Source organism: Paenibacillus sp. JCM 9796 (genome assembly GCF_055379675.1).
Map to the genome: position 1 here is coordinate 5,464,154 of NZ_AP043723.1, position 115,343 is coordinate 5,579,496.

The window sequence follows — 115,343 nt, forward strand, 5'->3', positions numbered from 1 at the left end:
CTAACGGCCGGGCTATTTTATCGTGAATCGCCTTCCGCGCTTTCTCCAGGTTCAGCGTCAATTCGCCGCCGTGGTAATAATCCGGATCAATATATCCCAAGATGAGATCGGCATCCGTGACGGTAGGCTCGGTTCCCCCTTGATCGAAGGCTGCAGGTCCCGGGAAAGAGCCCGCACTCTGCGGCCCGACTTCCAGTCGGTTGCCGAGCAGCGTATTGATCCAAGCAATCGATCCTCCGCCGGCTCCTATGGATTTGGTTTCAATAATCGGCAAATCCACCCGCCATCGGTCAATCACAGGGTGAAATTGATAAAATCGGGTGCTGCCGTCCACGACAAGGCCAAGATCGAAGCTGGTTCCGCCCATATCGGAAAACACGACGTTGTCGTAGCCGTAAAGCTTGCCGATGTAGCTGCTGCCGATAACGCCGGATACGGGACCGCCATTGTAGGTGTTGACAGCGGCTGTCCGGTACACCTCTCCCATTCCGCCCGTGTTATACACCATGAGCAAGGAGCGGTCATATCCCAGGTCACGAAGCTCATCCCCGATGCCGGCCAATTCCTCCGCGATCGTTTGATGCAAATAGGCATTGAGAATCGTTACATTGGCCCTGCTGTATTCAAACCGTTTGGGCAGCACAGCATGGGAAAGGAAAACCGGCATATTCCCCAAGAAAAATTCAGGATAATCCTCTTTAATGATTTGTTTGATCCGCTGTTCATGCACCGGATTTTTAAACGACCAAAGCAAGCAAACGACAAATCCCATGACGCCTTGGTCGACAAGATACTGGAGCTTATTGCGAAAATCTTCCTCATTCAGCGGACGCACCACGTTCCCGTTCGAATCAATTCTCTCTTTGACGCCTACGACAAGCTCGCGCGGAATCAAAGGCTGTGGTTTGTCCACCTTGGCTACATTGCGGGCTTCTTGGGAGCTGATGCCATCCTGCCATTGGCTGCCTTTTCCGATAAAGGTGACGTCTTCGAACCCTTCGGAGGTTATCAATGCCAGCTTGGGTCCTTTGCGCTGAATCAGCTTGTTCATGGCCACCGTTGTCGAATAGCGAATCACTTCCGTATCCGTTAGTAATTCCTCCGTGGTCAGGCCGAGCTCCGCCGCCCCTTTTTCAATCGATTTCATAAAACAAACGGATAGATCGTAGCCTGTGGTCGGGCTTTTCGCAATAACGGACTTATCCTTGTATCGGATAAAGCAATCCGTAAAGGTACCGCCGATATCGATATCGATCGTTGCTTGTTTCTTTTGCTGAATCGACATGTTTTTATCCCTCCTTGGCCTGTACATACTTTTCCTTCAGGCGGTCGATATCCAGCTCAATGTCATGCGTGATCGGATGACCGGGAGGAAGCGCTTCCACTTCAATCATCGTTCCGCACCCGGGGCAATAAAACTCAACATAACGCATCCAATTCGGGTCCGCGGAAAACGTATACGTTTCGTCAATGACAGGCGGGTGAATATCATGAGGGTCGCGATCGTAAAGGAGGCACCCTTTTTTGTAGTTTTCTCTGGCGGAAATCAGTTCATGGCCGCAGCAGCGGCATACCCACATTTCCTTCTGCAGCTCAATGTCAAGATACTCTGTAATTTGGCGTCTCAAAACGGTTACACCTCCAAGATTCCATTCAAATGTTGATCCATCCGGTAGCCGGCGTTCGGCGGAATGAAAATCGTCGTATCGTTACTCTCGATAATGGCCGGTCCGGCAATCTCATTGCCAGGCTTCAAAAGCGATAAATCATAAATGCGCGCCTCGAATTGATCCGTTCCCATTCCGATCGATCTGAACCCTTTTTGCGCCGGCAGAGGATTGCTGTCGGACATCGCTGCCTCCGGCAAACGATAATGGGAGACGGGAGCCTGAGCACGGAGACGAATAAATTCAACGATCAATTCGGAAGCCTTCCATGTCCGGCACAACCCTTGCAAATATTCGTTTATTTCTTTGGCGTTTGCTTGCGTTTCAACAGTAGAGAACGGCAGCGGATATATACCCCGCTTCTTCCCGTCTGCTGTCGTTACCTCCACTTCGATATCGAAGCAAACCTCTTCCTGGCTAAAGCCTTCGCCGCGCATATCGCGGTATGCCCAATTTTTCATGATGCCCAGCTTTTCCGACAACTCGGAATGCAACGCGGGATCCGCCGAATCCTCATTCGCCCGGATTTGAAAACGGCTTCTAGTTTCGTAGACATGGTTAATGTCGGCTGTGGATAGACCGAAAGCGCTGAACACAGAACTGAAAGGGAACGTATAGATACGTTTGATTCCGCATTTTTGGGCCATGTCCGCACAAAACAAGCCGCCGCCGCCTCCGAAGGAGAAGAGTACGAAGTTTTCCGGTGTGTATCCCCTTTCTGCAGCAAGGCTCTTTAAAGCTTCCGAACCGATCGTCGTTAATTCATCGATGATGAGGCCGGCTGCTTCCCGAACGGAAATATGGAGAGGAGCGGCGATCGCCCTCTGGATCGCGTCATGTGCTTTTTGGGCGTGAAGCTTCTTCTTCCCTCCAAGGAAGAACTCCGGATCGATGAGTCCTAGAATGACGGCCGCATCCGTCACGGTCGGCTTGGAGCCTCCCAGATTGAAGCAAGCCGGCCCGGGTACTGCCCCTGCGCTTTCAGGACCGACCTGAACCTTGCCCTCCTTCGTTACCTTGGCGATCGATCCTCCGCCCCCGCCTACGGAAAGAACATGTATTAAAGGTGTATGAACGGGCACCTTGGCAATCGAGGAAGCGGTATCGAATGTCATCTTCCCGTTGTAGATCAAGCCGACATCTGTACTGGTACCGCCGACATCCAGGGTCAGGATGTTATCGATTCCATATTGTTGTCCGACATATTGCGTTCCCATCAATCCTGCAGCCGGGCCCGAGTTATACGTATCGATCGCTTTGGTTTTAGCCACCCTGGCCACCCCGCCGTTCGAGTGCGCAATGAGCAGCGGGTTGGTCAACCCTTGCTGCCGTATGCCTTCATCCGCTTTATACAGGTATTTGACCATGTCGCGATGAAGGTAAGCGTTTACAATCGCGGCGTTGGTTCGAATTCCGTCATCGGCCCGAAGACTGATTTCTCCTGCCAAGAGGACGGACTTCGCCCCCAAATAGTGGGTAGGAAAATCCGTTTGAATGATATCTCGCACTTTGCGCTCGTTATCTGTATTGAGGTGGGCGTTTTTCAGGCTGACTACGAAGGCGCGCGCGCCCGCATCCAGCAATTTTTTCGTGGCGCTGCGAACTTCATCCTCGTCGACCTCTACGCTAATACTCCCGTCCTCCGCCACTTTCCCGCGAATCCCAACCACTAATTCCGGTTCGACAAGGAAGTTAAGAACGGGGTTCTTCTCTTGATAAAGCGAGCGATCAAAACCTTCGGTCACAATCAAACCAAGCTTGGGCCCTGTACGCTGGATCAGCGAGTTCGTTCCGACGGTCGTGGATAAACGGATCGTCTTGGTTTGCAACAGAAAATCTCCCACATTCTCAAACCCGAACCGGCGCGCTCCTTCGGCAATGCATTGATTAAAACAAACGGTTAAATCATGCGGAGTCGTGTCTACCTTGACGGTTTCGTATTTCCCGCCTTGGGTGAAGAAACCGTCGGTAAACGTTCCCCCTGTGTCGATATCAACAGTAAATTGCGACACGTTCAACCCTCCATTCGCTATTTGAACATTTCTTTAACAAGTTTGGCCTTCATTTCAAACCGCGGTAATGTTCCCGGGGGAACGAGCTCAATATTTGCCGAGAAAAACAGTTTTGTGCGAAGCTCATTTTCGAGCTCTGACTTTAACCGATGCAGCTCCTCTTCCGTCAGCCCATTTCCATGTTCTACAAGTACAGGCAGCGGTGGATTCACTAAGGGAGGCGGCTGATGCAAAAGGATTTGAATTTCCCCGGTTGTCTTCGGCCGGAACATGCTGATCACATCACGTATCGCACTTGGGAAAACATTCACTCCTCTCACGATCAGCATGTCGTCGGTACGGCCGATGCAGCGGATGCGGAAGCTGTTCAATCCGCAGGAGCACGGCGCCGTTTCCACGCGAACGAGGTCCCTGGTGCGAAATCTCAATAAGGGTACGCATTGACGGTCAATTGCCGTATAAACCAGTTCTCCTTCGCAATCTTGGGACAGCTCGATGGGTTGACCGCTTTCCGGATCAATGATTTCACAAATTACGTAGTCGGGAGCGACGAAATGCATCCCGTTCTGCTCCGAACATTCGCCGAACAGAACCGGAGCCATATCTGCGTTGCCCATCGCCTCGACTACCCTGCATCCCCAATCCTCCTCAATTCTCCTGCGAATTTCGGGCATTCCGCCCCCCGGTTCTCCGCCGGTTGAGATGAGCTTCAGTCCCAATTCCTTCGGCTCCATTCCCCATTTGTTCCTGACATGCTCCGCCAAGTAAAAGGAATAGGACGGGGTACAAAGCATCACATCCGCTTTCAAATCGATGATGGAGCTGATCACCCGGTCAGAAGCCCCCGTTCCGATGGGAATGAATGTCGCGCCAAGCCGTTCGATGCCTTCTTTGGCCGAAGAACCGACGAAAAAGGTTAATCCCATGGCAAAGACGACCCGGCTTTCACGCCTCATCCCGCCCGTGTACATGACCCGGGAGACGATTTCATTCCACACTTCACGATCGCTATCCGTGATTCCCACATACGTCGGGCGGCCGGTCGTCCCGGAAGAAGCGTGGATCCGGATGATGTCTTCCATCGGAACGGCTCCATGAAGTCCCAATGGAGGAGCTGCAAGCTGGCTTTCCCGCAGTTCATCTTTGGTTGTAAAAGGAATCTTGGCTAAATCCCGCAGTCCCTGAATATGCTCCGGGCTAATTCCGGCCTGATCCAATTTGCGCCGGTAAAACTCGGATCGGTCATACACATAACGGATTTGGTTGCGCAGTTTTTCCGCTTGAAGCTGCGGCAGCTGTGAATTGAAAACCTTCTCCTGAAGCGAAGGGTTAAACGGGCTGGTTGGCATAAAAACTCACCTCCAATAATTTTGATCTTCACAGCTCCATACTATTTTAAATATTCAGAATATTCAATGCGCATTTAGGTTAAGTTCTTAATCCTTTTTGCACTTCATCGGTTAATCGATTCGTACAAAAAAAGCATCGGCACTTTATACGAAGCGTCTAAATCCCGTTAACAAAAATACCTCTATGTCTGCACTGTCGCAGCATAGAGGTCATCTTCATTCGCTACAATTCAAATACTCCGTAAAACATAAGGATTTGCAGCGCCAAATGCGTATCGAAAAAATCCTTTGCCCTTGTCAGGTCGATCCCGCTGATCTCCTGAATGCGTTTTAGACGATATCGGATTGCGCCGATCGAAATCATCATTTCTCGCGACGTCTGATGAATATTTCCTTGGTTTTCCAAAAACAGGTACAGCGTTTTTAAAAGCTCGGCATCTTTTTCCTTATCGTAGGCCAATAAATCCTTAAGCAATCTCATGGCAAAGCTCTCCAGCTCTTGCGCATTTTTGGCGTGGAGAATAATTCCGAGCGATCCGAGCTCATCAAAGGTAATGACATTCGACTTCACTACTCTCGAATGCGCTATTCCAATGGATTTGTTGGCTTCCTCATATCCGTTCCGAAACGAGCCTATCCCTTTGCAAAGAGAGCTGACACCGAGCGTAATCCTGAAATCCGCATAGTTGGCATTGACGATATTCACCAACAATTCGCCGAATGATTTCGGATCAAGCTTCATCTGGGTCAACAGCACTTCGGGTATGACGGAAATGATTTTATCGAGCCTGGTTGAAACGAGACCATTTCTCCCGTACGATTTCAATTGACTATGTATGGTTTCCGCGATCCTTTTTTTGAATTCCATGAAATGGGTATCCCGCTGTTGAACGTGGCTTTCATAACGGTGCTGCAGGCTGAAGACAAATACATAATGGGGCTTGTCCAGATCGTATCCCATCAATTTCATTCGGTAGGATAGGTTTTCCACATTCGGATTTTCGATGAGAAGCTCGTTCAGAAACTCCCCTTTCATGCGCTGTTCCGCCTCAATGACCGTCCGTTCATTCAGAAATTGAACCGCACATATCGTAGAGGCGCGCTGCAGCGAAATGGTTTCGATTTCATCAAACGGGTCGAGCGGTTTGACCAATGAAAGATACCCGCATACTTCATTCTTCAGTAGAACGGGAGAGATTAAGCGTTCATGCTGCCAGCCGAACTGTCCGGGAACGGAAAGATGAACCGTTCTTTTTTCATCCATTAACCGCTGGATCCGTTGTGCCTGCTTCCCGCCCGAAGTTTGAATAAACGTTAAGATATCATGAGGCGTATACTCGCCGAATGATTCAAGCAGGTTGAAATTTTTATCCTCCAGGACAACCGTTGTACGAAGATTCTGAGCCAAAATTTTGACGATCGTGGACAATCCTCCGCCTTGAATCAGTATTTTTGACAATTTTTCATTGATGCTTAAGGCGTTGCTCAACACTTCCTTCTGTTTTTCTATCCGGCGGTAAGCTCTATCTAGCTCTATCGCTAGATTCTCCTCTTTGTAGAAAGGTAATTCCGGATTGATTTCCGCATCCCATTCTTCGACAGGTTTCCCCACATATCGGCAATGCCGGTCGCCTTTGCCTATGCATTCGATTTCTTTAAAAATGACTTTCCTTCCTAAAAATTCGCTGCCGTATCCGCCGGCATAACCGATCAGGGTCGAGCAAACCGGCTCATGATGATAGCCGAAATACTCCAAATGCTGCTCCGCTTCGTAAGAATGGTGCCAATACCCTTCACTGTAAAATTCCCCGGTTTCGCGGTTTCCCCGAATCTCGATCGGAACGGCCAGTACGTTTCCTGTAACTCCGTGAATTTTCGGGCCCGCCAGAAGCCATTCCGTTTCCTCCTCCCATGCAAACACATCCTTGACGTACCTCGCATCGTTGGTTCCGCAATGCCACCCGTACCGGAGCAAAAAACCTTTCGCCCGATCCATGCCCAGAGCGGAAATCAGATCTTTACGCAAGGTACCTAAGGCATCGACCCCGACAAAAATGGTTCGCCGATCTTTAAAAAAAATTTTCCCCTCATTCGACTGAAATGATAGCAATTCGGCGGCAGATAAGTCGGTAGCCCTCATTGTTCTTTCTCCTTTCACCATTGGACCGGTTTTTGATTAGACTTTCTATCCTTCCTGGTGACCTGCAAAAAAACGATCGAAAGACGACTGTCAACAGTATGAATAAAGATTGGAGTATAGGAAATAATCGCAAGTCATTGAAAGCGTATACATTTTAAAGAATATCGGTACACCTAAGCTTTGGGGATACGATACTTTGAATATTTTAACATATTGTTGATCGCTAATGATCTACTGGCTAGGCTATAGCTTTTAAGAGCTCCTTCCACATCGCAGTTGCAACGAACGGACTTAGGCTTCCTGAGCAAGCGCAGGACAAGCAGCAGAAGGATGGCCGGGAAGCCTATTAATACTCCCGGCTCTGCAGCTCGCGCTTGGCCGAATCCTGGGTGAACACGCCCTCCGACGTGATGATTTTCATCGGCAGCTCCTTGCCCTCCTTATGATCCTTGACGGCTTTCATCAGCTGCGGGCCGAGCAGGGGGTTGCATTCTACGACGAAGTTCAGCTTTCCCGTAGCAAGCGCCTTGAGCGCCGTCTTGGTCGCATCGATCGATATGATCACGATGTCCTTGCCCGGCTGTAAGCCGAATCTCTCAATGGCCTGCATCGCACCAAGCGCCATATCGTCGTTATGGGCATACACAACCTGAATATCGCGGCCCCGCCGCTGCAGCGCCTCCGACATTAACGCTCTGCCCGACTCCAGCGTGAAATCACCCTTCAGCGATTCGATCAGCTGAAAGTTAAAGTCATTGCCGATAACCTCCTCGAAGCCTTGCTTGCGTCCTGCCGCTGGGTCGGAGCCCTCCGTCCCCTGCAGCTCGACGATCTGAACCTTTCGTTCCCGGCTTCCAAGCTCCTGCAAAAGCCATCGTGCCGCACGCCGGCCTTCCTCCACGAAATCCGAGCCGATGTAGGACGTCCATAAGGAATCGTCCTCTGTCTTGACTTCACGGTCCGACAAGATGACCGGGATGCCGGCCTGCTTCGCTTCTTGCAGCACCTGGTCCCAGCCCGTCTTCACGACCGGTGAGAACACGATGATATCGACGCGGGCCTGAATGAACTTACGGATCGCTTCCACCTGCTTCGCCTGACTCTGGTCGGCGTTCTCGTACAGCAGCTCGAACCCTTCCTCCTTCGCCGCTGCCATTACCGAATTCGTATGGGCGAGCCGCCAGCCGCTTTCCGTTCCGACCTGTGCAAAGCCGATCTTGAGCTGATGCCTCTCCTCCGTAAATGGCGGGGAAATCGCCGGATACGAGGCCAAGCGCTGCTCGAAGGCTGCGGCATTATCCTGTGTGATGCGATAGCTGCGTAAAATCACCTTCTTCGGAATACCCTTTTCCTTATTCAAAATATCGAGGGCATACCGGATCGCTTCGCCGCCCCCGGTCGGACTGGTGAACGTGCCGGACAAAATGCCGTTCTTGACAAGCGGCAATCCGCCGTTCTCGGTATTGACCCCGTCGACGCCGATAATTCTCACATCCTGCAGACCGCTCCGCTGCAGCGCCCGCGAAGCCCCAAGCGCCATGGCGTCGTTCTGCGCGAAAACAAGGTCGATGCGCGGACTGCGCATCAATACGGCTGACATTTCGTCCTCGGCACGGTCCCGCTGCCAGTCCGCGTACACCGTATGCAGCAAGCGAAGGTTATCCTGTCCGGCGAGCGCTTCGCGGAAGCCCAGGCTGCGTTCTTCCACCGTGGGTGACCCTTGTACGCCTTGGATTTCTACAATGCTGCCGCCGCTCGGTCCGAGCAGCTGCTTCACGTATTCGCCCGCTTTGCTGCCGATCAAGCGGTTGTCGGTCCCGATGTATAGCGTATAATCGTAGCCGGTCACACCCCGCCCCAGCACAATGACTGGAATTTTGGCGTACACCTCCGCAATGGTCGGGGTCAGCAGAATCGGATCGTCCAAGGAAATGATCAGCAGATCGATCCCGTAGCCCATGAGCTTGTGCACATCGTCCGTTTGCTGCTTGCTGTCATTCGCGGCATCCGTGAAAATGACGCGCAGGTCGCTATGCCGGGCGACCTCACGCTTGATCTCCTCGTTCATGACGATCCGCCACGGCTCGATCAGATTCGGCTGCGAGACACCGACCAAGTATTGAACCTGATCCTTCGGCACCTTCTGCCCGCTCGTGCCGCGTATGGACGATATGAAGCTGACCATGAGTATAAATAAGGTGAAAACGATGAGCGCCAGTTTGGCCCTGCCGCTGGTCATGTACGACACCCTTTACGATAAGACATCGGCGATACGCCCGTTATTTTTTTGAACGCGTTGCTGAAGTAATGCTGGCTGTTGTAGCCAACCTTCTCCGCGATTTCGTACACTTTATAATTGGGATCGTTCATATACAGCATCGCCTTGCGAATACGAATCTCGGTTATATAATCAATAAATGAAAGGCCAACCTCTTTCTTAAGCAGCTTGCTCAAATACGTCGGACTGACGCGTACATGGTCGGCTACGTCCTGCAGCGTTAAATTCGGCTCGGCAAACGACTGATCGACGTATTTGCGGGCGAGCATGACGATCGGGGAAAAGTTGACCTTCATCCCGACCTCCCGCACCAGATCATGATAGATACGCTCCGCCGCCAAAACATCCGGCTCCAGCAGCCGGTCCGCGGCGACCACGATTTTCGATAGGATTTCCTCGATCTTACTTTGAATCGAACCGCATACCAGCATCCAATCATGATCCCGTTCGAGGGATGAGAGCACGACGACATGGCCCCTATCATCGGAGAAAACGATATGCTCGCCTAGCGCGGCGACAACCTCCTCGATAATGTTTTTTACGGCGAATTCGAGCAGATCCTTGTTCCAATCGCGTTTCACCGTGCCCACGTTCGTGCTCTGCAGCACTTTAAATACGGCCATGCGGTTCGCTCCGACCGGCAGCTTCAAATGCGCCATTGTACTTTGAATCTCAACCGGAGACAGCACGCCGGCCATCCACTTGCGCAGGAAGGTGTCGCGGATCAGATTGGAATTGCTTTGCAGCTGATGGTTCGCCCAATGGAACCGCTCGCTTTTCGTTTTGTTCTGATCGAGAACCCGCAGCGCCTTCTCCACAACTTCCCGCAGCGCCGCTTTCTCGACCGGCTTCAGGATGTAATCGAACACCTTCAGCTTAACGGCTTGCTGCGCGTATTTGAATTCGTCGTGTCCGGTAATCACGATCACGAGCGCCCCCTCGGAATCGAAGCGAAGCTGCTCGATGAAGGAGAGCCCATCCATAAACGGCATGCAGATATCGACAAATATAAGGTCGGGCTTCAAGGCTTGAGCCTTTTCCAAGGCATCGAGTCCGTCCTCCGCTTCCCCCGTCACTTCAATGCCAAGCTCCTCCCATGGGAGCACCTGTCTGAGCCCTCTGCGAATTTTCGGCTCGTCATCCGCGATCATCAGCTTCCACATCAATAGGATCCCCCTCTTGCCTTTCAGCCCGAATAGTTAAGCTTTCACGAACGGCAAATAGACATCGATGCACGTTCCCTTGCCATATTCGCTCTCCACCTGCACCCCGTAGGACGACCCATACGTAAGCCGAATTCGCTCATGAACGTTGAAAAGGCCGTACCCGCTCTTAAATTCCGGGTTTTCGGAGCCCTGAAGCCCCATTCGAACATACTCGATTTGCTCCGGCTTCATCCCGAGTCCGTCATCTTCAACGCGAAGCCGGATTTTATGCTGCTCCTTGACCGCTTCGATTCGAATCCGGCCGCTGCCCCGTTTCGTCTTGATGCCATGGTAGATCGCATTCTCAACCAGAGGCTGAAGGATCAGCTTCAGCACGCTGCAGCCCTCCAGCTCCTCGGCCACGCGAATCTCGTAGTTCAGCTTTCCTTCGTAACGCGCCATTTGAATGATCAGATAGCTCTCCACGTGCTTGAGCTCTTCGGACAACCGGATGATCTCATGCCCCTTGCTCAGCCCGATGCGGAACAAATTCGTCAGCGCACCGATGATCTCCACAATGTCGTCGGCCTTCCGGTCCTGCGCCATCCATTGAATCGTATCCAACGTGTTGTACAGAAAATGCGGCTTGATTTGCGCCTGCAAAATTTTAAGCTCGGCCTCCCGCTTCTCCTTCTGCTCCGTGTATACCATATGAATCAGGCGCTCAATTTCCTGCACCATCTTGTTGAAGCTGTGCCCGAGCTGCCCGATTTCATCGTTGGACCGGCTGCGGAAACGCAGATTCAATTCCCCCTCCTCCACCTTGCGCATCAAGCTTCGCAGCTTGCGTACCGGACTGATGATCGAATTCGTGAAAAACCAAGAGGCGGCGAACGCCAACACCAGCGTCACCAGTACGACAAGCACCGTGTAAAACTGCAGTCGCGTAATGACGCTGCGCGACTCGTCGAGCGGGAATACACCCACGATTTTCCAGCCGATGTTCTGGAAGGGCGTATGCATGATCTGATAAGAACGCCCGTTGATCGTCTTAATCAGATCGTTGGAAGCGCTTACCATCCATTCCGCCTTAATTCGGTAAACGACAGGATTGACCGATGAATACACAATCCCTCCTTGGCGGTCCGTCATATATATAAATCCGCTTTTGCCCAAAGAAACCGATTCAATGGTTTGTTGGATAATATTCAACTTCATGTCGATCAGCACGACCCCGAGCATGTTTCCCGTGAGCGGGTCTTTAATCGCTTTCACGAACGACAGCACTTGGTCGGCACTGTAGTTATGGTCCGCCTTGATATTCCGACCGATCGGCTTGCTGATCATATGCAGCTCGTCCGGCCGTTCCGCGGCTTCCCGATACCAAGCTTCGGATGTAAGCCGGTCCCGGGATATCGTTCCCAACCGGTTGCTGATCCACCCGCCCGCGCGGTTGACCAAGAGGATGCCGGCAATTTCCCCGTGGCGCTCCTCATATCGCCGCATCACTTCCCGAAGCGCCCATTCGTCACCCGTTTGTCCGGCGTAAAAGGACCTCACCTCACGGTCCTGGGCGATGTACTCGATGATGTTCTCCATTTCCGTGAAGTAAAAGCTGATGTTGTTCTTGACCTGACCCATCATCTGACTCGTATGCTCGTTCGTGCTTTCCTCGATGGAACGCTGATACATGGTGCTGCCGACCGCGCTTAAGGTCACGATGGAGATCAGAATAATAAGCACGAAATACAAAAGCAGCTTGAAGCGAATGCTGTTACGATACAAATGTTTGACGTTCATGCCCTTGGTCGACGCGAACACGCACTCACCCGATTTCGTTTTACTCTATTATAACGCAGGCGAACGCTCCTGTTAATATCTGGAATAACAAAATTGCAAAGGAGCCGGAGCCCCTTTGCAACCTGACCTGAAGCAGCTGCTTAGTATTTGCGGGTTGGAAGCGCGTCGATCGCTTTCTGGCCAAAGAAGACGCCTTCCTCCGATTTGATCCATTTCGGCGGCTGTGTGCCGGCCTTCAGATCGAGAATCGCTTTTTTCAACTGCGGCCCAAGCAGCGGGTTACATTCGACGGTGACGTTCAGCTTGCCTTCTTTGATCGCTTCGAAGGCCGCCTTGACGCCGTCGACGGACACGATGAAGATGTCTTTGCCCGGCTTCAAGCCGTATTCTTCAATCGCTTGGATGGCGCCGAGCGCCATATCGTCGTTGTGCGCATAAACGGCATGAATATTTTTGCCGTCGGATTTCAGGAACGCTTCCATCACCTCTTTGCCTTTGGCTCTTGTGAAATCGCCGGTTTGCGACTTGATGATTTTATAGTTCGGATTCGATTTAATGCCTTCCTCGAAGCCCTTCTTGCGGTCGTTCGCCGCACTGGCCCCCACCGTGCCCTGCAGCTCGACGATGTTTACCTTTTTGTCCGCACCCAGCTGCTCTATCATCGTCTTGGCCGCATTCTGGCCCTCCAGAATAAAGTCGGAGCCGATAAATGCCGTGTACAGGGACTCATCGTTCACCTTAACCGTGCGGTCCAGCAGGAATACCGGAATTTTGGCCGCCTTCGCTTCCTCCAGCACCGGCTCCCAGCCCGATTCGACGACCGGCGCCAGCGCGATGACATCGACCTTCTGGGCGATAAAGGAACGGATCGCCTTAATTTGGTTTTCCTGCTTCTGCTGCGCATCGGAGAACTTCAGCTCGAACTGCGCGTCGTTGCCGAACGTTTCTTTAATCGACTGTGTTTCCGCATCCCGCCAGCCGCTCTCCGCCCCGATCTGGGAGAAGCCGAGCACAATCTTCTTATCGGCCTTCGTTTCCGGCGCAGGCGCAGGCGCAGGAGCGGGCGCAGGCGCCGCTTTCGATTCCCCGCCGGACGATGAGCCGCCTGTCGTCGAACCTCCCGAGCTCCCGCACGCCGTTAGCAGCATACCTGCCAGCGTCAGCGCCGTAACCAGTTGAAACGGTCTTTTCATCTTGAACAACATACTTGTGTTCCTCCCTTTGGTTGATCATGTTTACACCTTCACTATAAGATGTTTGGTAAGCGCTTGTATTTAGAATATAGCGTTATAATTTGCTAATTTCGGCACATTATAGTTATCGTCTGCTTAATGCGCAGCCCCTCCCGGCGACTCCACAGATGACCCGGCCGACTGCTTCGCATCGGCTCCCGGCCCAGGGGAAGTGCGCGTAATCGTCTTCCTGCGCTCGCGTCGAAGCAAGATCAAACGCTGGAGCAGGATAAACAAGAATAGCAGAAAGCCTACGGCGATTTTCGTCCACCAGGAGCTCAGCGTGCCTTGATACATGACGATCGTTTGAATGATGCCCGAGCACAAAACGCCGAGCATCGGTCCGATCAAATAGCCGAAGCCGCCGGTTAACAGAATGCCGCCGATGACGCATGCGGCGATCGCGTCCATCTCCATGCCCATCAAGTGCAGGGTATACCCCGACAGCATGTAGAACGTGAATACGATCCCCCCCAGAGCCGAACAGAAGCCGCTGAACGTGTACACCAGCACCGTGATGCGCGCGACCGGCAAGCCCATCAGCACAGCGGACTTCTCGTTGCCTCCGATCGCATACACCCCCCGGCCGAATTCGGTGTATTTGGACATGTATACCGCTATCACGACCATCGCAAGGGCAATCACTACGCTGACCGATATCGTATTGTCGCCGAAGACCGGAATTTTAAACCTGGAGATGGCTTTGTAGGTCGCATCGTTGATGACAAGGCTTTCCGTGCTGATCAAATAGCTGATACCGCGGGCCAGGAACATACCGGCGAGCGTCACGATCCATGGATGCAGCTGAAAGCGGTGGATGATATAGCCTTGCCCCGCACCGAAGAACGTTCCAAGCAGCAGCGATAGCGCCATGACCAAGTAGGCGTTCATGCCTTCCTGCAGCAGCGACGCGGACAATACGCTGACCAGCGCGACGACGGAGGCGACGGATAAATCGATGCCTCCCGCAATAATGACGAAGGCAAGTCCCGTGGCTACGATAATCAGATAGGCGTTGTCGATGAATAAATTGAAGAACACCTGCCAGGAGAAAAATCCGGTATACAAGAACGAGCCTGCTGCATAAAGCAGTGTAATGAGCAGCGTGGTCGTCAAAATGATGATATTGTTCTGATTGATCCTCACTTTGAGCTTCATGATTCGGCCACCGCCTGCTTCGTGCGGCTTTGGAACAGCTCGCGGAAGCGCTCCGACTGCAGCAGGCTGACGACGATGACGACGAACGCCTTCACGACGAGAATGCGCTCAGGCGGAATCCCCATCGAGTAAATCGTCGTGCTTAAAGACTGGATGAACAGCGCCCCGACGACGGTGCCCGCCAAGTAAAATCGTCCTCCGCGCATCGAGGTTCCGCCGATCACGACAGCCAGAATCGCGTCCAGCTCAATCCACAGCCCCGCGTTGTTGGCGTCCGCGCTGCTGATATTGGAGCTGACCAGCAGCCCCGCGATGGCGGCGCATAAGCCGCATACCGCATAGACGAACAAGTAAATTTTGCGCGGCTCCACGCCCGCGTACTCACTGGATATTTTGTTCGTGCCCGTCGCTTCCAGGAACAGACCGAGGGCCGTACGTTTTTTCAACACATAAACGAGACCGAACACGGCTGCGGCTACATAAACAGAGAACGGAAGACCGAACAGAAAGCCTTTGCCGATATACCCGTACGCCGCGTTGCTTGTGGTCAGCACCTGCCCTTCCGTGATCAGCTGGGCGATGCCCCGGCCGACCGTCATGAGAATGAGCGTGCCGACCATCGGCTGAATGCCGAACACCGACACGAGCATGCCGTTCCAAAGTCCGCACAGGATCCCGACGGCAAGCGCCGCAAGAATGGCTACCCAGAGCGGTGTCGACTCCAGCAGCGAAATGGAGACCGCCCCTGCAATCGCGAGTACGGAGCCGACCGAAATATCGATGCCCTCCTTGGCGATGACGAGCGTCATACCGATGGCGATAATCAGCGTCGGCGCCGCCCGGTTCAGGACGTCGATCAAGCTGCCGAACAGGTGACCGTCTTTTATTTCGATTTGAAAAAAGCCGGGTACAAAGATGAAATTGAACAGCAATATTGCCGTCAACGCCAGCACCGGCCAAAATATTTTCATTCGTGTGAAGTTAAGCGCCCGTTGTTTTATAAGCGACATTCGGCTCGGCTCCTTCCGCAATCATTCGCATGATGTTTGATTCGTTCATCGCATCCCCGGCTACTTCGCCAATTTGCACCCGGTCCCGCAGCACCACGATCCGGTCGCAGCATTCGATCATCTCCTGGAGCTCGGAGGAAATGATCAGGATCGACAGACCGCCGGAGGCCAGTTCAAGGATCAGCTTGCGAATCTCTCCCTTGGAGCCGACATCGATCCCGCGTGTCGGTTCGTCCAGAATAAGCAGCTTGGGCTGGGTCGCCAGCCATCTGGCCAGAATGACCTTTTGCTGGTTGCCTCCGCTTAGATTGTCGATGCGCTGTTCCATGCCAGGGGTTTTGATGCGCAGCAGATCGATAAAGTGCTGGGCGAGCTCCTGCTGCTTCTTCAGCGGGATGTGACGGAACAAGCCCAGCTTCGCCTGCAGGGCAAGCACGATATTTTCGCGGATCGTCAGCTCGCCCACAATGCCTGCCACCTTGCGATCCTCCGGACAAAACCCGAGCCCCTGGCGGATTGCCTGCTTCGGATAGATCGAACGGAACGTTTCCTCCCCGATCACCAGCACCCCGTCGTCGGCCTGATCGATGCCGAAAATCAGCTTGGCGATTTCCGTCCGGCCGGAGCCGAGAAGACCCGCCAGGCCGACAACCTCGCCCTTCTTCACCGAGAGGCTGACCGGCTGGATGGAGCCAACGCGGCTTAAGCCTTTCGTCGAGACGATCGCCTCGGAGGATAAGCTTGGGGTCATTTTCCGCTGGCGCTCCTCTTCCTTCCACTCCCGGCCGATCATTTTGGAAACGAGACTGCTCTTGGGCAGCTCTTTCGTGGGGTATTCGCCAACAAGCGCCCCGTTGCGCAGAATCGTGATGCGGTCCGTCACCTCGTACACCTGATCTAGAAAGTGCGTGACAAATACGATGCCAAGTCCATCTTCGCGAAGCTTCCGCATGACCGCGAACAGCTGCGCCACCTCTTTGTTATCCAGGCTCGAGGTCGGCTCATCCAGAATAAGCACGCCGCTCGACATATCGACGGCGCGTGCGATCGCCACCATCTGCTGAATGGCCACGGAGTATTCAGACAAGGGCTGTCTGACGTCGATGTTCAGGTTGAGCCGCTGGAGCCGGATCTCGCTCTGCTCGTTGATCCGCTTCCAGTCAATGCCCACTCTTTTCCTCGGCACCCGCCCGATAAACAAGTTTTCCGCCACCGATAAATTGGGACACAGATTAATTTCCTGATACACCGTACTGATGCCGATGCTCTGCGCCTCCTGCGGCGACCGGACGATCACCGGCTTTCCCTCCAGCCACACCTGTCCCGCATCCATGGTATAGACGCCGGTCAGCACTTTAATCAGTGTCGATTTTCCTGCGCCGTTCTCGCCCATCAGCGCATGAATTTCACCCCGATGTAACGTAAAATTCACATCACTCAGCGCTTTAACCCCGGGAAAGGACTTGCTGACGCCTTCCATTTTCAACAATAGATTGTCACTCATTAGGTGAGCACCTTCCTTCCCATCATCGGTATTCCTGCTTGCGTTTATGGAGAGTATCAAACTCCCGGAAGCTCAGCTTAACTTTCATTTTAAGTTCAAGGCTGCCAGGTGTATTTAGACGGAAAGGTTATTTTTTACAAATTTCCGTTCTATTTCGCATACAGCGCGAACGCCAAACAGGCTTCCGCAAAGATTGCTTACGGAAGCCTGTTCGGTATAAACCTGCTTGATGGCTTATTGCAGCACGGATCTGGCCACAGTGGTCAGATCTTGAATATCGACCTTGCCGTCCTGATTCAGATCAGCTGTCGCGGACCAGCCGCTGTCCCCCTGTTGCTTGCCGTAATGGCTCGCTATGATGGCCAAATCGCCGATCGAAATGCTGCCGTTTCCGTTCAGATCGGCGTTGATTTTACGTCCTTCAAACGCCAGCATAGCCGTTGTCAGCGCGTTTAAGGCTTCCGTAATTTGCTGCTGCGTCGCCTCCGCGTCGTTCGCTACGATTGCCGCTTGCGCAATAATCACCTGCATCGCCGCCCTGGAGCCCGGCAAATAATAGCCGTGCCGCAGGTCTTCCACGGCCGCATCCACTTTGGCCTGCGCAGCTGCGATCGCTTCGTTCAAATCCGATTTATCCGGCGCTTCCGCCGTGACTTGAAGCTGATGGGTTGTGCCGGGAATCGTCGTCTCCACTCCGGTTCTGTCCGCAATCGCGATACCGCTCAGCTGAATGGAGGTGTAGGCGCTGCCCGGTGCAGCCGTCGGCTTCGCCTTAAACGAGAGCTTCAGCCAAGCGCCGTTCGCCTCCGCTCCGCCGCCAAGGCTGGCGCCGACCATGCGCACCTTACCCGGCTCCAGCTCGCGCTTCTCCAGCAGGCTGAAGCCGTCCTTTACCGATACGGCGTCCGTTAGCTCCAGCTTAGACGGGTCAAAGCCGACCGTAACATCTTGAGCATAGACGCTGCCGTACACGTTTCCAGCCACATCGCTTAAGCTGTACGTCAGGTCAAAGGACTGCCCGGACCCTACAACCGCCGGCCCCGTAAGCGAGGCCTTAGGCTGCGCTTGAACCGGAGCTCCGACCGAGAAGTAGTCGAAGTCGGCCGTCATGGAGGTGTTGTCCCCGGCCGACAGGCCGTAAAACCCGATTTGAAGATTCGTCAAATCGGCCTGCACCGGATCAGCCGCCGGCGCCCATGCCGCCCCGTCCCAGTAGTGCGTCGTGTACACGTTGCCGGTCTTTTTGATTTGCAGGTAGACGGTATCGGTACCCGGATGCTTCGCCATATTCGTCGCTTTGGTGTATACCGCATTCCGCTCGACCGCCGTTTCCAGCGATTTGCCCGTACTGCCGACAGTATCCCATACATGGCCCAGCCTCACATAGTTGTCCTCGTTCTGCCAAATGATTAAACCGGCCTGCTGATGATTTTTGGCGACAGGCGCCGTGACCTTCGTCGTTATGGCGAAATCGCCCTCCGGGGCTTTGCGCAGAAATACGTTTTTCAGCGAGTTAGAGGTTTGATGGCTATCCCCCGACAAGGTTTGCAGCCGCAAGCTGCCCGGTTTGGCCGTCAAGCTCCAGCGGGCCGCATCCTCCCGGTAAATGGACCAAGCCGGATCCAGCGTACCGGTCGCAAACGAGTCCGTAACGGCGCCCTGCGGAATCGGATCATTCACGCTTACGACGAGCTGCCATTTAGCCGCCTTCAACGCATTCATCGCATGAATCCAGTCATTGGCCGTCGAGCTGCCGTTCATGCTCACGGCCTTCGCAGCGTCAACTGTGGAACGATAGGCGGCGATTGCCTCCTGCGGATATTGGCCGGCGCCATCACCAGCCTGGAGGCGGCTTAATAGCTGCTCCGCCAGCTGGAGCTCATCGATCAGGTCCTCCCTCGTCACGCCGCCGATCAGCTCGCGGTGCGCTTTGGCGATCCGGTTGAAATCCAGCTTCTCGACCTTGCGATCATACGACAGAAGTCCGTTTATCTCGTATTCAACATCTGTGATTTGCGTATAGATAGCGGCACTTAAGCCAGGGCTTTGCTTCAGCTGCTTCAATCGGTCGATGAACTGCACATATTTGTCGGTCAGCTCCTGCTTGCTGTTCATCAGCTGGTACGAGAACACGAGCGGGCTCCACTCATGGCCCGGTACATGCAGGCCGAGTCCGCCGTACTCGCCCAGCACCGCAGCGCGCGTCTGGGTTGGAGTCGGCGAGGTCGGCGCCGGATACGCATGCGCATCGATCAAATCGCCTGCGCCGGAATCCTGCCAGCCGCTGGTATTGTTGATGAGACGCGTCGAATCGAGTCCCTTCACGTAATTGGCCGCGTCTCTTGTTTGCTGTCCGCCCCAGTCGAATTGGCCCCAGCCTTCGTTAAAGACGGTCCAAACGACAATAGACGGTGCGCTGCGGAGCTGATCGACCATCTCCTTGTACTCCTTCAGCCACTGGGTCTTGGTCGCTGGCGTAATGTCGGAACCCCGGTTGCCCTGACGGTCCTCCAGGCTTGGCATATCCTGCCAGACCAGCACACCGAGCTTATCGGCCCAGTAATACCAACGGGCGGGCTCGACCTTGATATGCTTGCGGACCATGTTCATCCCGACCCGCTTGACGGTTTGCAGATCGAACTTCAGCGCCTCATCCGTCGGTGCCGTATACAAGCCGTCCGGATAATAGCCCTGATCCAGCGGTCCCATCTGGAACACAAATTTACCGTTCAGGAGCGGACGCAGCACCCCATCCTCCATCCCGAGCTTGATTTCCCGCATGCCGAAATAGCTGGTTACCTCATCCGCGACCTGCTCCCCGTTCTTCAGGCGCACGGTCAAATCATACAGGAACGGATCGTCCGGCGACCACAGCCTTGGGTTCGGCACGGGCAGCTGCAGCGTCTCGCCTGCCGCTCCGGTCACACGGCCGACGATCTCTCCGCCAACCTTGGCGACGGCTTCGACCGTAAGACCCGGGGCCCCTTGGACGGCCGGCGTCAGCTTCAGCGCTTGGCTCTGCAAATCCGGCGTCATATCCAGCTTCTCGATATGTGCGTTTGCTACCGGCTCCAGCCAGACGGTTTGCCAAATGCCGGACACCGACGTATACCAGATGCCGCCCAGCTTTTTAACCGTTTGCTTACCGACCGCCTGATCCTCGCCCATATCGGTTTGATCCAGCACATGTACGATCAGCTCGTTCGATCCGCTCACCAATGCATCCGTAATATCGAAGCTGAACGACGTGTAGCCGCCCTTGTGACTGCCGATAAGCTTGCCGTTGACATACACCGTGGCCAAATAGTCCACCGCGCCGAAATTGAGGTTCACGCGCTGCCCGCTCCAGCTGTCCGGAACGGTAAACGACCGTTTGTACCACATCCGGTCCTCCACCCGGTTAATCCCGGACAATACCGATTCTGCTGCAAAAGGCACGAGGATTTTTTCCCCCAGCGTCCTGCCTGTCGGAACGGCATCGTCTTCCTTCGCCGCTTCGAACTCCCATTCCCCGTTCAAATTGGCCCACTGCCCGCGGACCAGCTGCGGTCGCGGATAGTCCGGCAGCACGTTCTCCGGGTTCACTTCGGCCGCCCAAGGGGTCGTAATTTGATACGTCGAGCGGTTTTTCAGCTGGACATCGAAGGCCGCGACGGCTGCGCCGTCCCGGGTGTTCAGCCCGCCCTTTCCGTCGTAGCCTGCACGTACAAGCCAGACGTCCTTCGAGTAAATCGGATAGGCAAAGCTCAGCATGATGACATGCGGTTCGCCGGGCTTAAGCGATGCCGAAGCGATCGGCCAATCGACGCCCACCACCTGAATGCGAAGATGCTCCGTCAATCCGGCCGGCAGCTCTTGGAGCGGCTCGCTCAGCACGACCTCGGCTGTAGAGCCGTCCGTTGCTACCGTCCCGCCATAATCGAAGCCGGCCGGCGGATAGAAGGCTTGGGTCGGGACGGCCTGCTTCGGCACACGGGGACTGGACCATCGCAGATGGAGGTTGGAGCCGCCGTTATTCTCGAAGTATTCGAGCTTGAATTCATGCTTCTGCCCGGCGGTTAGCGCTAGGGGAGCGCCGGTTTGCTCCTTATCCCAATCGTCGACCCAGTGATCGATCACCAGCTTGTTGTCAATCCACAACCGGAAGCCGTTATCCCCGATGATCGAAAAGGTATAGTTCTCTGTCGTTTCCGGCTGTATAAAGCCGGTCCATCGGACACTGACGCGATCGTTTCGACCCGTTAGCGCACTGAACACCCCCTCAAGGCTGCCGAAGTCGATGTTCGGGTCGATGATCGTTGATTTCAGCTCGCCGAACGTAAAGTTAGGGGCTCCGGAATTCAGGTAATATTCGGCTTTCAGACCGTGCGTTTCCTCGGGTGCAGTCACGCTCTCGGCGGCTAGCGCCCGGCCGGGCACCCGCAAACTGGTCAAAGTAAACACGAGCACCCAGACGGCAATGAAACCTACACGCAGCGTTTTTTTCCACTTCATGATTGTGAACGACCTCCGATTCATAGAAATGGTCAAGACTTTTTGATGGCGCTTACAACACGTAAAGCCTCCCTTCTTTCTGAATTGAATGCTGCCCCCCTCTTATTGTAGAAAACGGGCCGGACAAAGTATTTACAATATCCTGTTCTTTTTTTGTAATTTTATGATCTGTATAGAAACGATCCCCAACCGCTCCAAGCAATCGGGGATCTTTCCTTCTCTTTCAGGGCACAGTTACTTCTTCAGCAAATTCAGGATGGCCTGCGCCGTCTCCGCACGTACGGCATCTGCTCCAGGATCGAACTGCATCGCCCCCTTGCCCTTCATCAGACCAAGCGCAATCGCCTCGCTCACCTCCGCCTGAGCCCAGCGCGATACCTCCGAACCGTCCGTAAACGTCAGAAGCCCGCCGCCGCCGGCCCCTGTCGCCTGACCGCCGTTCTGCTTATACGCTCTAACCAGCAAGGCTGCCATCTGCTCCCGGGTTATCGGGGCATCCGGCGCAAATTCGTTCAAGGAGACGCCCTGCACGATGCCCGCCTGATAGGCGGCCGTCACGTCGCTTGCGTACCAAGCGCTTGCCGCGATATCCGTGAAAGGCGACGGCGCAGCACTTGGCGCCAGTTCCAGACTGCGGACAAGCATGGCGGCAAACTCCGCCCGGGTCGTCTTGCCGTTCGGCTTGAACTCGGTTTCCGTTACGCCGTTCACTACATGCCGGGCAGACAGCACCTTCAAGGTGCGGTAGGCCCAATGCTCAGCGGGTACGTCCGCATAGGTCTTGTCGAGTTCCAGCAGCGCATAGCGGCTTAAATGCTCCAGCGTTACCGTCATTTGTCCGGAAGCGGGTTCAAGAGTGCCGCCTACATACGCCCATGCCTTCGTCGCTTCGTTGAAATAGTACACGCCGAGAAGCGATTCGTCCACCGTCGACGCGTCGTAAGTGAACGTGAGCTGAATGCCGCCTGAGACGATTCCTGCGTCAAACGCCTGACCGTCTGCCGACCGCAGCGTGACCTGCAGGTCATACACCACGCCGGCTATCTTGATCTTGGCTCCGGCTCCCGCAGTCGGTGCAGGAGCCGCCAGCCCCGTTACCGGAACCATCTTCACCTCCACGGTCGCCCCCTTCAAATCGTTCGCTCGGGCAGCCAAGGCAGCCAGCAGCTCCGGCTTCACCTTCATAGCAAGCTGTCCCGCTTGAACCTCCAACTCATGTCCGGATACCTTGTCAAAAGGAACGATAGCCGTCGATGCGCTCTCCGGCAGCCTTACGGACGCTTTGCCGTCCTTGACCTCCACCTCCGTTAGCGCGGCGGCATTCGGCTGTTGTCCGGCATTGCCTCCGCTGCTGCCGCCGCCGGTATCGCCTCCCCCCGTTGGGTCGCCGTCGGTTTCACCGCTGCCCGAAACCGATGCGCGTACCTCAAGTTCAGGCGACGCGGTGACCGCCGGCGCCTTGGAATCGGCCGGTATCAGCTTTACGCGCCCCAGCGTCACCGTCGCCTGTCCCGCTGATTTCGCCTTAAAGATGACCGTGCCGAGCGTGGCCTGCCCGCTTTGTCCTGAAGCGTCTCCGGTTTTGGTAAAGCCGAACAAAATATCGCCTTGGGCGAGCTTCTCATCGATCAGCCTTGGCGGACTGACGTTCGGATCCGGCGTAATGCTGAACCCTCCGGTTATTCCTGTGGACATCCTGATATATTCAAGCCGGCTCGTATCGAAATGCAGCTCCAAATCATAACCGTACAAATCGACCAGCTGTTCCCCCGTTATCGTAACGCGGAGCTCCTGACCGATGTTCAGGCTTGTGCGCGAAGCCGTCAATTCATAGGCCGGGCTGCCCGCCGCCGCTCCTCCCGGCGTGATCCAAACGGCTGCGCATAGACTAAGAGCGGTCGTTACCGCTGCCCACTTTCGACGCATACTCATGAACTGCTTCACCCTTTCTTCTCGTCTTAAATCGATCTTGCCACAATCGCAAGGTCTTCCATGTCCACCTTGCCGTCTTGGTTGACGTCGGCCTTAGCCGCATTCGCATCCCAGTCCGCCTCTTTCGATTGCTTCCCGTATGAACGGGCCGCCATCGCCAGGTCGCCTATGGTAACTCCGGCTGAGCCGTTCAGGTTGGCATTGATCCGCTTGGCCTCGAAGCGCTGTACGGCCTCCGTCAAGGCTTCGTAAGCGTTCTTCACCTGCTCCCCGGTTGCCTCCGCATCGGCCGCTACCAGACGGGCCTGCTCGATGGAGCTTTGGAGAGCCGCCTTCGCACCGGCGATGTAATACCCGTGCCGGTTATCCTCTGCCGCTGCATCGTGCTTGGTCTGTGCGTCGGCCGCCGCCTGCTGAAGAGCCGTTCTGTCAACGTCCGTGCCGACAGCAGCCCTTGAAGCAAGAGCGATGTAATCCAGCTCGTAAAAGCCTGCGTCCGCAGCCGTTCCCCGCATAAATTTGATGCTGTTGATCCCTTCCTGAAGCTCGACCTGAACGCTGGTCGCCATAAACCGGCCCCAGCCGATCGTCCCCGCCAAATCCACGTGTTGCTCCTGCCCGTCATTCACGATGATGCGGGCCGTTGCGGGACGATAATTCCCTGTATTCTGCGCATACCACACATACAGCCTGTATACACCGCTCTTCGGTGCGACAACCTCATTGAAATTGACATAGCTGTCGGGAAAATCGATATGGCCGACATAGCTCGAGGCGGATGCGTAACTGTTGTTCGTATTCACCTTGGCATTGTGGATCTGTGCTTGCTCCGCCTCGTATTTGGCCGGCGAGACGTTCTCGTCCCCGGTCACCTCCGGGAAGTAAGTCACGCGCAGATTTTCCGATCCGAACGGAACGAGCGTCAGGTTGACCGTGGGCTCCGCGGAATAAACCGGCCCTACCGGCGGCTCTGCCGCCGACACGCCGTTCGGGGCCTTGCCCCAGGTCGGGATCAGCTTGCCTTTGGCAACCAGCTTCACGGGCGTCTTCGCCTGCTCGAACGGATTGTCCGGCATCTCCGAGGTGACGACCTGAATCGATGCCTCCGGATGAGCCCGATCGATCAGCAGTCCGTAATTCCATGGATTGTCTGCCGTGATGTTGTACTGCTTAAAGCCGGGCTCCGTCACCTGAGGCGCCGGATTCGATTGCTCGGTCCACTTCTCGTCGATTTTCAACGAATAGACGAGCGGCCCGCGTTCGATGCCGACCGAATTATTCACCCACGTAGACATCCGAAGCTTCATCGGCAGCGTCAGCTCCACCGTATCGCCCTGGCTCCACGTCCGTTCAATCGTATAGTAGCCGCCGGATGTAACCGCCGGCTGCGGTTCCCCGTTCACCTTGACTGCCGCCCCGTCCGTCCAGGCCGGTATGCGCAGCTTGAGCGGAAAGGCTACACTGGCCGAAGCCTGCTCCACGGTAAACCGAAGCTGGTCCTCGAACGGATAATTCGTGGTCTCCCGAATCGTCACATCCGCTCCTTTGATTTTCGCCGATACCCGGCTCGGACCGTATGCAATCACGCCAAGTCCCCCGTCACTCGTTGCCGCCCACATATCTTTGACAAAATAAGGCCAGCCCATATGTAAATTGAAGCGGCAGCACGGAAAGCCGGAAAACGGCGACTGCACGGTGCCATTGTCGTAATTCTGCTTAAAGCCGTGGTCCGTATTCCGGCTCTGAATCTGATTCGGAAGCGAGTAATATTGATGTGTCTTGATGTCCTTGCTCATCGCGCCGGGAAGTGAGTTGAAGGTCAGCTTTTCAAGTGCGTCTCCTACGGACGCTTCGCCCGTGATCATCGCCGTCACCGCATCGCTGTGAATGCGCTCCACGATCGCGCAGAGCTCGACGCCCTGCGTCGATGCCAGACCCGAGAGCATCTCGGTGCCTGCGTTGATCCCGGTGATTTGATTGTGCGAGCGATTCAGATTTGCGACGCCGGCATCATAGGCGTTCTTATCCGCATCGTTTTTCGAAAGCTGGTAGTAAATCGCCGGCGTTTTGATCGATTGATTCACGTTTACGGTATGCTGCGTATAGAAATTGTCCGGGTTCGTCCGGGCCGGTTCCAAAAATTTGTTGTTCGTCAACAGATCCGTCACATCGAACCCTTGCGCGTTCAGCTTCTCCGCCAGCTGCAGCAATGACGCATCCCCTGTCCGGTTGTAAAGCCAGAGCACCACGTTCATGTTGTCGCCATTGCGTATTTTCCCCCAATCGAACAGCGGCCGCTGATCCAGATTCGCGAGCTGATAGTGAAAATACTTGGTGAGAAAATCGGTCACCCGCGCATCGCCGGTCGCTTCGTAATAGTCCTTCAGCACATAGATAGCAACCATCCGCGGCCACCAGTCATTGTCGCTCTTCGGTCCGAAATTACCGTCCGCTCGCTGGCTCTGCAGCATCCAGTTGACCCATTTTTGCGATTTGGCGATCAGCCCGGGATCGTTTAACGTATAAGCGAGCGCTACCAGGCCCTTCACATAATACACGGGCCGCTCCCAATTCGTATCGGGCGCCGTGCCTCCCAGCCATTCGGAGTTGCTGCCGAGCTCCGCATACAAATCCTCCGCGTAGCCGGTAGCTCCGTCCTTCATCAGCTCTAGCTGCTTCAGCAGCCAGCCTTCGGCCTTCACGGAGCCGAGCGGCAGCGAAACGAAGGGCGTTTGTACGAGCGGCGCTTTATTGGCTACCGGCTCCTTGAACGCTTCAACCGGAACGGCGTATTCGCTGGCGATGAAATGATCGAACACCGGCTGTCCACGCTCGACGCGGTAGCCGATTCCGCCGGACTTTAAACGCTGCGGGCTGTCATCCGTCACCGTAATCAAGGGCTTGTGCATATCCTCTACATACACCTGGATCTGATCACCGTACGTCGCAACCTTCAGCTGATACAACCGGTTCGGATCGACCTGTTCCAGCGCCTTCACCGTTTGCAGCACCGTACGGTCGCCGTTCATTCGCTCCAACGTCACATTTCCGTCGGCGCTTAATCCGGCATAATAGCCGTGAACGTTAGAGGATCCGGGCCCGGCACCGGCCACGCGGAAGAGCAGGCCGGCATTCGCATCCGCAGCAGCAAGCTTCAGCTCCGTTTCCACGGTGGCGTCGCCGAAGTCCGCGTCCTTGGCCAGCAGCTTCGCACCAGCGCCTCCGGCTTGCACAGTAACGCCTCCCGCTTGCAGGCCCCAAACGCCGTCGATCACCTTCCATTTCTCAAGCCCGGAGACTGACGGAGGATCCTCGAACGTATCCTCGAACGCCAAGCTTTCGTCTTGTTGCTTGATCCTCAGATTGTCGTAAATCGCCTCGGATTGATAGATCCGGACGCCGATTTTCCCCGATGCGTAGCTGTTATCGGTATGCTCCAGCACAAGGGCGTCATTCACATAAAAGCGAATGAGCGGGCCTGCAGCCGTCACTTTAAAACGATAGGTTACGTTCGGGTTCACCGTGATGGAAGAGCGCTTTAACTCCGTCCAGTTGTTATTCATCCGGCCGAGAAACACGCTGCCCGTGCCGCCGGCGCTGATTCCCGCATAATAGCCCTTCACATTGTCGGCTCCTGAAGAGGCGTCGGCGACCCGAAACAAAAGGCCGGCGTCCCCGTTACGATTGGCAAGGCTGATCTCCGTTTCGACCGTGAAATCCTGCAGCTCCGCGCTCTTGGCCAAAGCCTTGTAGCCCCGGCCTGCAGGCACGGTCAGCTTGCCGGATGAGATGGCCCACGAACCCTCGATGATCTCCCAATTGTCATTGATGTAGCTTTGATCAAAATGATCCTCTACAAAGCCGGGCGCTTTCGCAGCCGCTTCGAGATGAACCGCCGGCAGAAGCAGGCTGACATACAGTGTTAGGATCAGAAGCGCCGCGATTCTTGCCTGAAACCTCATGTGTCCTCATTCCTCCCCATTATTCGCTCGACAAGCGCTCCAGCTTCTGCTCGAACTCTATCGGATCGGCCATATGGAACGTATCGGCGATATAACCGTCTTTATCGATCAGAAATGTCGTCGGCAGTGCATGAAGCTCGTATAAATAAGCCGCACGCTTATTCTCGTCCATCAGCGTCGGATAGGCTAAGCCGTTCATCCGCATGAACGCCGAGATGCGCTCGGGGTTCTTTTCTTCCGTCGAGACGTTGATTCCGTAAAAGTCCACATGATCCTTGTACTGCTCATGCAGCCGCTTCAACGTGGGAGCCTCCACCGCGCACGCCTCGCACCAGCTGGCCCAAAAATGGATCAGCACCGGCCGGTTCCTAGATCCGCCGATCGTTACCGTTTCGCCCTCCAACGTCTTCAATGTAAGAGAAGGCGCTTGGACGCCGGAATGCCTACGCTGTGAAGCCGTCTTCGGCGCCTCAGCCGTCATCAAGATTTGCTCCATCGCTTTGGCATCGATCTTGCGGGCGGGATCGAAGCCAGTCGGCTCCGTCAGTTTAAGGTTCTGCACCAAGGTGAAGCCGGTGATCAACAGCGCCAGCACCAGCAGAATCGGCAGCCCTATTCGTTTCATAACCGGTCGTCACTCCTTCCGAGGCTTCTGCCATTTGCGAAGAAACGCCCCGCAGGTGCAGCCGCCGGGCGTCTCTTCGCTTCATTCCTAATCCAGCATAGCTCTGGCTACAATCACCAGATCCTCAATGTCCACCTTGCCGCTGTAGTTCACATCCGCTTTCATCGCTTGCTCATCCCATCCGGGCTGACCGGATTGCTTGCCGTAGGACGCCGCCGTTAAAGCCAGATCTCCGACGGTAATCCCGCCTGAGCCGTTCAGATTGGCATCGATTCTCTTCGACTCGAAAGCGGCCAGCGCCTCCGATACGGTCCGCAGCGCCTCGGTTATCTGCTGCGGCGTAGCTTCCGCGTTCACCGCCGTTGCAGCCGCATGGTCGATGGCAGCCTGGAGCGTCGCCTTGGAGCCCGGTACATAAGCGCCATGGCGATTGTCTTCCCATGCGCCGTCATGCTTCGCTTGTGCGGTTGCGATCGCCTGAACCAGCGCTTCCTTGCTTGCCGCCTTCGCCGTAATTTGCAGACTGTGCGAGGCGCCCTTCGCCATCAGCTCGGCGCCTGCTTCATTCGCAATGGCAATGCCGCTTACCGAAACGACGGTCTGCACCGCTTCCGCGACAGGCAGCGTCTGGAACGTCAGTTTGAGCCAGTCGCCGTTCGCCGGGAGTCCGGCGCCGAGCGCCGCCGCCAAGATGCGGACCTTGCCCGGTGCAAGCAGCCTCTTCTCTACGATCGCTATGCCTTCACGCAAAGCTGCGGCATCCTTAAGCTCAACCTGGCTCGGATCGAAGCTTACGGTCACATCAAGCGCATTGATATGCTCGAAGTCAACCGTCGTCACCGCGCTTAGACCGAAGGTCAGGTCGAAGGCCATGCCCCCTGCCGTAGACGCTGCTCCTGCCAACACGGACTGTGCTTTGGCATGGGAAGGCACCGGCTGCGGTGTAATTGTCGGTCCCCAGACCTCCAAAGCGTCGATTCCTCCCGGCTGCGGCACAAAATGCACGCGGTCGATCGCCAGCTTTCTCGGCTCGGTCGTACCGGCCTTGTAGTGCGTGTGGTACACCATGAACAGCTCCGAGCCGTCCGGAGAGCCGATGAATGAATGATGTCCCGCTCCCGGCACGATGGCGTTCGATTTCATGATGGGATTGTACGCGTACTTGGTCCAAGGGCCTGTAGGCGTCGGCGCTGTCGCATAGCCTACCCCATAATCCGGACTCTCGAAATGGTTGCCGGAATAGGTCAAGTAGTACAGCCCGTTATGCTTCAGGACAAAAGGTCCTTCGTTGATGTTCGCCACCGGTGCCTTCTGGCTCAACTCCCACGTCTGTGTAGCGCGGAATACGAACCTCAACGTATCTTCCTTGATGCTCTTCATATCGTCGTTCAGCTCGGCAACCCAGATCTCGTTGCCGTTATTGAAGCGGACAAAGTACATATAACGTTTGCCGTCATCGTCGGTGAAGATGTGCGCGTCGATTTCCGGCGTATTCAGATGCAGCGGCTGCTGGACCTCCTGCACGAACGGCCCGAGCGGCGAAGTGCTGGTGGCGACCGCAAGCCGTTCCTGAACCGCATAGTACATATAGAAGATGCCGTCCTTCTCGACGACCTCCGGCGCCCAGAATTGTTTATCGCCCCATGAATGGTCCTTATGCAGCGCCCAGCCGTCATGCGCCGTCCAATTCACGAGATCCGGGGAAGAATACACCTTGATTCCGTTAGGCATGTTCGGCCAATCGGCCGTATTCGTTCCGTACAAATAGTACATGCCATCATGCTTCAGGATAAACGGATCGGCGACGCCCGGAACCACGGCATTCGTGTAGGTCGGACCTGCCGGAAGCCCGCTTTCGTCGATCGAGGTTACCCTTACATTGTCAAAGTCCGCATCCGCATTCCAGGTGCGGAAGCCGATCCGGCCTGTGGCCAAATGGGAAGCTTCCAACAGATCGAACTTCGGATACCCGTTTACGTTCAGCGGATTGTCATTGACATAAATCTGGAGATGATCCTCCCGTGCGATCACCTTCAGATGCACCCATTCATCGGCTGCGACCGGAAGCTTCCTGGACGCAAGCTCCGTCCATGTTCCTCCCGAGTTCGAGCCCAGGACCACAGATTGATTGGCTGCGCTGATCCCAAGGTAGTAGCCCTCGTACGCATCCGCTCCAATCTCTGCACTAGTTGCCCGGAAAAGAAGCCCTGCTTCATTCCCGCCGGCGATATGCACATCCGCCTCCAGCATGAAGTCCGTAAAGCTCTGTCCGTCAAACAGCGCCTTATGACCGGCTCCGGCCTTCACGGAAAGCCGCCCTTCGGCCGCCGTCCATACCCCGCCGTAAGTCGACCAGCCGTCAGCGGCATTGTCAGTGAAATCATCCGTAAACAGTACGCCCGATGGCAGAGCGGTATCTTCAACGGTCACCACCGCTTGATCCCAGAAGTCTCCATTCACCGATGCCGCCTTGATTACCGTACGGCCCGGTGCCTTCGCTTCAACCAAACCGCTGCTCGTAACGGCCGCGATCGACGGATTCGACGAGCTCCAGTGAAGCTCCTTCCCGCTGGCGCCGAGATTCGTCAGCTGCACGTTCCCGCCCGGCCGCAGCGTTACCTTTTTCGGATCGAGCTTCACCCCGCCTTGAATGGCCCGGATCGCGAAATAATCGAATTTGGCATCAATGCGATCATTTGTCGCGACAATATTGTTGGCGAACAAACCAACCTTAATATCGGTCAGAGTTGCGGTTACCGGATCGGCGGCTTGAAGCCATTCATACCCGTTCCAATAATACGTCGTATACACATTGCCCAGCTTTCTGATTTTCAGGGTAATCGTGTCGCCGCCGGGATGTGCAGCGGGATTGCCCGGCTTCTTGTAGCTGCGTCCGATCTCATAGGCCGTTTCGATGGTTGCTCCGTTCACCCAGACATGGGCCAGCTTCACGAAATGATCGGCATCCTGCCAGATAAACAGTCCGCCCTGCTGATGATTTTTGGCGATCGGCGCCGTGACCTTCGTTACGATTTCGAAATCGCCGCTTCCCGGATTGCGCAGGAACACGTTGTTTTGACTGTTATTGTCCTGATATACATCGGTCGGCGTCGTATGAATGGTCAGCGCTCCCGGATTTTGCGTCAAGCTCCAGTCGCCCGGGCTTTCTTGGAAAATCGACCATTCACCGCTCAGCGCGGCGTTGTCAAACGAGTCCACCTGAAAGCCGGTCAGATCAGGCTCGCTCGGCAAGCCCCGTACGGTAACTACGGCCTCCGTGAACAGAGCCGGATTTCCGGCGCTTGCCACCTTCACGGCAGCCGTTCCCGGCTTCAGACCTTTAATGAACAAGGTCGTGCTGCCGGTAGCCGAATCGACTACGGATTCCGTGACTAACGCCACCTCCGGATTCGACGATGTCAGGGTCAACTGCTTCATCGTGCCGGCAAGCGGTCTAACTGCGGCCACGATAGCAGCGGTTTCCCCTTGAGCCAGCGTTAAAGCCGTCTTATCGAGCATAACGCTCTCTACCGGAACAGCCGAACCGCTGCTTTCCAGCGCCTCCAGAATGATGCTGTCAAGCTCCGCGAAATGGTTTCTTTTGGTAAGTTTGATCGTGTTCGCGCCCGCATTCAGGCTGATATCGATCGACGTCGGGTTATAGCGCTCCCAGCCGTAATTGCGGTAGCTGATGACTTGAGAAGCCGCACCGTTCACCGATACGTCGTGCTGCGCCGCAGCTCCGCCTGCGGTGCCATTGGCTGCCATCACGATCAAGGAGTACGTGCCTGCCCGCTCCACATTCACATGAAAGATTACGCCGTCGGTGCCCGTGTTGTCCAAGCGACCGACAACCTTGCCTCCCGAAGCGTCAGCGCTGTTGCGGATTTCAGCCGTTCCCAGCAGCTCGCCGTACTCCGCTTCGTAGTGGTAGCGCTCGACCTCCGGTGTACCGGATGGCTGCTCCACCGGCGAACCGTAGGCAGCCGGAGTTCCGAAGTTCGGCGTACCGTCCGCATTCCATGTAAACTTCTGGGCTCGCACGCTGCGATTGCCCCAGCTTCCGCCCGACCTCAGGTCGGCATGGTAGACGATCCAATCCTCTGTTCCGTCCGGGGACGTCGTGAAGGTATTGTGACCGGGCCCGAAAGCGCCCGGCGCTTGACTGAATACAGGACCGGACTTCGTCCAGGATGCCGGATTCAATACATCGCCGTCCAAATTTGTCAGCAGACCCAGCTTGTATTCGTCCGTCCAGCTGCCGCTGGCCGAGTAAACGATAAACAGCTTGCTGTCTTTCTTCAAAATTTCCGGCCCTTCATTAATATAAGGCGTACCTATGCGTTCCCAAGGCTGATCCGGGGTGGACAGCTGTACCCTCGATCCGCTGATGGTCCACGGATCGCTCATCGGCGCGATGTAAATGTTCTGCTTCTCATTGACATCGCCTTCCCATCCGGACCAGATAAAATACATGGAACCGTCGTCCTTCTCGAGTACGGTCCCGTCGATCGCCCATTTATCCGAGGCGTCGGCGATTTTACCCTTCAACGTATACGTGCCTTGCGGATCCTGTGAATTGCCCTCAAGTACATACATGCGGTGATTGGCGTTGTTGCCGTCGTCCGCCGCAAAGTATATGTACCATTTGCCCTTGACATACTGCAGTTCCGGCGCCCATAGCTCCTTCGAATACGGCTCCCCGGCCGGAGGCGTGTATACCGTTACACGCGGCGCAGTGCCGATATCCTGAAGCCGCCTGGCCTTGGCGACCTGAAGGGAAGAATCACTGTCGGACTTCACGTAATAGTAGAAGCCGTCCTTGAATACGATGCTCGGGTCAGCGGCGCCCGCACCGCCGGAAACCGGTACGATCGGGTTCACGAAAGTCGTTCCGGCGCTAACCGTTACTTCGGAGGTCGCCGTCGCTCCCCCGTCTGCCGCGGTTACGGTTATTGTAGCTGTGCCCTTGTTCACACCCCGGACGAGTCCGGTGCTGTCGACAGCGGCTGCCCCGGTATTGCTGGAGCTCCAAAGCAGCTGCTGGTTGGAGGCGTCGATCGGTTCCACCACTGCGTTCAATTTTTTCGTTTCGCCCGCTCTCAGGCTGAAGGAAGGCGTATCCAGCATGACCGACTGAACGCTTTTGCCCGTATAAACCGGCCGCATGACCTGCTTCGCCAAGCCTGGTCCGGACCATCGCACATGCATACTGGCGTCTCCCGCCGCGTGCGCATACTCGATGCGGACCGTGTACGTTTGTCCGGCGTTCAGCGCGATGTCGCCGCTGACTTCCTCCCTGCCGCCGCTCGTCTTGTCGACGACCTTCGTATCGCCGATCCACACCCCTGCCAGATGATCGCTGTCGACATAGACCGTATGCACGCCCGATTGAACCGGCTTGATGGAGCCGACCCAACGGATCGAAAATTGGTCCTCGCCGATGCCCGCCGTCGGATCGGGCGAGCCGGTTCCTTTCTCGTCGCCAAGATCGAAGTCAACACGTGGCGTGATCGAAGATTTAGCCAAGGTTGTGAAGCTCGCGTCTTTAAAGTACTTCACCTGAAACACCGGCAGCGTGTCGAAGGCCGGTCCGGTGAGCGCCTTGATGTCGTTGACATCCCACGGATGCCCGTCAGGGTAAACGATGCCGTGGAACGGAATCTCCGGCTCTGAAGTCAGCGGAGTCACATCCGATCCCCATGGGAAGCGGGTGTTATCCCGGCCGATGCCGAATTCCCACATGACGAACCCGATGCCTTGGTCCCCATAATGCCGCACGACGCCGGGTACCGATTGCGTCAGCCGGTTCATCGTTTCATCGGCCAAAATTTGTTTGCTTACGCCAAACGGTGTCGGGTAATCGGATTCATACGGATGCCATGTGATAAAATCCGATGTTGGGCCGCCCGAGAATTGGGCCCCCGTCGACGATACCGGCAGGCTGGAGCCGGTTTCCTTGATCCAAATCCGCGTATCGTTCATGATTTGCTTCGTAATTTGGTCCATCAGTCCGCTTTCGCCGTTGCTCGGCTCGTTATAGATGTTCCAGAAGGCGATTCGCGGATCGTTCTTATGCGCATTGACAATGCCCTGCACATAGCTTTTCAAATCTTCCTTATTCGCGGCGTAGTTCGCTTTGATGTCATCCCCCGGGGCCTCTACCCAGCGGCTGTTATGAGCGCCGTACCTTGGCGGCAGCTGCGGTCCCGGCACCGGATGATCGTCCCAGCAGTCGTCGAAGAACACGATCTCCACCTTGATGCCGTACTTATCGGCCAGCTGCAGAAAATCCTCCAGATTGGCGAGCAGCTTTGCACTGTCGTTCTTCCACAGCAGGTTGTGCAAAAATACCCGTACGAAATTAATCCCGTACGTATGAGCATACGAAAGCTCCCGGTCGTTTACCTCATGATTGTACGCATCCCACTGCTGCAGCTGGTTGACCGCATGGGTCGGTACGAATACCGCGCCCTTCACCCACGACCAATCATAGGTCGGCTGCACGACTGCGCCTGCGTCTTGTACGCGGATGTTATCGTAGCCTGCGTTCACCCAGTGCGACCGCACGCCGATGGCCCCTGTAGTGTAAGCGCTGTCAACTGCGCTGACGATATGCTCGCCGTCGACATAAATATCGATTTGGCTGCCTAAAGCCGTCACTTTCAAGCGGTACGTTTTATTTGGCTGCACCGGGTACATAATCGATGCGAGCTCCGTCCAGCTGTTGCTTAAACGACCCAGCTGGACGCGGCCGTTCACCCCAAGGCCGGCATAATAGCCTTTCATGCTGTCGGCTCCGTTGCTCGGATCGCTTACGCGGAAAATAAGCCCGGCGTTATCGTTGTTGACGCCGTCTTGGAGCGTAATGTCGGCTTCATAGGTGAAATCGGCAAAGTCAGTGCCTTCCGCGACCGACTTGAAGCCGGCGCCTTTGTTCACGCGGTAAGCGCCGTCGGCTGCATTCCATACGCCGCCGTAGGTCGTCCAGCCGTCCGCTTGCTTGTCATTAAAGTCTTCCGTAAAGCTGTGTTCTTCCTTCGTAAACACAGACGTTTGCGTCGACGAATCGAGCATTCCTTCTTTCACCGCGTAGGCTCTCAGCACGGTCGTTTGTGTGACAGTCAACGGCGAGCCGTAAACAGGCGAGCTCGTATTAGGCATGCTCCCGTCTGTCGTATAATGGATGGTGGCCCCGGGTGTAGGGCTTAGGATCATAACCGTTTGCGAGCCCTTGAATGTCCCCCCGCCGGGGATAAAGACCGGCGCTTTCGCTTGGGACGTCACCTTCGTCAGGCTCAAGAGCGATACATTATCGTACACGGCCGACTTGTTGTCGTTCCATGCGCGCAGTCCGATCGTTCCGGACGGATAGGTTTCGTCCGTGAAGGCGGTGACGAGCTTGCCGTTCAAATAAATGTAGTAGCGGGCGCCGAGCGCCACGACCTTGAGCCGGTTAAATTCGTTTGGCTTCACATCCGCCACCGTTTGGGATATACCGGTCCAGCTTCCCTGACCGCCATTGCCGGCCGAGTTCATTTTGCCGACAATCAGGAACCCCGCCGTATTCAGACCTGCATAATAGCCGTTCATCTTATCCGCGCCATGGCCCGGATCGCTTACGCGGAAGATGACCCCGCTGTCCTGAAGCGTCCCTTGCGGATTCAGATCAACCTCCAGCTGGAAGTCGCCGTACACCGCATCCACCACGGCCTTGTCACCGCGCGGATTCGTGACCTGATACGCGTAAACATCCTGCGAAACCGTCCAGCTTCCGGTTTGTTGACCGGCATACGTCGTCCAGCCCGACGAATTTCCGTCGTCGAAGTTTTCGGTAAACACCGGCTCCTGACCGGCTATGACGTAATGCGCGCTAACGACATCGGAAACCGTCTCCCCCGCCTTCTCCGCATAAGCTTGGATAAGGGTCGTCGTTGCGATGGAAATCGGGGATGAATAGACGGGGGATGTCGGATTCGGCGCGCTTCCGTCGACCGTATAGCGGATCGTGGCTTCCGATGTGCCTGCGGTTAACGCCACGAGCTGCTCGGAGGCGTACGTCCCGCCGGTCGTAAGAAACTCGGGCTCCGCCGTCGTTTGCGCCGCATAGGCCTTCGCTTGAATGTTGTCAATCACCGAGGTTCCCCACCAGGTTCTTAAGCCCACGGCGCCTGCAGACGTTATTTCCTTGCCGTCATTGTCCGTGAAGTCGATCTTAGGCGTGTTCATGTCATTCACAAAGACTTGAATCCGGTTGCCCACCGCGATCACCTTCAGATGCGCGTTGGCGGAGTCAATCGGTGCTGTCGTGAGCTCCCTCCACTCATTGTTGCCCGTCACACGGCCCAGCATGACTTTCTTGTCCACGCGCAAGGCGGCGAAATAACCGTTGTAGCCATCCGCAACGTTATCGCTTACATTTGTGACCCGGAATATAAGCCCGCTCTGATCCGAATGAATGCCGCCAACTTGAAAATCAGCTTCATAGATCAAGTCGGCGAAGCTTGTATGTTCGGCAATGACCTTGGCTCCGGGTGAACCGTTTACCGTGTATTGCCTGGCTTCATTCACTTGCCATCTTCCCCGGTTTGCGGCATCTGCCGATCCGTAAGCCTTCCAGCCGTCGGCAATCCCGTCGTTGAAATCTTCCCTGAACACGGCTAGCGGCTCCCCGACAGCTGCGGCCAGCGGAATCGGCGGCATTAGGGCCAGCATCATACTACTAATGAGGACGTAAGCCAGCGCCTTTCGAATGTGCGAATATGTAACCGAACCTTTTTTTCTCAATCGACTACCTCCTTTCGGGACTCCTTGATGATTTTGCGGTCTGCAAGCTACGATGTCTTCACGACAAAGTACGATTCATCATCTCACCTTCTACCTCTCCAGATTTAGGAACTAGCTTAAGCATAACAAGAAGCACTCCTAAAGTATTTGCAATTTCCAGCGATTTTTTAAGCTATTTCATCCCATTTGCTGCCGTCCGGTCATACTGACGATCCTGCCGGCCCATCTGCGGCTCCGGGATTTCGTCTGCCATGATAAATCACACTTAAGCACTTGGATATATGTCAATGGAAATTGCCGCCATTCGACATCGCATTCGAGCACTGGATGGGAATAAAGGCACGCCACCCGGGATAACCTCCTCAGGTGATCGTCAAACCATGAAAAATTGACTAGATTTGATCCCCCTGGATACCCATTTTTATTTCCAGAATTTATAGTATGATAATTCATTATTGGTTGGATTTTACATTAGTACAAATGGTTCTGGATTTTATCAACATTATTTTGGAGGGTTAGGATGAAAAGAACAAGTACAACCTTTAAGCTCCTGCTTGGCTCACTTGCTATTACATTAAGCTTTGGCTCGGTTCCCCGCCATGCCTCGGCGGCGGATACGGCGTTCATTAACCAGATGAGCGATCAATACCATGCCTTTGAGAAAAAACATCGGGATATATACAAGGCTTATCTCCAGAATGAAAGACATTTGTATGACACGTATCACGGTCAAATGACGTCGGTTTATAACGAGCTTATGCGGGTCGCGCACGCAGACCTCGATGGGATGACAAGCATTCTGGAGAACGATATCCAGCAGTTGAAAAAAAGCTACAAGGAAAGCAGTAGTGCATTTAGAGACTATGTGAGGACGACTGACAAGAACCGGGCAGGGGGTCCGATGGATCTCTATGAGGACACGATGGATCCGAACGACGCAGGCAGCCCAATGGATCTTTTCGAGGACAGCTTAAATCCTGATTCGGCAGGCGATGCTGCGGATCTTTATGATGACACACTCAACCCCGATTCGGCAGGCAGCGCCATGGATTTGTATGACGATGAGGTGAACCCCGACTCGGCGGGTAGCGTGATGGACCGGTTTGACGATGAATCGTCTATTCACAGCGCAGGCAGCATTATGGACCGCTATGACGACGGCGACCTGCCAAAGGCCGAGGCGGAAAAGCTGATGGCGGAGGCTCTTGTCCAAGCGGAAGCGGATATGAACAAGCGGATCAGCGACACCCAGCGAAGTGTCCAAAACCGAAAGAACGAGTCACTGCGAGACATACGTGACGCCTGGTTAAACGTCAAGCATGCGATTCTGCAGCAACGCGAGAGAACCATTGCCGAAGTTTCCGCAGCACGGGAGAGGCTGACCGGAACAGGCATCGATTTTAAACCTTTAATCCTGGATGACTGGATTACGGTAGTCGTAGACGGGGATTATCTGATCTTCGAACAGCCGCCGGTCATCGTCAACGGTAACACGCTGGTGCCTATGCGGGCTATTTTTGAGAAGCTTGGAGCTGAAGTGCTCTGGAACGCCGGCGATCAATCAGTCACAGCCAACAAAGGAGCGACGTCAGTCTGGCTTCAAATCGACAACAGCAGCGCCAAAATCAAGGGTCAGGATCAAACGTTGGAAGCGGCTCCCAGAATAGTGAACGGGAACACGCTGGTCCCTTTACGGTTTGTCAGCGAAGCGCTCGGAGCTAACGTACACTGGGACGACAACAAAAAAACGATCACCATCACACCCGCTTCCTAAGTCTGGTTTCCAAGGGCGAATAAACGAACGAGAGCATCCACCTCAGCAGGTGTTGCTCTCGTTTTTCAATGTACGCCTAACACCCAGTCAATACGAACGTATGTATCGTTCCGCAAGGAACTTACTCCAAGATGCTTAATGCTGCTTTAGCAACTTCCATATCCTCAGTATAATGCCCGCCACTAACACCGACACCGCCTATGACTTGATCATCAACTTTGATTGGATAACCGCCGCCAAAAATAACTAAACGGTCTATACCAGTCTGTGCAGCGGCAGCCAAAGCAGGATCATCTTTAATGATTTTGTTCCAGACATCAGTTGGAAACTGGAAGCCGGCAGCTGTATAAGCCTTATCCTGAGCAATTTGAATCCCTACTACAGGAGCCCCGTCCATTCTACTGAATGACTTCAAAACACCACTTTCATCAACAATCGCAATCGTAAAAGACTTACCTATTTCTTGAGCTTTTTGTTCTGCAGCAGCAAGTAACCGATGTGCAAGTTCTGTTGAAATGCACGCTTTCTGGAAGTAGTCGGGCATATCATGACCTCCTCGAATAATTGATAGCCTCCCGGCATTCGCCGAGGCAGGACATGGTGGACCAGATGCTCCTGGTTCCACCCCAACATTTACTCTCCTTGTTTCTCCTTCAGGAAAGGGATCAAATCGGCCCAGTCGAAATCTTGGACATAAACATCCCTTACGCTGAACTCGCAGCTATTGGTATCGGCCAAGGATTCAGGGCCGGGAAAGCCGATAACCTTCCAGTTGACGTTCTCCTTGTTGCCCCCGTAGACCGGGTCGCTATAGTACCCTTGCCGGGTGTGGAGCGCCAAAGCACTGAAGAAGTCCATGCCCTCGTCGAACGTACCCTGGAGAAAGGTAGCGTGCTCACTCTCAGTAGAAGTGAGGCTAATGGGCTGCGGCTTCGGCCTCCCTGAAATAGTTACCAAAACCTCATCCTGCTGGTCCTCGTTCAAATCCTTGAAAGCTGTACCGAACTTCTCTTGAGAGATCTTGTCAAGCTTCCGGATCCCTTCACGGTAAGTCTCCTGCATCTCGGCGATGCGCTCCCGCCATGCGTCGGCCTCTCTACCCTCTATCTGCAGAAACCCGCTCCCGTCGGCCGATGCGTAGATGTAGTCTATGCCGGAAATGTAACGGTCGATGAATCGGACTACGCCAGCCTCCCGGGCGCCTGGATCATGATCTGTCGGTATGATCCGGGCTGATGCGGCTTCGATCGTCTCCCACTCGTGCTGATCGAAGAATAAGCGCTTGTCGGTCTCGTAATCCACCGGAGACCCAATAACGGTCCAATCTGCTTTACTTGTCATGGGACACACTCCCCTTTGTTAGAATAGTCTCTCGGAACATAATTTTCCGCATTAGCTCCCCCATTCAGGGGGGAAAACAAACTTGACAAATCGATATCGCCCCAACAATTTAATAGATCCGTCTATTTCCAAATCTCTATTTAGACCCGATGGAATGCTGATCCTCGCGACCCTTGGCATGGACTCCGGCGATATATTCGGAACAACGCCAAGCGTTGGCCATCATTGTGAGCGTCGGGTTGACCCCTAGGGACGTCGGGAAGCTACTCCCATCCAGGATGTAAAGGTTATCGACATCGTGCGCCTGGCACCACTTGTTCAGCACGCTCTTGGAGGGATTGTTGCCCATCCGCGCAGTTCCGTGTTGGTGGCAAGTATTGCCGGTCAACGAGTTTTCGGGAACAACTTTGATGGTCTTCGACGCCCCCGCTGCCTCGAGAATCTCCGCGTTTTTGTCGACCATCCAATTCGCCATGCGAATATCGTTCGAGTGGGGTTTGTACGTGATCCGCGCAACCGGTAACCCCCAGGCATCCGTAACATTGGGGTCAAGATCCACTCTATTGGACTCTTGAGGCAAGTCCTGAAGGATAATCCCGATCTTCATGGAGTAGTTGTAAAAGTCGCGGTCCGCATCCTTCATGGCCATCCCCCACTCCGGCCTATCCGGGAAAACCCAGTTGATGGGGTGTCCTACTTGTGACGCCGCAAGGATACAACCGCCGATGTGTCCCCGTTTCTCATCGGTCTCGTAGAACTGCATCGAGCCTCCACTGATATAGTGACCGGCAAACCCGTAGAGGGGATCGTGCAACTCCTTGTCGAAGAGACCGGTAGCGAACGCATATTCGTGGAAAGTCGCGTACTTCCCGACCAGTCCACTGCTATTGGCCAAGCCGTCCGGGAATAGATTGGATTTGGACATCAACAGCAGCCGCGTCGATTCTATAGCACCGCCGCATAAAACCACGACGCTGGCTTCCTGTTCGACCTCGCGCCCCTCCAAATCGATGTAGATGACTCCCTTGGCACGGCCATCTTTGTTTAGGGTGACTTCACGGATATGGCACCCGGTTCGCAGCTCGCAATTTCCTGTCGCCAGGGCTTCGGGAATGAAGGAGGTCAATGTACTCGACCGAGTGGTTCCCGGGTCGCCGTACTGATTCCAGAACCCTGTGTAGTTCGATGGAGTCCTCCCCTTATGAGGCTTCGTAATGAGGGCATGAGGAATCGGGAACGCGTTTATCCCGAGCTTCTTGCTCCCCTCGTAGAATTTCTTCCCAAACCGTGTCGGCTGCAACGGTGGAGTAGGATACCCTTTGCTCCGCCGTGGTTCATACTTGTTTGCTTCAGCAAGACCGGAGACACCGAACTCCCACTCCACCTTGGTGAGGTAGGGTTCGAGGTCATCATAGGTGATAGGCCAATCCGCAAGGTCGGCACCCTCAATATCACCATGCAGAGAATGCATCTTAAAGTCACATTCCAACGGACGCGGGACCCATCCGGCCCAATGCACCGTACCTCCGCCGACCATTTGCGGCGTAGGGGAAAACTGGAACCGCTTCGCTTCAGCTTGTTCATCCGCTCGCACAGTCCTCGGGCTGATCTTCGGGTCTGGCCAAAGGTAGTTCCGGTTAACATACTTAAGTTCATCACCCGAGAAGTTCTCCGGCTTCATCCGGGGACCTTTCTCTAACACCACTACTTTCAAGCCTGCTTCTGCCAGAACCTTTGCGGTAGTGCCGCCGGTGGCACCTGCCCCCACGATACACACGTCGACCGGGTCGGGCTTCTTAACATACGTCATATATATCTTCCCTTTCTAGACGATTTGGTTCCCGCGAAATGGATGGTTAAGGCTCCTAACCTATCGACTTCGCGGGTTTGGTTGTTTTCCTCTTTCACATTACCGCCTAATGCTTCGGACGGTCAGCGATACTCGTTCTCGTCCATCGCTGCAACGCGCACCGTCGCACGCGCCTGCTTAGACGCCGCTGCTCACCGATGCCCGTTCCAGGTACTTGACGATCTCCCGGGCGAAGGCCGGCAAATCTTCAGGCGTCCGGGACGTAATCACGTTCCCGTCGCACACGACCTCAGCATCTACCCACTCGCCCCCGGCGTTCACCACGTCGTCGCGAATCGGCAGATAGCCCGTCGCCCGCCGCCCGCGTACCGCACCCGCTGACGCGAGCATCCATCCGCCGTGGCAGATAGCCGCCGTCAACTTCCCGGACTCGTACGCCCCGCGGACAAGATCGACCATGGGCTTAGAGAGCCGCATGTGATCCGGGGCGAATCCGCCGGGAATCACAACCGCGTCGAACTCATCCGCACTGACCTCGTCCGCGGACCGGTCAGCCGTGATCGGGTAGCCGAGTTTACTGTCATAAGTGGATTTCCTGCCCGATCCGACGATTACGACCGTCGCTCCCTCCTCTTGGAGCCGGAGGACCGGATACCACGCCTCCAGCTCCTGGTAATCATCCTCGATAAGCAGCGCAACGCGCCTGCCGGTTAGCCTCATATCTTTCGCTCCCTTTCATGAACATCCATGATCAACTTCCGTTCGTGTTCCTAGCCGGCAATCGCCGGTCCTTGCCGTTAATCGTTAAGATGAGCATTACGCCTGCTGATATTTCTTGGCGTTGTCCAGCTTCTCGAAGAGCTCCTCGCTCGTGATCACGTCGCCGTAGTTCATTTGGATATTACGCAGCGCTTCCCAGTGCTGTCCGTACCCGAGAGGCACATCGTGCGTGTGGGGACTCGGGACCGCGGTCGTGCAGTCCGCAAGCACGATGACCTTGTAAGTTCGGTTCCATGCGTCGATCGTGGTGGAATGGACGCAGTTCGCCGAGGTGATGCCGGCGATCACCAGGAACTCCGTCCCGAGCTCCCGCAAGTATTCTTCAAGCTGCGTGCCCACGAAGACGCTGAAGCGGCTTCTCCGCAGAACGGGTTCCCCTTCCCGGGGTTCCAGGTTGCCCGCAAAATTATCTGTCTGAGGGTTCCCCCAGCTTGCGGGCGACTCCGGCGTGCCCGGATTTAAGCCCGGCCACTTCAGGGCGCAGATGCCCTTATCGAGACCTTCAGGACTCAGGCCCCACTGAGACCATATGATCGGACTGCCTTCCTCACGGAACCGCTTGACGACCCGCTCGACCGGTTCGACCGTGTCCTTTCCGCTCGGGGCACCTCCCACGCTCGGAATGGCCAGCGCGCCATCGGGATCGGTGCATACGGGCTGCATATCCATCACGAGTAACACCGTGCGCTTCGGATCAATCTCCGGCGCAACCATGGCACTCCGGTCAATGACTTTATCAATATTTTCAAGCGTGAATTTTAAAGATGACATAGCTAATTCCTCCTTCAGAATTTTAGAGTTAGTTCGAGCTTATTTAAACGTTATATACGTGGTCATGACTAGCGGTCACATGACTGCCACCCCCTTTAAAGAGCTCCGCGATTTCACACTTTACCGCATCGAGCTGTCTATAGCGTCCTTGCCTGCCGCCTATGGGCTGCGAGCCTGGATGGCTGTGTCCGGATCTTGACGGTTCTCGTTGTGCTTTACGTTGTTATTTCCGTTTTGTACCAAGGGCCCAATCTGTATAGGCTAGCGTAATATCTAAATTGGATTTATCAACGACATTAGTTGGAATATTCTGAACTTTAGCGATATTATACCCTAGAATTTTAGTCAAAAAGACCGCTTTAATCAGCTCCCTGCCATTATCAACCGGATTTACGTTAACCGTTGCGGTCAGCTTTCCCTCGCGAATGGAGTCATAACCTGATTTAAGACCGTCTGCCCCGATGACCATGATTCCCTCCTTGCCATCCCAAAACTTCAGGCCACGCGATTCCACAGCCGATACCGCTCCAAGAGCCATTTCTTCATTTTCTCCATAGATCAGATTCACATCAGGATGGGCTTGGAGTAGGTTCTCTGCAGCCTGCATCCCTTTGTCGCGAACATAATCGCCACGTTGCTCCCCAACGATTTGCATGTCAGGATACTGCTTTATTGCCTCAAGAAATCCGTTTTTCCGTGAAGTAGACCAGTGTCCCGGCAGGCCCCAAACCAATAGAATCTTACCTTTTCCTTTCAACTTTTCTGCCGCATACTTCCCTACTGCATATCCGGACTGGTAATGGTTGTTATAAGTAATGACAGAAGTCGCCTTTAAAGCGCTTTCGGGCCACATCTCAGCCGGCATGTTGAACATAAAAATCGAGGTTCCTTGATCCATAGCCTTTTGATAGACGGCATTCATCGAATCAAAATCCCCTGCTGAACAAACCAGGACGGCATCGAATTTTTTGGCAGTCCAGTTTTCAATGCTTGCCACTTGTGCTTCCACGGACTGAAAATCCTTGGGCGGAGCCGCTTCGAACTCAATCTTGACGCCAAAGCGATCGCTTAATTCATTGATCATCGTATAGGCTCCGCCCGTCATAATCTCGTAGTATTCAGTAGCGTAAGGCGGTGTAAATCCAATTTTAAGCGTTTTACCATCCGCTACCTTTTTCACGAAATTCTCGAAGTTCTGATCTCCCCACTGATAATACTTACCGCTGGGAGAAGTGTCATCGGCTTGGTCTGCAGGTTTGGACGATGCTTCCTCATTGTCGGTACAACCAGACAGGATCATGGTTGTTACCAGTGCGATGATCATTGTTGTTTTCATGATCATACTTTTTAAGAACATGCTTTCGACCTCCTCAATTTTTTGAACCATTTGCATCCGGCCAAGTTTCAATAAAACGACTTCACCTCCTTCACATCGTTGGCACTAGCTTTAGCTAGTGGCTGCGAACAAACGTCCTACGTACTGTTCACATGTTTGCTTCGGAATAATTCGCCCCAAAAATTCACAGATACGGCAACCAGAATGATGACGCCTATAACGATCGTTTCCCAGAACGGATCTACATTTAAGAGATTCAAGCTGTTTTTAATCAAGAATAATATAAGGGTTCCGAGCACAGTTCCGGTCAGACTTCCTTTACCGCCCGCTAAACTTGTTCCCCCGATGATGACGGCAACTAATGCCTCCAACTCGTAGTTCTTGCCCATTTCCGGTTGCACGGTGGTGAGACGCGAGGCAAGAAGAATACCGGCCAGGGCAGCAATCACGCCAGATAACGCGTAGACTTTTATCCGCAACTTATCTACATGGAGTCCGGATACACGTACCGATTCCTCGCTACTCCCAAGGGCCAGGATGTGGCGGCCAAACTTCATTCTGCGATAGAGGAACAGGAGGATAACAAACAGAACCACCGCTACGATAACAGGAAACTGTACGTTCAAAATACGCCCTTGACCGAGAAATCCGAAATTACTCTTCATATAATTCCGGAAAGGGGTGGCTTCCGTCCAGACGAAGAGAATGCCGCGTACGATCACCATCATAGCCAGGGTTACAATAAATGGTGATATTTTTAATTTTGTAATGACGAGTCCATTTGTAATACCTATTACTCCGCCAACGATTAAACCAGATAGAATAGCTAGAACAATATTGACATCATGGTGAAGCATCCAAGCAGTCGTCCCACCAGAAATACCGATGATCGAGCCGACCGACAAGTCAATACCGCCCGTCGTGAGAACAAAGGTCATACCCAATGCGACAATCATGACAAACGCAGATTGCTGCAGCACGTTTAACAGATTGGTGTAGGTGAGGAAACGATCCGAGACAATGGACATGGCTACAAAGATGGTGCCTATAAAAATGAGAAGACCTAGTATTTGTCGATCCATTCTTAGCAGCCTATCAGAAACCGAATACCTCATAGGTTCTCGAACCGAATGTCGGATAGGTTCTTGACTGTTATTGGCCAACTTCTTAACCTCCTTCTTTCATGATTTTAAATTATGGCGATAATACCGGGCCTAATCCGCTCTTGAAGATGTCATTCGTTCTGCACCTACCGCAATAAGGATAATCAAACCGGTGATGATCAATCGATAGAACTGATTAACCGAAAGTAGATCCAATCCATTGGAAATCAGTGCAAGGATTGTGGACCCGACCGCCACACCGACAACACTGCCCTTGCCTCCAAACATGCTCGTGCCGCCAATAACTGCTGCCGAGATCGCATCCAACTCATAGTTAGTCCCCATAAGCGGCTGCACGGAGGTTAGACGAGAAGTCAGCATAATACCTGAAGCAGCGGCAAGCAAACCGGAAAGCGCATACACTCTTATATTGATGTTATTAGTAGAGATACCGGATAAATGAGCCGCTTCTTTATTAGAGCCTACTGCAACAACAAAACGTCCGAATTTGGTAAAACTGAACAGAAAATAACACAATAGAAAAATGATCAAAGCAATCCAGACCGGACTAGGTATTCCCAGAACATATCCCTGAGCAATAAATTTAAATTCCTGCGAGGCAAAATTGCGTATCGGCTCTTTAGAAGTTAACAGAAATAACAATCCTCGTGCGATATAGAGCATCGCGAAGGTCGCCAAAAAGGGTGATATGCGCAACCTCGTGATGATGATCCCATTAAATAGACCTATTAGGGTACCTAAGGCAAGCCCGGCCAGGATAGCTAGCCACATGTTTGTGCCGTGTACCATCAGCCAGCCGCTGACACCGCCACAGAGACCAAGAATCGAACCTACCGATAAATCGATGCCTCCCATGGTCAGAACAAACATGGTACCGAAGGCGACGATCAGGATAAATACGGATTGTAGCAGCAGGTTAGACAAGTTTTCGGCAGTTAAAAAGTACGGAGAAGACACGGATAAAAACAGAAACAACAGGATAAGAATCATCGACACGCCAATTCCTTCGCGATGAAAGATTGGCAGTAATTTATTTGTAATCGTACTCATCTATGTCCTCCCGAAGCATACAGCATTATATTCTCCTCGGTAGCTTCCTTACGGGTAAATTCCTTAACAAATTCCCCTTTGTGCATCACATAGATGCGATCGCATAGCCCCATCAACTCGGGAAGTTCCGATGACACCAGGAGAACCCCTCCTCCCTTGCGCACAAACTCTGCAATTAAGCTGTACACTTCAACCTTGGCCCCAACATCGATCCCTTGGGTCGGTTCATCAAAGAACAAAACTTTCGGCTGTGTGAAGAGCCACTTGGCCAGGATTACTTTCTGCTGATTTCCTCCGCTCAGGAACCTGACTTTTTGATTCACAGAAGGCGTCTTAATACGTAAACGTTTAACAAATTCCTCGGCAATTTGCGCTTCTTTCCTTTTCCTTAACACCAGCCTCCTTGATACCACTCGCTCTAGATTAGCCATGGTAATATTTTGACTGACCGACAGTTCCAGCAGCACTCCATGCATCTTTCGATTTTCCGGCAAAAATCCAATACCTGCTCGGATGGCATCGTGAGGCGAGCGAATCTGACATGTTCGTCCGTGTATGGCTACGGTTCCTGAACTGATCGGATCGGCCCCCACGACAGCGCGTAAGGTCTCCGTTCTCCCTGACCCAGCGAGACCCGCTATCCCTACAATTTCTCCCTCTCGAATATGGAGGTTGATGTCGCTCAAAACTCCGCTGCGGCTTAAGTTTGAGACTCGTAGAACTTCTTTGCCGACAGGCACGGTCTCTTTTACGATATAATTCGTTACTTCCCGGCCGACCATCATAGAGACCAGTTCATCAACACTAGTTTCATGCTTATTCACGGTAGCCACATATTTCCCGTCACGCATAACGCACATACGATCTGCAAGTAAAAAAAGTTCGCGAAGATGATGCGATACGTAAATCACAGATACACCCTGTTCCTTTAACATTCGGATAAAGTCAAATAAAACTTCCCGCTCGTGTTCAGCGAGCGCTGCCGTTGGCTCATCCATAATCACAACAGATGCCTGAACGGAAAGTGCCTTCACAATTTCAATGACACGATTTTTTAATGCACCCAGTTCGTTTACGGGCCGTTGCAGATCCTCTAAAGTATCGAAGAAATTGCGATAAAGTTTCTCCGTCTCATGATACATGGCTTGCTCATCCATCGAATGCCATGCACGACCCAGTACTGGCGTAACAATCTCTCGTCCGAGGTATAAATTCTGCACGGCGGTTAAATGAGGAGCTAGTGTAGGTTCTTGAAATATGGTGCTGATGCCAAGCTTCTGAGCATCCTTGGTATCTTGTATGTCTACCGTTTCCCCTCGCACTTGAATCTCCCCGCCATCCTTACGATACAACCCCGAGAGAATTTTAATCAGCGTGGACTTGCCCGCACCATTTTCACCTACCAGGGCCAGCACTTCCCCCTTACGCACATCAAAGGAAACGTTATCAAGTGCCAGAACACCAGGGAATCTCTTGGTAATTCCCTTTAATGATACGAGTACTTGATCGTCTGCAACCGCCATCTAATCCTCCTCCTATCCTTTATCATTTTTGTACGTTCCTAGATTTTGTTAAACGTTTACGTATGAAGACGCCTTCTATGAATCAAAAGGTCAGGTTCCTGAGCGGAGGAAACCAGCAGATAGTCATTCTGGTCAAGCGGGCTCTTACATCGGTGATCTTCATTGCACTGCCCTCGCTTTTCCTTGAGGAAAGGGATCAGACCGGCCCAGTCGTAATCTTGGACCCGCGAAATGGATGGTTATGGCTGCTAACCCATCGACTTCGCGGGTTATGGTTGTTTTCCTCTTAGATGCCGCTGCTCACCGATGCCCGTTCCAGGTACTTGACGATCTCCCGGGCGAAGGCCGGCAAATCTTCAGGCGTCCGGGACGTAATCACGTTCCCGTCGCACACGACCTCAGCATCTACCCACTCGCCCCCGGCGTTCACCACGTCGTCGCGAATCGGCAGATAGCCCGTCGCCCGCCGCCCGCGTACCGCACCCGCTGACGCGAGCATCCATCCGCCGTGGCAGATAGCCGCCGTCAACTTCCCGGACTCGTACGCCCCGCGGACAAGATCGACCATGGGCTTAGAGAGCCGCATGTGATCCGGAGCGAATCCGCCGGGAATCACAACCGCGTCGAACTCATCCGCACTGACCTCGTCCGCGGACCGGTCAGCCGTGATCGGGTAGCCGAGTTTACTGTCATAAGTGGATTTCCTGCCCGATCCGACGATTACGACCGTCGCTCCCTCCTCTTGGAGCCGGAGGACCGGATACCACGCCTCCAGCTCCTGGTAATCATCCTCGATAAGCAGCGCAACGCGCCTGCCGGTTAGCCTCATATCTTTCGCTCCCTTTCATGAACGTCCATGATCAACTTCCGTTCGTGTTCCTAGCCGGCAATCGCCGGTCCTTGCCGTTAATCGTTAAGATGAGCATTACGCCTGCTGATATTTCTTGGCGTTGTCCAGCTTCTCGAAGAGCTCCTCGCTCGTGATCACGTCGCCGTAGTTCATTTGGATATTACGCAGCGCTTCCCAGTGCTGTCCGTAACCGAGAGGCACATCGTGCGTATGGGGACTCGGGACCGCGGTCGTGCAGTCCGCAAGCACGATGACCTTGTAAGTTCGGTTCCATGCGTCGATCGTGGTGGAATGGACGCAGTTCGCCGAGGTGATGCCGGCGATCACCAGGAACTCCGTCCCGAGCTCCCGCAAGTATTCTTCAAGCTGCGTGCCCACGAAGACGCTGAAGCGGCTTCTCCGCAGAACGGGTTCCCCTTCCCGGGGTTCCAGGTTGCCCGCAAAATTATCTGTCTGAGGGTTCCCCCAGCTTGCGGGCGACTCCGGCGTGCCCGGATTTAAGCCCGGCCACTTCAGGGCGCAGATGCCCTTATCGAGACCTTCAGGACTCAGGCCCCACTGAGACCATATGATCGGACTGCCTTCCTCACGGAACCGCTTGACGACCCGCTCGACCGGTTCGACCGTGTCCTTTCCGCTCGGGGCACCTCCCACGCTCGGAATGGCCAGCGCGCCATCGGGATCGGTGCATACGGGCTGCATATCCATCACGAGTAACACCGTGCGCTTCGGATCAATCTCCGGCGCAACCATGGCACTCCGGTCAATGACTTTATCAATATTTTCAAGCGTGAATTTTAAAGATGACATAGCTAATTCCTCCTTCAGAATTTTAGAGTTAGTTCGAGCTTATTTAAACGTTATATACGTGGTCATGACTAGCGGTCACATGACTGCCACCCCCTTTAAAGAGCTCCGCGATTTCACACTTTACCGTAGCTCGCCGCCTGCCGTCGTTCGCCTTATAGGTCGGATTGAATGGGCCATGCCATCTCGCCACCTGTATTGTAAACGCTTACAAAAACACGTTATTAGGTTATCCCTTTCGCAAATTTTCCTACCCTATCGTTAATGATGGATGTTTTTGGAATAATGAATAATCATGTGCGGGTAACAGTGTTGCGTTTTGTTTACGCAACCATTCATATCCGGCTAATACCTCACGATAGTCCGTACAATATCCAATCGGGATGTTGTTTTCAATTTGCTCGTAGAGATAAAAGGCATCCCCCACAATAATAACGGGACCTTCATTGGTTACAACTTTGACTACCATTCCACCAGGCGAATGACCGCCAACCCAATGCATCGATATGCCTGGACATACTTCATACTCATCATCAATTAAAGTCAGACGTCCAAATGCTTCCCCGGCTAAATATGCTAACGGTTCTCTTGGAAAAGCCTTAACAGGGTTGATCGGCAGATTTTGCGGGTCTAATACGTGAAACCATTCTTTGCGATTTACTATAAAATTCGCATGGGGAAACTGTTCTACATTCCAGTAATGATCAAAGTGCAGATGTGTTAATAAAACGGTGTCGATTTCCTCACAAGAAGTACCAACCTCCTTTAATAATGCATTTGTATCTTTACTTGGACTCAAATGATCAAACTGGTCTTTATGTTCCTCCGTATAAGTTTGATCAATCCCATCCATCCCTGTATCAACCATAATTTTTCGGCCTTGACCTTCAATTAAAAAACAAACCAAACAAATTTTTACCGGCTCGTGCACCCCATAGGCATGATCATAGATAACAGTACCAGGGGCAAACCAGTCTGCATTTTTTAAAATGCTAACTTTATACATGTGAGTACCCCTTTTTAAAATTCGCTTCCATATTTTGAGATCACATCTAAATTGACTTCAATTCCTAGTCCAGGATTCTGAGGAACCGGCACTTTTCCATTTTGTAAGGTTATCGGTGTTTTTAAAAGCTCATCCCGGAGAGGATTAGGGTTTCTATCGTACTCAACTATAGGTTCGTTTTGTAACGGGACGGTATTTGCCGTATGCGGACTCGGCGGGATCGATGCTAATACATGAAGAGCCGCTGCCAGGGCGATTCCTGACCCCCATACATGTGGAATGACCGTTACACCGAAGCTTGAGGCCAGTGCCTGTATTTTCATCCATTCGGAAAACCCTCCGGAAACGCAAATATCCGGTTGGGCTATATCTACACAGCCTCCTAAAAATAAATCTCTAAAACCAAATCTGGTGAACTCGCACTCTCCTCCCGCAATGGGAATGTTTGTTGAAGATCTAACTTCGCGGTAACCAATCCGGTCTTCTGGAACAACGGGTTCTTCCAACCACATGACATTGAATTTTTCAAGCTCCTTCGCCATTTTCACTGCCGTAAACACATTATAAGCATGATTACAATCCACCAAGAGGGAAGTATTAGGACCAATGGCCTCTCTAATGGTTTTAACCCTCTCTATATCCTCTTCTATTGACAACAGGCCTACTTTCATTTTTAAAATCCGAAAACCCGCATCGACGTAAGAACGAGCTTCTTCAGCCAATTTAGGCAATGAATCTTTGTAATTCAGAACATCCTCGCCTCTGTAGTAACAGCCTGTTGCATAGGCAAATACGTTTTCTCGAAAGGAGCCTCCAATTAAGTGATGCACCGGTTTATTTAACATCTGACCATAGATATCCCATAAAGCGATATCTACTGCACTTAACGCTTCAATATAAGTTCCTTTTTGTCCAAAATCCCGCGTATCTGCATAATTTTGTTCCCAAATTCTAATCGGATTTTGTAACTCTTTATTTATTAATTTTGGTGATAAGACGTGTTTAACAACAGCTGCGACTGGTTCAGGAGGACCATATTGCCCTCCCTCCCCCCACCCAATAATCCCATCATCCGTTTCAATTTTAACTATTAAACTATTTCTCTCAGGAAAAGAGCATTGGGAAGAGAAAAAGCGTTCATTACCTAACGGCGTTCGTAAAATGTACGTTTGAATATTTTTAACTTTCATAATCGTACCTCCTAAAAGAGTTGGGAATTGGCAATGCGGCCTTGCGATTCTCCGTTCATTTATATGGTTCGAATGTTATTTTTCACTGCAAATAGGATGGATTCTTTGGTTCCCCTCACATGTTTCCTCATTCTGCGCTCCGCAAGTTCACCGTCCCCGGCTTGAATAGCTTCAAATATTTCCCAATGTTCCTTATTGGATAATTCCAATCTTCCAGGAATATGGTATGAAAAATAATGAAATCTCTGAATTTGGTTCTTAAAATCGGAAACGATCGTCAAGATCTTATTGTTGTTTGCAACGTCAAGGACAATCTCATGTAATGTGTTTCCGAGTTCAAAAGACTGATCCTTGTCTCCGTTTTCAAGTTCTTGATCAGCTTTTTTTAGTGCCTCATGCAGCAAAATAATCTTTTGTTCCGTTATCACGCTTGCCGCAATTCTAGCGCTAATACCTTCGAGAGCTTCTCTTACGGTAAATATATCCTCAAGATCTTTTACCGTAATTTCTTTAACCAAAGCTCCCCTTCTCGGAAAAAATTCGACCAAACCATCCTGGACCAGATGCCTGATCGCTTCCCTGATGGGCGTCCTGCTCATCTGAAATTCCTTGGCCAATTTTTCTTCGACTAAGGGAGTATTTGAAGGTAACTCACCTTCCATAATCTTTTTCTTTAATGTTTCATAGACCACAATAAACCTCGAATTGCCCTGATCATGGTTAACCATTGCTTCTTTCTTCACTTTTGCACACTCCATTTGAGTTTCAACTCGTTAACGTAATTCGGTTGATTATTATGATTTCATTTTATGATATTGTGTACAATTACGATAAAATAATTATTATTCGGTATAATATGACGAAATATCGCAAGTCCACTTTTTGAATTGTATACTATTTTATCCGTTTAGTCACTTTAACTTTGTTATATTGTATACAATCCTGTTAACGCTTTAAATTTAACATACCTTTCCAAAATAATCAACAACTTTTTCCAAAAATGATGATGTATACACTGAGGGTGTAAGAAACCAAAATTCCGCGAATCCATTCGCAACCTGTGCAGATTACGGCGGTCATCCGGCGTAAAGCAGCATGCCTTACTTCATCCGACGACGACCGCCCAATCTATACCCTGAACCTACAACGTCACAACGACATGGTGGACTTGCCCATCGTCGCACAATTCAACGTAGTAACCGTCTGTTGCTTCGTGTTCCATCAGGACAATTTCTTGTCCGTCCAATTGTAAAGCGGTCACTCCGCTGGACTTATGCAACGGATTGTTGACCGTAATGTGATAGCGCGTCCCGCCAATACGGTATTGGACGGAAAACTCCGGCCATTCACAAGGAATGCACGGGCTCATGTACAACCGTTCCCCACGTCTGCGAAGTCCGAGAATCCATTCAATCCCCGCCTGATACATCCAGCCCGCTGCACCCGTATACCAAGTCCAGCCGGCGTGTCCTTTGTGAGGATCCGCCGTGTAAACGTCTGCCGACATCACGTAGGGTTCACCGGCGTACTTCCGTACTTCATTTGGCGTACGCGTGTGCGTTAGCGGATTTAACAAGTGAAACAATTCAAACGCCTTGTCTCCGTTCCCAAGACGGCACCAAGCGATGATGCTCCATATGACACCGTGTGTGTACTGGGCCCCGTTCTCGCGAATTCCGGGCGGATAACCCTGAATGTAACCGGGACTAGGGTCCGTACGGTCAAACGGCGGTATCAGAAGATGTGCGACGGAAAGTTCCCGATCCACAAGTTCACGATCAAATGACTGCATCGCCTGCAGAGCCTTGTTCCTTGGCGCCGCTCCGGAAATGACCGACCATGACTGAGCGATAGCATCGATACGGCATTCCCGATTGTGTACAGAACCGAGCCATTGTCCGGCATCGGTGAAGGCACGACGGTACCACTGCCCATCCCAGGCATGCTCGTCAAGTGAAGAGACGAGCCGGTCCCTTACATCCTGGTAACGGTTTGACCGCTGCACATCACCGCGCTCCCGGCACAAATCCGTGAACCGACCCAGAATTTCGTAGAGAAACCAACCGAGCCATACACTCTCGCCGCGGCCCTTCGCGCCGACAAGGTTCATGCCGTCGTTCCAATCTCCGATTCCGATCAGCGGCAGCCCATGTTCGCCGAAACGCTGCAAGGCCTTGTCGATTGCCCGCAAGCAGTGCTCGTAAATGGTTCCGCTTTGTTCAGAAACTTGTGTCGGCTCGTATCGTTCATGTTCTCCCTCGCGCAGCGGTTCACTATGAAGAAACGGCGCTATCTCTTCAAATAAGCTGTCATCCCCCGTATGTTCGGCGTACCGCGAGGCTGCATACGGCAGCCACAGTAAATCGTCGGAGAAAAACGTGCGGATGCCGCGTTCCGTTTCTTCATGCCACCAGTGCTGCACATCACCTTCCACATATTGATGCGCTGCGTGCAGCAAAATTTGTGCCCGTGTAAGGTCGGGTCGGGTATGCAGAAGCGCCAATGAATCCTGCAGCTGATCACGAAAGCCGAATGCTCCTCCCGCTTGATAAAAAGCGGATCTGGCCCACATTCTGCTGCTCAGCGTCTGATAAATCAACCATCCGTTCAGCAGGACATCCATCTCCGGGCATGGTGTAGAAACCGAGATCTGGTCCAACACATCATCCCAGAATTCCCCTACGTATGCGAATGACTGCTCACATACACCGGCTTGGCAGTAGGTTTGCGCCAGTTTCACGGCGGCATCCTGCGAATGTTCGCAACCAAGCAGAATGTAGACTGTCTGTTCGGCTCCAGGCTCCAGCGTAAGCTTAGTCTGCACGGCCCCGCAGGTGTCATAAAGTGGTCCCGTTGTTCCCGACAGGCGCTCGCGGCCGAGCGCGGCGGGTTTTTCATACGTACCGTTTCGTCCGATAAATTCATTGCGGTCTGCCGTCCAAGACAGATCAGGAGGCCCGACGGGATCGGTCCGCTGCACTCCGGATTCCGTGTTCAATGACTCCTCTGACGATTCCTGTGGTAGATACAAACCCAGAAAGGCTGTCGCATCGCGAAATGATTCCTGATAGGCATTGCGTGCCAGCAGCATTTGGGCCGATTCGTTCCATTCCGTAACGATGAAGGAGGCGTTCGCCTGACGCCGTACACCCAGCACCCATTCAGCGTAATAGGTGACGGAAAGGCGTCTCCGCTCGGAAGTCCTGTTTTGCAGCCGCAATTTGATCACCTTGACCGGATCATGGAGCGGAACAAAAACGGTCATTTCCTGCATGACGCCGTGTCTCTCGTGTTGAAACCTCGAGAATCCCCGTCCGTGCGAAACCGTATAGGATTGGTCAGTGTGTGCGGTAGACGGAGTAGTAGTCCATGTTTCACCGCTCTCTTCGTCCCGCAAATAACAGACTTCGCCCGGCGGGTCAAGTACAGGATCATTTGACCAAGGCGTCAGTTTGCACTCACGGCTGTTGCGCCACCATGTGTAGCCCGTACCGAGCTCGGAAACAAGGCAGCCAAAGCGTGGATTGGCGATGACATTGATCCATGGCGCGGGCAAATGATTGCCGTTTTTGAGCACGATCCGGTACTTCTGGCTATCGGGCGAAAATCCTCCCCAACCGTTGAAGAACAGCAAATTGCCTACGTCCTCCGGAGGCGGGTTCCCGAACCTGGATAACGGCGCTGTCGCCTCCAGCGGAGCCGGCAACTCTTTTTCCGGCCTCGGCAGCTTGATTTGCGTCTTCAGACTCGGGCCACCCGCGCGAAGGACAAGACGGGCTGCTGCCAGCAGCAGTGTCTTATCCTCGTCCGGAAGCTGATTAGCGTTAAGGATGAACACGCCTCCATGTCCTGCGCCATGCCGGTCAATGCCGTGTTCTACTGCGCTGCGCAGCGCTTCCTGCAAATCCTGCTGGTACCCCCCGGGCGATTCGTTCAGAATGACCATGTCGAAAAGTAACCCCATGCGGCGTAAATACTCGTGTCCGATCAGAAGCTTGGCAATAAATTTCATATTGGCCCGATTCTCGATCCGTACAAGGATAATCGGGCGATCCCCGGACACTCCGTACGACCAGAGTCCGGACTGTCCTTTTATATTGGCAGTGATTCTATCCATCCGCTCCTCCCTCAGCGGCGGCGTATACAGCACCTGGCCTGCAAAGGTTTGAAGGGCCGTCGCCTCGGCGGCAGTGATGTGCAGATGCCTAAGCTCGATTTGACTGCGATTCCATGCGAGTTGAAAGGTTCGTTCCACGACTTGGTTTTCTTGGAATCGGCGGACGAGACTGATCGCCTCCTCCTTCGAATCGGCAGCGCAGGTGACAGCAAACAGTTGAATTTGTTCACCGGGCTCGATGCTTAACTGCCGACGCATGATAAAGGCAGGATCAGCCACAGAGCCCACCGTTCCACGAAGGCGGGAACGGATCCCCTTCGGCTGGGAGATTGTATGCCCGCGGCCAATAAAGCTGGCCCGGTCAGTCTCGTATTCCACCGGTCCGAGTGTTCGTCCTTCCACCATAAGTGAATGCGCCGCCCACAAGGGCTTCTCACTTTCCTGACGAGGCCTTCTCCGGGCGAGGAGACACTCGGCATCGCCCGCATATTCCGTTTCGATAAACAATTTGCTGAAGGCGGGATGCGCATCATCAGCTATAGGAGATGCCAAGGTCAGTTCAAGAAACGTTGTGACCTCCATGATCTTCGCCTCATTCCCCGTATTGGTGAGTGTCAATCGGCGAACTTCCGCATTCCATTCGGGCGACACGCAGACTTCAAGACTTGTCTGCACGTCTCCGTCTGCGCGCATAAATGTGGCCCGATCAAGCGAGAACTGCACGCGTTGTTCAGAGGACGGAACACGGCACGGTTGAAACGCCGGAGACCACACCACGTCACGGTTAACGTCGCGGATATAGATGTAGCTCCCCCAATCGTCCAATACCGGATCCTCCCGCCAACGCGAGACGGCCAGACCTTCATATCGACTGAACCCGCCGCCGCTGCCCGTCATCACGGTCATATAGGTTCCATTGGAAAGAATACACACCTCCGGAGTACGCGTGTCTGCGGTAAGGTATTCCCTCAGAGCGCCATTTTGAACCGGTTTTGCATGAGGTACAGGTTCGCGTGCCATTGCAGGGTGTTTAATGATTTTGGGGCGCGCGGGAATACGTTCCTGCAGCAGCAGTTCTGCCGCTTGCACGCGCTTGTCCCGATGAAACCGTTCGTACATCTTTACCGGCAGCAGCATGTTGGCCAGGGCAAGCAAACTCATACCTTGATGATGGGCCATAAAACTTCGGATGACCATGCAAGTCTGATTGTTCGGCATCCGTTCGGACGTAAAATCGATGGCTTCATAGTAGCCATATTTGCCGCGCGCGCCGAGCTCTTCCATTTTGCGCAAATCTTTAAGCCCTCGACGCTTGGCGAAAGGTAAAGCCAGAATGGCAGCATACGGCGCCACGACCAAATCTTGTTCCAGGCCGCTCTTGAAGCCGAGACCGGGAACTCCAAACGCCCTGTATTGATAGTTCATCTGATAATCAAACGCGTAATAACCGGATTCGGAAATACCGAATGGAACACCCCGTCCATGGGCGTAGTCGATTTGCCGCTCCACCACGGCACGGTAGGTGCTCTCCCAGATGGTGTTCCGATAGGTGCGCATCATGAGCCAAGGCATCAAATATTCAAACATGGTTCCGGACCAAGAGAGCAGCGCGGCGCGCTTCCCGACTTTCGTCATTGTCCGTCCGAGCGCACGCCAATGCGCTACAGACACTTGACCGAGGGCGATGGCAATAAAGCTTGCCTGCCTTGCCTCTGATGCCATCAGGTCATACAGGATCTTATCGCGTTCCTGCAGCGCGGCATGGTACCCCAATGTGAAAAGTTTGGTTTTGTGATCGTAAAGCGGACGAAAGTCTGTCTCGTTAATCAATAACGCGATGCGGGCGATCAGATTTTGCCCGCGTGCCAACCAATTTTCTAAGGCAGTGTCTGCCGATGCTTCGCGGTCCGCCCTCTCTCCATGACCCCGAACTCCTGCGTCTGCCGCTCCTATGGTCTTGTCAGAAACTTCACCCTGCAGTGAAGGCATCAACTCCTCGGCGAATGCCACATTTAAGGCTTCTTCGGCCTTGCCCCGATCCTTCACATACGACTCCGGCCCTTCGTTCGGTTCGAAGTCTGTCTTGAGCCACTCGGCCAACCCCTCTTTGACCGTCATTAAATAGCCGACGAAGTTGCCGGAATCCACCGTTGAAACGTACAGAGGAGGTAATGGTTCCAAAGTGGTCGTATCGTACCAGTTATAAAGATGGCCATTCCATTTATCCATGCGCTCAACCGTATCGATCGTACGCTCCAAACGCTCAACCAACCCGGGCGTATCGATAAATCCGAAATCCCGTGCAGAAAGCGCGCAGGCAAGAAAAAGCCCGATATTGGTAGGCGAAGTTCGATGTGCGATCCCGTTGGGTGGTTCCAATTGAACATTATCAGGCGGCAGCCAATGGTCTTTTGCGGTAACAAAGTCCTCGAAGAATGTCCAAATCTGGTTAGCCAGCGCCCGCAGCTCTTTCTCTTCATCCGGTTCAAGCCTCCGCTCAGCCCGTTGTATTGGCAGGTCCAACCAGCGGATCGCAAGCGGAGCGAATAACCATATCGCGCAGAGCGCTAAGCCTGTCAACCGTGCCGCTGAACTGCCGCTGGCCGCTGCTGCCAGCGCAAAGACAAACACCAACACGTATCCTTGGTACATCTCCAGAAGCGTAACATGCCGCCCTCCACGGTTGCGGCGTTCAATTTCCGAAGAGCTGACCCATTCAAGCAAATGACGTTTTGATACGAATAACCGGTATAAGGTTCTACCGATTGCGTCGAGCAGCAGAACGGTTTGAAACGGCAGAGTCAACAGGGTAACCATAATTTGCAAAGCCGTCGAAAGCAAGCTTCGGGGACGCCGAATGGTTCGCCGAATCGCCACGAGCTGCCGGATCAGCGGCAAAACCAATGTAGCTGCTCCAAAAACAAACCACCGTTCGGGTGATCCGGGAAGTACGCTCATGCCTAACAGCAGTAGAGCGAACAATGCTGGCGGAAATAGACTGCGCCGCAGGTTATCTATCAAATGCCAGCGAGTAAGAGCGGATAAATCGACCGGCAAACGCTTCCCCCGCCGGTCGGAAATGCGGGGAAAGAGCCATGAGAGCAATTGCCAATCGCCACGAACCCAACGGTGCAGCCTCTTCTGATATGCGCTGAACGTAGCGGGTTGGTCATCAATCAATTCAATGTCCGACAGCAATCCGGCACGCAAAAAGCCGCCTTCCAGCAAATCATGACTTAGGACCCGGTTTTCAGGTATACGTTCACACAGAACCTGTGCGAATGCATTCACATCGAATATCCCCTTACCCGTAAAGATACCCTCCCCTAATCCGTCCTGGTACGGATCGGAAACGGCAAACGCGTAAGGATCGATTCCCGGGTCACCTGACCAAAGATAGGCCAATCGCGAACGTAAGGACGATTCGTGGCTAATGCCAATGCGCGGCTGCAGCACGCCGTAGCCCTCGACAACCCGTGTCCGCGAGCGGTTAAGCCTCGGCTGGTTGTATGGCAAATGCAAAGTACCGATCATCCGCTGAGCACTGCCTATCGGAAGCTGTGTATCCGCGTCGAGCGTAATGATATAACGGATGCTCGGAAGAACGCTTGAGTCCCCGACTACGAAGTCGTAAGTCGTATTTGCTTGTCCTTGTAGCAGTTCGACAAACTCTACCAATTTGCCCCGCTTGCGCTCCCAACCCATCCATACTCCCTCAGACGGGTTCCATAACCTGCGGCGTTGAAAGAGGTGAAACGTACTATTCCCGCCCGTATGGGAGTAAGTACGGTTCAACTTCTCAATACTTGTGCGAGCAGCTTCAAGAATTGCGGCATCCTGCGGAAGACTCTCCGCGTCGGCATCGACAAAATCACCCAGAAGGGCGAAGTGAATATTCGAATCGCGGTTGGCCAGATAATGAAGCTCCAGTCGATCTGCCATTTCATGCACTTGTTCGACGGTTGACCAGATAACGGGAATGACGACCATCGTGGTCGCCTCAGCCGGTATTTCATGCGAGAAATCATAGCGCAGCAGCGGCTGCGGTTGCCTTGCGCATTCTATGATCCAGTATGTCGCCGTCACCGCCCACTCACTCACGGGTACGGATAGCATGAGCAAAATCACCGCCCACTCGATCATCGTATAGCTGGCACCGCCACCGATCCACGCAGCGAATCCGAGAAGGGCACATGCAAACAATCCTGTGAGCAGGGTGAAATATACGCGAGCAGCTCGTTGCCATAGCCCGATTTGCGGCAAACGCCGGGGGCTGCTGCATTGTTTCAGCGCGCGTTGCAGCTCTTTGACGCCACTCGGTTCGAGCAGGTAATAAGCGATAAACGCTTGACGAGGCATAACGTCTGAATCTGCCGTACTTCCTGCGATTCTATTCCCCTCCGCAGCACCATTCGCAGTATCTGCGAAGGCTTGTCCGCGTTCCGCGCACGCCTGGTTATACTCCTTCGCTGCTAGCTCTACGACCTGCTTGGCAACCAGATTTTCCGGCACACGAAAGCGGCGGGCTAGTTGCTCAACGCTTGCTCGCAGCGCGTCGCGGCTTGAATCATCAAGCAATGGATAGACGCCGGCGTTTTCTTGCCGCATCGTGTGCTCCACCAGGCAAATTTGTTCGAACGGATCGCGCCAGTCCGAGCGCGTGATTTTTCTCAGACTGCTGATGGCGTTGCCTGTAGTCACTTGATAGGCGGCTTGAAGCTGATACTCATAGGAGACGATTCGATCGAGGCTGTCAGGACCGTTTTCCAATTTGCACATCAGCCATTCACGCATGGTTGCTGAATCGTCTGCCCATTCGCGCAGGTGGCTGACCAGGTGGACGATCATCGGACCGGAGAGCGGCATATCCTGACCTGCTTGTTCAAGTGCAGCCCTAAGCGCTTCGGGATTTAGCTTCGACGGCTCTATTCGCTCCAGCAGCCTTTCGACCAAAGAACACACCTCCTGCCGTTCGCGAATCAGTTCCATGACTTCTGCCAGCCGCCGTACCAAGGCAATCCGTACGATAAGCGGGATCGCCCACGTTTCGGCAATCGTCAAAACCGATACTTCCTGATAAAAATTGATATAGGAAACAAAAGAGTTCTCGTTCAGGTTCCCATCCATATGGTTAAGATAATCGGCACAGATCGAAAGTATCCGTGGCTCACCGGTCTTGCGCAGGTGCGGCAAATGCTGCAAAAAGTTTCCGGTAAGCTGGTTTTGAACGACTACCCCCTGCTCCTCAATGAACTCCGCGTGATCGAGGAACCATTCTTCCGCTGGCTGCGAGCAGCTTGAGCGACGTCCTTGCAAGGAGCGTACGAACGCGCGCAAATTCTCGATGTCCGTAGTAAAATTCCGCCATAGACGACGCTTCGATGGCCGCCGTCTAAGATATGGTTCATGGGTCAGTGCAAGTTCATGAGCTTTTTGTCGGAGTTGTTCCGTATGCAGATTCATAGATCCTCCTAAAGAAAGTCAGAAATTAACCATGTTAAAGAAGTAATTTGTATAAGGTACTGACTCTGTAGCTGTTAAGTTTATAACAGTTAAAACATTCCCAATTTGGATGAAAATTATAAATATAGATTTTGAAGGAGAGTGTGAACGTATCGTGCGGAAGAGCCCAAGGGGCCGGAAAAGGAGGCCAAAGAGCCAAGGATTTAGCCTGGAAGAAGAAGTGCAGCGGTTACGAATGGAGATGAATTTCTAATAAAGCCAGGGGGATTTCAAAGGAGATGGAACGAGATGTAAAGCTGTGAAGTTATCCAAACTTTTCCGCTCTGCTACCCGCCTCAATGAAAAAAGCAGGTCGCCGCGGCGCCTGCTTGGGTTGTCTTGATGAAGCTATAATTAACCTTTAGAGTGGCGATTAGCACGTAACCGCGGGTTCCGTCAAGCCGTATAGACACCCTCGCCGTACGAACTGTTGTTTGTTAACCCGTTGATTAGGGCTGTGGTCCAGGCTTTTTCAAATAAAATCTCGCCACATCCATTTCATAGGTGCCGCGCGGGTAAGACACCTGGCTCCTGACGGTGACCTTCGTCAAATACCGGTAATCGTCTAACGTATCCACGGTGAACGAGAAGCGGTCTCCCTCGAACGGAACCTCAAACTTCTTATCCAGTTCATAACCGCCTCCATATACTTGCCGTTCCACTAGAACGGTAAGTCCCGATCCGACTCGCTTAGACGCAGTCCCGCTGAAGACAACCTCAGCCGCTTCCGTTTCCGTATAACCTTGTGCCGGCTGATCGAAGCTGATTCGGCTTATTTTCCCGAATGCGGTTGGATCGGGGTAGTCAATGACGGGATCGGCTGTTTCCGGAGTCAAATTGAACTCAAGCTCTGAGCTGAATAAGATGCGCTGACCGACCTTCAAGTCAAGGTCATAACCGTAGGAGCCGATATCGAACCTAAGCTCCGTTTGAAATTGATATTTGGATAAACCTTTCCGACCTCCGTAATCATAGGCCCCGGCTTCACCGATCAAACCGATCGAGCTGGCGCGGGACGTTCGATCGATACTTCTCCTGTCAAGTATCCTGAGTTCAGGAAATTGACTGACGGTACCCGTCATGTATCCAACAGCATTCGGAGCATAATAATAGTTTCGATAATCTGCAGGCAATCCGTAGTCATCGACTTTGTAGTCGACATACAGGATATCGAGCTTCTTTGTATCCGGATTCCATTGTGAGTTATAGCCAAACAGCTGCTGAAGATCGCGTTCACTAACGAGCACGTCGGAGTCAGCGTCGGCAGGCACGGCTTTCACAGGAAACCTGCCCCTTTGCCCGCCCGACCCATACAATTGGATATCTAATGGATGCTTGGGATAAGCGGTTACGTTAGGTGCATGCGCCATCATGCCGAATATGCCGTTGTATAAACAGAGCGTCACTTGGCCGCAGCCCGAGTGCGAACCCGGACTGGTTCGATCATACCCTAAGGCTTCCCCCATAAAAGCAAGCGAAATCATCGGACTTCCGTCTACGATTTTGCCAATCGTTTGGCCCTGGTATACAACAGTATCGTTGCCAATCACAATATCCTTCAGTTCGATGGAGTTCACCTCGCGAAGAACCAGAGGCGCGTTTTCCATCGGCGGGTATCCCGGCGACTCGCTTTTAGCCGGCGTGAATGCGATAGTCTTTGCTCGTTCATCCCATTCCACCACTCCCATGCGATCCAGGTCGTTTAACCGAATCGCAGTCCGTCCGTTCAAGTTGTACGACGGAATTTCCTGATCCCCATAGTAGGTTCGGATATCGGTATAGAGCACATCGCTGAGCTTCATTCCCACAGGAAGAGCAGCTTCCTGCTCTATCGGCGGCGCCTCCAACGTTTTGGCCGGACGGTTGTAAATGGTCACCTTACGATCCGCAGGCGTCCATACGACGTCAAAGCCGTATTGCCGCAAATCCTCGGCAACAACAGCGGTGTACCCGTCAATATTCATTGAGCGAATGGGTTTGCCCTGGACGTATGCTTTAATATCGGTCGCCAGCACGTCGCCGACATCGTCACCGATGATGGTTGTTCCGTCCGCAGCTTTCGCATCCGCTTGCTGCATCGGCAGCAAACCTGCCGTTAATACAGCAATTGCCGCCGCGGCGAACAGCTTGCGCAGCGAGCCAGCCGGACCTTGACGATCAACCAGTCGACGATGGTCAGCTTTCAATCTTTGCAGCATAGCTCTTCTCTCCCTCTCGAATTCGCATCGTAACCGCTGCCAATCTTCTTAAGCAGTTACCCTGTAAACGCAGCTGTTGCGGGGAAAGTTGCGAGACATAACGGTTTTTTCACGACAGCATGCTTTGGCTCGAGACTTGTATTGCCTTTATTTCACATTCCGAATGGTTGAGATTAACAATAAAATCGCAGGTATACAGAATCCGTGGAGCAAACTGTATAGTGGATAGGCTCCCATAGTAAACCATCTGATTTCAGCCGTATTTTCATAAACGAGCATGGACAAGGCGATAACGAATAATCCATAGGGAAGAATGGTGATACGATAATTTTTCAATTTGAAAAGCTGAGCTGTTGCAAGATTAGCGGCATAAAAACAAAATATTAATTTGACAAAAATAGTCATAATCCAAATAATCGCAACCAAAACTTCTACTCGCTCAAAAAAATTACCGACCCTTATTTCTTTGGCAACATCAAATACGGTAAAGATACTTCTCGCAGCAATGTCCACTCCTAAAACCGCTATTGAAATAACAACGATCAAAGTGCCGAATATAGTGGCGAATATTGCAAATAAGGTGAAATACCTCTTTATTTTTCTTTGTTGGATAACGAATGGAAAAATGATCAAAAAAACAACCAGCTCACTAATTGGAAATCCCAAAAAAGGGTATATGCCTTTGACTGGTATTAGCCATCCATCAGGGAGTATGGGTAATAATTTAGACAAATCGATGTTCTTTAACAGCATCAGTGTGGTCATAAAAAAGATGATGATCACCCAAGGAAATAATACTTCACTCGACCTTGTAATCACCTCGAGTCCCAAATATGCGCCATACATGATAGAAAGCATAAAAATGATGTGAACAACGTGTGTGGGTGTTTGCGGCAATACATTCGTTGTAACAAAATCCCCTACGTTTCTAAGTACCAGCGCACTTAGGTATAAAAAGAACGATACATACATGACACCAACCATTTTACCTAACCATTTGCCCAGAATTCGTTCACTATACTGGACGATGGATTCATTAGGGTATCTCATGGATAAGCGATTCCATAATAACACGAACCAAATAATCACGGTGATGCACAAAAGAATGGAAATCCACGAGTCTTGTTTCGCAATTGAAACGATAATGGAGGGCATGACTAAAGCCGTACTTCCTAATGTAAACATGAAAACAGCAACACCCAATTGCAAGGGTGAAATCTTTCCGTTATCCATCATGAAAATCCTCTCCTTCGGTCCAATGAACAATTGGTTTAACAATGGGCTCCAACAGTGTTCCAATCGCCTTGGTTGGAGATGGGATGGGAAGATCAAGAACTACGCCGATATAAAGGATCACCGCCAATAGCAATACCGATGAAAAAATGATCATCTCTTTTTTCATTTTCTGCTTAAATAACGATCTCCCTTCCCACAAGAAAATAAGGGCTCCGGCTGCAAGTACTCCAATTACTGCGAGCATGTTTTCCTACTCCTTTTTCTCCCTGCGGTCATTTCCAAAATAGGATTTATATCTTAATCCTTCTCTTCTTATTTCTGTATCGACTTCAATATGGACAGGGATCTTTGAGAAAATATACGCCCAATTGTTCATATTTTTTTTCCAATAAGCCGGATTCGCCTTATATACAGCATCAGCAAAACCGAATATATCCGTTTTCAATTTTTTCGCTTTTTTCACCGCATCCAGCATCTCTTTTTTGATTTGTGCTTCCGTTTCCTTGCCGATTTGAGCAAAAGTTTCTTTATCGGTTAGATCCATGTCTGAGCATAATATCTCCGCTATACTCGCTTCCTGCTTTACATGGATAACAATAGATGGTTGTCCCTGTTGAAACTTCCCCTTCATGCTTGTGGTGGAATGTACGACTTCAACAGCAATGTCGCTTTCTTTCTTACAAGAAACGTTGATGACCGTACTTTTCACTTTATCCTGAATCCACGCCGATCCCCTCGATGTCTCAGGATCTAAAAAATCAATCAGCGTTTGATTCTTAAACACGGCCATGCCGTTTAATTTTAAACTCGCTGAAGGATTGATTTTTTCAACGTTTTTATTATTGCCGCCCTTTTTTATATCCCCGATAATTTCAATACTTCCCATTGATATTTCTTTTTTTCCGGAATTGATGTTTGCGATCATCTCTTTGATACTCATACGATAGGAGGTTCCCAAAATTTGTTCGGCGTTCTCAACGGATTCGCGCATTTCGGTTCCGGGGAGCTTTTCTATCGGTGTTTTAATTTTCAAAAGATCGGAAGCTTTTGCACCTTTAGCAACAAGAACATAAAAATCTGTACGAACTTCCGGATCCCTTTCAATAAGATCAAATAATGGAGTTACTCCTTTTCGCGCTAAATCCTCTCCAATTACAAGCACTTGATTATGCGCAAAATATAATCTTCTTGAGGTTTTATTGGCAATTTTTCGTATGGCTTCAAAAACCGTCCGCCCTGTTTCGCTATATGTGGTAACGGAGCTTGAACTTACTCCACTGCTCTTGCTTCCTCCTGATGAAACTTCAGCGGGGTTGACGACTTGGACTGTAAGTTGAATATCCTCGCCTTCGCTTGTATCCATGCCCATGGCAATAACCGTCGAAAGATCATCCAAATATTTGATATCCCAGCATCCCCCCAAAGGAATGAAGTGCAGCAGTATCCATATACAAACAAACATTTTCTTTCGCATCACATTATTCATCATGTCTGGGTTTATCCCCCGGCGGATGGTTTGGCTTCTGATCATGACCTTGTTGCATAAAATCTTCGCTAATCGGAAGCGGATTCGTTTTCATAGCCCAAAACGGAAAACGAAATAACGCATCCTTTTGCTCTTTGAGCATAAACGGAGCAAAAGGTTTTAAGTATGGAACCCCAAACGACCTTAAGCTGGATAAATGTAACACAAGGAGCAATAAGCCAACAGCAATCCCGTACATCCCCAAAGTGCCGGCAAGAACTAAAAAGCCAAAACGCAACAATCGTATGGGGATTGCCAGACTAATGGAAGGAATTACAAAATTTGTGATGGCGGTGAACGAAACGACGATAACCATGGCTGGCGAAACGATGCCGGCTTCCACAGCGGCTTGACCAATGACCAATGCGCCTACAATCGAGATGGTGTTTCCTACTGCACTCGGCATCCTGACCCCGGCTTCACGCAGAACTTCAAATACGATCTCCATCATAAAAGCTTCGATGATAGGCGGGAAAGGGACTCCTTCTCGCTGGGCCGCTAAATGCAGCATTAAGGTTGTGGGTAACATTTCTTGATGGTAAGTTGAGACCGCAACATATAGCGAAGGAAGGAGCAGTGCAATTAACAAAGAAACAAACCGCAAAATTCGCAAAAAATTACCGAAATCAAAACGTTGATAGTAGTCTTCCGCTGCCTGTAAAAAGCTGTTGAACATGACCGGAACGAGCAACACGAAAGGTGTTCCGTCGACCAGAACGGCCACCCTCCCTTCAAGTAAGCCGGCAGCTATAACATCAGGTCTTTCGCTATTGAAAACCGTTGGGAACGGAGTCCATATTCCATCTTGAATCAAGTCTTCAATATATCCGGATTCCAGTATTCCATCAATTTTAATTCGTCCCAAACGATTTCTTACTTCCTGCACGATTTCGTCATTGGCGATTCCTTTGATATACATGATACCGACTTGGGTTAGAGTCACTTCACCAATGATTCTTTCTTCGAGCCACAATTTGGGGCTCCTTATTTTTCTTCGAATCAATGAAGTATTGGTACGAATGGATTCCGAAAAAGCCTCTTTCGGACCCCGGATGACCGTTTGTGTGGACGGTTCGGTGACGCCCCGATTTTCGCCTCCCTTGGTTGCGACGGCAATCGCTTTGTTACAACCGTTGAAAAGCAGTACCGAATCTCCGGATAACATCCCGAGAAAGAGATGCTTCCAATTGGATACTTCTTTTACATCCCCGGAAGTTAGCAGTTGTTCTTTTATGATCTGGAATGCCTGCTCAGCATCTATATCGGGGTCCATGTTGAATGCATCATCTTGAAAACGCATTAAGCTTTCCATAACAAAATCAGAGAGGGTCTTTTGGTCGCATAAACCATCTGTAAATGCAGCCGCGGCGCGAAATTTTCCGGCTACCTGAAATTCCCGGATGATGACATCATGACTGTTCCCCATCTCGGATTTGATGGTTTCCATATTCCTAGTTAAATCATTGTGCAAAGACTGATTTTGAAAGGGTTGCAAATCTTCAATTTCCTGGATTTCGGCACGATCTGTTTTCTTTTTTTTCATCTTTAGAAACTTTGGAAACATGCCTCATCCCCCCTTACAGTTCAACCATTTGATAATTTTTCCAAAATACCTTCATATTATTCCATGTTCGAATAAATACAGAGTCAAAAAAAAGACTCTTGTCACTAGATGGCTCCGAATTAATGTTTGTCCGGAAGAAGCTGCTTGGGCAATATATTTTCAGCTAATATTTCACCCATAGGCTGCAAGGTGACATCGGCCGGACGCTTCGGGTAGGACACCGGAAGTCTTGGGAATAACAAGTCCGCAATCCGATAAGCTTCTTCTAATTGCGGATATCCTGACAAGATGAACGTATCGATTCCCAATTCCCGATATTCAAGCAAACGCTTCGCAACGGAATCAGGATCTCCGACCAGCGCAGTCCCAACCCCTCCCCGAACTTGACCAATTCCCGCCCAAAGATTAGGACTAATCTCCAGCCGGTCCGCGTTCTCTCGAACCAAGCGGGTCATTCGCTGCTGCCCGACGGAATCAAAACGGTCAAACGTTTGTTGCGCTGCGGCGATGTCTTCATCCGTCACATACTGAATGAGCTTATGCGCCTCTGACCATGCTTCCTCAGCCGTATCCCGGACAATGATTTGCACGCGAAGCCCCATCCGGATTTCTCTATTCTGCTGAGCTGCAAGCGCCTTCACATCTTTGATCTTCTCGGCCACCATGTCTGGCGGTTCCGCCCACGTTAAATAGGTATCTATATGCTTGGCAGCGACTCTATGCCCAGCCGGGGAAGAAGCTCCAATGAATAATGGCGGCGACTTATGGTCTAACGGAGGGAACAACAGCTTGGCCCTTTCAACACGAATATGCTTGCCGGTGAAGGTCACTTCCTCACCTGTCATGAGTCGTTTCCAGACGGTCAGGAACTCATCGGTTGCCTCATATCTTTCGGCGTGCGCCAAGAAAATTCCGTCACCGGCCATTTCCACCGGGTCCCCTCCCGTTACGACGTTAATGAGCAGACGGCCCGAAGAGAATCGTTCGAAAGAAGCAGCCATTCGTGCCGCAATACTAACCGATACACCGCCAGGTCTTACCGCCACAAGAAACTTTAATCTCTCCGTAACGGGAAAAAGTGCTGATGCCACGACCCAACCGTCTTCGCAGGCATGACCGGTAGGCACGAGCATTCCTGTGTAGCCCAGCCGATCAACAGCTTGCGCGATTTGGCGAAAATAGGACAGGTCGGTAACTCTGGCGCCTTCCGTTGTTCCCAAAAATCTGCCGTCTCCCATCGTCGGTAAATACCAAAACATTTCCATCTATGAGCTCTCCTCTTCTAATGGTAGTTATTCCTTATGCGAAGCTATTTGTGTGAACAGAAATGTTCGCAGTTCCGCGAATTCCCTCGTGGACCGAATATGTTCAAAAGATTCGTCCGCGAATTTCAAATGAAGCGGATTGTCGAAGTCTTGCACAATTCGGCCTGGACTAGGGTGCATGATAATAATGCGGCTAGCCAGCAGAAGTGCTTCATCCACATCATGCGTTATAAAAAACAGGCATTTTTGCGTTTGTCTCCATATCTCGCGCATATGCTGCTGCATCGATTCCCGGGTTAACGCATCCAGCGCGCTGAACGGTTCATCCAGCAAAATAATGTCGGGCTCAGTAGCTAGCGTACGAGCGATCGCCGCACGCTGCTTCATCCCCCCGGATAATTGGTGTGGAAGCAAGGATGCATAGTGATCCAATCCTACAAGCTGTAAGTATTGTTTGACTCTAAGCTTACGCTCCGCCTTCCGGACTTTCCCCATCTTCAGGCCGAATTCAATGTTGCCCGATATGGAGAGCCAGGGGAACAGGTTGGCATGCTGGAAAACCACGCCCACCTTTGAATCCGGTTTGTTATGTTCCGTGCCGTCGATATGGACCGTCCCGGTAGTCGGCTTGACATAACCTGCGATAATATGGAGCAGTGAAGATTTGCCGCAGCCTGAAGGTCCCAATACACAGACAAACTCGTTCTTTTTCATACGCAACTGAATACCATCCAGCGCCCGAACGGGTGTTGTCGTATGATGAAACTCCAAGGAAATGTCTTGAAGCGAAATGCCCTGGAGTTCATGCAGGAGAACATCCCGTTCAGCAGCAGCGTTATGTTGACCGAACAAAAGGATCTCCTCCTTCTTATTTTTGATACAAATCGTTACGAATCGCTTCTTGGTATACGCTAATTTCAGGAGACTTGGTAATCGATTTTTGCTCGACCAAAAAATCGGCTGTTGCCTTTAATAGCTTAGCGAATTCACCCGGATTGTCCTTGGTTCCCATATATTTGGCATTCGTCTGGTCGGCTGCGTTCAGCACGATAATTTCCTTCATCGCCTTCAGGCTTTCCTCCGGACTAAGACCGAGTTCCTTCGAAAGTGCCTCAGACGCTTCTTTCGGATGATCGATATAATAGTTGCTTGCTTCATCCAATACGGCGATATACCCTTTCACGACTTCCGGGTATTTGCTGACAAAATCTTTACGAACGACGCCGAACTCTCCGGTTAATGCCCCTTTGTCCGCTATCTGCTTCGAGGTAATAATCACCTTTCCGTCGTTTGCAAGCAGTTTGGACTGCACAGGCTGCCATGTGAATCCGCCGACGATATCGCCACGCTGCCAGGCTGCCAGAAGATCTGGCGCTTGCATATCGATGATCTTCACTTCTTTGGGGTCGACATTCTCTTGCTTAAGCGCAGACAGCAGACTGAAATGAGAGGTCGAACCAAAGGTCGTGGCAATCGTTTTGCCTTTCAAATCTTGCAACGATTGGATACCCGAATTGTTCTTCACGACCAGCGCTTCGCTCTCGCCGATGACGTCGTGAATATAATAAATTTGATAAGGAAGCCCTTGTGCGATCCCGGATGCGCCCGGTGGTGTTCCGACCAGACCTAAATCAATTCCTCCCGCAGCCATGGCTACATTCACGTCGCGACCGGAGTCGAATTTCAGCCACGAAACTTTAACATCCGGGAATCTCTTTTCCGCTAATCCCAGCGCTTTGGCCAGCAGTTCCCCGTTTGGTGAAACCTGATAGCCGATTCTGATTTCTTTAGGAAGCTCACTGGCTTTGCCAGGGTCTTGTGCTCCAGCAGCTGTCGGCTTGGCTGTGCTTTCCTCAGCTGCGGATGGGGAGTTCGCCGTACCGGCACTACCGCAACCGGATATGACCATCATCAACGTAATTAATAATAAGATAGCGGTATGTATTTGTTTCTTTGACTTATGAATCAACATGAGACCTCTCTCCCTATCATCTTCATCTTCGTGTGTATCTACTGCCCTTCCGTCCATGGCGATGCCCAACGAATAAGTCTCCGGAGCAAGGCGTCAATAAGGACTGCAATAATCCCCATCATCATAATAGCCGCATAAATAATATCACTTCGTAAAAATTTACTTGCGTCCAACACCATCCAACCGATCCCGGATACAGCCGCAATCATCTCGGCAGCTACCAGTGTGGCATAAGTAACACCAACAGCCGTACGAAGCCCTGTTAATATATCCGGAAGACACGAAGGGAATATGACATACAGGTATATATTCCAGCCGGATGCACCCAACGACTTGGCTCCATGGATTCGATCGATCGGTATGCGCTGACTGCTATAGACCGTCGTAATGAACAGCGGTGCGAATGCGCCCAAGAACAGCAGGATGATTTTGGATGTATCGGTAATGCCAAACCAAAGGACTAGCAGCGAATAATACGCAAGAGGCGGAAGCGGACGATAGAACTCAATAAAGGGGTCGACAATGGCTCGAAGCCACCTCAATCGGCCGCATAGGATGCCTAACGGCACAGCAGTTATACAGGCAGCTGCCAACGCCAGAAACAAACGTTTCATACTGGCGCCAATGTGTCCTGCCAACGACACTCCTTTATAGCCTTCGCGCGCAATATCGAGAAATGCTGTCCAGACCGCAGCCGGAGACGGAACGAATAGCGGGTTCACCCAACCCTTCGTGCTGGCCAGCAGCCATAAGATAAGAGCGATCAAAACGGACAACGCGGAAATACCGTAATAAATCGTGCTGCTCGCTTTAGAACGTCTCTTTTTTAAGTTTCGCACGGGTACTTCTGCCATCCCATCTGTCTACTCCTTTCCATACACGCTGTGAAAATAACCAAGTATCCATAGATATATAGTGGGATATAATGCGTGGTGCACCCTGCTCAGATGGGTAGACACCTTTATTCCTCAAGAAGTCAATTTTAATCCAACAATGCCAATGACAATCATGGCGATATACATAGTTTTTCTCAGGCTGTAGCTTTCATTAAAAAAAATCATGCCCACAATCACTGCGCCTACAGACCCTATACCCGTCCATATGGCATAAGCGGTGCCGACCGGAATGGAAGCAAGAGATAATGAAAGTAAAAAGAGACTGCCTCCCAAGGTTGCTATACAGATAAGGGTGGTCTTGTTCAGCCTGAATCCATGCAGCCTCTTCATCAACACGACACTGACAACCTCTAACAAACCGGCGACGATCAAACAAATCCAATCCAATTTTATAATTCCTCCCGATAACGGGTCGTTGTTTGGTTTACAGGGGGTTCTTTGGCTTCCATGCTTTTTAAACCAAGGATGCCGAAAAACATGAACGAAATAAAGCCTATTCTCATCCAATCTGCGGGTTCATTCAAAAACAGCATCCCTGCGATCACAGTCCCCGCTCCGCCTACACCGGTAAAAACCGCATATGCGGTTCCCGCTGGAAGCATCCGGATCGATTTGACATAACATCCATAACTGATGAGGATACATATAATGGTTGCTATGCTTAGGAGCGGATTGGAGAATCCTTGCGACAATTTCAACCCAATGGCCCAGCCAACATCCATGACACCGCCAACTAGCACATAGAACCAAGGCATGCTAGGCGTCCTGCTTTTCGGTCATTTTCATGAGATAAGCGAGGACAGATGATCGCAATTCTTCATCCAGCGGCGCAAATCCGAACAGTTCACAGAAAAATAATCCGTCTCCGGCCAGCCTGGCCACCGTAGCCTGAACAGGATTTGAACACTCGGCAGCCATTCGATTCTGCCAGGTTATATAGCGTTGGCGCATCGGTTCCAGCAGCTCCGGGTTGTTTGCGGCGGCTGCCAAAACGCCCGAACTCATTTCCAGATCATCCTTGCTAATCTCAAATGTTTTAATCAAATAAGCTTGTGCCCACCCATTGTTCAGATTGGTATTACGCACAGCTTCCTCCGTTGTGTCCGAATCGAATCGGTCCAGAAAATCGCTTAAAATAGCCTGAATGAGTAGCTCTTTGGATGGAAAATGGTATAAGAGACCGCCTTTGCTTACGCCAGCTTCTTTGGCGACGGCATCCAATGTAAGCTGCAAAGCTCCTTTTTCCCTCACGAGGCGACAAGCTACTTTCAATATTGCGTCACGTTTTGAGTTTGATGTCATATGATAGCCCCCTGTTGATTACTATACCGTCCGGACGGTTTATTTGTCAATAAAAAAATACATATTCCCATCGTATTAGTTGGATATAGAAAAGTGCGTCTACGCTGGTCAAGTAACCCGAACTCTCCTTGTTGCCGACATTTCCCTGCTTAAAATTAAAAAATCCCCATTATACGGGGATCTTAATACGTGAGGGTTCGATTTATTCCCTTTCAACAATCGTTGCTATGCCCTGGCCTCCGCCTATGCACAGCGTAGCAAGACCATACCGGGAGGACCGGCGCTTCATTTCATAAAGCAGTGTAACCAGAATCCGGGCGCCGCTCGCGCCAATGGGATGTCCGATCGCGATCGCACCGCCGTTTACATTTAACTTGCTTCTGTTGAATTTGAGCTCCCGGTCAACGGCAAGAGCCTGTACGGCAAAAGCTTCATTCGCTTCGATCAGGTCTATATCTTCGAGGGAGAGGCCTACTTTGTGCAGCGCTTTCCGCGTGGCCGGTACGGGACCGAGTCCCATGACACTAGGATCAACCCCTGCGGAAGCGTTGGCTTTTATAACCCCTAGTGGAGGTATTCCGAGCTTTTGCGCCTTTTCCCTGCTCATGATAAGCAGGCACGCAGCCCCGTCATTGATGCCCGAGGCGTTGCCCGCAGTCACGGTTCCATTCTTGATAAAGGACGGTTTTAATTGGCCGAGGTCCTCAGCCGTGACGCCTTTACGGGGAAATTCATCCGTTTCAAAGACAAGGGCGTCGCCTTTTCTTTGCGGAATCCGAACAGGAGCGATTTCATCCCTGAATTTCCCTTGGGCTGTCGCCGTTTCCGCTTTTTGCTGGCTCCAGGCTGCGAATTCATCCTGCGCTTCCCGGGAAATGGCGTACTTCTCGCACAGGTTCTCTGCCGTGATCCCCATGTGATAGTCATGAAACGCGCACCATAATCCGTCGCGAATGAGGCTGTCGACCACCTGCTGGTCCCCCATCCGGAAGCCGCTTCTGGCGTTCTCCAACAAATACGGCGCTCTGCTCATATTTTCCATTCCACCCGCCAAAACGGCTTCGGCTTCTCCAGCCCAAATGGCCTGTGCCGCTAAATGCACGGCTTTAAGACCCGAACCACATACCTTATTGATGGTCATCGCCGGAATGGATTCCGGCAGGCCGGCTTTGACCGCAGCCTGACGGGCGGGATTTTGTCCCAATCCGGCCTGGTATACATTCCCCATTATAATTTCATCCACTTCATGGGCAGCGACTCCTGAACGGTCAATCGCGCTTTGGATCACAACCGATCCAAGCTCCGTAGCCGGTACAGCGGCTAAGCTCCCGTTAAAACTGCCGATGGCCGTACGAACGGCGCTCACAATAACGGCGTCCCTTCTCGTCATCCCGGTCCCTCCTCTCCTTTACTCCATAAAAAGTCCGCCGTTTACATGCAGCACTTGAACCGGAATTGTTCATGCAAGAGCACGCTCCACGATTTCCGAAATATCCAGTGTCGCGACCCGTTCTTCCGCTTCTTTCGCTTTGACGCCATCGCTCATCATCGTCAAGCAGTACGGACAGTTGCTTCCGATCGCTGTCGGGTTCACGCGCAGCGCCTGCTCGGTCCGCGCGAGGTTGACGCGTTTGCCCTGCGTTTCCTCCATCCACATCATGCCGCCGCCGGCCCCGCAGCACATCGAATCCTGCCGGTTCCGTTCCATCTCCAGCAGCTCCACACCCGAAATGGACTGAAGGATTTTACGCGGGATCTCATAAATTCCGTTGTACCGGCCGAGGTAACAGGAATCGTGGTAAGCAATGGCTTCATGGACCTGTTTGGTCGGTTTGATTCTCCCTTCTTCCATCCATGTCCAGATCAGCTCCGTATGGTGATAAACTTCCGCTTCCAGCCCAAATTCCGGATACTCATTCTTGAACGTGTTGTACGTATGCGGGCAGATCGTGACAATTTTCTTCACCCCATACTTTTCAAAATTGGCGATATTTTTCTCGCACAACTGCTGGAATAGAAATTCATTGCCCATCCGGCGGGCCGTATCCCCCGAATTGTGCTCCTCATTACCCAGAATGGCGAATGGAATTCCAGCCGCATTCATGATTTTGGCGAAAGACTGCGCCACCTTCTGCGTTCGCTGATCGTAAGAGCCCATGGAGCCGACAAAGAATAAATACTCAAATTCATCCACTTCCTTAACCGTCGGGACGACGATATCCTCCCGCCCTTCACGCCATAGGATCCGCTCTGTCCGGCTGATTCCCCACGGATTGCTCTGCCGCTCGACGTTCTGGAAATAACGGACCGCTTCGGACGGCATACGGCCTTCCGTTAATACGAGATGACGGCGCATATCGATAATCATTTCGACATGCTCATTGGCCACCGGGCACTGATCTTCGCAGTTCCGGCAGGTCGTACAGGCCCACAATTCCTCCTCGGTGATCACCTCTCCGACCAGATTTGCCGCTAGTGAATCCGTCGTCCCCGCCTTCTTGACCAGCGTATCCGCTCCGGTATCTTTGAAGACGAAACCAGGCATCCACGCTGTCCGGGAGGTGATGGCCGCTCCCTTTTCCGTTAAATGATCCCTCATCTTGGTGATGACGTCCATCGGCGACAACGTTTTTCCCGTACCCGAAGCCGGACACATCTGGGTGCAGCGCCCACACTCGACACAGGCATACAGATCCATCAACTGGTTTTGGCGGAACTCTTCGATTTTGCCAACCCCGTATGTTTCCTGCGTTTCATCCTCGAAATTTATAGAAGTCAGCTTTCCTGCCGGTTTCGTATCCCGCAGATAGACGTTCACGGGTGCAAAAATGATATGCGCGTGCTTGGACTGCGGGACATAGACGGCAAACGACAGCAGGGTGAGCAGATGAATCCACCAGAACACATAGAATCCTACGCCCGCCGCAGCCGGACCGATGCCGGCGAACCAACCCGCGATGATCGAAGAAATCGGAGCATAGGGGCTTCCCGTATTCCCGAGCCAAAGATGCTCAAAAGCCAGGCTCATCAAGATCGAGAACATCAAAACCGAGAGGAACATGATGACGAGGCCCGCTTTGAATCCCCTTTTCAACCGCGCCAGTCTTTCTATATAACGGCGGTAAAAGGCATAAAGCGCAGCAAGAAGGACGAGTAACGTAGTGACTTCCTGGAGAACGCTGAAATAGGGATGAAATTCCCCGATCGGATATTCAAAGCCTTTGATAAATCCTTTGATCATGAGCTCGATAGCCCCGAACTGAAGGATGATAAAGCCGTAAAACAGGATAAAGTGCATGACGCCGCTTTTGGCGTCCTTGAAAAGTTTTCGCTGCCCGAATAGATGAACGAGAAACTCGTTGATCCGGACCGCGGTATCTTTTCGCAAGTTCGATTTTTTGCCTAGTTGAATGAACATGATGCGGCTGTAGATGACATGAGCGGCAAGGTACAGCGCATATCCGGTTACAGCGAGAAAGGCTATGAAATTTAAAAGTGACAGCATGATCATTCCCCCATCCTCTGCGGGTACCTTACTTGTCGCTGTTTGTTTTTACATCCGGGTCTTCCGTCAGCGGTCAACCCGCCGCATCGTGCAAGGTTTGCTTAAAGGCCTCCGTCAGCATAGGGACAACTTCAAACAGGTCGCCCACGATGCCGTAATCCGCAATCTTGAATATCGGAGCCTCGCGGTCTTTATTGATGGCGACAATCACCTTCGAATTGGACATGCCGGCCAGGTGCTGAATAGCACCGGAAATGCCGCAGGCAATGTATAAGTCCGGGGTTACCACTTTACCCGTCTGGCCGATTTGCAGCGCATAGTTGCAGAATCCCGAATCACATGCCGCCCGGGAGGCGCCCACAGCGGCTCCCAGCACAGCTGCGAGCTCACGGAGCGGTTCGAAGCCTTCCGCGCTCTTCACTCCCCGGCCTCCGGCTACAATGATTTTGGCTTCGCTCAAATCCACGCCGCTCGACGTTCTGCGAACGATGTCTTTGACCAGCACTTTCAGATCTTTGACGTCCGGACGGAAAACAGCCGCAGCGGTTTGGGCAGGAGCTTCGGAGACGTCAATGTTATTCGGGCGCAGCGTGGCATAGATCGTGCCGCTGCGGAATGACTTGATTTGGAACGCTTTACCGGAATAGACCGCCCTTGTAAAGAAAACGTCTTCTCCCGTCACTTCCATTCCAATGCAATCCGAGATCAATCCGACACCCATACGCGCAGCGAGTCTGGGAGCGATATCTCTGCCTGCCGACGTATGACCCATCAGTATGGCATCGGGACGTATCTCCTGAATGAGTTGAAAGAGTGCCTCGGTGCAGTATTCATTGGTTGGATGGGCCCCTTCACCGGAAATCGCGTAAAGCTGTTCCGCGCCGTACTTGCTTATTTCTTCAGCATACGATTCAGCGTCTGATCCAAAGAGTGCGGCTATCAACGGTCCGCCGTCTGCCAGTCTTCTGCCGGCCGTCAAAGCTTCGAACGTTACATGTCGCAAATGCCCGTCTTTTGTTTCCCCGACTACCAGCACTTTTCTACTCATCATCAATCTCTCCCTATACGACCTTTTCTTTGCTGCGCAGCGAATGTACCAGTTCCTTCACCTGATCCTTCAACTCTCCCTGGAGCATGCGACCGGCCTGCTTCGGGGAAGGCAAATATTGATCGACAACCTGGGTATAGATCTGCAATTCTTCCGGCTTCATGTTCAGATCGGCGACGGTCAGCTGCTGAAGCGGCTTCTTCTTCGCCTTCATGATGCCGGGCAGAGACGGATAACGGGGTTCATTTAATCCCTGCTGGGCGGTCGCCAGCAAAGGAAGGTCGACCTCCACTGCCTCTACGTCACCCTCTACATCACGCTCAATGGCGGCTCGGTTGCCGTCGATGGTTAGTTTCGTAATCGTCGACACGTGGGGAATCCCGAGCCGTTCGGCGACACGTACGGCAACCTGGCCGGCTCCCGAATCAATGGCCATATTTCCGGCAAGAATCAAATCGTAGGATTTCCCGTAGATGGCTTTGGCGATGATGCTGGCAATCGCCGCTTCATCATGCTGGCTTTCCTCGGATATCACGTGTATCGCTTGGTCTGCCCCCATAGCCAGCGCAGTCCTGAGCGCGCTTTCGGCTCTGGACGGTCCCACGGTAAGCACGGTCACTTCACCGCCTAATTCGTCCTTCCAGCGGATCGCTTCCTCCACCGCATATTCGTCATAAGGATTGATCACAAATTCCGCGTCATCCTCTTTGATCTTCTTGTTCTCGATGAAAATTTTTTCTTCCGTGCCTAAGCTCTGTTTCAGCAAAACCAAGATGTCCATCCTTCACTCCTCCTCCGCAATCCATCAAGGCAAACGAAAGTTAATAAGACCGCGGCAGACCGAGATCATGCTGCGAGATATAATTCAATATCATTTCTTCAGATACGGGGGCGATTTTGAAAAGTCTGACGTCGCGCCACAACCGTTCAATGTGGTATTCTTTCGCATAGCCATACCCGCCCATTACCTGCATGGCCCGGTCGCAAGCATGGAAGGCTGCTTCGGCGGCGATTAATTTGGCCATGTTCGCTTCGGTGCCGTTCGGTTTCTTCTGATCATAGAGCCATGCGGCTTTATAATTCATCAGCTGCGCCAGCTCCAGTTCGGCCCGAATTTTCGCAAGCGGGAATTGGATGCCTTGATAAGCGCCGATCGGGGTGTTGTTAAACACCACCCGTTCTTTCGCGTAATTCACCGCGAGCTGCAGAGCGAGCTGCCCCGTCCCAATGAGCCCGGCTGTCGTCACAATCCGTTCTGCGTTAAGCGTATCCACAAGGTATGACCAGCCTTTGCCTTCTTCTCCGATCAGGTTGTCTTTATGCACTCTCAAATTTTCGATAAATACCGTATCGGACCGCACACAGCGGGTCCCCACTTTCTCAATAGGCTGAAGCGTAATGGCGGGGTCCTTGGTATCCACCAGGAAGAGGCTGATTCCTTCGGTTTTTTTCTGCACTTCGCTGCGCTTTGTCGTTCGGGCGACGATCAGCATTTTATCAGCCACATCGGCACCGGATATCCAAATTTTTTGACCGTTGATCACGTAATGATCTTCTTCTTTCCTGGCAATCGTCGTGATCTCAAGCGAGTTGCTGCCTGCGTTCGGCTCCGTCAGCGCCATGCAGAAATTAAGCTGTCCGGCGGACATCTTCGTCAGATACTGTTCCTTTTGCGCTTCGCTGCCGTGAAGATCGATCGTCACTCCGCCGAAAACGGGAGTGAGCATAAACAGCTGTGCTACCGTGGACCCGGCCCCCCCTTTAGCCAGCTCCTCGATCACCATGGTCATTTCCATCATCCCAAGTCCGACTCCGCCGAATTTCTCCGGAACGGCCACACCGATATAACCGTTTTTGCCGAGCTCGCTCCATAATTCAGAGACGAATTCGTGCTTGTCGTCCTTTTCCCGCCAATAGTCCAGCCCGAAATCTTCAGCTATTTGTCGAACGCCGTCCCGCATCATTTTTTGTTCGTCGGTTATTTCAAAATTCATTCAGATTCATCCTCCTTCTATTCCCTCAATAGTCTTTTCAGCACTTTACCGGACGGATTCCGCGGAAGTTTATCTATGAATTCCACTTCTTTCGGCACTTTGAATTTAGCCAGTCTGGACATACAATGCTCTTGAATTTCTTCTGCGGTCAGGGTTGCCCCCGGCTTCACGACGACGAACGCCTTCGGCACTTCTCCCCACCTGTCGTTCGGTACCCCGATTACAGAAGCTTCAAGTACTGTCGGAAGTTCATAAAGAACGCGTTCCACCTCCAGCGATGCGATATTTTCTCCGCCGCTGATGATCATATCTTTCTTGCGGTCTACGATAAACAGGAAGCCGTCCGCGTCCAGTCTGCCCATGTCTCCTGTGAAAAACCAGCCGTCTTTAAACGTTTTCCCGGTAGCCTCCGGGTTTTTCCAATATCCTTTTGAGATTTTCGGTCCCCGCAATACGATTTCGCCCACCTCGCCCGGGGAAACTTCATGTCCCTGCTCATCTACGATTTTCAGATCGAGATGCAGGCAGGGCCGCCCGACCGAGCCGAGCTTCTCAAACGTCATGCTGCTCGGCATGAAGGTGTCCCCCGACACCGTTTCGGTTAATCCGTACGCGTCGCAAAACCAGGCGTTTTTAAACAACTGCTGGATTTTTTGGATGAGCGGCTCCGGCATTCGTTCCCCGCCCGCGATAATGTAACGGATCGAATCCAGCTGATATTGATCCGTCGTCGGTTCCTGCAGAATCATGTTGACCATGGCGGGAGCCAGCCAGATGTTCGTCGGCTTCTCTCTCTGGATCGTCTCCAGCACTTCAAGCGTATTGAACTTGTTGACAATGACGATGCTTCCACCGCGATAGAGGGTGCCGGTTGCCGTCAAGTCGAGCGCTCCGACATGATACAATGGCCCGGAGATTAACGTTTTGTCGTCCGGCGTAATATTGAATTCCCAAATATGGCCGATATTTTTCCAGTACAGATTTCCATAGGTAATCATGACGCCTTTGGGCCGGGAAGTCGTGCCGGACGTATACATCAAGCGGTGCAGGTCGTCCAGTTCGACGTGCGCGTCCTGAACGTCGGCGCCCCGGTTCGTTTCTATCAATTGTTCGTATCGGGTCCAACCGGACGGTTCGTTGGCGGACAGCGTAATATAATGCTGAAGCTGCTGCACATTCCCCCGAATGGAATCCAGCGTTTCATGGAAGGAGTCTTCTGAGAAAATAGCTTTGGCATCGGCATTGTCTGCAATGTATGCGATTTCATCGGCGGCTAAGCGGAAGTTTAGCGGCAGAAAGATCGCTCCGATCCGGTTGGCGGCAAAAATAATTTCAAAATATTCGGTGTGGTTAAATAAGAGAATCGCAACCACATCGCCCTTCTTTACTCCGAGATCAAGCAGCCCTTGCGCTAAGGCGCTGACTCTTTCCTGAAGCTCGCGGTACGTCATTCTTTGCTGCTTGAAGGTGATGACTTCTTTGTTCGGGTTGTTTAAAGCGCCTCGGGTCACAAGGGATGAAAAATTGTTATTTCCCATATGTTTCATAAATCAACCCTGCCTTTTGCTTATTTGCCTTCATAATGGGGCTTGCGTTTTTCAAGAAAAGAAGTTAGACCCTCTACTCTGTCCTCGGTGCTGAAGTTGACAAGCCATGCTTCCGCTTCCAGAACCAATGCCTGGTCCAGAGAAATTTCGCTTCCTTGATTAATCGCTTTTTTCGCCTGCATGACGGCAATCGGACTATTGGCTATTATTTTTTCGGCCAGCGTCCGGCAGTAGGGCAACAATTCTTCATGCTTCACGACTTTGTTCACCAATCCGAGCTCCTTGGCTTCTTCGGCGGAAAGACGTTCTCCGGTAAACACCAGTTCTTTGGTGATTCCTTTACCGACGAGCCTTACCAGTCGCTGGGTGCCGCCCCATCCGGGATAAAGGCCGATGCATACTTCCGGCAGCCCTAATTTGGCTTTCTCCGAGGCAATTCGAATGTCGCAGGCCAAAGCGAGTTCCATTCCTCCCCCGAGCGTATAGCCGTTAAGCGCCGCGATGACGACTTTTCGCGAGTCTTCTATTTTCTTCAATACTTCCTGTCCGCGGTACACAAATTTCTCGCCTTCCAGAACACTCATCTGCCGCATCGCCGCAATATCTCCGCCGGCTACAAACGCTTTATCCCCGCCACCGGTAATCATGACCACCCTTGCCTGATCGTCCCGCTCCAGCATCGTGAACGCTTGATCCAGCTCATCCAGAACCGCGTCGTTGATGGCGTTCAATGTTTCCGGGCGGTCCAGGACGATCGTGGCGAGCCCGGAGTTGTTTTCCAACCTGATATATTGAAAAGACTGCATACAAATCTCTCCTTCACGGTTAAGAATGGATGCCGCGTCCCATGCTCGCGAGAATCGCCTCGACCAGCACTTCCGACAGCGTAGGATGCGGGTGAATGGCTAATGCAAATTCCTCTGCGGTTGCCTCCAAATGGACGGCCATCATCGCCTCTCCGATAAGTTCGGATGCGTTCGGGCCGATGATATGGATACCGAGAATTTCGCCGTACCTGGTATCACGCAGTACTTTCACAAATCCAGCGGTTTCCCCGTAAGTCATGGCCCTTCCGTTTGCTTCAAAAGCGTATTTGCCGATCTGATAATCCCGTCCCTGCTCTTTGGCCTGCCGCTCGTTCAAGCCTACGGATGCGATCTCGGGAGACGTGTAAATACAGCGGGTAACCGTGCGGTAGTCCATTCTGGAAGGCCGCCCCATGGCGGCTTCGGCTGCGACGACTCCTTGAGCGGAGGCAACATGGGCCAGGAACTCGATTCCCGTGACGTCCCCAACGGCGTAGATGGATGGGATGCTGGTTCTCATCTGATCATCCACGGCGATTTTTCCGCCTTCCAGCCGGACGCCGAGCTCCCGCATCTGTTCCAGATCCGGCCTTCTTCCTGTCGCCGCAAGAATGGCATCGACCTCAATGGCCTGTGCGCCTTGGGCGGTTTCTACATGTACGACCTTACGGCCGCCATGGATATCGATTCGGGTAACGGTTGCGGAAGTAAGAATTCGCACCTGTTCCTGATGGAGGGATTCCGCGAGAACGCGGGCTAGATCCCGGTCCATCCCGGGCAGGATTTGATCGGCGCTTTCGATCAGGGTAACTTCTGTGCCCAAAGGGGCATAAATACCGGCAAATTCGCATCCGATCGCGCCGGCGCCTATAATGGCCACGCTTCTCGGCCGTTCTTTGCCGGCAAGCGCTTCGGTGCTGGTCATCGGGCCTGCCTCCTTCATCCCCGGAATCTCCGGAATGTGCGGCTGGGAACCGCTCGCCACGATGATATGGTTCGCTTCGATCCTATGGCTCTCTCGGTCTTCCGTCCGCACTTCAATGGTATGCGGATCGACGACCCTGCCAAGTCCCTTGAGCAGCTCGATTTTATTCTTGTGCAGCAGTCCCGCGACGCCGTTCTGCAGCTTTCGGACGACCTGATCCTTGTAATCGATCAAACGGGAGTAATCGACCCGGGGGTTTTCGAAGAAAACGCCGTATTCCGCTGCGGTTTTCGGCATTTTGACGAATTCCGAAGCCCGCAGCAGCGTCTTCGTCGGAATGCAGCCCGTGTTCAGGCAGGTGCCTCCCAAATCGCGTTGCTCGATCAGGGCGACCTTGCCGCCAAGCTGAGCAGCGCGTATAGCGGCGACGTACCCGCCGGGCCCCGCTCCAATCACCGCTACATCGTACTTCTTTCCTTCTCCGGCTGCGCCGGATGCCGCTTGTGAAGCTGAAGACCGTTCCGCCTCCGCAGCTTCCGTCTCCATAATGGCAAGACACTCCCCGGTCGCAACGGTTTCCCCTTCCTGGTGTAGAATAGAGACCATGATTCCGTCGTAAGGGGCGGTGACTTCGACCGTAATTTTGTCCGTCGCAAGCTCCAGAACGACTTGGTCCTTCTCAACCGGATCCCCTTCGGAGACCAGCCAGAGTCCAACGGTCGCTTCCGTCATGGTGAGTCCCGCTTTTGGAACGATAATCTCCTTTTTCATCTTCACTGCTCCTACAAAGAGTCCTGAAGAGATTCCGGATTCTCCAGCAACTCTTTTATATTTTTTAAGAACAAAGCCGCAGGTGCGCCATCCATCACCCGATGGTCAAAGGACAGCGACAGGACCATGGTTTTCCCGATGTGAATTTGCCCGTTATGTACGATCAAATCCTCGATCATTCTTCCCACCCCGAGGATAGCGCTTTCAGGAAGATTGATAATCGGGGTGAACGCATCCACTTCATACATGCCCAAGTTGCTGATCGTGAACCGGCCGCCCTGCACTTCATCCCGCCGAAGCTTGCCTTCTTTGGATCGTTTGACCTTATCCTGCAGGTCCTTGGAAATGTCCTGCAGGCGCCTTCGATCGGCATCACGAATGACCGGGACGATTAAGCCTTCCTCTAAAGCGACGGCCACGCCGATATCGCATTGTCGATGCCTGACGATCCCGTCCTGTTCCATGGAGACATTGACACGCGGATGCGCACGTAAACTCTCTGCTGCGATTTTCACCAGAAGATCCGTATAGCTCACCTTCATGCCGTCCTGCATCCATTTGTTTCGAAGCTCTGCAAGCCGGGTCACTTCCGCTTTCACCGTAAGCGTGACGTGGGGAGCCGTCTGCTTGCTGTAGGCCATCCGTTCCGCGATGATTTTACGCATTCCCGTCATCGGAACTGCTTCCATGGGGGGAACGCGCTCTGCAGAAAAACCGGCCGAAGCTGATTCCTCTTTCCGCGGCCGTACATCGGAGCTCCTGATCTTGCCGCTCACACCGGATCCCGCTACCGTGGACAGGTCGATGTTTTCCAACTGAGCGATCGCTCTGGCGAGCGGAGTGGCTTGAATCTTCTTGTCCGGCCGAATGCTTGGATCTCTTTCGGCAGGCCCGCTAGACATGTTTGCACGCTGCGAACGGTAAACCTGCACATCCTGTTCAATGATTCGGCCGGAAGGCCCGCTTCCTGCCACTTCGGGCAACGGGATGTTCTGCTGTGCTGCAAGAGCTCTCGCACGTGGAGAAGCGAATATCCGCCTGACGCTTGTCATTCCGTCCCCCTCCCTACTTCGCAGCTGCGAACTGTCTGCCCACACAGATTCGCTGAACCGCTTCGATAATATTATTCTCATTCGGCATATAGTAATGCTCGAGCGGTTTGCTGTACGGTACAGGCGAGAACGGAGCGGCGACCCTTTGAATGGGAGCATCCAGGTAGTCGAACGCCTCCTCCTGCACCATCGCGGCCAGCTCGGCTCCGATTCCGCCGATTTTCACCGCTTCGTGAACGATAACGAGCCTTCCCGTTTTCTTCACCGATTCGAGAATCGTTTCCTTATCGAGCGGAGTAACCGTCCGCGGATCAATCAGCTCCACGCTGATTCCCGACTCCTCCAGCACCTGTGCCGCCTGCAGCGCTTTGTTGACCATCTGGCCAAGCGCAATGACGGTCACATCGCGGCCTTCCTTAACTACCTTTGCCTGACCGAGCGGAACGGTGTATTCTTCATCGGGGATCTCTCCCTTCGAGCTGTACAGCATCTTGTGCTCAATGAAAATAACGGGATCATCGTCGCGTATCGCTGCTTTGAGCAGGCCCTTCGCATCGTAAGGGTTCGAGGGCATCACTACTTTCAGTCCGGGAATATGCATAAGCAGCGCTTCCAGGCTTTGCGAATGCTGCGGCCCCGCGTTTGATCCCGCCCCGGCCTGCGTACGAATGACGAGCGGCATTTTCATTTGTCCGCCGGACATAAACCGCATTTTCGCCGTTTGGTTGATAATCATGTCAAAGCAGACACCGATGAAGTCCATAAACATGATTTCGACGACCGGCCGGAGCCCGCTGGCGGCGGAACCGACGGCCATGCCGATAATCGCACCTTCACTGATGGGCGTGTCGACAACCCGGGCTTCGCCGAATTCCTCCATCAAGCCGCGCGTCACGCCGAACGATCCGCCTGACGCCGCAATATCCTCTCCGGCCAAAATGATGCTCTCGTCCCTGTGCATTTCCTCTTTCAACGCCAAATTAATGGCCTGGTTGTATCGCAGTACCGCCAAAACTTCCACCTCCCAAGTTAAGAAGCATAAACGTCCTGCAGCGCTTCTTCGCCTTCGGGCAACGGGCTTTCCATCGAAAACCGCTCCGCTTCATCGATTTCGCGCTCGACCTGATCCTTGATCGCGGCAAGCTCCGTTATATCAACGTCATACTGCTCACGCAGCACTTGTTCCACATGGAGGATCGGATCCTTCTTCCTCCACGCCTCAGCCTCGCCGGCCGGACGATATTTTTGCGGATCGCCTTCATAGTGGCCGCTCCAACGATTGGTGAAGCATTCCACGATGACAGGTCCTCCTCCCTTACGCACCTTGGCCACAATGGCCGACAGCTCTTCAAATACTTCCACCACATTATTTCCATTCATAGCATGGCCTTCGATCCCGTACGCTTTGCTTCGTTCCGCCACGGTTTTCACCGGCAAATGTTTTTCCCGAGGAGTGAATTCCGCATATTGATTGCTCTCGCATACAAAGATTGCGGGCAGCTTCAGAACGGCAGCCAAATTCAACGATTCGTGAAAATAGCCCGTTCCCGTCGCACCTTCTCCAAAGAAGGCTACGGCAACCTGGCCGGTGCCCTTGGTTTTGGCGGAAAAAGCCGCCCCCACCGCAATCGGCATGCCCGCACCGACGATTCCGTTAGCGCCAAGGATCCCCAAGTTGACGTCGACGACGTGCATGGAACCGCCTTTTCCTTTGCAGTAACCGGTCCGTTTGCCGAATAATTCGGCCATCATCCGTTTGACGTCGGCGCCTTTGGCGATGCAGTGTCCGTGTCCGCGGTGGGTGCTCGTGATGTAATCGTCCTTGTGAAGATTGGCGCAAACACCGGCCGCCACCGCTTCCTGCCCGACATAGAGATGGAGGAATCCGGGAATGTGCCCGCCGGCAAACAGCCCGGAGACTCTCTCTTCGAAATTTCGTATCTTCATCATCGTTTCATAAAGTTCGAGCAGCCGCTCTTTGCTTATCTTCACGTTACCGTCCCCTTTTCGGTTTTACTGAAATAAGCCTTTGGTGATGAGAGTAATAAAGATATCCGACAGCTCCTCGATCGACTTTCCTTTGCCCGGCTTATACCAGGTATGCATAAAGTTGCAGGATCCCAGAACATACAGCACGACGATGTGGCTGTCCTCGACTTTAAAGACGCCTTTGTTCTTGCCTTCTTCCAAGACGCGCACGAAGATGTCTTCGTATTCATCCCGCTTCTCCTGTACGGCCTGCTTTTTGTCGTCGCTTAAATACTTCATACAGTTAAAGAACAGGGTAATGTCGTCCTTGAATTGGTCAATGATCTGCAGGTGCATCTTCAGCAGTTCGATCAGCTTATGCTCAGGCTCAAGTGATTCGGCCTCTACCAGACGCAAACGTCTTAATCCTTCGACAATAAAGCGGTCGTGTAGCAAAAACAGTACGTCGTCCTTGCTCTTTATGTAGTAATATAATCCGCCTTTGGTTAGACCGGCTGTGTCGGCGATATCCTGCATGGAGGTTTCATGATACCCTTTCTTAACAAACAGAGACAACGCGATGTCCAAAATTTCCGTTTTTGTATCGCTTCCCTGCCTGCGGTTCACTGAAGATCCGTCAAACGTCACTTGATTTCACACCTTTACTGTTATTAATTTCTACTCGAACATAGTTTTCCAGCTTGAAACGCAGCTCATCGGTTAGCCGGGTCGTTTTCTCCGCAATTAGATCATAACTCACCAGGACCGCTTCGCCTACTGCCAGCAACTCGTTCGAGTCTTTATCATGGATTTCATGTCCCAATTTGAAGCTGGATCTGCCGATATCCATGACATAGGTGTGGATCTTCAAGCTCTGATTGATGTAGACCTGCTTCTTGTAGTCACAATGCAGCGAAGCAACAAGAAACGGGAACTTCTCGGATGGAAGTACCATGCCGCTGTCCAGCAAAAAATCGACGCGCGCCTGCTCAAAATAAATAAAATAGCTGACATTGTTAATATGGCCAAGTGCATCCGATTCACAATACCGGGTGCGTATTTCTGTAAGATGGACCAACGCCTTCACCTTCCCCCAATGGAACATACCGATCGGTCGGTATTTATTAACCTTATGATAATTATACCGACCGGATGGTATTTTGGCAATACCTGGTTCATTTCTTTGCTGCTTGGAAGGGAGACGCTGAACGTTCAGCGGCAGGACGGATTACTCATCACGATAAATGCCGAGTTCCTTGGCGATCAGCCGGATTTCGCCGCCTGCCGTCATTCCCCCGTCGAGCGTTATTTCCCCTCCGGTCATGTAGGAGGATTCGTCGGAAGCGAGAAAAATAACGGCCTGGGCGACTTCCTCCGGCTCACCCGCCCGTTCGAGGGCATTCACTTTGTTAAAAGCCTCTACCATTTGCTTGGCCGGTAACGTAAGCGGCGTCCAGATGAAGCCGGGATTAACCGAATTCACCCTGATTCCCCAACCGCCAAATTCCTGCGCAGCGGCCTTGGTCATTCCTCTCACCGCCCATTTACTCGCTGTATAGGGAGCTGCAAAATAACCGGTCACTCCGGCGATCGACGACATATTAATAATCGACCCGCGGCCTGACTTTCGGAGCAGCGGCGCACTATATTTCATCCCAAGAAATACGCCGGTCTGGTTAACGGCAATCACCCGGTTCCAATCGGCCAGAGAGCAGTCGACAAACCGTTCCCTCTTGGTAATTCCCGCGTTGTTGACTAAAATATCCAGTTTCCCAAACCGCTTCTCGATCGAGATTGCCGCCTGGGTCCAATCTTCTTCAAGGGTGACATTCAGTTCAAGCGGAATAACAGTCGTCGCTCCGCCCAGTTCTTCCACCGCCTTCACCGTCTCCTGCAAAGCCGACTGGCTAACATCGGACACGATAACGGCCTGCGCTCCTTCTTTGGCGAACATAACGGCTTCCAGCGCTCCAAGACCTCTCGAAGCACCGGTGATAAGCGCTACTTTCCCTGCCAGTCTTCCCCGCATTCGTCTCTCACCTCTTATCATGAATTACACTTCCCTACCATGCGGCTTCGAGAAGAGCTACAATCTCGCCGGTTCCTTGTACAGGTCTGGGACTGCTTGCCACGACCAGATCTCGCATGGCGTCCTCCGCAATCGGTTGAAACTGCTCTTTGCGCACCTGGACATCGCGAAGCCTTAGCGGCAGCTGCAAATCAGCCACCAGTTTGACCACCAGCTGCGAAGCCATTGCGGCGGCTTCCTCCACACTCCTGCCGCTTACTTCGCCCCCCATGGCGGCACTGATCAGGGCTTGCTGTTCCAAGGTAAAGGGCAGCGAAAAGCGCATGACATGCGGAAGCATAATGCAGGAAGTGACGCCGTGGGCAACGTTGGCATGGGCTCCTATTTGGTGTCCGATGCCGTGGCTGAGTCCCATCATCACGTTGCTCACGCCAAAGAACGACATCCAGGCAGCCATTTGACATTGCAGCTTCGCTTGCAAATCCGCTGGATCTTTTTTACATTTCGGAAGATATTCGCTCAGCAGCCGGATCGATTGGAGCGCGAGTGCCGTAGTGATGGGGTGAGTTTGCTTGGAATAAACGGTTTCAATGGCATGATCCAGCGCTCTCATCCCGGTGGCCGACCACAGCCAGTCCGGCGTGTCCGTGCAGAGCTCCGGATCCATATATACGACTTTCGGCGTCAATTGGTCATCGATGTACAGTTCCTTTACCTTCCTGTGCTCATCTGTAATGCCGATAATGTTGGAAAACTCGGCTGCGGACAAAGTCGTTGGAACGGCGATGTGCGGTATTAATTTTTGCTTGACTTGAGGAATTTCGATTTTATCGGGATACTCGAATTTGACCGAATACGATTGTAATTGCTGCGGCTCATCGAGGCCCTCTCCCAATACTAAAGCGATGGCCTTTGCAGAGTCGATGACCGTGCCGCCACCTAAACTGATTAACAGGTCGATACCCCGGTCCCTCAGCCTGGAAGCGATTTCGAAAATCGACTGGCTTGGCGCGTGCTGTACGGTACCCGAGAGGACAACCTCCAAACGGCTTCCCAACAGCTGTTCCAAGCGTTTGATAACCGGAGAAGCGAACAGGCTGTTACTGGTAAGCAATGCAGCTTTCCTGGCGCCTAAACGATCGATTTCCGCAGGCAAATTTTCAATGACGCCAGCACCATGGAACACTTTCTCAACCGGAATAAACCGGTAGCAGCTTGACATGAATATCACTCCTCTAATGGTTACCTTTACCCAAATAGATGGACGAAAGATCGTCGGAAGCGAGCAAATCTTTCAAATAAGCGCTGTCCCCGCTTTTCACGATTGCGCCGCGATCCAGCACATAGCCATAGTCGGCGATGCGCAGCGCGAGAGCCGCCATCTGTTCCGAAATAAATATAGTCATTCCCGCCTGATTAAGCTCTTGCAAAAATGCATATACCTCGTCGATAATAACCGGAGCCAAACCCAGAGACGGCTCGTCGAGCAGAAGCAATTTAGGAGCCGAAAGCAAAGCCGCCGATATAATCAACAGCTGCTGCTGTCCCCCGCTGAGCGTGCCGGCCAGCTGATGCTTCTTGCTTTCCAGAATCGGAAATCGCTGAAACACCTGCTCAATCTTGTTAGCTATCGTTTTCTTCTCAAGCCTGGGTGTACGAAAATGTGCGGCCAGCCGCAAATTATCGTGGACCGTTTGGTCCTTGAATAAACGGCGCCCCTCCATTACGTGAGCGATGCCTTGTTTGACCCGGGCTTCCGTAGGCCATGCTGCAATGGAGATTCCTTCAAACAGCAGGTCGCCCTCCTCGGGCGTTACCAACCCGCTGATGAAATTAAGCAGGGTCGTTTTCCCCGAACCGTTCGCGCCAATGATGGCGGTGATCCCCTTGCTTCGAATGTCAAGGGAAACCCCTTTCAAGGCTTTGATTGGACCATAACTGACATGTACATTCCGCACGTTAAGCATGATTCGCAACCCCCAAATAGGCTTCAATCACCTGCTGATTCGTTTGCATGCCCTGCGCATCGCCCGAATAGATTATTTTACCGGAATCCAATACGATCACCTCATCGATAAGACCCATTAGAAATTCCATATGATGATCAATGAGGATGACCGAGATCCCTAGCGTCTTGACATACCGGATAAGCTTGCTTAATTCCTGCATTTCATGCTCGGACAATCCCGCTGCCGGCTCATCCAGGAGCAGCAATTCAGGTTCAGCCAGAATCGCTCTTGCCACTTCTACCATTCGCTGTACGCCGTACGGTAAATTTTCGACCAATTCTTCCGAGTACTGTGCGAGTGAACAGAGCTCCATCATTTCATGAACTTTGACCAGCATCTCCTGTTCTTCAAGCAGAGAGCTTTTCAAATTGAGAACGCAGGACACAATGCCGGATTGGTATTTTTGATGTCTGCCTAACAGCAGATTTTCCTTGACCGTCATATTGCCGACATTGTGCGGGTCCTGAAAGGTTCGAATAATGCCCTGACCGGCAATGGCATGCGTAGGCATATTGGTGATTTCTGCCTTGCCGAAACTGATTTTGCCTTCAGTCACCGGGTAAACGCCGCTGATCACGTTGACCAATGTGCTTTTCCCCGAACCGTTAGGACCTACCAAGCCCAGAATGGTACCTTGCCCCAGCTCCAGGCTCACATGCTGCAGCGCGCGAAGTCCGCCAAAATCCTTGATCACGCCTTCCACCTTTAACTTTTTGTGATGAGGGCTGTAGGAAAGCGTGCGTGCCTCCCTCCCGGGAATGCGCAGAGGCTTAACCTCAGAAATCGGCTTTACCTTTTGGAGACGTTTTTCCTTGCTAAGTGCCGTACGGATTCCCAATAAGCCGGCAAAGCCTCTGGGGATAAACAGAAAGGAAATGACGAGAAGAAGCGAATAAATCATCAGCTGATAATCTTTAATAAATTGCAGCTTGTTTGCAATAAAAGTCAAAAATCCAGCGCCGAGAATGGGACCGATAATGGTTCCGAATCCGCCAAGTATGCCCATAACAAGAATTTCAATCGATTGCATCATGCCGAAAGAATTCGCCCCGATGTAAGCCATCAGATGCGCATACAGCGCACCGGCAATACCCGCCAGGCAAGCGCTCATCGTATAGGCGAGCTGCTTGACCCGGCCCGGAGAGATGCCGATACTGGATGCGGAGAGCTCGCTGCGGTGAATAGCCAGAAAGGAACGGCCGTAGTACGACTGGACGAAATTCCGCAGCATCCACACAATCAACGCGACAACCAGAAATACGATCCAATAATAGTGGATCAAATTCAATTTGATGCCGAACAAAAGCATGGTGCCCAGCTTGGGTGAAGGGATTCCGCTTAATCCCATGACCCCACCGGTGACGCTGGACCATTCTTTGATGATCTCCTCGATCACGAAGCCGAAGCCCAAGGTCATCATCGCCAAGTAAAATTCTCTGACTCTTCCGGCCGGAAATGAAACAAGAAATCCTACCAATGCGTTTACAGCAGCCGACAGTAAAATCGTAACATATAATGGAAAACCGAAACGCACCATGAAGATGGCGGAAACATAAGCACCTATCGCATAAAACGCCGCATGGCCGAGAGAGATTTGACCGCCGAGACCGCTCAGCAGGTTAATGCTTTGCGCTAACAAAATATTGATTCCCCAAAAAATAAACAGCTGCACATTAGAAGGTGACATAAACAATGGAGCTGCGGCAACCAGCAGAACAAGGATCATCGTCAATACGGGCTGAACGCCTTTCTTCATGCTCATCGTCGTCATACTTTCAGCACCGCCCTGGACCCGAACAAGCCTTCGGGCTTTATCGCGAGAATGAGGATCAAAATAGCAAAGGCAACCCCGTGCTCTGCGGAACTGGACAGATACCCCCCAACCAGTTTTTCAATAACGCCGACCAGTATGCCGCCTATTAAAGCGCCTTTCGAACTTCCCACCCCGCCAAGTACGGTCGCGACAAAGCCAAGCACCATAATGTTCATCCCGAAGTCAGGGCTGACCGTCCCGTAAATCGGTGCGATCAGGAAACCGGCGATGCCAGCCAAAATCGCGCTCAAAATAAAGGAATACGTAATGACGAGCTTCGATTTTATTCCCATAATGCGGGCTAATGTCGGATCGTAAGAGACCGCTTTCATTGCTTTCCCCCATATCGTCTTGTGCATGACCATTTCCATGAACAGCATGATAAATAGCGCAGCGAATAAGACGAGCAAGTATTGGGAGGACAACTTTACGCTGAGCAGCGGAACGTAGTCCGTGCTTGTGAACAGAAATGCAGGATACGCTATCGCTTGCGATCCCCATATTTTCGATGCCAGCGCCTGTAAAAACAGTCCGGTACCGAGCGTGGACACGACCCATCCCATACTGGAAGGATATTTGATTAAGGGACGAATCGAAACCCTCTCCAGTATAATTCCCAGCAATGAAATGCAAATGAGTCCAAACACAATGGCGACTGCCCAGGAAATTCCCATATTAAGAAATGATAGAATGAGCATGGAACAGAACATAATAAACGGCCCATGACCGAAGTTGAGAACCTTGCTGGACCAAAATGTCATGTTAAACCCATGAGCTACGAGGGAATAAACGGATCCTACACAGACTCCGGCAAATATTAATTCAAGCAAAAATTGAATATTCCCCATCCTGTTTCCTCCTCGAAGATAGATGCGGAGGGTAAACCGCCAAACGTCGCCCCCCGGCATTTTATTTCTTATAAGGGACCAATTGGATGTTGTCTCCATTTTTCACATACTGGAACAATCCAAGACCGTCAGTGCCGATGGCGTGATGCTTCTTGCCGCTAAACGTATAATTGGCGTTTACCCCTTGGTAGTCTTTCATGGATTCCAAAGCCGCGATAATATCGGGCGTTTTCGTGCTGTCGGCTTTTTTAATCGCTTCAAACAGCACAATGGCTCCATCGTAGGCATTGGTGACGTTCAAAGACATGAACAGCTGGGGCGTATCTCGATCTCCCCAATACCGGTCTTTCCCGTATTTTTTCATATAGGCGTCGGCAAATTCCTTGGCCGGTGCGGACAACGGGTTCTCGCCGAACGCTTTGATCATCGTACCGATCGTGCCGACGACCAGATCGCCCGCGCCTTCTTTATACGGATTGGAAAGGGCGCCATTCGTCGCAACGAGAGGTACATTCATGTCCAGACGGCTCATTCCCTTACGAATGTTGGCCAGATCGGCGCCTAAACCGACGCAGACGATGACCTCCGCTCCCTCCTTTTTCAGCTTGGCCAATTGGGCCGTCATATCCGGCGCTTTCTGGTTGTATTGTTCACGTCCGACCGGAACGATGTTGTATTTCTCCTTCAATATTTTCTCTACCAATTCCATCCCGGATTTGCCGTATGCCGTACTTTCGTGAATGAGGCCGATCTTTTTCCACTGCTCACCCGCGAATGTAGCGAGCACATCCGTTTCCACATCGTTTTGCAGCGCGAAGGAAAATACCGTTTTTCTCGGCGGGTTATTTACACCGTTAGGATACGTAACGTCGGTAGTCTGGGCCACGGGGTTAATTTGAATGATTCCGTAAACTTCCGTTAAAGGTACTGTAGCTAATGCCGGACCGCTCCCGGCAGGGCCGATGATCGCGACAATGCTTTTATCGTCAAGAAGCTGCTGCATATTGTTCGCCGCCTTATCGGGAACAAGCTGATCGTCCAACGCGATGAGTTCGATCTTTTTCCCATGAATCCCGCCTTGCTGGTTCCACTTTTCAATGGCCAATTCGACCCCCCGTTTATTTCCCTCCCCATATTCGTTATAAGGTCCCGTCAATGCGGAAGTCATTCCGATTTTGATTGTACCTCCACTTGCTCCGCCGGATTTTGCCCCGTCGGATGCGCTTTTTTGCGGTTCAACAGCGGTTGAATTGGCACATGCGGCAACGATTAACATCGCGGACGCAACCAACAGACTCGACAACGTTCTCCATGTGTTCGTACTCTTCTTCATTTCGCGATTCCCCCCATTTTACAAAAAAATGAATAAGACCGGATCATGCTGCATGGTGGCGCACAACACTGTACCACCAACATACCATCCAGGTGGTATGTTGGTGGATCTGCTTGCAACTATATCCTTCCCGGCAAGTGTAACCTTGCCGGGAGGATGGGGATCAGGTGTATTAACTTAGTAAAAATTCGTGTAGAGGTTCATCTCCCTCTCGAACAACTTCCGTCGAGAGAACCGTAGCGCAGGTCGGGCAGAAGTATTCATGATACAACACATGCGCATCGACGAAACGTTTTAAATCGACGCTTTTTATGCCGACCTTCCCCACATCGCTTTTGCGAACCGGGACACGGGACTTGTAATTCTGATCGCCGGTTGCGAGCACTTCCCCGCAATGGGAGCAGCAAATTTCTGTCGTGCCATTTGTTTTGTTGAACCAAAAGTTATCGCCTAATGTCAGCATGCCTTGCGGAACACGAAATTCCTGAAGCTTGAACTCCAAATGGGTGGAGACAGGAGCTCCTGCGTCTTCGAGGCGCTTCCTCCGGTTTTGCAGCCGACGCTGCTCCGTGCTTCTCTCATCGACCGTCATCTCCTCGGTGAAAATAACGCCATATACCGTTTCGGCAAAAGAGACGGACGTAGTACCGGCCAGCACATCCTGCCGCACACGCTCAGGATCGCGAAGCAAAGGGTCACCATAACCGGCGCAGGAGCCCCAGTTCCATTCCAGAACATCCGAGTCGCCGAGTGCCAGGGCAGGTCCTTTCCCCGTTAACGAAGGCCGCTCGCCAGAGAGTTCATCCACATTGTCAATGAGGCGGCCCGATTGAAGAATTTCCTTAATATTTGACGATTTTATTAATACCGTCTCGCCACGGGTACCCGGCGATCCTCCCAATATGCCGGAGGTTTTGGGAATGCCCTCGGCGGTATATACGCCTAGACCGACCTGGCCTTTGTGCGGCATGTAGGCGAGGATACCGCCATTGCCACCGCGAAATTTTCCTGCTCCGGCCGAATCCTGATGTTCCTTGCGGTAGAGATATAAAATCGGCCAATCGCGTTCATAGCCTTCAACATTGGGCCCTTGACCTTCAGGAATCCACCACTGTCCGTCTGCGAATGAACCGTCACGGTATGGAGTGGCCCCGCTGCTGCCGATCATCGTATCCAGCATCGGTCCGACATAATACTCTCCGCGCTGGTTGGTTCCTGCATGAATTTGGATTTGCCACTGGCCGTTCGTGGTACTCAAAGCCAGTTTATGAAGATCCGGATCGCTGGACGATAGCAGCATTTTGGACACAACCGAGTTCGCCATCGCTACCCCAAGCTCCGTTGCGTAAATGCCCGCCGGGCTTACCGCGACTCCATAGTCAGGACAAGTCATGGTGCCAGGGGTAGGAATAAACTCGCAGTGCCGGGCCGCTCCTCCTCCGCCTGCCCCCATTTGGTCGGCCAATAAGATCACGTTAAAAGCCGAGAGAATGGCTCCTCGCCAAGCGGCAAACGGCAGATTAATCGCACCGGCTTGCCCGTCTGTTCCTTCATTTTTAACCGTCAACGTGTTGCCCTTCTTCGTAATCGACAGTTCGATCCGGTACACACCGCGATCACCTGTAACCGCCACTTCCTGATAGGCACGCTCTTTCCACGTTCCGTCCGGTATGGTCGAAAGACGATCAAGCAGCGCCTTTTCACTTGTATTCAGCACCTTTTTCATGACGCCCTTCACGGTCTTGGATCCATACTTTTTAATCAGACCCAGGATTCTTGCACGTGACGCATGACAAGCGGCGATTGCTGCCCGCAAGTCCAACGCTACATTAACCGGAGTACGAGATTGCCGTCTGAAGGCCGCTTCAATTTCAATATCCAGCTTCCCTTCTTTCACAATCCTGACTGGCGGAAATACCGGCGGGTCAAAATATATGTCTTGAGCGTTCGGACAAAAGCTTCCCGGAGTCGTTCCTCCTACGTCATTTTGGTGCAGGCAGTTTGCAACCCAGCAGAAGATCTGGCCTTCCCAAAACACAGGAGCAAATATACCTACATCCGGTTGATGTGCTGTGCCGACCCATGGATCGTTTTGCAGAAACACATCGCCGTCATGAATGCCCGGTTCTTCTCCCCGTTTCTCAATGACATACTTGATCATGACATCCAGCATACCACCGAAATATTGAAGATAAGGGCCGAAAAAAAGAATTTCCGCATCCTCGGTAAAAATGGCGGTTTGGAAATCCCTTGTTTCCAGTGTGATCGGGGATACCGCCAAATTTTCCACAATCTTGCCTTGTTCCAGATTGACATTCCAAAGATTATGACGAACCACTTCATACGTAATCGGATCAATCTCTTCCTCATATTCGCTGTGAAGGCTTACCGAAGGGGGGACTTGTAAGGGGTCGATCGGGATGTACGCCCGCTGAACGCCGTCCCAAAACTTACGATGCTGCTCCTGCTCCTGCAGTGATTTCATGGTTATTCCTCCTCCAAATTGGAATTGATCCGAATCATGTAGTCGCCATGATCCGTTTTGGTAACGGTTTGATTTTCGTTCACCACGATAGAGGTCCCGTGCAAATCAATGACGGCCGGTCCTGCCACCACATTCCCGCTTGTCAGTAAACTTCCATTGTAAATATCGGCATCTACAGGCGGACGATGACGGCTAAAGTATACTTTACGGCTTGGCTTCCTGGCATGATCGCTTGGAGATTTGCTGCTATGTAAGTCCACTTTTCTGTCAAACTTACGCACCTCTACCATCGGTTCGCAGCGGACAGAAACAATTTCAATCCTTGCTTCAGGCAGGAGTGCGGCCGATCCGTATCGTTCCTCATACTGACGCGAAAATTCAGTAAGCAGCTCTGTCAGCTTAGCTTCGTCCAATTTTCCCGTCGGAACCTTGATTTCCAACTCATGCCGCTGCCATTGATAGCGTATTTTCGCATAGCGTGAAAAGTGAATGGGCGTATCTTCACCGATTTCTGTTGCGACAATCTCCGCTCCTTTCTTTTCCAGTTCAAGGAATGGCGTTTCGAGACTTTGCGGCGAAAAAGGCGAGAGAAGCCCAACTTCTCCTTCAAGTTCATAGCGGATATCGCTTGAGGATATACCAAATGCTGACCAAACCGAGGAAGTTTCACCGGGAACAATAATCATTTTGATACCCAAATCACGCGCATAAGCCGCAGCATGGATAGGACCTGCTCCCCCGTATGCGACTACTGCAAAATCCCGTGGGTCAAAGCCTCTTCCGATAACCTCGTTCTCAATCAGATTCGCCATTTTCGCATTGACAATCTCCACCGTCCCCATTGCAGCCTCAATAATGGAAATGCCAAGCTGTTCGGCAATTTTACCCATGGCTTTTTCCGCCAGCTCCACGCTTGGTTTAAGTCCGCGACCCTTTCCGAATCCAAACACCGCTTCCGGATCAATATACCCTAACAGCAGGTCGGCATCGGTTACCGTCGGTTCTGTGCCTCCCAACCGGTAACACGCGGGACCAGGGTTTGCTTTTGCGCTTTTCGGCCCTACCCGCATGGCCTTGCTGTAGGGATCAATCCACGCGATACTTCCGCCACCGGCACCAATAGAAATGATTTCAACATTGGGCACGTTATATTGATACTTCTCTAAAACCGTTTTTTCGGCGGAAAGCGGCTGTCCGTCCCGGATAATCCCGATATCGAAGCTGGTGCCGCCCATATCGGTACCGATAAGATTATGAATATCTAACTCCTTCATGATCTTTACGCAGCCCATGATTCCGCCGACAGGACCCGAACCGATTGTTTGAACAGGCAGCTGCTTGCTTCGTTCGAGCGGGATCATCCCCCCGTGACACTGCATGATCAGCAGAGGAGCTTTGACGCCTTTCGTTTGAAGACTCCCGCTGATTTCCTCCAAATACCTGGAAGTAACCGGCCCGACATAAGCATTGATGACCGCCGCCACCGTCCGTTCGTATTCTCCTAAAGTTTTTGTCACCTCGTGTCCGCAAGTAACGAAGACGGAATCGTCCATTTCGTGAATAATTTCCTTGACCCGCTGTTCATGTTGCGGATTTTTAAACGACCAAAGGAATGAAATCGCGATGGCATCCACGTTTTGATCCAACAGCTTACGGGCGGCTTCCCTTACCTGACTTTCAATTAGCGGTACAATCACTTCGCCCTGCGAATCGATTCGCTCGGTAACCCCAATGATGAGTTCCTTGGGTACCAGAGGTTTTGGCTTGGCCGTCTCTGTCACCTTCAATATATTTTCCGACGGCTCTCCCGTCACACGTCCCAATCCGCGCATCATGTTGATCGTATCCTCGAAACCATAGGTTGTCAGTAAGCCTACACGTGAGCCATTATTCTCCACCACCGTATTGGTTGCCACAGTAGAGCCATGTGAAATCATGCTGATATTTCGATAAAGTTCAGCCGGGCTTAAACCAAGTTTCTCGCCTGCGGATTCAATGCTGTTAAAAAAACCGGAGTTGAATTTATCATGGTAGGTGGTCAGGGCTTTTCCTTCAACAACCGTCCCATCACTTGTAACAAGCACGGAATCCGTAAATGTTCCGCCAATGTCGACAGAGCAGATCAAGTCAAGCTTCGAACTTCCCATACACACGCTCACCCTTTCAAATTTTGTAATCTGATCATAACATACTGACCAGATGGTATTTTTATTCGTTAAAGAATTGCCATCAAAAAACCGACCGGACGGTATTTTAATGACATTAAATAAATATTTTAGCTGACTGCTGTCGTATTGGGCATAAGGGTCGATAGATTGGGCTTGTTCTCGAGAGAAAGCAGTTCATGGATTAACTGCTCCAATTGTTCCGAAGAAATCTGCATCTCTTTCCTGAGATCGCGAATCATTTCAATATCTCTTTCAGTCTCGAAATTATAAAAGTCCTGCGTAATACTCATTTCTCTCACCAATTTTTGGCCATTTTTGAGTTCAACCGTGATTTTATTGCATAGAGGATTCACCGTTTTTTCAGGAATCATGATCGTTTTGTCGATTAACTGATTTAACGTTTCATGATCGAATCTTTTGAGGTTTGCTAGCGTCATTTCACCGTCCATCAAAGAGGACGAGACGCAATAAGGGGCACTCATCAACGTCTGACTGATATTTTGAAAAGGACCTTTGGAACTCATTCCCGGATAATTGGCTTCATAATCGTTCATTTCGATTACGATGCTTTGAATCTGTTCCACCTGGATATCAAATTCCTTTTTCATCTCAAGAGCGTTGATCACAGGAGATTGATTGAAGGCACAAACCGGATACAACTTGAAGGTCACATTTAAGATTTCATACACCTTGCCTAAATGCTGTACACATTTTAACGGATCTTTATGATTTCCAGCAAAAGCATGTAAAAAGCCCGCATTTCCTTCGAAAGCCAATTTGGTGGCAACAGCGCCGCTTTGAGCCAATAAAGCGCATAATATTCCGTTTTTGGCTGCCACCCCATTCTCAAACCTCCATTCCATAGTCCCGGCTGCAAACGCTTCCAATGTTCCGAAAGCAAAGCTTGCTGCAAAGCCTAAAGCATGAGCGGTCTGTTCTTCCGTTAAGTGAAGAAGCTTTGCCGCCGCGGCAGACGCTCCCAAGATGCCATAAACCGAGCTCGCCCTAAATCCTCGCGGTGTAGATTGGGAAGTGTAGTGCCTGCTAAGGGCACCTCCAACTTCATAGCCCGCTATTAGCGCTGTCAGGATTTCTTTTCCGCTGGCCCCCCTTGATTCTCCCAACGCCAATACAACCGGAATGACGATTGTACCCAAGTGTGCCGTATTATGCGTGTCCTCCTGAACGCGGCTGTGAAGCATGACAGCGTTTGCAAAAGCGGCTTCCATAACCGTACATTTGGAGCCGTTGTACAATAAAGTCGCTTCATGTGCGCCTCTGCCGTTCACGCCGGCGATTTCCGCAGCAATTCGCGGGAAATCCGTGTCGTAACCAGCGAGACCAACACCAATTCCGTGGATGAGGCAGGTTTTGGCTTTTTGCACAACTTCAACCGGGATTTCCTCAAAACGCAGACGATGGACGAACGAAGCCAGTGTTTCACTAACGGTTTGAGACATTTCTCCTCTCCTTTCAAAATGAAAAATCAATCGTTAGTTGTAAGAATAGTCTGTATGTTCTGAATTATATCATCGCTTCATTTACACAGTCAACGTTAATTCGTTAGGGTGAGTTGAAATCCGGATAATTAGCTGATCGATAAACTTCGGTTGACCTGATAAACGAAGGGGCAGCCTTCCGATGTTCAGGAAGGACTGCCCCTTAATTCCATATTCAGTTGCAACCTTACCGATGCAGCTATAGCAATTGCCAATCATCCGATTGCAGCTTCTCGACTAATTTCTTCATAAACGCTGCAGCCGCCAAACCGTCAATGACGCGATGGTCGAAAGAGCCGACTAGGGTCAACATGGGGCGAATCTCGAACTGACCATTGATGACGACGATCTCTTCGACAGTCGTTCCGACTGCAAGTATGCCGGCTTCCGGCGGATTGACGATTGCGCTGAACTCTTCAACGTCCATGGCCCCCAAATTGGAAATCGTGAATGTGCCTCGCTGCATGTCATCCCCTTTAAGCGTTCCGGCTCGGGCAGCGGAAACAAGCCGTTCACGCACTCCGGCGATTTCCATAACGGAAAGCTCGTCGGCATGATGGATGACCGGCACGACGAGCCCATTCGGCGCGGCGACAGCCAGGCCGATATGGATCTCCTCGTACTCCACAATATGGCTATCCGCTTGGTCGGGCGCCCCTACGAACGACGCATTCAACTGCGGAAATTCACGTAAAGTCTCCGCAACAGCACGAATTAAAAAATCGTTAACCGAAATTTTTATGTTTCTCGAGCGGTAAATGTGCGGCTGTATTGTATTTTTCACGGCCAGCAGCTGGGTAAGATCGACTTTTCGTTTCACATAGAATTGAGGAATCGTAGTGACGCTCTCCACCATGCGCCTGGCGATGATTCGTCTCATTCTGGATAACTCAACAATTTTCGACTTCCCTTGATGTACTCCGGTGTTCCTGGCAGACGTCGCCCCCGCGTTGTTCCTTGATGCTTCCCTGCTTTCCTTGGGTGCGAGCGGTATCTGTTGTGCGGCCTCCTCTACGTCCGCATACAGAATCCTTCCGTTCGGCCCCGTTCCTTGAAGCGTGGTGTAGTCGATTCCGAGCTCTCTGGCTCTTCTGCGGGCAGATGGGGAAATCGCGATGATCCTGCGGTCCTGGTTAAGAGGCAGCTCCGCATCCGGCGAAGCAGCTGCGACTGCATCCTTCGCGCATTCCGTGTTCGGCTGCGGCCGTTCCGTAGGAGAAGCCGCTTCGCGGACGCTCGCTTCCGGGGTCTTCTGTTCGCTTTTCAGCCTTAGAAGCGGGGCCCCGACTTCAACCGTGTCCCCTTCCAGAACGAGCAGCTCCTCGATGACACCGTCCTGCGGCATCTCAACTTCCAGGACCGCTTTATCCGTTTCGATTTCTGCTACAACGTCGCCTTTGCTGTAAAGCTGTCCCGGTTTTACTAAAAAACGTTGAACGATGCCCTCTTCCATCGTCAGCCCCATTTTCGGCAACCGAACAACATTCATTGATCGTTACCTCCGCTTTCGTTTTTTCTCCTTGTATCGTAAACTAATTCCCCGGCTATGCTGAACAAGTCAGCCTTAAGCTCGATCAATTCCACGCGCACATAATCCGGCGTGACAGATAATGCTTCGCAGCAAGCCTTCGTGATTCCGGCAACCAGCTTTCTTTTCGTTTCCAAATCCCGGCCTTCCACCAATTTCAGTTCAATATAGGGCATGTTAAATCTCCTCCGATTCCTAATGTACGAACCTTCTGCTTCCGCTTCAAAGCGCCCGGTTAGTTTACAGGCTGATTGCGGTAAAGTTGTGATTTAACGGCAGAGACAATGTCCGAGACCTGCGGAAGCGTTTCTTTCTCTAACGTTCTGTTAAATGGAATCGGCACATCTTCGGTAGCTACGCGTCCGACCGGCGCATCCAAATAGTCGAAGGCTTCTTCTTGTATTCGGGCTGCAAGCTCAGCGCCCCAACCGAAGGAACGAGTCGATTCATGCACGATAACGGCATGCATCGTTTTCTTTACGGAGGCCAGTACAGTTTCCATATCCAATGGACTCAGCGTCCGTAAATCGATCACTTCGACGGAAACATCTTCCTTGGCCAGCTGTTCCGCTGCGCGCAAGGAGAAGTCGACCATTTGAGAAATACTGATCAAGGTTACATCCTTTCCCTCCCGCTTCACATCTGCTTGGCCGAGCGGAATCAAATACTCTTCTTCCGGCACATGGCCCTTTTTCGTGTACTGCATTTTATTCTCGATAAAGACAACCGGGCTATTCTCGCGAATGGCCGATTTCAGCAATCCTTTCGCATCGTAAGGGGTGGAAGGGAGAACGACTTTCAATCCGGGGATGTGAGCAAAGAACGTTTCCAACGATTGAGAATGTTGAGCGCCGTTACCGCGACCGCCCCCGCCTTGCGTTCGAATGACCAGTGGAACGTTTGTTTGTCCGCCGGACATGTACTTCATTTTGGCGACCTGGTTAATGATCTGGTCCATCGCAACGGCCGTGAAATCGACCCACATGATCTCGATAACCGGGATCAATCCGGTCATTGCAGCGCCCAGACCGGCCCCGATAAAACCGGCTTCAGAGATTGGCGTATCCCGGACCCGCTCCCTTCCGAATTGGTCCAATAATCCCCAAGTTACCTTGAACACTCCGCCGTAGTCGCCAATGTCCTCTCCCATGATAAAAACCCGCTGATCTCTTGCCATTTCTTCACGCAAGGCTTCATTTAACGCCTGCACCATCGTTAATTCTCTGGTCATTGTGTTGTAACATCCTCTCTACCGTTTCTAGATTACGTCGGTGAAGATTTCCTCGAACCCGGGTTCCGGACTTTGCCGTGCAAATTCGGCCGCCCTCGCTATTTCTTGCAAGACCTCATGATTGATAGCCTCCAACTCGTCCGCACTGGCTTCTCCGCTAGCCACCAATTTTGCGCCAAGGCGCTTGATAGGCTCCTTCTCCCACCAAGCCGCCACCTCTTCCTTGGAACGGTAAGTTTCCGAATCGCCGTACATATGCCCGTTAAGTCTGTAAGTTTTGGCTTCAATAAATGTAGGTCCTTCTCCCCTGCGCGCACGTTCTACAGCCTCGGTTGTGACGTTGAAAACAGCTTCAACATCATTGCCGTCAACTATAATTCCAGGGATGCGAACCCCTTCCGCGCGATCGATCAGATCCTTGTTCTTCAACGAAAATTGAATCGGCGTCATTTCGGAATACAGGTTATTCTCACAAACAAACACGACAGGAAGATCCCAGATGGCAGCCAGGTTCATCGCCTCGTAGACAACGCCTTGATTGATGGCGCCGTCTCCGAAAAAAGTAACGCTTACGCGATCGGTTCCCGTCATCTTGGCCGTTAATGCGGCTCCGACACCAATAGGGGCACCGCCTCCAACAATACCGTTGGCGCCCAGGATACCGTTCTGCACATCGGTAATGTGCATCGGACCGCCCTTTCCTTTGCAATATCCCGTTGCTCTTCCAAGTACTTCGGCCAAGAGCAGCTTGGGATCGGAGCCTTTGGCTATGTGCTGGCCGCGTCCCCGATAGGTGTTGGTCAGGTAGTCGTCTTGTCTCAGAGCACTGCATACCCCGACCGCAATCGCCTCTTGTCCGATGTAGGGATGGTACGACCCGCCAACCAAACCTTCCTTGTACAATTCGATCGCTTGTTCTTCAAAGCGACGAATCAGCAGCATGGTCCGATAAAATTGTTTCAAACGATTTTCCATCTGATGCACCTCGCCTTTTACATTTTCTGATTTGCTATGTACCGCAAACGTCTTCCGCTTCGTCACAAGGCATGCACGCCCTTGCCCATACCTGCTTCTGAGGCTTCCATCACGATTTCACCCAACGACGGATGAGCATGAATGGTTGCAGCTATATCCTCCAGCGTACTGCCCATTTCAATGGCCAAGCCGATTTCTGCAATCAGATTGGCAGCCTCGATTCCTACAATTTGCGCTCCAATGATAAAACCCGTGTTTGCTTCTGCGATAACTTTCACGAAGCCCTCCCCTGCATGCAAAGAAAGCGCTCTGCCGTTGGCAGCGTAGGAAAACTTGCCTGTCTTCACTTTGTAATTTTGCATGGCGGCTTCCTTCTCCGACAGACCGATTGTTGCGATTTCCGGATCGGAAAAAATGACGGAAGGGATAGCCTTGTAATCAACTGCACTTGGATGACCGGCAATAGCCTCCGCCGCCACTTTGCCCTCATATGAAGCTTTGTGCGCAAGTGCAGGTCCCTTCACCACATCTCCGATTGCGAATATGCGTGGATTGGACGTCCTGCCTTGGCGGTCCACGTCAATGAAGCCTTTCTGATCAACCTGCACATCCGCGGCTTCCAGGCTCAATGGATCGGTATTCGGCTTTCTGCCAACGGCCACAAAGAGGTAGTCCGCATCCATCTTCTTCTCTTCTCCCGAATGCGTATAAGTAAGTGTCACGCCGTCTTCCGCCTCATACGCCGCCTTGGCGCTTGCGCCGGTAATGATTTGCATCCCGTTCTTCTTCATTTTCTTCTCGACGATAGAAGCAAGTTCGGACTCAAAAGTAGGCAAAATATGCGGAGCATATTCCAGCAATGTCACTTTCGTACCAAACTTTGCAAACGTTTGGCCCAATTCAACGCCAATATATCCGGCGCCGATGATCGCCAAGCTTTGAGGAATCTCTTTCAGCTGAAGGATTTCCTTCGAAGAAACAATCCGATTGCCGAACGCAAACCCCTGGAGCTCCACCGGTCGGGACCCTGCGGCAACAATGCAGTGTTCAAACTTGACAATTTTCGAGCGGTTGCCGTCATCGATCCGAACTTCATTCCCGCTCTTGAATTGCGCCCGGCCTTTCACATAGGTAACTTGGTTGCCGCTTAATAAACCTTCGACGCCGTTTTTCAGCTTCTGAATGATTCCATGCTTCCATTGCTGGACTTGAGCATAATCGATGGAAACGGACTGGGCTGCGATCCCCATCTTGTTATGCTTTGAATTCACAAATAACTCATACGTTTTTGCTGCTGAAATTAGCGCCTTTGAAGGAATGCAGCCGCTGTGCAGACAAACCCCGCCGGGTTCGTTCTCGTCTACGACAGCGACGCTTCTTCCTAATTGCGAGGCCCTGATGGCTGCAACGTAACCGCCGGGGCCGGCGCCGATCACCAAGACATCAACGTGATCCGGGCACGATACCGATTCGCTCACTTGAAATTCACTCCTTAACGGCTCTTGCGTTTCCGCAGCATAATAGATGTACCCGACAACGAATGGAATCGTTAACAGGCATGAAACCCGCCATAGCCAAGTGTGGTCATATCCTGGATTGTAATTTTATCTCCAGCCAGGATTCGGGGTAGAAAAACGTCGAATGATGTATAGGGATCATGCATCACACAGCCAGGCAATCCTAGTATAGGAATTTGATCGTAGTAGGAAACAAGCAGCATCGAGCCTGGCAGCATAGGGGTTCCATAACGGACAATATCCGCCCCTATATTTTTAATGGCCAACGGGGTCCTGTCGTCGGGGTCGACGGACATTCCCCCTGTTACTAAGATCAGATCAACGCCTTGATTAAGAAAATAGGTTATTTTTTTCTCTATTTCCTCAGATTGATCGGGGGCAAAGCATTGTTCCACGATTTCCGAACCGAAGTGTTCAACTTTCTGTTTGACCACGGGCCCAAATTTGTCTTCAATTCGTCCTTCATAAACTTCGCTGCCCGTAGTGACTACGCCAACCTTTAACGAACGGAAAGGAATCACTTTTGCAACATAGGCGTATTTTCGACAAATCGACTCTACTTCTCTGACTATACGCTTCTCGATCATAAGAGGAATGGGTCGAATCCCGCCGAGGTGCTGATTCTGCTCAACGGGTCGATTCGTGAACAAAGTCGAAAGAGCTATGCCCTGCAGTTCATTAATTTCATGAACAGCTTTTGGGTTGATCTTAATAAGACCTTGTATCTCGCTCTTAAACGTCATTTTCCCTTCTGAAGGTCCCACGGCATAGACGTTTTCCCCCGCTATCGCATCTGCCATCTGCTGGGCTGCCTCATCCTCATGCGCGTACTCTTCAGGTATATCTAATGTATAAATGTGGCCTTTTCCAATATTCAATAAATGGGGAATGTCGGTCTCCCTGATGACGTGACCTTTCTTAAATAAACGCCCCTTGAATTTTCCCGGTATAATTTGGGTGAGATCATGAGCAAGCACCATTCCAATTGCATCTTCAACTTTAATTTCTCTTACAAAAGCATTCGTGCTCAATTGGAAAAACCTCCTTGAACGGTGCTCAGGTTAAATCCGGGTTCATACTGTATATTTGATTCAGATCTTCCTGAGTATCGATATCAAATCCCCAGACGGATTGTTCAAAGTGAACCGTTTTTAACGATTTTGAATGGGACTTTATGATGGATCTCCCCCCTTCATCGCCTTGCAAATGTTGAAATTGCGGATATAGCTCGGCATCAAATACAATCGGGTGTCCGTCTATGCCCTTGTATTGAGGCCTAACTATACGAACCCCTTCGCTTCGATGTCGCTTGTAAGTTTCAAGCAGCTCTTTCACCACGATATCCGGGACCAGGGGTTGATCCGCCAAAAAAATCATCGACGCCTGAGTCCGATCGGATACAACTTCAATTCCCATTCGCAACGAAGTCGACATGCCTTGGGAATAGAGTTCGTTCGAATAGATTTCTACATTTTTTAAATCATGAATGGATTGTTGAAATGAGCTCGTATGTTCGCCGCTAATGAGTACAATGGGCTCCAATCCAGCGCGAATCGCTTTTTCTACCGTATAACGAAATAAAGGTTTGCCGCTTAAAGACAGCAGCAGCTTCGGTTGACCCATTCGTCTGGACATTCCGGCGGCAAGAATAACGGCACCCAGGTTAAGCATGGATTTTTGCCCTTCCATGCAGCGGTGCGGCATTGCGATTGTTTCGGAGACTCATGAGCTGTGACACAATACTAACGGCCACTTCATCAATGGTTTCGGCGCCCAAGTCCAAACCGACCGGGGAATAGATCGGAGCCTCTGACATAGGCAACCCTATATTGACAAGCATTTGCTCCGTTCGCGATAAAGGCCCCAGAACGCCAACGAACTTCGGGCGACTATGTAAAGCAAGCCGTAAGGATGCTTCGTCTCGGTTTAAATGATGATTCATAATGACCCACCAGCCATCCGGAAACATGGACGGATCGGCAGCATCAGGTTCCATAACGACATGCTGCGCGGAGGGAAAGCGATTGATATTGTTAAAGCTTTCTCGCGGGTCCAATACGGTTACGGCAAATCCGGCTTTACTTGCCAGATCGACTACAGGTACGGCATCGTGTCCGGCGCCGGTTACGATCAGACGTTCGCTAGGACGAACCGTATCAATAACAAAACGGCGTCCTTCCACATGCATCACCTCAGCCCGAGTTCTGCTTCCGGCATGCAGGATAGCTTGCTTGCGTACCGCAGTCGGGAGCGAGGCTGCATCCCCAAATTCCGTGTCTTCACCCACAAAGGCAGCCCGTGTTTCCCCGGTACACTCCAGGATGTACGTAATTCGTGCCTCTTGATGGATCCAATAATCAATCTGCGACCAGAACGAATCTGCAGGATCGACCGGGACGATCAAGATTTCTTGAGCCCCTTTGCAGCCAATGCCTAAACCCCACAGCTCATTTTCCGTTAAGTCATACTTGACCGTTAGCGGAACTTGTTCCTGAATCGCTTTCTCGGCCCAACCGAACAGATCCCCTTCCAGGCATCCACCGCTTAAAGTCCCACACATGGTGCCATCCATGGACATCATCATTTTTGCTCCAGGCCTACGATATGCGGAACCGATAACCGTAATGATCATAAGCATCGCCGCCTGATCCCCGCGTTCCCATGACTGCCTGATCTGCTTAAACACCTTTTTGAACTCTTCGATTTGTGACAATACGGTGCCCTCCCCGCTGCTTCCCGCCTGGATTCAATGTTTACTTGAAATCCGGAATCGTCCGGTAACCTAACCGCCTATGTGAAACATTTCAACTTTTTTCTTGTTCAACTCCAGCGTGTTGCTCAGGCGCACTTCTGAATACCGGTCTTCTCTATGTTTCCATACCGTCATAATATGCTCTTTGATCCCGTCATCATCTACCCCTTCCCTCAGCAGCGTACGAAGATCCGTACCGTGAGCACCGAACAAGCACGTATACAAAGACCCTTCGGCGGAAAGTCTTGCCCTTGTACATGTCGAGCAAAATGTCTGCGTAACCGATGAAATAAAACCAATCTCCTGGTTCGATCCGAGGTATCGATACCTGCTCGCCACTTCGCCAACGTAATTCGGCTCCAGAGGTTCAAGCGGCATTTCACGGTGAATCAGCTCTACTATTTTTTTACTCGGCACGACGTGATTCAATCTCCAGCCGTTACTGTTTCCTACATCCATAAACTCGATAAATCGTACAATATGTCCTTTTTCACGGAAATAACGGGCCATAGGCAAAATATCCTGCTCGTTGATACCATTTTGTACAACCATGTTAATTTTGATTTGAAGGCCCGCGCGCGCAGCTTCGTCAATCCCTTGCAGTACAGGCCCTACTCGAAAGCCTTTGCCGTTCATTTGGCCAAACCGTTCGTCATCGAGACTATCGAGACTTACGGTAATTCTTTTTAATCCAGCTTCTTTGAGCTCCCCTGCGTATTTGGCCAGAAGCGAACCGTTAGTCGTCAGAGAGATGTCCCGAATCGATTGAACCTGGTTCATGTGCTGGATTAATTGAGGCAAATTCGGTCTAAGTAACGGTTCACCGCCGGTAATCCGAATTTTCTCTACTCCTAGATCAGCAAATAGATGGACCAATCGGATGATTTCCTGAAAACTAAGAAGTTGATTCCGGTCAAGGAACTTATAATCGGTTCCAAAAAGCTCTTCAGGCATACAGTAGCGGCAACGGAAATTGCACTTGTCGGTAACGGAAATTCTCAAGTCACGCAGCGGCCGGCTTAAACGATCCCATACCTTGGTGTATGCCATATGTAGAATCACCCTTGTCTCCATTCATAGTTTTGAAAAGAGAGGCCTCCAAGGAGGCCCCGACCTTTCCGGTATACAGTTTAGGTTGCCGGTTCGACCGTTTTCATTTTTTGCGCAGCTTCGATGACGGAATCGACGATGTTCTGGTACCCGGTGCAGCGGCATATATTTCCGGATATCGCTTCACGAATCTCGTGTTCTGAAGGGTTAGGATTCTCGGCAAGATAGGCGGAGACGGTGATTACAAATCCGGGCGTACAGAACCCGCACTGTAACCCGTGCTTCTCCCGGAAGGCCTCCTGAATAGGATGAAGCTGTTCGGGCGAGCCCAACCCTTCAATCGTAGTCACCGATCGACCGGTTGCCTGTACGGCCAGAGTCAAGCAAGACCGGACGGCCTCGCCATCCAGCAATATCGTGCAAGCGCCGCAAACCCCTTGTTCGCATCCTACATGGGTGCCTGTCAGCCCCAATTCCTGACGAATAAAATCGGACAGCAAAGTGCGGACATTGACTTCCCGCTCGTATTTGACTCCATTGACCGTCACATCGATTTTTTGTGTAGTAACCGCCTCAACCATTTACTTCGCTCCCTTCAATTGTTCGTAAGCGATCTTTAATGCTCTGACGCTTAAAATGGCCGCCGCTTCTTTCCGGTATTCGGCACTGGCGAGTTCCGATACTCTCCGACCTTGAATACCGGAAAGCTGCTTGATAAACGCCGCCTTTTTATCCGCTTCCAGATCCGGATTGACTTCAGCTTCGATGTCTTTCTGGAGTTGTTCAACCCGTTCAAGATTGAACGTTAAGCCGCGTAATTTCTCCACAGCCCGGACACGGTAAGGCACGCCTTCGCCGCTCACATTCCCCAGAGCTACCCGCACATCGGTAACGGTTTCCTTCTCGTCCAGTTCAAGCGTGGCGGCTGCGGACACGATCGGGATATGGCCGTGACGCCGGGTCACTTCCAGGAAGGAATAGCCGGTATGGCTCGAAAGAAGCGGGAAGCGGATTTCGGTCAACACTTCATCCGGCTTGACAATGGTGGTGAAATGGCTTTGAAAAAAGCCGGATGCCGGGACGATGCGTTCGCCTTGCGGTCCTGCGATGACCATCTGAGCGTCGAGCAAACGGGCAACGACTCCGTATTCGGCACCCGGGGCGTTTTGCACAAGGCTACCGCCGATCGTCCCGCGACTGCGAATCTGAAAATGGGCGATATGCTCAACGGCTTTCCGTAAAATAGGGCAATGTGATGCCACAAGCTCGGAACGTTCAATCGTGCGATGGCGAGTCAGCGCTCCGATGGCCAAACTATCGGAGGTTAGCCGAACATAGTCCAAATCGGTAATTCCATTAATATCTACAATATATGAGGGTTTGGCTTGACGCATATTCATTTCTTGAAGAAGACTCTGACCTCCGGCAATAATGCAGGAATCTGCTCCGTATTTTTGCAAGGCATGAATGGCGTCGCTTACACTGTTCGCTACTACGTATTCGAATGGAGCGGGTTTCATCTTGGTTCACCTGTCCTTCCCGGATAAGAATTCTAGAAATTGGCTAAAGCCGGCTTCGCCGTTTCTTCTTAATGCTTGTCTCCAACAGGGACTCCTTCCGCATACTTCAAAAACTCTTCGTAGTCATGGGAAGGAAGAATAAAATCAGCATCCCTCTTGATCTTCTTCATCGCCCGGTATGTGGCTTCCAAATCGTAATACAGGCCCGGCGGAATCGCCTTGTTGACGTTTTGCTCCACTTTTCGGGCGATATCCCCCAAAATAACGGCGTTACCCGCAGAAGTTTGGACGTAGACGGCTTGACTTCCAGGGGTGTGCGTATTGGCGAATAATACGCATTTGACGCCCGGAGCAATTTCTTCATCCCCCTCGATCAAGCGGACTCTGGACCATAACGGATCAATTAATTCTGCAATGTCTTTACGATCGTAGAAGAGGGCGCCGCCGCCGAATTCGAGCTCGGGAGAAACCAGGGGCGCTGCCGCCGCCTGCAATTCCGTCCGCTGAATAATGAATTTGGCGCGGGGCAGCAGCCCGCATCCCCCCGCGTGATCGTAGTGGAGGTGTGTGAGAATGACCGTTTGGATATCCTCCAAACCGAAGCCGTACTTGGACAGCTGCGCCTGCAGCGTCCATTCAGGCTTGGATCGATGCGGCCCCAGTCCTTGTAATTGCACACAACGTTCCGCGTCCCGAAACCCGGTATCGACCAGAATGGGTTCTCCTCCGTGCAGCGGTACTAACAGCCATGCCGCAATCGGAACGCTTATAAGCGATTTTTCGCGGGACAGCGACCAGAACGCGTCCAGAACTTGAGGCACATCGGCTTCTCCGACAAGCAAAGGGTATATTTTCCAATCAGGAGTTGACATAAGCGTATCTCTCACTTTGTTTAATCCATTGCACAATTTTCTCAGGCGAAAGCGGCAAATCTTTCACTCTTACCCCGAATGGTTCCAGCGCGTCCTCCACCGCATTGGCGACGGCGGCAGGCGACGGGATGGCCCCGCCTTCCCCCATCCCCTTCGTGCCTAGCGGAGTAAATGGAGAAGGACATTGAATATGATGGGATTTGATATCCGGCACTTCCATGGCTGTCGGACACAAATAGGTTTGGAAATCAAGATTGAGTAATGAACCGTTTGCATCATATTCCAAATCCTCCATTAAGGCGCCCCCGATTCCGTGAGCGATCCCGCCGGCAATTTGTCCGTCGATGATCATGGGGTTGATAATGGTTCCGCAGTCGTGGGAAACTACAAATTTTTCGATTTGAATTTGCCCCGTCTGAATATCCACTTCAACGACCGCAATGAACACTCCGGTCGGATGGGTCGTATACAGATTGACCCGGCCGTACTCGTCCGGTTCCCATTTGACCACTGGACTCGTCCATGTGTACGTGCATTCCAAATTCACGTCCAAACCTTCGGGAATCGTCCCGTATGGCCCCGGCCACAGATGAATTTTATTTCCAAGCTCTTTGAGGCTGATGGATTCCTCCGGCGAGCTGCTTCCTCTTTTTCTAATAGAACCGTTGTACATTTCAAGCTCGGCCGGATCGATACCGAGCAGATGGCCGGCAATTTTGATTAATTTATCCCGGAGCAGCTTGGCTGCTTCATGTACGGCCGATACGGTGAACGTTGCTCCGCGGGATGAGAACGGTCCCAATCCGTAAGGAGTGACATCGGTATCTCCGTACAAGAACGTAATATCATAAATGCCTACATTCATGATGTCCGCTACGACTTGCGGCAGTGTGGTTTCAACACCCTGTCCAATATTTTGATGACTCGTCAGGATTTGAAAACCTCCCTCCGGCATCATACGGACCGTAGCCGCCTGGAAACCGTTGAAGATCCCGTTAAAAACCGCTGCTCCAGAAGGCTCGAGCATGGCTGAAATTCCGATTCCTATATATCTGCCCTGCTTGCGCAGTTCCTGTTGCCGTTCTTTCAGTTGGTCGTAACCGACCTTCTCCAAAGCCAGACTCATTAATTGATGGAAATCGCCGCTGTCATAAATCGGGCCGGCAATATTCTGGTACGGGTATTCATCCTTCGTAATAAAATTGCGGTTGCGTAATTCGATCGGAGAAATCTTTAGACGCTGGGCCACAATATCCATCATGCGCTCCATAGGGTAGCTCGCGATATCCTTGCCGTAGCCGCGATGGGCGCCATAAGGTCCTTTGTTGGACACGACTCCAACAACTTGGCAATCATAAACAGGAATTTTATAGGCTCCCGGAAAATACGACCCGGCTACCAGCAGGGCGGGCGTACCCGGTCCATGGCAAGTTCCGTCAATCCCAATGTTGGCATACAGTTTGGCTTGAAGACCCGTGATCTTATAATCCTTGTCCAGACCAATCTTCAGCGTGCAAGAATAATCGCGCGATTGCATGCCGGACAACAAATTTTCCACCCGGTCTTCGGTCCATTTCAACGGCTTGCCCAGCATTCGCGCCATGATGCAAACGATGATTTCGGCATCGGCCTGTAATTTGGTCCCATATCCCGCCCCCACATCAGGCGCAATCACTCGAATATTGTGCTCAGGCATATTTAGCGTTTGGGCGATCAAGGTACGTACCTGATGCGGAGCTTGTGTCGAACAGGTGACGGTCATTCTCTGGGAACCGGGGTTGTAATCCGCAATACATGCGCGTGATTCGATCGGGGTCCCGGTATAACGGCTGTGAGTGATGGTCTCTTCAAAGACGTATGCCGAATTCTTGAAGGCTTCCTCAATGTCGCCGATGGTGCTTCTCCAATCCTGTTGGAGATTATGGCCCCATTCTTCATAGAGAAGCGCAGTAGGCTTCAAGGCGTCTTCGATCGTCACGACCGCAGGAAGAGGATCGTATTCCACTTGAATTAACTCCACCGCATCTTCCGCAATATACCGGTCAACCGCCGCCACTACAGCGA

General features: G+C 52.0%; 81 protein-coding genes (2 of these 81 running past the window's edge). 2 read left to right on the forward strand and 79 right to left on the reverse strand.

Annotated elements, in window-relative coordinates; translation table 11 throughout:
* The 17 genes from ACZ439_RS26280 to ACZ439_RS26360 form a co-directional block, all read right to left on the reverse strand.
* Window positions 1-1,285 carry the 5' portion of a hydantoinase/oxoprolinase family protein gene (locus ACZ439_RS26280; RefSeq protein ID WP_155614061.1) on the reverse strand. The gene continues 917 nt to the left of window position 1, outside the view, so the window shows 1,285 of its 2,202 coding nt (coding positions 1-1,285); the start codon lies at window positions 1,283-1,285; its stop codon lies beyond the left edge, outside the window.
* Window positions 1,286-1,289: 4 nt separating this feature from the next.
* Window positions 1,290-1,628, reverse strand: coding sequence for an acetone carboxylase subunit gamma (locus ACZ439_RS26285; RefSeq protein ID WP_196426827.1), 339 nt, complete (start codon window positions 1,626-1,628; stop codon window positions 1,290-1,292).
* 5 nt (window positions 1,629-1,633) lie between these two features.
* Complete coding sequence (locus tag ACZ439_RS26290) at window positions 1,634-3,679, reverse strand: hydantoinase/oxoprolinase family protein (RefSeq protein WP_141336016.1); 2,046 nt, start codon at window positions 3,677-3,679, stop codon at window positions 1,634-1,636.
* A gap of 17 nt (window positions 3,680-3,696) precedes the next feature.
* Window positions 3,697-5,028: a phenylacetate--CoA ligase family protein gene (locus ACZ439_RS26295; protein ID WP_054797056.1), complete on the reverse strand. Its 1,332-nt coding sequence runs from the start codon at window positions 5,026-5,028 to the stop codon at window positions 3,697-3,699.
* Between the two features lie 223 nt (window positions 5,029-5,251).
* A complete protein-coding gene (locus ACZ439_RS26300) occupies window positions 5,252-7,168 on the reverse strand; it encodes a XylR N-terminal domain-containing protein (protein WP_164751908.1) in 1,917 nt (638 codons plus the stop codon).
* A gap of 346 nt (window positions 7,169-7,514) precedes the next feature.
* The gene (locus tag ACZ439_RS26305) at window positions 7,515-9,407 is read right to left on the reverse strand and encodes a substrate-binding domain-containing protein (RefSeq protein ID WP_464620406.1); all 1,893 of its coding nucleotides are present in this window, start codon (window positions 9,405-9,407) and stop codon (window positions 7,515-7,517) included.
* A complete protein-coding gene (locus tag ACZ439_RS26310; RefSeq protein WP_141336013.1) occupies window positions 9,404-10,609 on the reverse strand; it encodes a response regulator in 1,206 nt (401 codons plus the stop codon). Before ACZ439_RS26310 ends, ACZ439_RS26305 begins: the two co-directional genes overlap by 4 nt.
* A 36-nt stretch (window positions 10,610-10,645) precedes the next feature.
* The gene (locus ACZ439_RS26315; RefSeq protein WP_196426826.1) at window positions 10,646-12,412 is read right to left on the reverse strand and encodes a sensor histidine kinase; all 1,767 of its coding nucleotides are present in this window, start codon (window positions 12,410-12,412) and stop codon (window positions 10,646-10,648) included.
* A gap of 119 nt (window positions 12,413-12,531) precedes the next feature.
* Window positions 12,532-13,596, reverse strand: coding sequence for an ABC transporter substrate-binding protein (locus tag ACZ439_RS26320; RefSeq protein ID WP_258313486.1), 1,065 nt, complete (start codon window positions 13,594-13,596; stop codon window positions 12,532-12,534).
* A gap of 123 nt (window positions 13,597-13,719) precedes the next feature.
* Window positions 13,720-14,781 carry a galactofuranose ABC transporter, permease protein YjfF gene (gene yjfF / locus ACZ439_RS26325; protein WP_155614059.1) on the reverse strand — a complete coding sequence of 354 codons (1,062 nt, stop codon included), beginning with the start codon at window positions 14,779-14,781 and terminating at the stop codon, window positions 13,720-13,722.
* Entirely contained in the window at window positions 14,778-15,791 is a 1,014-nt protein-coding gene (locus ACZ439_RS26330; protein WP_127608970.1) for an ABC transporter permease, read from the reverse strand. Before ACZ439_RS26330 ends, yjfF begins: the two co-directional genes overlap by 4 nt.
* On the reverse strand, window positions 15,763-17,295 hold the full coding sequence (locus ACZ439_RS26335) for a sugar ABC transporter ATP-binding protein (protein ID WP_054797049.1): 1,533 nt from the start codon (window positions 17,293-17,295) through the stop codon (window positions 15,763-15,765). Before ACZ439_RS26335 ends, ACZ439_RS26330 begins: the two co-directional genes overlap by 29 nt.
* A gap of 234 nt (window positions 17,296-17,529) precedes the next feature.
* The gene (locus ACZ439_RS26340; RefSeq protein ID WP_164751910.1) at window positions 17,530-21,789 is read right to left on the reverse strand and encodes a PA14 domain-containing protein; all 4,260 of its coding nucleotides are present in this window, start codon (window positions 21,787-21,789) and stop codon (window positions 17,530-17,532) included.
* Window positions 21,790-22,023: 234 nt separating this feature from the next.
* On the reverse strand, window positions 22,024-23,721 hold the full coding sequence (locus tag ACZ439_RS26345; protein WP_464620407.1) for an S-layer homology domain-containing protein: 1,698 nt from the start codon (window positions 23,719-23,721) through the stop codon (window positions 22,024-22,026).
* Between the two features lie 26 nt (window positions 23,722-23,747).
* The gene (locus tag ACZ439_RS26350) at window positions 23,748-27,683 is read right to left on the reverse strand and encodes a beta-L-arabinofuranosidase domain-containing protein (RefSeq protein ID WP_464620408.1); all 3,936 of its coding nucleotides are present in this window, start codon (window positions 27,681-27,683) and stop codon (window positions 23,748-23,750) included.
* Between the two features lie 19 nt (window positions 27,684-27,702).
* Window positions 27,703-28,308 (reverse strand): TlpA family protein disulfide reductase, encoded by a 606-nt coding sequence (locus ACZ439_RS26355; protein ID WP_054797043.1) that lies wholly within the window; start codon window positions 28,306-28,308, stop codon window positions 27,703-27,705.
* 87 nt (window positions 28,309-28,395) lie between these two features.
* Window positions 28,396-37,095 carry a family 43 glycosylhydrolase gene (locus ACZ439_RS26360; protein ID WP_464620409.1) on the reverse strand — a complete coding sequence of 2,900 codons (8,700 nt, stop codon included), beginning with the start codon at window positions 37,093-37,095 and terminating at the stop codon, window positions 28,396-28,398.
* 520 nt (window positions 37,096-37,615) lie between these two features.
* On the opposite strand from ACZ439_RS26360, the gene ACZ439_RS26365 reads away from it, so the two are divergent.
* On the forward strand, window positions 37,616-38,869 hold the full coding sequence (locus ACZ439_RS26365; protein ID WP_464620410.1) for a copper amine oxidase N-terminal domain-containing protein: 1,254 nt from the start codon (window positions 37,616-37,618) through the stop codon (window positions 38,867-38,869).
* A 121-nt stretch (window positions 38,870-38,990) separates the two neighbouring features.
* Here the strand turns inward: ACZ439_RS26365 and ACZ439_RS26370 are convergent, their stop codons facing one another.
* The 15 genes from ACZ439_RS26370 to ACZ439_RS26440 form a co-directional block, all read right to left on the reverse strand.
* Window positions 38,991-39,413 carry a GlcG/HbpS family heme-binding protein gene (locus ACZ439_RS26370; RefSeq protein WP_054799645.1) on the reverse strand — a complete coding sequence of 141 codons (423 nt, stop codon included), beginning with the start codon at window positions 39,411-39,413 and terminating at the stop codon, window positions 38,991-38,993.
* Window positions 39,414-39,502: 89 nt separating this feature from the next.
* The gene (locus tag ACZ439_RS26375; protein ID WP_464620411.1) at window positions 39,503-40,210 is read right to left on the reverse strand and encodes a gluconate 2-dehydrogenase subunit 3 family protein; all 708 of its coding nucleotides are present in this window, start codon (window positions 40,208-40,210) and stop codon (window positions 39,503-39,505) included.
* A 136-nt stretch (window positions 40,211-40,346) separates the two neighbouring features.
* On the reverse strand, window positions 40,347-42,020 hold the full coding sequence (locus tag ACZ439_RS26380) for a GMC family oxidoreductase (protein ID WP_127608979.1): 1,674 nt from the start codon (window positions 42,018-42,020) through the stop codon (window positions 40,347-40,349).
* A 177-nt stretch (window positions 42,021-42,197) separates the two neighbouring features.
* Window positions 42,198-42,740: a type 1 glutamine amidotransferase domain-containing protein gene (locus ACZ439_RS26385; protein ID WP_464620412.1), complete on the reverse strand. Its 543-nt coding sequence runs from the start codon at window positions 42,738-42,740 to the stop codon at window positions 42,198-42,200.
* A 96-nt stretch (window positions 42,741-42,836) separates the two neighbouring features.
* Window positions 42,837-43,571 carry a cysteine hydrolase family protein gene (locus tag ACZ439_RS26390; RefSeq protein ID WP_127606026.1) on the reverse strand — a complete coding sequence of 245 codons (735 nt, stop codon included), beginning with the start codon at window positions 43,569-43,571 and terminating at the stop codon, window positions 42,837-42,839.
* Window positions 43,572-43,794: 223 nt separating this feature from the next.
* Window positions 43,795-44,928, reverse strand: coding sequence for a sugar ABC transporter substrate-binding protein (locus tag ACZ439_RS26395; RefSeq protein WP_164751989.1), 1,134 nt, complete (start codon window positions 44,926-44,928; stop codon window positions 43,795-43,797).
* A gap of 116 nt (window positions 44,929-45,044) precedes the next feature.
* Window positions 45,045-46,070, reverse strand: coding sequence for an ABC transporter permease (locus ACZ439_RS26400; RefSeq protein ID WP_054800512.1), 1,026 nt, complete (start codon window positions 46,068-46,070; stop codon window positions 45,045-45,047).
* 51 nt (window positions 46,071-46,121) lie between these two features.
* Window positions 46,122-47,081, reverse strand: a complete 960-nt coding sequence (locus ACZ439_RS26405; protein ID WP_127610795.1) for an ABC transporter permease — start codon at window positions 47,079-47,081, stop codon at window positions 46,122-46,124.
* Window positions 47,078-48,604 carry a sugar ABC transporter ATP-binding protein gene (locus tag ACZ439_RS26410; RefSeq protein WP_127610796.1) on the reverse strand — a complete coding sequence of 509 codons (1,527 nt, stop codon included), beginning with the start codon at window positions 48,602-48,604 and terminating at the stop codon, window positions 47,078-47,080. Before ACZ439_RS26410 ends, ACZ439_RS26405 begins: the two co-directional genes overlap by 4 nt.
* 286 nt (window positions 48,605-48,890) lie before the next feature.
* Window positions 48,891-49,433: a type 1 glutamine amidotransferase domain-containing protein gene (locus tag ACZ439_RS26415; RefSeq protein WP_430104911.1), complete on the reverse strand. Its 543-nt coding sequence runs from the start codon at window positions 49,431-49,433 to the stop codon at window positions 48,891-48,893.
* A 96-nt stretch (window positions 49,434-49,529) separates the two neighbouring features.
* The gene (locus ACZ439_RS26420) at window positions 49,530-50,264 is read right to left on the reverse strand and encodes a cysteine hydrolase family protein (protein ID WP_127606026.1); all 735 of its coding nucleotides are present in this window, start codon (window positions 50,262-50,264) and stop codon (window positions 49,530-49,532) included.
* A 247-nt stretch (window positions 50,265-50,511) separates the two neighbouring features.
* Window positions 50,512-51,267 carry an N-acyl homoserine lactonase family protein gene (locus ACZ439_RS26425; protein WP_127606024.1) on the reverse strand — a complete coding sequence of 252 codons (756 nt, stop codon included), beginning with the start codon at window positions 51,265-51,267 and terminating at the stop codon, window positions 50,512-50,514.
* A 14-nt stretch (window positions 51,268-51,281) separates the two neighbouring features.
* Complete coding sequence (locus tag ACZ439_RS26430; RefSeq protein ID WP_054795518.1) at window positions 51,282-52,457, reverse strand: mandelate racemase/muconate lactonizing enzyme family protein; 1,176 nt, start codon at window positions 52,455-52,457, stop codon at window positions 51,282-51,284.
* A gap of 59 nt (window positions 52,458-52,516) precedes the next feature.
* On the reverse strand, window positions 52,517-53,200 hold the full coding sequence (locus tag ACZ439_RS26435; protein WP_164751748.1) for a GntR family transcriptional regulator: 684 nt from the start codon (window positions 53,198-53,200) through the stop codon (window positions 52,517-52,519).
* Window positions 53,201-53,598: 398 nt separating this feature from the next.
* Window positions 53,599-61,635, reverse strand: coding sequence for a glycoside hydrolase family 94 protein (locus ACZ439_RS26440; RefSeq protein WP_464620413.1), 8,037 nt, complete (start codon window positions 61,633-61,635; stop codon window positions 53,599-53,601).
* 66 nt (window positions 61,636-61,701) lie between these two features.
* On the opposite strand from ACZ439_RS26440, the gene ACZ439_RS26445 reads away from it, so the two are divergent.
* Window positions 61,702-61,875 carry a hypothetical protein gene (locus ACZ439_RS26445; protein WP_230875942.1) on the forward strand — a complete coding sequence of 58 codons (174 nt, stop codon included), beginning with the start codon at window positions 61,702-61,704 and terminating at the stop codon, window positions 61,873-61,875.
* Between the two features lie 650 nt (window positions 61,876-62,525).
* Here ACZ439_RS26445 and ACZ439_RS26450 read toward each other — a convergent pair.
* The 47 genes from ACZ439_RS26450 to ACZ439_RS26680 all read right to left on the reverse strand — a co-directional run.
* Window positions 62,526-64,274, reverse strand: a complete 1,749-nt coding sequence (locus ACZ439_RS26450) for a hypothetical protein (protein WP_054798986.1) — start codon at window positions 64,272-64,274, stop codon at window positions 62,526-62,528.
* Between the two features lie 147 nt (window positions 64,275-64,421).
* The gene (locus ACZ439_RS26455) at window positions 64,422-65,510 is read right to left on the reverse strand and encodes a GerAB/ArcD/ProY family transporter (protein ID WP_464620414.1); all 1,089 of its coding nucleotides are present in this window, start codon (window positions 65,508-65,510) and stop codon (window positions 64,422-64,424) included.
* The gene (locus ACZ439_RS26460) at window positions 65,500-65,754 is read right to left on the reverse strand and encodes a hypothetical protein (RefSeq protein ID WP_464620415.1); all 255 of its coding nucleotides are present in this window, start codon (window positions 65,752-65,754) and stop codon (window positions 65,500-65,502) included. The genes ACZ439_RS26455 and ACZ439_RS26460 overlap by 11 nt, the downstream gene beginning before the upstream one ends.
* A gap of 6 nt (window positions 65,755-65,760) precedes the next feature.
* A complete protein-coding gene (locus tag ACZ439_RS26465) occupies window positions 65,761-66,999 on the reverse strand; it encodes a Ger(x)C family spore germination protein (RefSeq protein ID WP_464620416.1) in 1,239 nt (412 codons plus the stop codon).
* A complete protein-coding gene (locus ACZ439_RS26470) occupies window positions 66,989-68,599 on the reverse strand; it encodes a spore germination protein (protein WP_464620417.1) in 1,611 nt (536 codons plus the stop codon). The genes ACZ439_RS26465 and ACZ439_RS26470 overlap by 11 nt, the downstream gene beginning before the upstream one ends.
* Before the next feature lie 119 nt (window positions 68,600-68,718).
* Window positions 68,719-69,864, reverse strand: a complete 1,146-nt coding sequence (gene ssuD, locus ACZ439_RS26475; protein ID WP_464620418.1) for an FMNH2-dependent alkanesulfonate monooxygenase — start codon at window positions 69,862-69,864, stop codon at window positions 68,719-68,721.
* 27 nt (window positions 69,865-69,891) lie between these two features.
* On the reverse strand, window positions 69,892-70,716 hold the full coding sequence (locus tag ACZ439_RS26480) for an ABC transporter ATP-binding protein (RefSeq protein ID WP_464620419.1): 825 nt from the start codon (window positions 70,714-70,716) through the stop codon (window positions 69,892-69,894).
* A 16-nt stretch (window positions 70,717-70,732) separates the two neighbouring features.
* A complete protein-coding gene (locus ACZ439_RS26485) occupies window positions 70,733-71,836 on the reverse strand; it encodes a taurine ABC transporter substrate-binding protein (protein WP_236595895.1) in 1,104 nt (367 codons plus the stop codon).
* A 38-nt stretch (window positions 71,837-71,874) separates the two neighbouring features.
* A complete protein-coding gene (locus ACZ439_RS26490) occupies window positions 71,875-72,690 on the reverse strand; it encodes an ABC transporter permease (protein WP_464620420.1) in 816 nt (271 codons plus the stop codon).
* A 114-nt stretch (window positions 72,691-72,804) separates the two neighbouring features.
* Window positions 72,805-73,119, reverse strand: coding sequence for a DMT family transporter (locus ACZ439_RS26495; RefSeq protein WP_127606002.1), 315 nt, complete (start codon window positions 73,117-73,119; stop codon window positions 72,805-72,807).
* A 2-nt stretch (window positions 73,120-73,121) separates the two neighbouring features.
* Window positions 73,122-73,487, reverse strand: a complete 366-nt coding sequence (locus ACZ439_RS26500) for a DMT family transporter (protein WP_127606000.1) — start codon at window positions 73,485-73,487, stop codon at window positions 73,122-73,124.
* Window position 73,488: 1 nt separating this feature from the next.
* Window positions 73,489-74,034: a TetR/AcrR family transcriptional regulator gene (locus ACZ439_RS26505; RefSeq protein WP_127605998.1), complete on the reverse strand. Its 546-nt coding sequence runs from the start codon at window positions 74,032-74,034 to the stop codon at window positions 73,489-73,491.
* 202 nt (window positions 74,035-74,236) lie between these two features.
* Entirely contained in the window at window positions 74,237-75,424 is a 1,188-nt protein-coding gene (locus ACZ439_RS26510) for an acetyl-CoA C-acetyltransferase (RefSeq protein WP_054798980.1), read from the reverse strand.
* A 69-nt stretch (window positions 75,425-75,493) separates the two neighbouring features.
* Window positions 75,494-77,539, reverse strand: coding sequence for a (Fe-S)-binding protein (locus ACZ439_RS26515; RefSeq protein WP_464620421.1), 2,046 nt, complete (start codon window positions 77,537-77,539; stop codon window positions 75,494-75,496).
* 73 nt (window positions 77,540-77,612) lie between these two features.
* On the reverse strand, window positions 77,613-78,587 hold the full coding sequence (locus tag ACZ439_RS26520) for an electron transfer flavoprotein subunit alpha/FixB family protein (RefSeq protein ID WP_054795506.1): 975 nt from the start codon (window positions 78,585-78,587) through the stop codon (window positions 77,613-77,615).
* A 13-nt stretch (window positions 78,588-78,600) separates the two neighbouring features.
* Window positions 78,601-79,368 (reverse strand): electron transfer flavoprotein subunit beta/FixA family protein, encoded by a 768-nt coding sequence (locus ACZ439_RS26525; protein WP_155614038.1) that lies wholly within the window; start codon window positions 79,366-79,368, stop codon window positions 78,601-78,603.
* A gap of 40 nt (window positions 79,369-79,408) precedes the next feature.
* The gene (locus ACZ439_RS26530) at window positions 79,409-80,581 is read right to left on the reverse strand and encodes an acyl-CoA dehydrogenase family protein (protein WP_127605990.1); all 1,173 of its coding nucleotides are present in this window, start codon (window positions 80,579-80,581) and stop codon (window positions 79,409-79,411) included.
* Between the two features lie 17 nt (window positions 80,582-80,598).
* Window positions 80,599-82,128, reverse strand: coding sequence for an o-succinylbenzoate--CoA ligase (gene menE / locus ACZ439_RS26535; protein ID WP_464620422.1), 1,530 nt, complete (start codon window positions 82,126-82,128; stop codon window positions 80,599-80,601).
* 20 nt (window positions 82,129-82,148) lie between these two features.
* Window positions 82,149-82,934 (reverse strand): enoyl-CoA hydratase/isomerase family protein, encoded by a 786-nt coding sequence (locus ACZ439_RS26540; RefSeq protein WP_464620423.1) that lies wholly within the window; start codon window positions 82,932-82,934, stop codon window positions 82,149-82,151.
* A gap of 19 nt (window positions 82,935-82,953) precedes the next feature.
* Complete coding sequence (lpdA, locus tag ACZ439_RS26545; RefSeq protein ID WP_054795526.1) at window positions 82,954-84,630, reverse strand: dihydrolipoyl dehydrogenase; 1,677 nt, start codon at window positions 84,628-84,630, stop codon at window positions 82,954-82,956.
* Between the two features lie 11 nt (window positions 84,631-84,641).
* Window positions 84,642-85,682: a 2-oxo acid dehydrogenase subunit E2 gene (locus ACZ439_RS26550; protein ID WP_164751746.1), complete on the reverse strand. Its 1,041-nt coding sequence runs from the start codon at window positions 85,680-85,682 to the stop codon at window positions 84,642-84,644.
* A gap of 13 nt (window positions 85,683-85,695) precedes the next feature.
* Complete coding sequence (locus tag ACZ439_RS26555) at window positions 85,696-86,694, reverse strand: alpha-ketoacid dehydrogenase subunit beta (RefSeq protein ID WP_054795504.1); 999 nt, start codon at window positions 86,692-86,694, stop codon at window positions 85,696-85,698.
* Window positions 86,695-86,711: 17 nt separating this feature from the next.
* Entirely contained in the window at window positions 86,712-87,674 is a 963-nt protein-coding gene (locus ACZ439_RS26560; RefSeq protein ID WP_054795503.1) for a thiamine pyrophosphate-dependent dehydrogenase E1 component subunit alpha, read from the reverse strand.
* A gap of 21 nt (window positions 87,675-87,695) precedes the next feature.
* Entirely contained in the window at window positions 87,696-88,298 is a 603-nt protein-coding gene (locus ACZ439_RS26565; RefSeq protein ID WP_141334692.1) for a TetR/AcrR family transcriptional regulator, read from the reverse strand.
* The gene (locus ACZ439_RS26570; protein WP_181410097.1) at window positions 88,288-88,728 is read right to left on the reverse strand and encodes an acyl-CoA thioesterase; all 441 of its coding nucleotides are present in this window, start codon (window positions 88,726-88,728) and stop codon (window positions 88,288-88,290) included. The genes ACZ439_RS26565 and ACZ439_RS26570 overlap by 11 nt, the downstream gene beginning before the upstream one ends.
* 150 nt (window positions 88,729-88,878) lie before the next feature.
* Window positions 88,879-89,679 carry an SDR family NAD(P)-dependent oxidoreductase gene (locus tag ACZ439_RS26575; RefSeq protein WP_054798977.1) on the reverse strand — a complete coding sequence of 267 codons (801 nt, stop codon included), beginning with the start codon at window positions 89,677-89,679 and terminating at the stop codon, window positions 88,879-88,881.
* A gap of 34 nt (window positions 89,680-89,713) precedes the next feature.
* A complete protein-coding gene (locus ACZ439_RS26580; protein ID WP_164751743.1) occupies window positions 89,714-90,901 on the reverse strand; it encodes an iron-containing alcohol dehydrogenase in 1,188 nt (395 codons plus the stop codon).
* A 13-nt stretch (window positions 90,902-90,914) separates the two neighbouring features.
* Complete coding sequence (locus tag ACZ439_RS26585) at window positions 90,915-91,646, reverse strand: ABC transporter ATP-binding protein (RefSeq protein WP_054795496.1); 732 nt, start codon at window positions 91,644-91,646, stop codon at window positions 90,915-90,917.
* Window positions 91,639-93,459 carry a branched-chain amino acid ABC transporter ATP-binding protein/permease gene (locus ACZ439_RS26590; protein ID WP_464620424.1) on the reverse strand — a complete coding sequence of 607 codons (1,821 nt, stop codon included), beginning with the start codon at window positions 93,457-93,459 and terminating at the stop codon, window positions 91,639-91,641. The genes ACZ439_RS26585 and ACZ439_RS26590 overlap by 8 nt, the downstream gene beginning before the upstream one ends.
* A complete protein-coding gene (locus ACZ439_RS26595; RefSeq protein WP_201318629.1) occupies window positions 93,456-94,349 on the reverse strand; it encodes a branched-chain amino acid ABC transporter permease in 894 nt (297 codons plus the stop codon). The genes ACZ439_RS26590 and ACZ439_RS26595 overlap by 4 nt, the downstream gene beginning before the upstream one ends.
* A 61-nt stretch (window positions 94,350-94,410) precedes the next feature.
* Entirely contained in the window at window positions 94,411-95,682 is a 1,272-nt protein-coding gene (locus tag ACZ439_RS26600; RefSeq protein ID WP_464620425.1) for an ABC transporter substrate-binding protein, read from the reverse strand.
* 172 nt (window positions 95,683-95,854) lie between these two features.
* Window positions 95,855-98,167, reverse strand: a complete 2,313-nt coding sequence (locus tag ACZ439_RS26605) for a hydantoinase B/oxoprolinase family protein (RefSeq protein WP_155614031.1) — start codon at window positions 98,165-98,167, stop codon at window positions 95,855-95,857.
* 2 nt (window positions 98,168-98,169) lie between these two features.
* Window positions 98,170-100,314: a hydantoinase/oxoprolinase family protein gene (locus tag ACZ439_RS26610; protein ID WP_464620426.1), complete on the reverse strand. Its 2,145-nt coding sequence runs from the start codon at window positions 100,312-100,314 to the stop codon at window positions 98,170-98,172.
* A gap of 128 nt (window positions 100,315-100,442) precedes the next feature.
* Window positions 100,443-101,795 carry an MmgE/PrpD family protein gene (locus ACZ439_RS26615; RefSeq protein WP_464620427.1) on the reverse strand — a complete coding sequence of 451 codons (1,353 nt, stop codon included), beginning with the start codon at window positions 101,793-101,795 and terminating at the stop codon, window positions 100,443-100,445.
* A gap of 238 nt (window positions 101,796-102,033) precedes the next feature.
* Entirely contained in the window at window positions 102,034-103,323 is a 1,290-nt protein-coding gene (locus tag ACZ439_RS26620) for a dihydrolipoamide acetyltransferase family protein (protein WP_464620428.1), read from the reverse strand.
* Window positions 103,320-103,538, reverse strand: coding sequence for a tautomerase family protein (locus tag ACZ439_RS26625; RefSeq protein ID WP_054798966.1), 219 nt, complete (start codon window positions 103,536-103,538; stop codon window positions 103,320-103,322). The genes ACZ439_RS26620 and ACZ439_RS26625 overlap by 4 nt, the downstream gene beginning before the upstream one ends.
* A gap of 59 nt (window positions 103,539-103,597) precedes the next feature.
* Window positions 103,598-104,593 (reverse strand): alpha-ketoacid dehydrogenase subunit beta, encoded by a 996-nt coding sequence (locus tag ACZ439_RS26630; protein ID WP_054795482.1) that lies wholly within the window; start codon window positions 104,591-104,593, stop codon window positions 103,598-103,600.
* 27 nt (window positions 104,594-104,620) lie between these two features.
* The gene (locus ACZ439_RS26635; RefSeq protein WP_464620429.1) at window positions 104,621-105,568 is read right to left on the reverse strand and encodes a thiamine pyrophosphate-dependent dehydrogenase E1 component subunit alpha; all 948 of its coding nucleotides are present in this window, start codon (window positions 105,566-105,568) and stop codon (window positions 104,621-104,623) included.
* 62 nt (window positions 105,569-105,630) lie between these two features.
* The gene (gene lpdA, locus ACZ439_RS26640; protein WP_054798965.1) at window positions 105,631-107,046 is read right to left on the reverse strand and encodes a dihydrolipoyl dehydrogenase; all 1,416 of its coding nucleotides are present in this window, start codon (window positions 107,044-107,046) and stop codon (window positions 105,631-105,633) included.
* Window positions 107,047-107,117: 71 nt separating this feature from the next.
* Window positions 107,118-108,116, reverse strand: coding sequence for a molybdopterin-binding protein (locus tag ACZ439_RS26645; RefSeq protein ID WP_372812861.1), 999 nt, complete (start codon window positions 108,114-108,116; stop codon window positions 107,118-107,120).
* 25 nt (window positions 108,117-108,141) lie between these two features.
* Window positions 108,142-108,756, reverse strand: coding sequence for a nucleotidyltransferase family protein (locus ACZ439_RS26650; RefSeq protein WP_164751742.1), 615 nt, complete (start codon window positions 108,754-108,756; stop codon window positions 108,142-108,144).
* Window positions 108,749-109,798: an XdhC family protein gene (locus ACZ439_RS26655; protein ID WP_464620430.1), complete on the reverse strand. Its 1,050-nt coding sequence runs from the start codon at window positions 109,796-109,798 to the stop codon at window positions 108,749-108,751. The genes ACZ439_RS26650 and ACZ439_RS26655 overlap by 8 nt, the downstream gene beginning before the upstream one ends.
* A 69-nt stretch (window positions 109,799-109,867) precedes the next feature.
* On the reverse strand, window positions 109,868-110,887 hold the full coding sequence (gene moaA / locus ACZ439_RS26660) for a GTP 3',8-cyclase MoaA (RefSeq protein WP_464620431.1): 1,020 nt from the start codon (window positions 110,885-110,887) through the stop codon (window positions 109,868-109,870).
* Window positions 110,888-110,967: 80 nt separating this feature from the next.
* Window positions 110,968-111,468 carry a (2Fe-2S)-binding protein gene (locus ACZ439_RS26665; protein WP_464620432.1) on the reverse strand — a complete coding sequence of 167 codons (501 nt, stop codon included), beginning with the start codon at window positions 111,466-111,468 and terminating at the stop codon, window positions 110,968-110,970.
* Window positions 111,469-112,407 carry an FAD binding domain-containing protein gene (locus ACZ439_RS26670; RefSeq protein WP_127605950.1) on the reverse strand — a complete coding sequence of 313 codons (939 nt, stop codon included), beginning with the start codon at window positions 112,405-112,407 and terminating at the stop codon, window positions 111,469-111,471. It lies immediately after the preceding gene.
* A gap of 68 nt (window positions 112,408-112,475) precedes the next feature.
* Window positions 112,476-113,279, reverse strand: a complete 804-nt coding sequence (locus tag ACZ439_RS26675; protein ID WP_054795478.1) for an N-acyl homoserine lactonase family protein — start codon at window positions 113,277-113,279, stop codon at window positions 112,476-112,478.
* A protein-coding gene (locus ACZ439_RS26680) for a xanthine dehydrogenase family protein molybdopterin-binding subunit (protein WP_464620433.1) crosses the window boundary here: on the reverse strand, window positions 113,266-115,343 show its 3' portion. The gene runs 325 nt beyond the window's last position; the window shows 2,078 of its 2,403 coding nt (coding positions 326-2,403); the start codon falls outside the window, past its right edge; it ends in the stop codon at window positions 113,266-113,268. Before ACZ439_RS26680 ends, ACZ439_RS26675 begins: the two co-directional genes overlap by 14 nt.

Bases quoted from the DNA above. Each gene is read 5' to 3' on its own strand.
- ACZ439_RS26365 (WP_464620410.1), top strand. From the start codon at position 37,616: ATGAAAAGAACAAGTACAACCTTTAAGCTCCTGCTTGGCTCACTTGCT.
- ACZ439_RS26405 (WP_127610795.1), bottom strand. From the start codon at position 47,081: ATGAGTACGATTACAAATAAATTACTGCCAATCTTTCATCGCGAAGGA.
- ACZ439_RS26635 (WP_464620429.1), bottom strand. From the start codon at position 105,568: ATGGAAAATCGTTTGAAACAATTTTATCGGACCATGCTGCTGATTCGT.
- ACZ439_RS26505 (WP_127605998.1), bottom strand. From the start codon at position 74,034: ATGACATCAAACTCAAAACGTGACGCAATATTGAAAGTAGCTTGTCGC.
- ACZ439_RS26515 (WP_464620421.1), bottom strand. From the start codon at position 77,539: ATGCTGTCACTTTTAAATTTCATAGCCTTTCTCGCTGTAACCGGATAT.
- ACZ439_RS26465 (WP_464620416.1), bottom strand. From the start codon at position 66,999: ATGATGAATAATGTGATGCGAAAGAAAATGTTTGTTTGTATATGGATA.
- moaA (WP_464620431.1), bottom strand. From the start codon at position 110,887: ATGGCATACACCAAGGTATGGGATCGTTTAAGCCGGCCGCTGCGTGAC.
- ACZ439_RS26450 (WP_054798986.1), bottom strand. From the start codon at position 64,274: ATGCTGCAAAGATTGAAAGCTGACCATCGTCGACTGGTTGATCGTCAA.
- ACZ439_RS26300 (WP_164751908.1), bottom strand. From the start codon at position 7,168: ATGAGGGCTACCGACTTATCTGCCGCCGAATTGCTATCATTTCAGTCG.
- ACZ439_RS26615 (WP_464620427.1), bottom strand. From the start codon at position 101,795: ATGTCTCAAACCGTTAGTGAAACACTGGCTTCGTTCGTCCATCGTCTG.
- ACZ439_RS26380 (WP_127608979.1), bottom strand. From the start codon at position 42,020: ATGACGTATGTTAAGAAGCCCGACCCGGTCGACGTGTGTATCGTGGGG.
- ACZ439_RS26580 (WP_164751743.1), bottom strand. From the start codon at position 90,901: ATGTCAAGCTGCTACCGGTTTATTCCGGTTGAGAAAGTGTTCCATGGT.
- ACZ439_RS26525 (WP_155614038.1), bottom strand. From the start codon at position 79,368: ATGGACATCTTGGTTTTGCTGAAACAGAGCTTAGGCACGGAAGAAAAA.
- ACZ439_RS26485 (WP_236595895.1), bottom strand. From the start codon at position 71,836: ATGTTGATTCATAAGTCAAAGAAACAAATACATACCGCTATCTTATTA.
- ACZ439_RS26620 (WP_464620428.1), bottom strand. From the start codon at position 103,323: ATGAATGTTGTTCGGTTGCCGAAAATGGGGCTGACGATGGAAGAGGGC.
- ACZ439_RS26395 (WP_164751989.1), bottom strand. From the start codon at position 44,928: ATGTTCTTAAAAAGTATGATCATGAAAACAACAATGATCATCGCACTG.
- ACZ439_RS26530 (WP_127605990.1), bottom strand. From the start codon at position 80,581: ATGAATTTTGAAATAACCGACGAACAAAAAATGATGCGGGACGGCGTT.
- ACZ439_RS26420 (WP_127606026.1), bottom strand. From the start codon at position 50,264: ATGTCATCTTTAAAATTCACGCTTGAAAATATTGATAAAGTCATTGAC.
- ACZ439_RS26430 (WP_054795518.1), bottom strand. From the start codon at position 52,457: ATGAAAGTTAAAAATATTCAAACGTACATTTTACGAACGCCGTTAGGT.
- ACZ439_RS26595 (WP_201318629.1), bottom strand. From the start codon at position 94,349: ATGGGGAATATTCAATTTTTGCTTGAATTAATATTTGCCGGAGTCTGT.
- ACZ439_RS26510 (WP_054798980.1), bottom strand. From the start codon at position 75,424: ATGACGAGAAGGGACGCCGTTATTGTGAGCGCCGTTCGTACGGCCATC.
- ACZ439_RS26590 (WP_464620424.1), bottom strand. From the start codon at position 93,459: ATGACGACGATGAGCATGAAGAAAGGCGTTCAGCCCGTATTGACGATG.
- ACZ439_RS26490 (WP_464620420.1), bottom strand. From the start codon at position 72,690: ATGGCAGAAGTACCCGTGCGAAACTTAAAAAAGAGACGTTCTAAAGCG.
- ACZ439_RS26625 (WP_054798966.1), bottom strand. From the start codon at position 103,538: ATGCCCTATATTGAACTGAAATTGGTGGAAGGCCGGGATTTGGAAACG.
- ACZ439_RS26355 (WP_054797043.1), bottom strand. From the start codon at position 28,308: ATGAAACGAATAGGGCTGCCGATTCTGCTGGTGCTGGCGCTGTTGATC.
- ACZ439_RS26470 (WP_464620417.1), bottom strand. From the start codon at position 68,599: ATGTTTCCAAAGTTTCTAAAGATGAAAAAAAAGAAAACAGATCGTGCC.
- menE (WP_464620422.1), bottom strand. From the start codon at position 82,128: ATGAAACATATGGGAAATAACAATTTTTCATCCCTTGTGACCCGAGGC.
- ACZ439_RS26500 (WP_127606000.1), bottom strand. From the start codon at position 73,487: ATGCCTTGGTTCTATGTGCTAGTTGGCGGTGTCATGGATGTTGGCTGG.
- ssuD (WP_464620418.1), bottom strand. From the start codon at position 69,864: ATGGAAATGTTTTGGTATTTACCGACGATGGGAGACGGCAGATTTTTG.
- ACZ439_RS26605 (WP_155614031.1), bottom strand. From the start codon at position 98,167: ATGAAATCACTGCAGGAGCAGGAGCAGCATCGTAAGTTTTGGGACGGC.
- ACZ439_RS26455 (WP_464620414.1), bottom strand. From the start codon at position 65,510: ATGATGGATAACGGAAAGATTTCACCCTTGCAATTGGGTGTTGCTGTT.
- ACZ439_RS26425 (WP_127606024.1), bottom strand. From the start codon at position 51,267: ATGTATAAAGTTAGCATTTTAAAAAATGCAGACTGGTTTGCCCCTGGT.
- lpdA (WP_054795526.1), bottom strand. From the start codon at position 84,630: ATGAAAAAGGAGATTATCGTTCCAAAAGCGGGACTCACCATGACGGAA.
- ACZ439_RS26370 (WP_054799645.1), bottom strand. From the start codon at position 39,413: ATGCCCGACTACTTCCAGAAAGCGTGCATTTCAACAGAACTTGCACAT.
- ACZ439_RS26670 (WP_127605950.1), bottom strand. From the start codon at position 112,407: ATGAAACCCGCTCCATTCGAATACGTAGTAGCGAACAGTGTAAGCGAC.
- ACZ439_RS26540 (WP_464620423.1), bottom strand. From the start codon at position 82,934: ATGCAGTCTTTTCAATATATCAGGTTGGAAAACAACTCCGGGCTCGCC.
- yjfF (WP_155614059.1), bottom strand. From the start codon at position 14,781: ATGAAGCTCAAAGTGAGGATCAATCAGAACAATATCATCATTTTGACG.
- ACZ439_RS26375 (WP_464620411.1), bottom strand. From the start codon at position 40,210: ATGACAAGTAAAGCAGATTGGACCGTTATTGGGTCTCCGGTGGATTAC.
- ACZ439_RS26330 (WP_127608970.1), bottom strand. From the start codon at position 15,791: ATGTCGCTTATAAAACAACGGGCGCTTAACTTCACACGAATGAAAATA.
- ACZ439_RS26600 (WP_464620425.1), bottom strand. From the start codon at position 95,682: ATGAAGAAGAGTACGAACACATGGAGAACGTTGTCGAGTCTGTTGGTT.
- ACZ439_RS26520 (WP_054795506.1), bottom strand. From the start codon at position 78,587: ATGAGTAGAAAAGTGCTGGTAGTCGGGGAAACAAAAGACGGGCATTTG.
- ACZ439_RS26410 (WP_127610796.1), bottom strand. From the start codon at position 48,604: ATGGCGGTTGCAGACGATCAAGTACTCGTATCATTAAAGGGAATTACC.
- ACZ439_RS26310 (WP_141336013.1), bottom strand. From the start codon at position 10,609: ATGTGGAAGCTGATGATCGCGGATGACGAGCCGAAAATTCGCAGAGGG.
- ACZ439_RS26340 (WP_164751910.1), bottom strand. From the start codon at position 21,789: ATGAAGTGGAAAAAAACGCTGCGTGTAGGTTTCATTGCCGTCTGGGTG.
- ACZ439_RS26335 (WP_054797049.1), bottom strand. From the start codon at position 17,295: ATGAGTGACAATCTATTGTTGAAAATGGAAGGCGTCAGCAAGTCCTTT.
- ACZ439_RS26585 (WP_054795496.1), bottom strand. From the start codon at position 91,646: ATGCTTAACGTGCGGAATGTACATGTCAGTTATGGTCCAATCAAAGCC.
- ACZ439_RS26390 (WP_127606026.1), bottom strand. From the start codon at position 43,571: ATGTCATCTTTAAAATTCACGCTTGAAAATATTGATAAAGTCATTGAC.
- ACZ439_RS26575 (WP_054798977.1), bottom strand. From the start codon at position 89,679: ATGCGGGGAAGACTGGCAGGGAAAGTAGCGCTTATCACCGGTGCTTCG.
- ACZ439_RS26675 (WP_054795478.1), bottom strand. From the start codon at position 113,279: ATGTCAACTCCTGATTGGAAAATATACCCTTTGCTTGTCGGAGAAGCC.
- ACZ439_RS26550 (WP_164751746.1), bottom strand. From the start codon at position 85,682: ATGACAAGCGTCAGGCGGATATTCGCTTCTCCACGTGCGAGAGCTCTT.
- ACZ439_RS26350 (WP_464620408.1), bottom strand. From the start codon at position 27,683: ATGAGGTTTCAGGCAAGAATCGCGGCGCTTCTGATCCTAACACTGTAT.
- ACZ439_RS26650 (WP_164751742.1), bottom strand. From the start codon at position 108,756: ATGCTTAACCTGGGTGCCGTTATTCTTGCCGCCGGAATGTCCAGACGA.
- ACZ439_RS26445 (WP_230875942.1), top strand. From the start codon at position 61,702: ATGGTTAAGATAATCGGCACAGATCGAAAGTATCCGTGGCTCACCGGT.
- ACZ439_RS26295 (WP_054797056.1), bottom strand. From the start codon at position 5,028: ATGCCAACCAGCCCGTTTAACCCTTCGCTTCAGGAGAAGGTTTTCAAT.
- ACZ439_RS26460 (WP_464620415.1), bottom strand. From the start codon at position 65,754: ATGCTCGCAGTAATTGGAGTACTTGCAGCCGGAGCCCTTATTTTCTTG.
- ACZ439_RS26415 (WP_430104911.1), bottom strand. From the start codon at position 49,433: ATGAGGCTAACCGGCAGGCGCGTTGCGCTGCTTATCGAGGATGATTAC.
- ACZ439_RS26385 (WP_464620412.1), bottom strand. From the start codon at position 42,740: ATGAGGCTAACCGGCAGGCGCGTTGCGCTGCTTATCGAGGATGATTAC.
- ACZ439_RS26610 (WP_464620426.1), bottom strand. From the start codon at position 100,314: ATGGGAAGTTCGAAGCTTGACTTGATCTGCTCTGTCGACATTGGCGGA.
- ACZ439_RS26665 (WP_464620432.1), bottom strand. From the start codon at position 111,468: ATGGTTGAGGCGGTTACTACACAAAAAATCGATGTGACGGTCAATGGA.
- ACZ439_RS26345 (WP_464620407.1), bottom strand. From the start codon at position 23,721: ATGAGTATGCGTCGAAAGTGGGCAGCGGTAACGACCGCTCTTAGTCTA.
- ACZ439_RS26320 (WP_258313486.1), bottom strand. From the start codon at position 13,596: ATGTTGTTCAAGATGAAAAGACCGTTTCAACTGGTTACGGCGCTGACG.
- ACZ439_RS26305 (WP_464620406.1), bottom strand. From the start codon at position 9,407: ATGACCAGCGGCAGGGCCAAACTGGCGCTCATCGTTTTCACCTTATTT.
- ACZ439_RS26630 (WP_054795482.1), bottom strand. From the start codon at position 104,593: ATGACCAGAGAATTAACGATGGTGCAGGCGTTAAATGAAGCCTTGCGT.